The 90,257-nt window shown below is 69.4% G+C and carries 90 protein-coding genes (1 of these 90 running past the window's edge); 34 read left to right on the forward strand and 56 right to left on the reverse strand.

All coding sequences use genetic code 11. The features are described 5' to 3' along the window. From pstA to ABD798_RS12035, 6 genes are all read right to left on the reverse strand, one after another. On the reverse strand, window positions 1-500 hold the 5' portion of the coding sequence (gene pstA, locus ABD798_RS12010; RefSeq protein ID WP_344873788.1) for a phosphate ABC transporter permease PstA. It extends 412 nt beyond the left edge of the window; the window shows 500 of its 912 coding nt (coding positions 1-500); it begins with the start codon at window positions 498-500; the stop codon falls past the left edge of the window. Further along, entirely contained in the window at window positions 497-1,471 is a 975-nt protein-coding gene (gene pstC / locus ABD798_RS12015) for a phosphate ABC transporter permease subunit PstC (protein ID WP_344873790.1), read from the reverse strand. Before pstC ends, pstA begins: the two co-directional genes overlap by 4 nt. Window positions 1,472-1,529: 58 nt before the next feature. After that, window positions 1,530-2,645 carry a phosphate ABC transporter substrate-binding protein PstS gene (gene pstS / locus ABD798_RS12020; protein WP_344873792.1) on the reverse strand — a complete coding sequence of 372 codons (1,116 nt, stop codon included), beginning with the start codon at window positions 2,643-2,645 and terminating at the stop codon, window positions 1,530-1,532. A 314-nt stretch (window positions 2,646-2,959) separates the two neighbouring features. Continuing rightward, on the reverse strand, window positions 2,960-3,301 hold the full coding sequence (locus ABD798_RS12025) for a hypothetical protein (protein ID WP_344873794.1): 342 nt from the start codon (window positions 3,299-3,301) through the stop codon (window positions 2,960-2,962). A gap of 128 nt (window positions 3,302-3,429) precedes the next feature. Continuing rightward, entirely contained in the window at window positions 3,430-4,332 is a 903-nt protein-coding gene (gene mshD, locus ABD798_RS12030; protein ID WP_344873796.1) for a mycothiol synthase, read from the reverse strand. Window positions 4,333-4,346: 14 nt separating this feature from the next. After that, window positions 4,347-5,084, reverse strand: coding sequence for a winged helix-turn-helix transcriptional regulator (locus ABD798_RS12035; protein WP_344873798.1), 738 nt, complete (start codon window positions 5,082-5,084; stop codon window positions 4,347-4,349). Window positions 5,085-5,211: 127 nt separating this feature from the next. Here ABD798_RS12035 and ABD798_RS12040 point away from each other — a divergent pair, with 127 nt between their 5' ends. From ABD798_RS12040 to ABD798_RS12075, 8 genes are all read left to right on the forward strand, one after another. Continuing rightward, on the forward strand, window positions 5,212-6,015 hold the full coding sequence (locus ABD798_RS12040) for an alpha/beta hydrolase (protein WP_344873800.1): 804 nt from the start codon (window positions 5,212-5,214) through the stop codon (window positions 6,013-6,015). Further along, window positions 6,012-6,854: an LmeA family phospholipid-binding protein gene (locus ABD798_RS12045; RefSeq protein WP_344873802.1), complete on the forward strand. Its 843-nt coding sequence runs from the start codon at window positions 6,012-6,014 to the stop codon at window positions 6,852-6,854. Before ABD798_RS12040 ends, ABD798_RS12045 begins: the two co-directional genes overlap by 4 nt. Before the next feature lie 25 nt (window positions 6,855-6,879). Continuing rightward, entirely contained in the window at window positions 6,880-7,311 is a 432-nt protein-coding gene (locus tag ABD798_RS12050; protein ID WP_344874012.1) for a TlpA family protein disulfide reductase, read from the forward strand. A 222-nt stretch (window positions 7,312-7,533) separates the two neighbouring features. Beyond that, complete coding sequence (locus ABD798_RS12055) at window positions 7,534-7,956, forward strand: DUF4395 domain-containing protein (RefSeq protein ID WP_344873804.1); 423 nt, start codon at window positions 7,534-7,536, stop codon at window positions 7,954-7,956. A 66-nt stretch (window positions 7,957-8,022) separates the two neighbouring features. Beyond that, complete coding sequence (locus tag ABD798_RS12060) at window positions 8,023-8,865, forward strand: sulfurtransferase (protein WP_344873806.1); 843 nt, start codon at window positions 8,023-8,025, stop codon at window positions 8,863-8,865. Between the two features lie 14 nt (window positions 8,866-8,879). Beyond that, window positions 8,880-9,185, forward strand: a complete 306-nt coding sequence (locus tag ABD798_RS12065; protein ID WP_344873808.1) for a DUF1416 domain-containing protein — start codon at window positions 8,880-8,882, stop codon at window positions 9,183-9,185. Window positions 9,186-9,312: 127 nt separating this feature from the next. Further along, a complete protein-coding gene (locus tag ABD798_RS12070; protein ID WP_344873810.1) occupies window positions 9,313-9,927 on the forward strand; it encodes a peptidoglycan-binding domain-containing protein in 615 nt (204 codons plus the stop codon). A 193-nt stretch (window positions 9,928-10,120) separates the two neighbouring features. Next, window positions 10,121-10,771 carry a heme-binding beta-barrel domain-containing protein gene (locus ABD798_RS12075; protein ID WP_344873812.1) on the forward strand — a complete coding sequence of 217 codons (651 nt, stop codon included), beginning with the start codon at window positions 10,121-10,123 and terminating at the stop codon, window positions 10,769-10,771. Between the two features lie 109 nt (window positions 10,772-10,880). Here the strand turns inward: ABD798_RS12075 and ABD798_RS12080 are convergent, their stop codons facing one another. Further along, the gene (locus ABD798_RS12080) at window positions 10,881-11,732 is read right to left on the reverse strand and encodes an aminodeoxychorismate lyase (RefSeq protein WP_344873814.1); all 852 of its coding nucleotides are present in this window, start codon (window positions 11,730-11,732) and stop codon (window positions 10,881-10,883) included. A 41-nt stretch (window positions 11,733-11,773) separates the two neighbouring features. On the opposite strand from ABD798_RS12080, the gene ABD798_RS12085 reads away from it, so the two are divergent. From ABD798_RS12085 to ABD798_RS12105, 5 genes are all read left to right on the forward strand, one after another. Then, window positions 11,774-12,193, forward strand: coding sequence for a Fur family transcriptional regulator (locus tag ABD798_RS12085; protein ID WP_344874014.1), 420 nt, complete (start codon window positions 11,774-11,776; stop codon window positions 12,191-12,193). Next, complete coding sequence (gene ygfZ / locus ABD798_RS12090; protein ID WP_344873816.1) at window positions 12,190-13,263, forward strand: CAF17-like 4Fe-4S cluster assembly/insertion protein YgfZ; 1,074 nt, start codon at window positions 12,190-12,192, stop codon at window positions 13,261-13,263. Before ABD798_RS12085 ends, ygfZ begins: the two co-directional genes overlap by 4 nt. A 55-nt stretch (window positions 13,264-13,318) precedes the next feature. After that, window positions 13,319-14,170 carry a beta-keto acid cleavage family enzyme gene (locus tag ABD798_RS12095; RefSeq protein WP_344873818.1) on the forward strand — a complete coding sequence of 284 codons (852 nt, stop codon included), beginning with the start codon at window positions 13,319-13,321 and terminating at the stop codon, window positions 14,168-14,170. Between the two features lie 73 nt (window positions 14,171-14,243). Further along, on the forward strand, window positions 14,244-14,834 hold the full coding sequence (locus ABD798_RS12100) for an RsiG family protein (RefSeq protein ID WP_344873820.1): 591 nt from the start codon (window positions 14,244-14,246) through the stop codon (window positions 14,832-14,834). A 14-nt stretch (window positions 14,835-14,848) separates the two neighbouring features. Further along, entirely contained in the window at window positions 14,849-15,787 is a 939-nt protein-coding gene (locus tag ABD798_RS12105) for an asparaginase (RefSeq protein WP_344874016.1), read from the forward strand. Window positions 15,788-15,896: 109 nt separating this feature from the next. Here ABD798_RS12105 and ABD798_RS12110 read toward each other — a convergent pair whose 3' ends face one another. Further along, window positions 15,897-16,379 (reverse strand): AMIN-like domain-containing (lipo)protein, encoded by a 483-nt coding sequence (locus ABD798_RS12110; RefSeq protein WP_344873822.1) that lies wholly within the window; start codon window positions 16,377-16,379, stop codon window positions 15,897-15,899. Beyond that, window positions 16,379-16,906: a hypothetical protein gene (locus tag ABD798_RS12115; RefSeq protein WP_344873824.1), complete on the reverse strand. Its 528-nt coding sequence runs from the start codon at window positions 16,904-16,906 to the stop codon at window positions 16,379-16,381. The genes ABD798_RS12110 and ABD798_RS12115 overlap by 1 nt, the downstream gene beginning before the upstream one ends. A gap of 366 nt (window positions 16,907-17,272) precedes the next feature. On the opposite strand from ABD798_RS12115, the gene ABD798_RS12120 reads away from it, so the two are divergent. Then, the gene (locus ABD798_RS12120) at window positions 17,273-18,439 is read left to right on the forward strand and encodes an MFS transporter (protein ID WP_344873826.1); all 1,167 of its coding nucleotides are present in this window, start codon (window positions 17,273-17,275) and stop codon (window positions 18,437-18,439) included. A 43-nt stretch (window positions 18,440-18,482) separates the two neighbouring features. Further along, a complete protein-coding gene (locus ABD798_RS12125) occupies window positions 18,483-19,682 on the forward strand; it encodes an MFS transporter (protein ID WP_344873828.1) in 1,200 nt (399 codons plus the stop codon). Between the two features lie 43 nt (window positions 19,683-19,725). On the opposite strand, the gene ABD798_RS12130 is transcribed toward ABD798_RS12125, so the two are convergent. Then, window positions 19,726-20,619, reverse strand: coding sequence for a DUF8083 family protein (locus ABD798_RS12130; RefSeq protein ID WP_344873830.1), 894 nt, complete (start codon window positions 20,617-20,619; stop codon window positions 19,726-19,728). 179 nt (window positions 20,620-20,798) lie between these two features. Between ABD798_RS12130 and ABD798_RS12135 the strand changes: the two genes are divergently transcribed. After that, window positions 20,799-20,993: a DUF3073 domain-containing protein gene (locus ABD798_RS12135; protein ID WP_344873832.1), complete on the forward strand. Its 195-nt coding sequence runs from the start codon at window positions 20,799-20,801 to the stop codon at window positions 20,991-20,993. A 372-nt stretch (window positions 20,994-21,365) separates the two neighbouring features. Here ABD798_RS12135 and iolD read toward each other — a convergent pair whose 3' ends face one another. From iolD to ABD798_RS12180, 9 genes are all read right to left on the reverse strand, one after another. After that, entirely contained in the window at window positions 21,366-23,246 is a 1,881-nt protein-coding gene (iolD, locus tag ABD798_RS12140; RefSeq protein WP_344873834.1) for a 3D-(3,5/4)-trihydroxycyclohexane-1,2-dione acylhydrolase (decyclizing), read from the reverse strand. 122 nt (window positions 23,247-23,368) lie between these two features. After that, a complete protein-coding gene (gene iolB, locus ABD798_RS12145; protein ID WP_344873836.1) occupies window positions 23,369-24,292 on the reverse strand; it encodes a 5-deoxy-glucuronate isomerase in 924 nt (307 codons plus the stop codon). Next, a complete protein-coding gene (locus ABD798_RS12150) occupies window positions 24,289-25,176 on the reverse strand; it encodes a Cgl0159 family (beta/alpha)8-fold protein (RefSeq protein WP_344873837.1) in 888 nt (295 codons plus the stop codon). Before ABD798_RS12150 ends, iolB begins: the two co-directional genes overlap by 4 nt. Beyond that, a complete protein-coding gene (gene iolC, locus ABD798_RS12155) occupies window positions 25,173-26,108 on the reverse strand; it encodes a 5-dehydro-2-deoxygluconokinase (RefSeq protein ID WP_344873839.1) in 936 nt (311 codons plus the stop codon). Before iolC ends, ABD798_RS12150 begins: the two co-directional genes overlap by 4 nt. Continuing rightward, the gene (locus ABD798_RS12160; RefSeq protein ID WP_344873841.1) at window positions 26,105-26,917 is read right to left on the reverse strand and encodes an ATP-binding cassette domain-containing protein; all 813 of its coding nucleotides are present in this window, start codon (window positions 26,915-26,917) and stop codon (window positions 26,105-26,107) included. Before ABD798_RS12160 ends, iolC begins: the two co-directional genes overlap by 4 nt. A gap of 7 nt (window positions 26,918-26,924) precedes the next feature. Then, the gene (locus ABD798_RS12165) at window positions 26,925-27,965 is read right to left on the reverse strand and encodes an ABC transporter permease (RefSeq protein WP_344873843.1); all 1,041 of its coding nucleotides are present in this window, start codon (window positions 27,963-27,965) and stop codon (window positions 26,925-26,927) included. Between the two features lie 73 nt (window positions 27,966-28,038). Next, the gene (locus ABD798_RS12170) at window positions 28,039-29,037 is read right to left on the reverse strand and encodes a sugar ABC transporter substrate-binding protein (RefSeq protein ID WP_344873845.1); all 999 of its coding nucleotides are present in this window, start codon (window positions 29,035-29,037) and stop codon (window positions 28,039-28,041) included. Window positions 29,038-29,059: 22 nt separating this feature from the next. Then, window positions 29,060-29,932: a TIM barrel protein gene (locus ABD798_RS12175; protein ID WP_344873847.1), complete on the reverse strand. Its 873-nt coding sequence runs from the start codon at window positions 29,930-29,932 to the stop codon at window positions 29,060-29,062. Then, window positions 29,929-30,942, reverse strand: coding sequence for a Gfo/Idh/MocA family protein (locus tag ABD798_RS12180; RefSeq protein ID WP_344873849.1), 1,014 nt, complete (start codon window positions 30,940-30,942; stop codon window positions 29,929-29,931). The genes ABD798_RS12175 and ABD798_RS12180 overlap by 4 nt, the downstream gene beginning before the upstream one ends. Before the next feature lie 139 nt (window positions 30,943-31,081). Between ABD798_RS12180 and ABD798_RS12185 the strand changes: the two genes are divergently transcribed. Continuing rightward, window positions 31,082-32,080, forward strand: a complete 999-nt coding sequence (locus tag ABD798_RS12185; RefSeq protein ID WP_344873851.1) for a LacI family DNA-binding transcriptional regulator — start codon at window positions 31,082-31,084, stop codon at window positions 32,078-32,080. A gap of 5 nt (window positions 32,081-32,085) precedes the next feature. On the opposite strand, the gene ABD798_RS12190 is transcribed toward ABD798_RS12185, so the two are convergent. The 11 genes from ABD798_RS12190 to ABD798_RS12240 form a co-directional block, all read right to left on the reverse strand. Beyond that, window positions 32,086-33,012: a glycoside hydrolase family 6 protein gene (locus tag ABD798_RS12190; protein ID WP_344873853.1), complete on the reverse strand. Its 927-nt coding sequence runs from the start codon at window positions 33,010-33,012 to the stop codon at window positions 32,086-32,088. Between the two features lie 60 nt (window positions 33,013-33,072). Continuing rightward, window positions 33,073-34,425, reverse strand: coding sequence for a GH1 family beta-glucosidase (locus ABD798_RS12195; protein WP_425549200.1), 1,353 nt, complete (start codon window positions 34,423-34,425; stop codon window positions 33,073-33,075). 3 nt (window positions 34,426-34,428) lie between these two features. Next, complete coding sequence (locus ABD798_RS12200; RefSeq protein WP_344873855.1) at window positions 34,429-35,241, reverse strand: carbohydrate ABC transporter permease; 813 nt, start codon at window positions 35,239-35,241, stop codon at window positions 34,429-34,431. Continuing rightward, on the reverse strand, window positions 35,241-36,152 hold the full coding sequence (locus ABD798_RS12205; protein ID WP_425549201.1) for a carbohydrate ABC transporter permease: 912 nt from the start codon (window positions 36,150-36,152) through the stop codon (window positions 35,241-35,243). Before ABD798_RS12205 ends, ABD798_RS12200 begins: the two co-directional genes overlap by 1 nt. Continuing rightward, window positions 36,149-37,411 carry an ABC transporter substrate-binding protein gene (locus ABD798_RS12210; protein WP_425549202.1) on the reverse strand — a complete coding sequence of 421 codons (1,263 nt, stop codon included), beginning with the start codon at window positions 37,409-37,411 and terminating at the stop codon, window positions 36,149-36,151. Before ABD798_RS12210 ends, ABD798_RS12205 begins: the two co-directional genes overlap by 4 nt. Before the next feature lie 119 nt (window positions 37,412-37,530). Further along, window positions 37,531-38,529: a LacI family DNA-binding transcriptional regulator gene (locus ABD798_RS12215; RefSeq protein ID WP_344873857.1), complete on the reverse strand. Its 999-nt coding sequence runs from the start codon at window positions 38,527-38,529 to the stop codon at window positions 37,531-37,533. 405 nt (window positions 38,530-38,934) lie between these two features. Continuing rightward, window positions 38,935-39,432, reverse strand: coding sequence for a hypothetical protein (locus tag ABD798_RS12220; RefSeq protein ID WP_344873859.1), 498 nt, complete (start codon window positions 39,430-39,432; stop codon window positions 38,935-38,937). Then, entirely contained in the window at window positions 39,429-39,941 is a 513-nt protein-coding gene (locus tag ABD798_RS12225) for a SigE family RNA polymerase sigma factor (RefSeq protein ID WP_344873861.1), read from the reverse strand. The genes ABD798_RS12220 and ABD798_RS12225 overlap by 4 nt, the downstream gene beginning before the upstream one ends. 78 nt (window positions 39,942-40,019) lie before the next feature. After that, on the reverse strand, window positions 40,020-41,495 hold the full coding sequence (locus ABD798_RS12230; RefSeq protein WP_344873863.1) for a tripartite tricarboxylate transporter permease: 1,476 nt from the start codon (window positions 41,493-41,495) through the stop codon (window positions 40,020-40,022). Further along, complete coding sequence (locus tag ABD798_RS12235; RefSeq protein WP_344873865.1) at window positions 41,496-41,990, reverse strand: tripartite tricarboxylate transporter TctB family protein; 495 nt, start codon at window positions 41,988-41,990, stop codon at window positions 41,496-41,498. It abuts the gene before it with no gap. Next, complete coding sequence (locus ABD798_RS12240) at window positions 41,987-43,006, reverse strand: Bug family tripartite tricarboxylate transporter substrate binding protein (RefSeq protein WP_344874025.1); 1,020 nt, start codon at window positions 43,004-43,006, stop codon at window positions 41,987-41,989. The genes ABD798_RS12235 and ABD798_RS12240 overlap by 4 nt, the downstream gene beginning before the upstream one ends. Before the next feature lie 243 nt (window positions 43,007-43,249). Here ABD798_RS12240 and ABD798_RS12245 point away from each other — a divergent pair, with 243 nt between their 5' ends. After that, window positions 43,250-44,176 (forward strand): polyprenyl synthetase family protein, encoded by a 927-nt coding sequence (locus ABD798_RS12245; RefSeq protein WP_344873867.1) that lies wholly within the window; start codon window positions 43,250-43,252, stop codon window positions 44,174-44,176. Here the strand turns inward: ABD798_RS12245 and ABD798_RS12250 are convergent. The 3 genes from ABD798_RS12250 to ABD798_RS12260 all read right to left on the reverse strand — a co-directional run bounded on the left by ABD798_RS12250 (window position 44,153) and on the right by ABD798_RS12260 (window position 47,489). After that, on the reverse strand, window positions 44,153-45,676 hold the full coding sequence (locus ABD798_RS12250) for a diguanylate cyclase domain-containing protein (protein WP_344873869.1): 1,524 nt from the start codon (window positions 45,674-45,676) through the stop codon (window positions 44,153-44,155). The two genes, ABD798_RS12245 and ABD798_RS12250, sit on opposite strands and share 24 nt — an antisense overlap. A gap of 80 nt (window positions 45,677-45,756) precedes the next feature. Continuing rightward, window positions 45,757-46,404: a response regulator gene (locus ABD798_RS12255; protein WP_344873871.1), complete on the reverse strand. Its 648-nt coding sequence runs from the start codon at window positions 46,402-46,404 to the stop codon at window positions 45,757-45,759. After that, window positions 46,401-47,489, reverse strand: coding sequence for a sensor histidine kinase (locus ABD798_RS12260; protein ID WP_344873873.1), 1,089 nt, complete (start codon window positions 47,487-47,489; stop codon window positions 46,401-46,403). The genes ABD798_RS12255 and ABD798_RS12260 overlap by 4 nt, the downstream gene beginning before the upstream one ends. A 126-nt stretch (window positions 47,490-47,615) precedes the next feature. On the opposite strand from ABD798_RS12260, the gene ABD798_RS12265 reads away from it, so the two are divergent. Genes ABD798_RS12265 through ABD798_RS12275 form a run of 3 tightly spaced genes read left to right on the forward strand, consistent with a single transcriptional unit; the run spans window position 47,616 to window position 51,340 of the window. Beyond that, a complete protein-coding gene (locus tag ABD798_RS12265; protein ID WP_344873875.1) occupies window positions 47,616-49,088 on the forward strand; it encodes an alpha/beta fold hydrolase in 1,473 nt (490 codons plus the stop codon). Window positions 49,089-49,112: 24 nt separating this feature from the next. Further along, window positions 49,113-50,684, forward strand: a complete 1,572-nt coding sequence (locus tag ABD798_RS12270; RefSeq protein WP_344873877.1) for a sensor histidine kinase — start codon at window positions 49,113-49,115, stop codon at window positions 50,682-50,684. Beyond that, window positions 50,681-51,340 (forward strand): response regulator, encoded by a 660-nt coding sequence (locus ABD798_RS12275; protein WP_344873879.1) that lies wholly within the window; start codon window positions 50,681-50,683, stop codon window positions 51,338-51,340. The genes ABD798_RS12270 and ABD798_RS12275 overlap by 4 nt, the downstream gene beginning before the upstream one ends. A gap of 168 nt (window positions 51,341-51,508) precedes the next feature. Here the strand turns inward: ABD798_RS12275 and ABD798_RS12280 are convergent, their stop codons facing one another. The 4 genes from ABD798_RS12280 to purF all read right to left on the reverse strand — a co-directional run bounded on the left by ABD798_RS12280 (window position 51,509) and on the right by purF (window position 55,716). Next, window positions 51,509-52,372 carry a hypothetical protein gene (locus tag ABD798_RS12280; protein ID WP_344873881.1) on the reverse strand — a complete coding sequence of 288 codons (864 nt, stop codon included), beginning with the start codon at window positions 52,370-52,372 and terminating at the stop codon, window positions 51,509-51,511. After that, entirely contained in the window at window positions 52,369-52,902 is a 534-nt protein-coding gene (locus tag ABD798_RS12285; protein ID WP_344873883.1) for a SigE family RNA polymerase sigma factor, read from the reverse strand. The genes ABD798_RS12280 and ABD798_RS12285 overlap by 4 nt, the downstream gene beginning before the upstream one ends. A gap of 228 nt (window positions 52,903-53,130) precedes the next feature. After that, window positions 53,131-54,210: a phosphoribosylformylglycinamidine cyclo-ligase gene (gene purM, locus ABD798_RS12290; protein WP_344873886.1), complete on the reverse strand. Its 1,080-nt coding sequence runs from the start codon at window positions 54,208-54,210 to the stop codon at window positions 53,131-53,133. Between the two features lie 27 nt (window positions 54,211-54,237). After that, entirely contained in the window at window positions 54,238-55,716 is a 1,479-nt protein-coding gene (purF, locus tag ABD798_RS12295; protein ID WP_344874027.1) for an amidophosphoribosyltransferase, read from the reverse strand. A gap of 246 nt (window positions 55,717-55,962) precedes the next feature. Between purF and ABD798_RS12300 the strand changes: the two genes are divergently transcribed. Continuing rightward, the gene (locus ABD798_RS12300) at window positions 55,963-56,547 is read left to right on the forward strand and encodes a VanZ family protein (protein WP_344873888.1); all 585 of its coding nucleotides are present in this window, start codon (window positions 55,963-55,965) and stop codon (window positions 56,545-56,547) included. Here ABD798_RS12300 and ABD798_RS12305 read toward each other — a convergent pair. The 4 genes from ABD798_RS12305 to ABD798_RS12320 all read right to left on the reverse strand — a co-directional run bounded on the left by ABD798_RS12305 (window position 56,520) and on the right by ABD798_RS12320 (window position 60,643). Further along, complete coding sequence (locus ABD798_RS12305) at window positions 56,520-57,008, reverse strand: hypothetical protein (protein WP_344873890.1); 489 nt, start codon at window positions 57,006-57,008, stop codon at window positions 56,520-56,522. The two genes, ABD798_RS12300 and ABD798_RS12305, sit on opposite strands and share 28 nt — an antisense overlap. 77 nt (window positions 57,009-57,085) lie before the next feature. After that, a complete protein-coding gene (locus ABD798_RS12310; RefSeq protein WP_344873892.1) occupies window positions 57,086-58,381 on the reverse strand; it encodes an MFS transporter in 1,296 nt (431 codons plus the stop codon). Between the two features lie 46 nt (window positions 58,382-58,427). Continuing rightward, window positions 58,428-58,811 carry a sterol carrier family protein gene (locus tag ABD798_RS12315; RefSeq protein ID WP_344873894.1) on the reverse strand — a complete coding sequence of 128 codons (384 nt, stop codon included), beginning with the start codon at window positions 58,809-58,811 and terminating at the stop codon, window positions 58,428-58,430. Window positions 58,812-58,987: 176 nt separating this feature from the next. Beyond that, window positions 58,988-60,643, reverse strand: a complete 1,656-nt coding sequence (locus tag ABD798_RS12320) for a glycosyl hydrolase family 28-related protein (protein ID WP_344873896.1) — start codon at window positions 60,641-60,643, stop codon at window positions 58,988-58,990. A 190-nt stretch (window positions 60,644-60,833) separates the two neighbouring features. Here ABD798_RS12320 and ABD798_RS12325 point away from each other — a divergent pair, with 190 nt between their 5' ends. From ABD798_RS12325 to ABD798_RS12340, 4 genes are all read left to right on the forward strand, one after another. Then, entirely contained in the window at window positions 60,834-63,440 is a 2,607-nt protein-coding gene (locus ABD798_RS12325; protein WP_344873898.1) for a glycosyl hydrolase 2 galactose-binding domain-containing protein, read from the forward strand. A gap of 89 nt (window positions 63,441-63,529) precedes the next feature. Then, on the forward strand, window positions 63,530-66,208 hold the full coding sequence (locus tag ABD798_RS12330) for a glycosyl hydrolase 2 galactose-binding domain-containing protein (RefSeq protein ID WP_344873900.1): 2,679 nt from the start codon (window positions 63,530-63,532) through the stop codon (window positions 66,206-66,208). Window positions 66,209-67,279: 1,071 nt separating this feature from the next. Continuing rightward, window positions 67,280-67,906 carry a superoxide dismutase gene (locus ABD798_RS12335; protein WP_344873902.1) on the forward strand — a complete coding sequence of 209 codons (627 nt, stop codon included), beginning with the start codon at window positions 67,280-67,282 and terminating at the stop codon, window positions 67,904-67,906. A 5-nt stretch (window positions 67,907-67,911) separates the two neighbouring features. After that, the gene (locus ABD798_RS12340) at window positions 67,912-68,955 is read left to right on the forward strand and encodes a glucose 1-dehydrogenase (protein WP_344873904.1); all 1,044 of its coding nucleotides are present in this window, start codon (window positions 67,912-67,914) and stop codon (window positions 68,953-68,955) included. Window positions 68,956-68,985: 30 nt separating this feature from the next. Here the strand turns inward: ABD798_RS12340 and ABD798_RS12345 are convergent, their stop codons facing one another. Genes ABD798_RS12345 through ABD798_RS12370 form a run of 6 tightly spaced genes read right to left on the reverse strand, consistent with a single transcriptional unit; the run spans window position 68,986 to window position 75,178 of the window. Beyond that, on the reverse strand, window positions 68,986-71,121 hold the full coding sequence (locus tag ABD798_RS12345) for a putative bifunctional diguanylate cyclase/phosphodiesterase (RefSeq protein ID WP_344873906.1): 2,136 nt from the start codon (window positions 71,119-71,121) through the stop codon (window positions 68,986-68,988). 41 nt (window positions 71,122-71,162) lie between these two features. Further along, window positions 71,163-71,867 carry an SAM-dependent methyltransferase gene (locus ABD798_RS12350; RefSeq protein ID WP_344873908.1) on the reverse strand — a complete coding sequence of 235 codons (705 nt, stop codon included), beginning with the start codon at window positions 71,865-71,867 and terminating at the stop codon, window positions 71,163-71,165. Further along, the gene (locus tag ABD798_RS12355; RefSeq protein ID WP_344873909.1) at window positions 71,848-72,651 is read right to left on the reverse strand and encodes an SAM-dependent methyltransferase; all 804 of its coding nucleotides are present in this window, start codon (window positions 72,649-72,651) and stop codon (window positions 71,848-71,850) included. The genes ABD798_RS12350 and ABD798_RS12355 overlap by 20 nt, the downstream gene beginning before the upstream one ends. 28 nt (window positions 72,652-72,679) lie before the next feature. Further along, window positions 72,680-73,486, reverse strand: a complete 807-nt coding sequence (locus ABD798_RS12360; RefSeq protein ID WP_344873911.1) for an SAM-dependent methyltransferase — start codon at window positions 73,484-73,486, stop codon at window positions 72,680-72,682. Window positions 73,487-73,534: 48 nt separating this feature from the next. Then, window positions 73,535-74,350, reverse strand: a complete 816-nt coding sequence (locus ABD798_RS12365) for an SAM-dependent methyltransferase (RefSeq protein WP_344873913.1) — start codon at window positions 74,348-74,350, stop codon at window positions 73,535-73,537. 15 nt (window positions 74,351-74,365) lie between these two features. Next, window positions 74,366-75,178: an SAM-dependent methyltransferase gene (locus tag ABD798_RS12370; RefSeq protein ID WP_344873915.1), complete on the reverse strand. Its 813-nt coding sequence runs from the start codon at window positions 75,176-75,178 to the stop codon at window positions 74,366-74,368. Window positions 75,179-75,309: 131 nt separating this feature from the next. On the opposite strand from ABD798_RS12370, the gene ABD798_RS12375 reads away from it, so the two are divergent. Beyond that, window positions 75,310-76,305 carry a pentapeptide repeat-containing protein gene (locus ABD798_RS12375; protein WP_344873917.1) on the forward strand — a complete coding sequence of 332 codons (996 nt, stop codon included), beginning with the start codon at window positions 75,310-75,312 and terminating at the stop codon, window positions 76,303-76,305. Here ABD798_RS12375 and ABD798_RS12380 read toward each other — a convergent pair. The 4 genes from ABD798_RS12380 to purS all read right to left on the reverse strand — a co-directional run bounded on the left by ABD798_RS12380 (window position 76,295) and on the right by purS (window position 80,076). Further along, window positions 76,295-76,813, reverse strand: coding sequence for a flavoprotein (locus tag ABD798_RS12380; protein WP_344873919.1), 519 nt, complete (start codon window positions 76,811-76,813; stop codon window positions 76,295-76,297). The genes ABD798_RS12375 and ABD798_RS12380 overlap by 11 nt on opposite strands. A gap of 61 nt (window positions 76,814-76,874) precedes the next feature. After that, window positions 76,875-79,166, reverse strand: a complete 2,292-nt coding sequence (gene purL, locus ABD798_RS12385) for a phosphoribosylformylglycinamidine synthase subunit PurL (RefSeq protein ID WP_344873921.1) — start codon at window positions 79,164-79,166, stop codon at window positions 76,875-76,877. Then, window positions 79,163-79,840 carry a phosphoribosylformylglycinamidine synthase subunit PurQ gene (gene purQ / locus ABD798_RS12390; RefSeq protein WP_344873922.1) on the reverse strand — a complete coding sequence of 226 codons (678 nt, stop codon included), beginning with the start codon at window positions 79,838-79,840 and terminating at the stop codon, window positions 79,163-79,165. Before purQ ends, purL begins: the two co-directional genes overlap by 4 nt. Further along, window positions 79,837-80,076: a phosphoribosylformylglycinamidine synthase subunit PurS gene (gene purS / locus ABD798_RS12395; protein WP_344873924.1), complete on the reverse strand. Its 240-nt coding sequence runs from the start codon at window positions 80,074-80,076 to the stop codon at window positions 79,837-79,839. Before purS ends, purQ begins: the two co-directional genes overlap by 4 nt. A gap of 188 nt (window positions 80,077-80,264) precedes the next feature. On the opposite strand from purS, the gene ABD798_RS12400 reads away from it, so the two are divergent. Both ABD798_RS12400 and ABD798_RS12405 read left to right on the forward strand, forming a co-directional pair. After that, the gene (locus ABD798_RS12400; RefSeq protein WP_344873926.1) at window positions 80,265-81,257 is read left to right on the forward strand and encodes an NAD-dependent epimerase/dehydratase family protein; all 993 of its coding nucleotides are present in this window, start codon (window positions 80,265-80,267) and stop codon (window positions 81,255-81,257) included. A gap of 62 nt (window positions 81,258-81,319) precedes the next feature. After that, window positions 81,320-81,955: an MBL fold metallo-hydrolase gene (locus ABD798_RS12405; RefSeq protein WP_344873928.1), complete on the forward strand. Its 636-nt coding sequence runs from the start codon at window positions 81,320-81,322 to the stop codon at window positions 81,953-81,955. Here ABD798_RS12405 and ABD798_RS12410 read toward each other — a convergent pair. Together ABD798_RS12410 and ABD798_RS12415 are read right to left on the reverse strand one after the other, a co-directional pair. Next, window positions 81,897-82,580, reverse strand: a complete 684-nt coding sequence (locus ABD798_RS12410; protein WP_344873930.1) for a DUF2334 domain-containing protein — start codon at window positions 82,578-82,580, stop codon at window positions 81,897-81,899. The two genes, ABD798_RS12405 and ABD798_RS12410, sit on opposite strands and share 59 nt — an antisense overlap. Before the next feature lie 74 nt (window positions 82,581-82,654). Next, window positions 82,655-83,545 (reverse strand): phosphoribosylaminoimidazolesuccinocarboxamide synthase, encoded by an 891-nt coding sequence (locus ABD798_RS12415; protein ID WP_344873932.1) that lies wholly within the window; start codon window positions 83,543-83,545, stop codon window positions 82,655-82,657. A 110-nt stretch (window positions 83,546-83,655) separates the two neighbouring features. Here ABD798_RS12415 and ABD798_RS12420 point away from each other — a divergent pair, with 110 nt between their 5' ends. Then, window positions 83,656-84,144, forward strand: a complete 489-nt coding sequence (locus tag ABD798_RS12420; RefSeq protein WP_344873934.1) for a DUF6973 domain-containing protein — start codon at window positions 83,656-83,658, stop codon at window positions 84,142-84,144. Window positions 84,145-84,271: 127 nt separating this feature from the next. Then, window positions 84,272-84,718, forward strand: a complete 447-nt coding sequence (locus tag ABD798_RS12425; protein ID WP_344873936.1) for a hypothetical protein — start codon at window positions 84,272-84,274, stop codon at window positions 84,716-84,718. 4 nt (window positions 84,719-84,722) lie between these two features. Here ABD798_RS12425 and ABD798_RS12430 read toward each other — a convergent pair whose 3' ends face one another. The 3 genes from ABD798_RS12430 to ABD798_RS12440 all read right to left on the reverse strand — a co-directional run bounded on the left by ABD798_RS12430 (window position 84,723) and on the right by ABD798_RS12440 (window position 87,872). Continuing rightward, the gene (locus ABD798_RS12430) at window positions 84,723-85,316 is read right to left on the reverse strand and encodes a TetR/AcrR family transcriptional regulator (RefSeq protein WP_344873938.1); all 594 of its coding nucleotides are present in this window, start codon (window positions 85,314-85,316) and stop codon (window positions 84,723-84,725) included. A gap of 202 nt (window positions 85,317-85,518) precedes the next feature. Continuing rightward, window positions 85,519-86,952, reverse strand: coding sequence for an adenylosuccinate lyase (gene purB / locus ABD798_RS12435; RefSeq protein WP_344873940.1), 1,434 nt, complete (start codon window positions 86,950-86,952; stop codon window positions 85,519-85,521). 149 nt (window positions 86,953-87,101) lie between these two features. Beyond that, entirely contained in the window at window positions 87,102-87,872 is a 771-nt protein-coding gene (locus tag ABD798_RS12440) for a PIN domain-containing protein (RefSeq protein ID WP_344873942.1), read from the reverse strand. 306 nt (window positions 87,873-88,178) lie between these two features. On the opposite strand from ABD798_RS12440, the gene ABD798_RS12445 reads away from it, so the two are divergent. The 3 genes from ABD798_RS12445 to ABD798_RS12455 form a co-directional block, all read left to right on the forward strand. Beyond that, the gene (locus ABD798_RS12445) at window positions 88,179-88,922 is read left to right on the forward strand and encodes a hypothetical protein (RefSeq protein ID WP_344873944.1); all 744 of its coding nucleotides are present in this window, start codon (window positions 88,179-88,181) and stop codon (window positions 88,920-88,922) included. A 341-nt stretch (window positions 88,923-89,263) separates the two neighbouring features. Next, window positions 89,264-89,950 (forward strand): hypothetical protein, encoded by a 687-nt coding sequence (locus ABD798_RS12450; protein WP_344873946.1) that lies wholly within the window; start codon window positions 89,264-89,266, stop codon window positions 89,948-89,950. 176 nt (window positions 89,951-90,126) lie between these two features. Continuing rightward, on the forward strand, window positions 90,127-90,257 hold a 131-nt coding region (locus tag ABD798_RS12455; protein WP_425549209.1), incomplete at its 3' end, for a PHP domain-containing protein.

Consider the following 90,257-nt stretch of genomic DNA (forward strand, 5'->3'; position numbering starts at 1 on the left):
AGCAGCACCAGGGAGAGCGAGACCGCGAACGCGCTGCGGGTGAAGCCGAACGTGGTGATCCACAGCGCGTAGATGAACAGACCGGCCACGATGGACGGGACACCGGTGAGGATGTCCACCATGAAGGTCGTGGTCCTGGCCATCCGCGAGCGCGCGCCGTACTCGACGAGGTAGATCGCCACGAGCACGCCGATCGGCACCGAGATGAGCGCGCAGACGACGCCCTGCACCAGGGTTCCGAAGATCGCGTGATAGGCCCCGCCGCCGAACTGCGTCGCGGTGAGCCCGTTGAGCGACTTGCCCCACCAGTCCGCGCTGAGGATGGGGCCGAGGCCCTTCTCCAGCACCGTGTAGAGCACCCACACCAGCGGGATGACCGCGATGACGAAGCACAGGTAGACCAGCACGGTCGCGACGAGGTTCTTGGCCTTGCGGGCCGCGCCGATCGGCCGGAACGCCGGCGGGCTCGCCGGCCGGTCGAGGTCAACGGAGGTGCTCATGCGTACTCCTTCTTCCCGGCCACGACGGTCCGCGCGAGCGCGTTGACCGCGAAGGTGATCAGGAACAGCACCAGACCGGCCGCGATGTAGGCGCCGACGGTGAGGTTGTCGTTGAACTCCGCCGAGCCCAGTGCGATCCGGGACGCGAACGTCGCGCCGCCGTCGAAGATCGTGTAGTTCGGCGCGGAGTCGGTGGCGCTGAGGATGGTGGTCAGCGCGATGGTCTCGCCGAGCGCGCGCCCGAGGCCGAGCATGGCGGCGCTGATGAAGCCCGCCTTGCCGAAGGGCAGCACCGTGGTGCGCACGACCTCCCACTTGGTGGCGCCGAGCGCGAGCGCCCCCTCGACGTGCGTGACGGGGGTGCGCGCGAAGATCTCCCTGCTGACCGCGGTGATGATCGGCAGGATCATCACCGCGAGCACCACGCCGGAGATGAAGATGTTGCCGCCACCGCCGGTGGAGACGTTGCCCAGCGCGAAGATCGGGATCCAGCCCAGCGCGTCGTTGAGCCACTCCGCGAACGGCAGCAGCGTCGGCGCGAGCACCTGGATGCCCCACAGGCCGAAGATGATCGACGGCACGGCGGCGAGCAGGTCGACGACGTAGGCGAGCGAGCGGGCCAGCCTGCGCGGCGCGTACTGGGTGAGGAACAGCGCGATGCCCAGCGCGACCGGGGTGGCCAGCACCAGCGCGACGGCGGAGGTCGCGACGGTGACCCAGAGCAGGTCGATGATGCCGAAGCGCAGGTTCGCGGGGTCGTTGGTCACCCAGTCGCGGCTCAGCAGGAAGTTGACGTTGTCCCGCTGCAGCGAGGGAACGGCGCGCAGCAGCAGGAAGATCCCGATCGCGGCGATCAGGACCACGATGAACACGCCCGCGCCGGAGGTCAGGGCCCGGAAGATCCGGTCGCCTGGCCTGACAACGGTCGGCTTCTCAGCGCTGGAGATGACAGCCTCCGGTAGTCCGGTCAAGCGGAAGGCCGGAACGCGCGTCGCGTCCCGGCCAACCGCCCGATCGAGAGTGGATCCGTCAGGCGATCGCCGAGACGGCCGTTGTCAGCTTCTTCTTGAACGTCTCGGGCAGCGCCACGTAGCCCGCGGCCTCCAGCTCGCTCGCGGAGGCGTTGGCCGCCACGGTCAGGAACGCCTTGAGCGCCTTGGCGGTGTCGGCGTCGTAGCCCTTGGAGCAGACCACCTCGTAGGTGGCCAGCAGCAGCGGGTAGGCGCCGGCGGCCTTGGTGCCGTAGATCGAGTTCAGGTCCAGCACGAGGTCGTTGCCGGTGCCCTTGACCTGCGCGCCGTCGATGGCCTTGGCGGCACTGGCGGAGGTCAGCTCCACCGCGCCCGCGCCGGTGTCGACCTTGGCGATGCCCAGCTTGGCGTTCTTGGCGAAGGACCACTCGACGTAGGTGATGGCGCCGTCGGTGCTCTTGGTCGCGCTGGAGACGCCGTCGGAGGACTCCTTGCCCTCACCGACGCCGCCGGTGAACTTCTTGCCGCCGCCCTTGGTCCACGCCTGCGGGGCCGCGGTCTTGAGGTAGGTCTGGAAGTTCTCGGTGGTGCCGGACTCGTCGGAGCGGTAGATCACGACGATCTTCTTGTCCGGCAGCGAGGCACCCGGGTTGGCCGCGGCGATGGCCGGGTCGTTCCACTTGGTGATCTGGCCGCTGAAGACCTTCGCGGCGAGCTCGCCGTTGAGGACGAGGTTGTTCAGGTTGGGCACGTTGTAGGCCAGCGCGACCGGGCCGAAGACCAGCGGCAGGTTCCACGCCGGGTTGCCCTCGCAGCGCTGCGCGGCCTTGTCGACCTCGCCCTTCTCCTTGCTCAGCGGGGAGTCGGTGCCACCGAAGTCGATCTGCTTGGCGGTGAACTGGCTGATGCCCTTGCCCGAGCCGGACTTGGTGTAGGCGATCTTCTGCCCCTGGCACTTCGCCTGGAAGTCCTTGGCGAAGATGTCCATGGCGTTCTTCTGCGCCGAGGAGCCCTCGGCCGAGAGGGTGGCCTTGCCGCCGCACTCGACGCTCAGGTTCGCCATCGAGCTGGACGTGCCCTGGGCCCCGGTGTTGTTGTCGCTGCCACAGGCGGACAGCAGCAGGGCGCCCACGGCCACCAGACCGATCGCGGCGCCGCTCTGCTTGATCTTCACCTGAACTCCTCCAGCTGGGAAAGGGATGTGCCGGCGAGGTTTCCGCCGTACGGCCGCAGACGGTAGGCAGCCAGGGTTGACGGGCCTCGCTGAACAGGTGAACGACGGGTGAACAAGCCACTGGGAGTGACCATCCCCACCCCATTGGGGCCGTTCCGTGTCCCCCGCGTGACCAGCGCGTATGCGCGCCGTGACAGCTCCGTCATCCGGTGTGCCCACGGCTCCCAGTCTGCGGCGCCCCCGCCCGGCCCGCGACACAGCGACGGGGGCTGTGCTCGATCGAGCACAGCCCCCGTCGCGGAGGTGTTTCGGCGCTACCGGTTGGGCAGGTTGCGCAGGATCTCGTTGCCGGAGTCGACCGCCTCGTTCCACGCGGAGAGGTAGGCGAAGCACATGACCAGTCCGACGATCGAGCAGACGAGGCCCGCGATGGCCAGCCCCTTGTTGCTGGCGGCACCGCTCATCGCCTTGCTCAGGCCGACCCCGGAGAGCACCGCGCCGATGATGACCAGCGGCCACGCCACGACACCGATGATCGGGATGAAGCTGAAGACCAGGCCGATGAGCCCGACGACGAAGCCGGCGGTGCCCAGTCCGTTCTGCTGTGGCGCGGGGTAGCCGCCCTGCGGCTGCTGCGGCGGGTAGGGCATGGACATGCTGAATTCACTCCCGGACAGGTCTACGGCGTGCTAAGAGCGCGTGAAACTACCGCACATTCACGAACGACATGCCGGTTCGCGCAGAGTCGGTGCCTGTCCGTAAGCGGACGCCTATCAGGAGCGGGTCAAACCGGCGCAAACTGGACATCGGCGTCCCACCGGCTGAACCCCAGCTTCTCGTAGACCCGGACGGCCGCGGTGTTGTCCGCCTCGACGTAGAGCATCACGGCGGGCAGGCCGAGCGAGCGCAGGTGGTGCAGCCCGGCGAGCGTCAGCACGGAGCCGAGGCCGCCGCCCTGCGCGTCGGGGTCGATGCCGACGACGTAGACCTCGCCGATGGGCTCTCCACCGGTGCCGGGCGAGGCCGGGTGCACCTTCGTCCAGTGGAAGCCGACGACCTCGCCCGCCTTCTCCGCGAGGAAGAAACCGTTGGCGTCGAACCACTCCTCGGCCTCGCGGGCGCGGACATCCGCCTCGGTCCAGCCGCCCTGCTCGGGGTGCCAGGAGAACGCGCGGTTGTTGACCGCGACCATGGCGGCCTCGTCCTCGCCGGGGCGGAAGGTCCGCAGCACGACGCCCTCCGGGGCCTCGCGGGTCGGCAACGCATCGGCGAGCGAACGGCGCATCCGCCACAGTTCGCGGGCGCGGCGCAGGCCGAACTTCTCCGCGAGGTGCCTGGCCGCGGGGGTCTCCCCATGCGCCCAGATGCGCAGCTTCGAGCGGTCGGAGACCTTGCCCAGCACGCCTTCGACGAGCGCGGAGCCGGTGCCGCGACGACGGTGCTCGGGGTGGACGGCCAGCTCGGCGACCGCGTTGCCGTCGTTGTCACCGGCGCGGTCGAGGAAGGCGTAGCCGACGACCGGCCCGCCCGCGCGCTCGGTGGCCACGAGGTGGTCCCCGGCGTCGAGGTTCAGCAACACGTGCTCGCCGATGGGCGCCCTGCCGTCGACCTCGGCCGCCGCGGCGACGAGCGCGCGCACCTGGTCCGCCTGCTCTTCGGAGAGCTTGTCCTGCCAGATCAGTTCCACCGAACCGACGTTACCTAGCGGGAGACGGGAATCCGAGGCGTGGGAGCCGGGGCCGCGGCGCGCTGCGAGGTGGAGCGGGTGGCCGGGCGGACGAACTTGTAGCCGACGTTGCGCACGGTGCCGATCAGCGCCTCGTGCTCAAGGCCGAGCTTGGCGCGCAGACGACGCACGTGCACGTCCACCGTGCGCGTGCCGCCGAAGAAGTCGTAGCCCCAGACCTCCTGGAGCAGCTGCGCACGGGTGAAGACCCGGCCCGCGTGCTGCGCGAGGTACTTGAGCAGCTCGAACTCCTTGTAGGTCAGTTCGAGCGCGCGTCCGCGCAGCTTCGCGGAGTAGGTGGCCTCGTCGATGACCAGCTCGCCGACCTGGATCGCGCCGTCGCCGCCCCGGTGCGCGGCGGCCCTGCGACCGCGGACCAGCCGCAGGCGGGCGTCGACCTCGGCGGGGCCGGAGTTCGGCAGCAGGATCTCGTCGATGCCCCAGTCGGCGTTGAGCGCGACCAGGCTGGCCTCGGTCACCACGGCGATGACCGGAACGTCGATGCCACTGCCCGCGAGGAGGCGGCACAGGCTGCGCGCGCCGACGAGGTCGGTGCGGGCGTCGACGATGACGGCCTCGTGCGGACCGGCCTCCAGCAGCGCGGAGACATCGGGAGCGAGCGGGCGCACCTGGTGCGGGAGCAGCGAGAGAGCGGGGAGCACCGACTCGGGATCGCGGTCGGTGGTCAGCAGCAGCAGATCGATGCTCGACATGGGCGCTCCTCTCGCGCGGACCGCGCTCGGTCCACAAGAGTTCGGTCGGCGCCGTTGCCGAAGGATGTCGGGGAGGATACCGAACGTGCCACCTCGACACCTAGCCCGCGAAGCCCGCGTCACACTGATGACCTCGGATAACGTTCGCCTGCACGCCGTCTTGCACGATTCAGCCGATCCGGGCGGTCTCGCCATCGTCGTGGCACACGGCGTAACACACCACGTCGGCCTGCCGACCGTTGAACGGCTGCTGCGCAGGCTCGCGCTGAAGCACTCCGTGCTCGGCTTCGACCTGCGCGGACACGGTCGCTCCGGCGGCGTCTCCACGGTCGGCGAAGCGGAGATCCACGACGTGGAGGCCGCGGTCCAGTACGCGCGGCAGCGCTACGAGCGGGTCGCGACGCTCGGGATCTCGCTCGGCGCATCGGTGGTGCTGCGCCACGCGGCGCTCATCGAAGCCCCCGACGCCGTGGCTGTCGTCAGCTGCCCGGCGCGGTGGTGGGTTCGCGAGACCCCGGCCATGCGCCGCGTGCACTGGATGCTGGAGCAGCCGCAGGGCCGGATCGCGGCGCGGTTGCTCGGGGTCCGGCTGGGCACTCCGTGGACGGAGATCCCGGCGTCTCCCGTCGAGGTCGCGGGCCTCGTACCGCCGGAGAAGCTGCTGATCGTGCACGGTGAGCGCGACCAGTACTTCCCCCGCGAGCACGCCGAGGCGCTCCACAGGGCGACCGGCGGGGAGGCCGATCTGTGGCTCGAACCGGGCATGAGGCACGCTGAGAGCGCGCTGACGCCACAGCTGGTGGACCGCATCGCTCGGTGGCTGGACGAGCGCACCCGAGGCAACTCCGTCGGGGTGCGTCACGTCCCCCTATCGGTACCGCGGCCCTCCAGCGGCGGACCGAGGCAAGGATTGGACGGAGAACCCACGTGAAGAAGCTGGTCATCAGCCTGGTCGTCGTACTGGGCCTGTTCGTGGTCGCCGACTACGCCATCGCGGCGACCGCCGAGTACCAGTTGTCGCAGCGGATGCGGACCCAGCTCAACATCACCGAGGACCCCGACGTCCGGATCAACGGTTTCCCGTTCATCTACCAGGCCCTCACCGGCGACTACCCCAACGTCGAGGTCCGCGCGGTCGGCGTGCCGCTGACCGCCGACGGCAAGATCAAGGTCGAGGGCGAGGTCCGGCTGCGGCACGCGCGCGCCTCGCTGTCCGACCTGATCTCCGGCAACACCCAGGACATGCGGGTGGACGAGGTGCTCGGCGCCGTCAAGGTCACCGCGAGCGACGTCGGCAAGCTGATCAGCATCCCGGACCTCAAGATCGAGAACCCGACGCAGGAGGAGCTGAACAAGCTCCAGAACGACGTCAACCGGGTCAAGGAGCAGGAGGAGCCCAAGCCGCCGCTCGCCGGGACCGTGCAGGACGAGGAGAAGCGCAAGGCCATGGTCCGGCTCACCGGCAGCACCACCATCGCCGGGCTGAAGACCGAGATCACCGTGCTCGGCGTGATCCAGATCGTGGACGGGCAGATCGAGATCAAGCCCAACACGCTCAAGCTCGGCAACGCCAAGTCCGGTGGCGAGGTCACGCTGCCCGCCGCGATCGAGCGCGCCGCGCGGGCCGCCTTCACCCACCGGGTCAACCTCGGGGCGCTGCCGTTCACCGTCGTGCCGACCGCGGTCAGGGTTGAACGGAACCAGCTCGTCATGGAGGCTTTGGCCAAGGACGTGCAGCTGCGCACCCTCACCGGGCGCATGGGGCAGTGACCCCCTAGCTCTTTCGGCGGTGACGATGACGGGTTTCGTCGTTGTGCTGGTCGCGATCGTGGTGACGGTCGCGATCGGCCTGCTCTACCGCAAGCTCAACGGCAGGGTCAGGGAGAAGGGGCAGCCGGTGGAGGTCGTGCTGCCCGCTCCGGTGCGCACCGCGCTGGACGCGGCGCCGGACGCCGGGTCTCCCGTCACGCTGCTCCAGTTCTCCACCACCTTCTGCGCTCCCTGCCGCCACGCGCGGGTGCTGTTGACCGACCTCGCCGGGCGCACCGAGGGCGTGCGCCACGTCGAGTTCGACCTCACCGCGCACCCCGAGGTCGCGGAGCAGCTGCACGTGCTGCGCACCCCGACCACGCTCGCGCTTGCTCCCGACGGGCGGGAACTGCTGCGGGTCAGCGGGCTGCCGAAGCGGGACGCGCTGGTCACCGCGCTGCGCCCGCACCTGCCCTAGCACGGGGTGTTCCCACTGGCTGGACACCCCTCCCGGAGCGCGGGCGATCGGAGTAACCTCGCTGACATGTACGTATGGCTGACGAAGCGACGCGTGGTGGACCACTGCCGCGTGCGCAGCAGCCTGTGTCGCCTCTGACGGGCGGTTGCTGACGGCTGCGCCGAGCGCGCCGGGAACCGCCTCTGACGGACTCTTTTCGCAGTCGAGTCAGGAGGCAAGTCCATGTCCGTTGACCCACCGGTCGATCCCCGAGGACCCCGATTCTCGGCCTGGCTGACCAGTCTCGTGCTCGTGCTGGGGATGGTCACCGGGGTGTGGCAGCTGGTGGCGGCGCAGGCGGTCATCTTCGCCATGTGCGCCTTCATCAGCCTGCGCCTCAACCCCTACGGCCAGCTCTACCGCACGGCGGTGCAGCCGAGGTTGAAGCCGACGACCGAGCGCGAGGCGTCCGAGCCGCTTCGCTTCGCACAGGGCGTCGGGTTCGTCTTCACCCTGGTCGGCACCATCGGCTACGCCTCCGGCCTCACCACCCTCGGCATCGTCGCCACGGCGGGCGCGCTGGTCGCCGCACTGCTCAACGCGGCGTTCGGACTGTGCCTCGGCTGCGAGATGTACCTGCTGCTGCGGCGCTTCCGCCCAGCCTGAGTCCCCAAGACTTTCCACCCCAGCAAGTGTTCTGAGTAGACGCAAACCCTTCACGAGGAGCGCTCGATGAGCCGTGAGAACGTCCTGGTCTCGGCCGAATGGGCCGAGCAGAACCTCGACGCCGAAGGGGTGGTGTTCGTCGAGGTCGACGAGGACACCGCCGCCTACGAGACCGGGCACATCCCCGGCGCAGTCAAGATCGACTGGAAGCAGGACCTCCAGGACCCGGTGCGCCGCGACTTCGTCGACCGCGAGGGCTTCGAGAAGCTGTTGTCCGCCAAGGGGATCAGCAACGACAACACCGTGGTCCTCTACGGCGGCAACAACAACTGGTTCGCCGCGTACGCGTACTGGTACTTCAAGCTCTACGGGCACGCCGACGTGAAGCTGCTCGACGGCGGCCGCAAGAAGTGGGAGCTGGACGGGCGCCCGCTGGACAAGCAGGACGTGCAGCTGGCCGCGACCACCTACACCGCGGCCGAGCCCGACACCTCCATCCGCGCGTTCCGCCGCGAGGTCGAGGACGAGATCGGCGCCAAGAACTACGTGGACGTGCGCTCCCCCGACGAGTTCTCCGGCAAGCTGGCCGCCCCCGCGCACCTGCCGCAGGAGCAGGCCCAGCGGCCCGGCCACATCCCCGGCGCGCTGAACGTGCCGTGGAGCAAGGCCGCCAACGAGGACGGCACCTTCAAGAAGGACGAGGAGCTGCGCGAGCTGTACAAGGCGGAGGGCCTCGACGAGTCCAAGGCGACCATCGCCTACTGCCGCATCGGCGAGCGCTCCTCGCACACGTGGTTCGTGCTGAAGGAACTGCTCGGCTACTCCGACGTGAAGAACTACGACGGTTCCTGGACCGAGTACGGCTCGCTCGTCGGCGTGCCGATCGAGCTCGGCGCGGGCAAGAAGTAAAGGGAGCGGACGAGATGAGCAGCTGCGGAGCCCCCGCCCAGACGGCGGTACTGCCCGCCAACATCGACGCCGGCAAGGAGGTCGTGCTCTCCGGGCGCGTGCTCTCCGGCGGTGCCCCGGTCGGCGGCGCGTTCGTGCGCCTGCTCGACTCCTCCGGCGAGTTCACCGCCGAGGTCGTCTCCTCCGACGGCGGCGACTTCCGGTTCTTCGCCGCTCCGGGCTCGTGGACGGTGCGCGCTCTGCACCGCTCGGGCAACGGCGAGACGTCGGTGAGTGCCGACGGCCCGGGACTGCACACCCTTGAGGTCGCGGTCTCCTAGAAGCCACTCCGAGAAAGTTCGGCCCCGTTCCGCTGCACTGGGACGGGGTCGAACTCTTTTCTTTTCGTGGCAACCACATGCCTCACCCGGACGTGTCATTGGCACAGGCACAACAGGGGAGGAACCCATGCGGAAGTTCGGTGTTCGGGCGATCGTCGTCGCGGTGCTCGCGGCAGGGCTCAGTGGCGTTGCGGCAGTGACCGGCGCTGGCACCGCCATGGCTTGCGAGGCCCACCAAGGGGATTCGCGCGAGTTCGCCGCGACGCTGTCGAGGGTGGAGCCGGGGCAGCGCGGGGTCGAGGTGCTCGGATTGCAGCGTGCGTTGCGCTACAAGGGATACGGCCTGCGCGGAACGGGGCTGTACGCGGAGAACACGCTCGCCTCGGTGAAGGACTTCCAGCGCCGCAACGGAATCGTCGACGACGGCGTGGTGGACCAGCCGACCTGGCAGGCACTCGTCGGCCCGCTGCTGCCCGGCCGGACCAGCACTCCGTTGCTGCCGGAGCGCGGCATCCAGCCCGGCGCGCACGACCCGCAGATGATGGACCAGCTCGCCAACGCGTTCAACCGGCTGGAGATCGACGCCCCTGAAGAAAGCGGCGGGCACTACAACGAGGCGTGGCAGGCGACCGTGCGCGTGTTCCAGCGCAACGTCGGCATCAAGGACAGCGGCATCGTCGGCCCGCTCACCTGGAACGCGCTGTTCCGCGCGGTCTCCATCAGCGGTCAGTGGGGCTGCTGAGCCCTCCTCGCTTGATCCTCGTCACCCCGGTGGGGTGGGGCGGCGCGGCCGCTCCACCCCCGACGTATCCTCGGCGGGTGGAATGGTTCTTTACCGGGCTGATCGGGCTGGCCGCGCTGCTGACACTGTGGTTCGCCGGCTACGTCGTCTACCGGCTCTACTCCGACCAGCGCTGACGAGTGAATCGCAGGACATGACCCAGACTCCCCCCGAGCCGGCCCCCGGCGTCGTTCCCGGCAGCGGTGACGCCGCCGTGCGCGCGGCCGCCGAGCGCGCCGAGCACACCCGCGACCGCAACCTGCCGCAGTTCGAGGACATGCCCATCGCGGGCGACACCGCGAACCTGCGCCTCGGCCCCAACCTGCACGACGCGTGCCTGGACCTGCTGCCGCTGATCGGCGTGTGGCGCGGCGAGGGCGAGGTCGTCTACCCGACGATCGAGGGCCCGTACCGCTTCGGCCAGCAGGTGACCTTCGCCCACGACGGGCGGCCGTTCGTCCACTACGAGGCGCGCTCCTGGCTGCTCAACGAGGCCGGTGAGGTCGTGCGCCCCGCCGCGCGCGAGACCGGCTTCTGGCGCCCGCAGGCCGACGAGACCATCGAGGTGCTGCTCACCCACTCCTCGGGGATCGTCGAGATCTACTACGGCAAGCCGCTGAGCCAGACCGCGTGGGAGTTCGGCACCGACATCGTCATGCGCACCGCGACGGCCAAGGAGGTCAACGCGGCCTCCCGCCTCTACGGCATCGTCGAGGGCGACCTGGCCTACGTCGAGGAACGCGCGATGGCCGGTCAACCCCTCCAGCCGCACACCTCCGCCCGCCTCACCCGCGTCGTCGGCTGAAGCCGCAGTTCTTAAGCCCTGAACGACCCGTTTAGTGCGTTGAGCGCGCTGAACGGGTCGTTTAGCGCGTTCAAGTACCCAAACGGGTCGTTCAGGGCTTCAACGGGGGCTAGGCGTAGACGGCCTCGTAGAGGGATGAGATCTCCTGGTGCAGGGGCGTGAAGTCCCGCAGGGGTGTGCCGTTGAGCGTGTGCACGCGAGTGACCAGCCGGACGCTGGAGACGCACCAGAGGCCGTCCGCGCCTGTCAGGTCCTCGACGGTCATCGGCTCGACCTTGGTCTTCCAGCCCGCCGCCTCGGCAGCGCGGAACAGGGCCGCCTGGGTGGTGCCCTCGAGGATGCCGAGCGGGGGCGGGGTGGTGGTCAGGGTGCGGTCCTTGGCGATGACCACCGTGGACGTCGGGCCCTCCAGCACGGTGCCGTCGGCGGCCGTGAAGATCACTTCCTGGGCGCCCTGGCTCTTCGCGTAGCGGGTCGCGGCCATGTTCACCGCGTAGCTCAGGGTCTTCGCGCCCAGCAGCAGCCACGGCGCGCGGTCGGTGAGGTCGGTGCTGTAGCCGCGGTCCAGGGTCAGCGCGGACACGCCGTCGCGGCGGCAGGCGATGGTGCTGTCCGGGATCGGGATGCCCATGGCGAAGCCGGTCGGCGTGCCGTCGCCGTACTCCGGGCCCCGGGTGTAGATGAGCTTCAGGCCCATCTCGGGGTGGGTGTCCCACGGCCAGGCGTCGATCACGATCTGGCTGAGCCGCTCCCACGCGGGCACGTCGACCGGGGGCATGTCCAGCAGTGCCGCGGACCGGGCGAGCCTGGCGAGGTGCGGGCCGAACTCACGGGTCCTGCGGTTCACCACGAAGATCGTTTCGAACACGCCGTCGCCGCGCTGGACGCTGTAGTCGTCCGGTCGGAGGAGTGGGGCCTCTGGGTCGACGAGAGTCCCGTCGAGCTTTGCCACTACGCGCATGCGATCAGCCTACGATTGGGCTCGTGGACAGCGTGCCGGAGATGCTCCGCCGGACCCTGCGCGAGCGCGGGCTGAGGATGACGCCGCAGCGCCAGCTGGTGCTCGACGCGGTGACAGAGCTCGAACACGCGACCCCGGAACAGATCTGCCAGCACATCCGCGAGCGCACGCCGACGGTCAACATCACCACCGTCTACCGCACGCTGGACCTGCTCGAACAGCTCGGACTGGTGCGGCACACGCACCTCGGGCACGGCGCGCCGAGCTACTCGGTGGACGCCCACGAGCACGTCCACCTGGTCTGCCACCGCTGCGGCGGGCTGGACGAGGTGCCGTGCGACGCACTCGCGGCGCTGGGGGAACAACTGCACACCGCGCGGGGTTTCCACCTGGATGCCAGCCACCTCGCGCTCTCCGGGGTGTGCGCGGACTGCTCAGTCGGAGATCAGGAGTTGCCGTGACGCTAGGCCAGCCAGGCGCGATCCCCCCGCCGGAGGACTCGGCGGACCCCGGGGTGCCGTGGCACTTCGGCGACCCGCTCGCCGAGCAACGGACGGCCGCGCGCTCGGCAGCGGTGATCGACCGCTCGCACCGGGGCGTCATCGCGGTCTCCGGCGCGGACCGGCTGACCTGGCTGCACTCGCTGACCAGCCAGCACATGACCTCCCTCGCCGACGGCTCCGGGAGCGAGCTGCTGATCCTCGACGTGCAGGGCCGGATCGAGGACCACGCCGTCGTCGCGGAGCTGGACGGCACCGTGTGGCTGGACGTCGAGCGCTCGCGGGTCGAGCCGCTGCTGGGCTACCTGACCAAGATGGTCTTCTGGTCCAAGGTCGAGCCCAAGGACGTCACCGACGAGTTCGCGCTGCTCACGGTGGTCGGCCCGACCTCGGACGAGGTGCTGGCGGCGGTCGGCGTCGTGGTCGCGGACGGGGTGCTCGCCCTGCCCGGCGGCGGGTTCGCCAGGCGGATGAGCGCGCCGGACTCGGTCGACCTGCTCGTGCCCCGCGCCGAGCTGGATGCGTGGTGGTCGCGGCTGACCGGCGCGGGGGCAAGGCCAACGGGCAGCTGGACCTACGAGGCGCTGCGGGTCGAGGCGCTGCGCCCCCGGCTCGGCATGGACACCGACGCGCGCACGATCCCGCACGAGGTCTCGTGGATCGGCCGCGCCGTGCACCTGGACAAGGGTTGCTACCGGGGCCAGGAGACGGTCGCCAGGGTGCACAACCTCGGCAAGCCGCCCCGGCGGATGGTGCTGCTGCACCTGGACGGCTCGCAGGAGGTGCTGCCCGAGCCCGGGGCTCCGGTCACGGCGGGTGGCAAGGTCGTCGGGCGCCTCGGTTCGGCCGTGCTGCACCACGAGCTGGGCCCGATCGCGCTGGCGCTGCTCAAGCGCTCGGTGCCGGTCGAGACCGAGCTGAGCGCGGGTGAGGGCGAGGACGCGGTGAGCGCCGCGATCGACCCCGACTCGGTGCCGCCGGACACCGGTGAGCAGCCAGGACGCGCCGCGCTGCGCAGGCTGCGGGGCTGACCACCTGCCCCGGGGGCTATCTCCGGACGCCGATCGCCTGGCAGGATCAGCCACCATGACAGCGTCGTCAGGCAGAGGGTCGTCCGGCACTCTCATCACGGTCGCCCCCACCGGGGCGGAGCACAGCAAGGCCGAGGTCCCGAACCTGCCGGTCACGCTGGAGGAGCTGGTCCGCACGGGCCAGGACTGCGAGCGCGTCGGCGCGAGCATGATCCACGTGCACGTCCGCGACGCCGAGGCCCGGCCGAGCCTGGACCAGGGCCTGCTCAAGGAGACCGTGGCCGCGCTGCGCGGTGAGACGAACCTGATCGTCCAGCTGTCCACCGGCGGCGCGGTGACCGATCCGGAGGAGGACCGGCTGGCCGTGCTCGACGCCATGCCGGACTCGGCCTCCTGCACCATGGGCACGGTCAACTTCGGCGACGCGGTGTTCATGAACCGCTGGGAGTTCATCGTCGAGCTGCACAAGCGGATGCAGGAGCGCGAGATCGTCCCGGAGTACGAGATCTTCGACGTCGGCCAGCTGGCCTCGCTGAACCGGCTGCTGGACGAGCACGGGGCGCCCGCGGGCGGTCACGTGCACGTCGACCTCGTGATGGGCGTTCCCGGCGGCATGCCGGGCACGACGGAGATGCTGACCTCCGCGCTGCGGCTGCTGCCGCAGGGGGCGAGCTTCTCCGCGACGGGCATCGGGCGCACGTCGCTGCCGGTGATGTTGGCCTCACTGTCCGCAGGTGGTCATCTGCGGGTGGGCATGGAGGACACGCTCTCCTACGCGAGGGGCGAGCGGGTGCGCGACAACGCCCAACTCGCGGCGCGAGCGGCGGCGTTGTCCCGGATCGCGCAACGGCCGCCGATCGCGGTCGACGAGGCTCTGGCGCTGCTCGGAGTGCGGCAATCCAGGTGATTATTCGAATGTGTACCTGTTGGGAGTAGAGCGGGTGTTGGCGGCTGACCGGAATGTCCCGCAGGATGGGCACGTGATCGAGGTACGTCCAGGCGGGCGCCGGAGGATTGACCGCGTGCTGGCCCCGGACTACACCGAGGGTGTCGAGCAGCGCCCCCTCAGCGAGGTGCGGGAGCTGCGGGACGAGGCTGCGCAGGAGGAGACCGACCTCTCCTACGTGCGCAGGCTCCTGCACGCCAGGATCGACATCGTCCTGGCCGAGCAGCGCAGACGCTCCGAGGGTGGTCCGACCTCCGTGGTCGAGCAGCTCGTCGGCATCCTCTCGGAGAACGCGGTCCGGTCCACCGGCAGTCTCGGGCGCGCCCAGATGCCGGAACCCTCGCGCGCGGAGGCGCACCGCAGGCACGTCGAGACCCTGGTCTCCGACGTGGACCTGTCCAACGTCACCTCGCTGACCGAGGAGCAGATCGCGCACGCGCTGCGGGCCTACCGCGCCGAGGAGGCGTCGGTGTCCAGGCGGCGGCGCGAGGTGCAGGTGGTCATGGACCAGCTCAACGAAGAGATCGCTCGGCGGTACCGCGAGGGCAGGGCGTCGGTGGACGATCTGCTGGCGGCCAGCAGGCTGCGCAGGCAGGACGGGGCCGACGAACCCGAGGAGGACTAGCCATCGCCAGCGAACTGGTCGAGGTGGTCCGTTCCGGCGTGCGCGAGTGCGTGCACCACGGCTCGGTGATCGTGCTCGGACCGGCGGGCGAGGTGGTCCGCGTGCACGGGGACACCCGCAGGCCGATCATGCCGCGCTCGTCGAACAAGCCCGTCCAGGCGTTGGGGATGCTGCGGTGCGGCCTCGACGTGCCGGACGACGCGGACCTGGCCCTCGTCTGCGCCTCCCACAACGGCGAGCCCGACCACGTCGAGCGCGCGACGGCACTGCTGGCCAAGCACGGTCTCACCCCGGACGACCTGCTGTGCCCTCCGGACTACCCCGTGCACGAGGGCAGCAGGAACGCGCTGGTCGCGGCCGGTGGCACGGCGAACCGGGTCAGCATGAACTGCTCCGGCAAGCACGCGGGCATGCTCGCGACGTGCGTGCAGCGCGGTTGGCCGACGACCTCCTACACCGATCCGTCGCACCCGCTCCAGGTGACGATCAGGAACACCCTCGCCGAGTTGGCCGAGGAGCCGATCGCGCACACGGCGGTCGACGGATGCGGCGCCCCGCTGTTCTCCGTCTCGCTGTACGGGCTCGCCCGGGCCTTCGGCAAGCTCGCCAGCGCTGAGCCCGGCTCGGACCTGCGCCGCGTCGCCGACGCCATGCGCGCGCACCCGTACCTGGTCGCGGGGACCGGGCGCGAGGACACGCTGCTGATGGACGCCGTGCCCGGGTTGTTGTGCAAGGCGGGCGCCGAGGGCGTGCACGCGGCGGCTCTGCCGGACGGGCGGGCGGTCGCGCTGAAGATCTCCGATGGGGCCCAGCGGGCGCGGATGCCGGTGATCGTCGGCGCGCTGCGCTCGCTCGGCGTCGCCACACCCGCGCTGGAGGAACTGGCCGAGGAGCCGGTGTTCGGCGGCGGTCGGCGGGTCGGCTCGGTCCGCCTGCTCCCCGCCGTCTTCTAGGGCCGTCTTCTGGGGCCGTCTTCTAGGGCCGTGTTCTGAGCTGGAACAGGCGAAGGGACCTCCACCCCCTGCGGTGAAGGTCCCTTCTGGCTTGCTGCGGTTCGCGCGACTAGTTCTTGGGGAACTCGATCGTCAGCGTCGAACCGGTGTGGTGCACGGACTTCGGGAAGAGGCCCTTTCGGGTGCCGATGACCCAGGACAGCGTGCCCTCGAAGTCGCCGTTGATGACAACCTCGCCGACGACGCCCGCACCCTTGACACGACGCGGACCCCTGTACGGGTTGCCGTACCAGTCGTAGCCGCACAGCATCCGGACCTCGTACCAGCTGGTGCCCTTGACCTTGACCGGGTCGCCGGAGCCGTCCTGCACCGGCGGCGAGGTCAGCTCGCTCACCGTCACGTCCTCGACGCGGCGGGAGTAGGTCAGGTCGACGGCGGTCGTGGAACCGGTGTCGCGGACCTTGACCTCGGAGAAGGTGAACGGACGGCACTCCTGCGCCGGGGTGGCCGAGGCCAGGGGCGCGAGCACGCCCGACAGTCCCGCCAGCACCGCGCCGACAGCGATCGCCCTGCTCAGGCCGAGGGCGGTCATCAGGCGACCTTGACGTAGACCTGGACGGTCTTGCCCTTGGCGGAGAAGGTGATCTGCCGCTTCTTGTCCAGGCCGATGAACCAGAGCGCCTGGCCCTCGAAGTTGTCGGCGTGCACGATCTGCTTGACGGCGCCCTCGCCCGCGATCTTGCGCTTGCCCTTGTAGGTGTCGCCGATCCAGTTGTAGCCGTCGGTCACGACGCGGATCCACGCCTTGGCGCTCTTGTCGTAGTCGATCTTGCCTTCGCCCGCGGACGGGTAGGGCTTCTCGTTGGCGCCGAGGAACGAGACGTCGCGCAGGTGGTTGAACTTCTTGCCCTTGGCGTCCTTGCCCTCGACCGCGCAGTGGTAGTTGAAGACCACGCTGATGCCGTCGTGGTCGGCCGAGTGGAAGACGTCCTTGAGGACGTTGCCCTCGGCGCAGTCGACGGCCGGAGCCGGAGCGGCGACCGCGGTGGGGGCGACGGCGCCACCCAGGGCGGCGATCAGGACGCCACCGACGGCGAGGCGGGAGAGCAGCGAGGTCATCGTCTTCCTTTCACTTGCGGCGCCTGGGGGTGCGCCAGCAAGAACGACTGAACCACAGGGTTGTTGGAAAATTGGCAACAAAGCCGTGTGACCAAGATGACGCATGCCCACGGGGCGGAATAGTCGCTCTTGAAACCGTTCTTCTCCTTTCTTGTGACCATCGTCACCGCGAGCTCCAACATCAAGAAGGGGTCAATTACCTGCGGTTTTGTGGAAATTGCAGTTCGGACACGACCGAAGAACGCGCCGATCACCCCATGCTCCGACATGGAAAATCTTCCACATAAAGGCCTGCTCCGATTACGTGTCTTTTCAATTATTGGGACAGCACTCCCGCAATGTGGATATGCGTCCTAGGCTCCGCTGATGATCACGCGCCCCGAGAGCTACCGCTGGGTCGTGCTCGCGGCGGGCGCGCTCGGCCAGGGGGCCAACGCCTCCTACTTCCTGGGCCTGCCGGTGCTGATCCCGCAGCTGCGCGACCACTTCTCGCTGAGCCTGCCGCAGGCGGGACTGCTGGTCGGCGCGGTCAACCTCGGCACGATGCTGACGCTGGTGCTCTGGGGCGCCAGCGCCGACCGCTTCGGCGAGCGCCCGGTGATGACGATCGGGCTCGTCGCGGCGGCACTGTGCCTCGCGGGGGCGGCCGCGACCGACGACGTGCTGGTCGCCGGGCTCGCGCTGCTCGGCGCCGGGGCCTTCGGGGCCAGCGCGAACGCGGCGAGCGGGCGCGCCGTGATGATCTGGTTCCCCGCCGACAAGCGGGGCATCGCCATGGGCGTGCGGCAGTGCGCGACCCCGGCGGGCGCCGCGCTCTCCGCGCTCGTGCTGCCGCTGGCGGCGCACTCCGGAGGCGTGCCGAGCGCGTTCCTGGTGCTGGCCGGGATCAGCCTGGTCGCCGCGATCGCCGTTGTCGTCTGGGTCCGCGAGCCCGAGGGTGCCGTCCGGGCGCCGAAGGGCAGCGGGGCCGGCGAGGTGCTGCGCTCCCCCCGGCTGTGGCGGCTCAGCCTGGCCAGCGCGTGCTTGGTGATCCCGCAGTTCACCACCGCGGCGCTGCTGGTCGAGCTGTTCCACGAGCACCGGGGCGTGAGCCTGGCCGTGGCCTCGACCCTGCTCGCCGTCGCCCAGCTGCTCGGCGCGGGCGGACGGCTGTTCAACGGCGCGTGGTCGGACCGCGTGTCCAGCAGGCTCGGGCCGCTGCGCACGGTCTCGGTGCTGATCGCGGTGTCTCTGGCTCTGGTGGCCTTGCTGGACTGGGGGAACGCCGCGGTGCCGGTGCTCGCCGTGGTCGCGGTCGCCGCCACCGCCCTGTCGCTGAGCTGGAACGGGCTGGCGTTCACCGCTGCGGGTGAAATGGCTCCGGAAGGCAGGAGCGGCACGGCGCTGGGCTTCCAGAACACGGCCAACTACCTGTCGGCGGCGATCGCGCCGGGCATCGCGGGCCTGCTGGCCGCCGAGGTGTCCTGGCCAGCGGCGTTCGCGGTGGGCGGTGCGGCAGCGGTGCTCAGCCTGGTGCTCTTGCGCAAGCTCTGAAATCGTTTTGCGGATCGGAGCCACTGCGGCGACAGTTCCGCCCATGCGCGATCTTCCGAAGTCGTTCCGCCGTGTCTGGGCGGGCGAATCGGTCTCCATGCTCGGGGACTACAGCTACGACGTCGTCTTCGCCTGGCTGGTCCTGTCGGTCACCGGCTCCACGACCACCACCCTGGCCGCCGTGATGATCTCCATCGCGGTGCCGCGCGGGGCGTTGGTACTGGTCGGCGGTGCTGTCACGGACCGGCTCTCGCCGAGGACCGTCATGTTGATCTCGCATCTCGTTCGCGGCGGCTGCGTGCTCACGCTGGCCGTGCTCAACGCCACCGGGACCATCGCGATCTGGCACTTCTTCGTCATCGGCGTGCTCTCCGGGGTGGCCGAGGCGTTCTTCTGGCCAGCGAGTTCGAGCATCCTGCCGTCGCTGGTGTCCGACGAGCAGCTGCCCAAGGCGAACGCGCTGCTCGGGATGAGCGAGCAGTTCGGCCGACTGGCCGGACCGATCGCGGGCGGCGTGCTGGTCGCGCTGGGCAACACCACCACGGCCATGATCGTGAACGCCGCGACGTTCTTGTTCGCAGCGGCGACGCTGCGCGGAGCGCCTGCGGGAACACCGGCGGAGCGCCCCGAGACCCCGTTGTGGCGTGAGATCGGCGTCGGCCTGCGCTACGCCCGCGACAACGTGGAGATCCGGATCGTGCTGCTGCTGGTCACGGCGGCGACGCTGGCCTACGCGGGGCTGTTCGCCGTCGGACTGCCCGCGCTGGCGAAGGAGCTGTCCGGCGATCCGATCGCGCTCGGCGTGCTCGTCGCGTCGTGGGGGCTGGGCCAGCTCATCGGCGCTTACGGCGCGTCGGTCACCGGGCTGCCTCGGCGCTGGGGCTTGCTGATCATCGGCATGACGCTGTGCGAGGGCACGGCCTTCGCGCTCATCGGCTTCCTGCCCAGCGTGTGGGTCGCCGCCGTCGTGCTCGCGGTGATCGGCGTCGGGGTCGCGTATTCGAGCGACGTGGCGTTGCCCGCCTTCGTGCAGACCGCCGTTCCGCGCGAGCTGCTCGGCCGGGTGAGCAGCATCATCGACCTGCCGAGAATGACCCTGGACTCCGTGTCCATCGCGCTGATGGGCGTGCTGATCGCGATCGACGTGCAGTGGGCGTTCGTGGGCGCGGCGCTGCCGATGCTGCTGGTCGGCGTCGGGCTGGCGTTCAGCAAGACCGCTCGGGGGATGAAGGCGGCGCGTTAGGGCCTGTTCGCGGGGCGCGAACACGGGCCCCGCGAACAGGCCCTCAGTTGTGCTGTTCGCGGGAGGCCAGGTCGCTCCAGAACTCGCGGAGCTTCGCGTAGCGCTCGGCGGCCAGCTCGGCGTTGCCGGTCTCCAGTGCGCTGAGCGCGACCTGGACGTCCTCGGCTGAGGTGTCCTCGGTCAGCTCCGCGTCCTCCAGGAGCTGGACGAGGCCGCCGTAGTCGAGCTCGATCACCGAGTTCACGTCGAAGTGCGCCAGCCAGCGCGAGGTGTCGCGGAGGATGCGGGCCGGGCCCTCCTCGCCGAGGGTCGCCGTCACCACCGCGTGCGCTTCCTCGGCGCGGCGGCGCGCGTCGGACATGGAGATCAGCCAGTGCACGCTGCGCTCCGCGTCCCCGCGCTCCTTCAGGACCACCTTGCGCGCGCCCGGGTCGACCAGCGCGAACCACGGCAGCGGCACGGTCCAGGTGGAGGAGACGACGTGGGCGGCTCGGCGCGGCAGGTTGCTCAGCGCGGCCGACGCCCTCGCCCTGACCACCTCGACCGGCAGCGGCAGCGCCTCGTCCACCAGCGGTCCGACCGAGTGGGACAGGAAACCCATCACCCCTGCCGCGGCACGCGGGCGGAGGTCGAGCGGGCAGACCAACGGGGACTCGTCGGAGTCGACGGCGTCGCGGCCGGGCGCGTCGGCGACGGGCAGGGTGATCACGTCGAGCCTGCGCAGTGCGCCCTCGCCGTCGGCGTTGTCGCCGGGCAGCAGACGGGTCGGAGCGGCCGACTGTGTCCTAAGCCACAGTTCGCGCTCGCGGTCGGCGGCCTGGGACCTGGTGAGCCCACCCCCGTTGCGCAGCGCGTGCTCGACCTGCGAACGAAACGCGCCCTCCAGGGAGGACAACGGCTCGTACACCCGGAGATAGGCGACGAACGGACGGGGCACGGGAGGAATCGTGCCATGCGGTCTCGGCCCGGTCACAACCGTGTCATGAGGCACTGCCCGCAGCGCCGTGCCGCGTCGCATTCAGGTGCCTGGGCACGGTACGGTGACTGCCAGGAAACGAGTCGAGACGTGCGGGGCCACCACTGGTCGCCCCCGTCCCTGTATGAGGGGGTCGAGCCATGGGGCGCGGCCGTGCAAAGGCCAAGCAGACGAAGGTGGCCCGGGAGCTCAAGTACCACACCCCTCCCGCCGACTTCGATGCGTTGCAGCGCGAGCTGTCCGGTGACGAGAGTCCTCCTCCTCCGCCCTCCGTCGAGGACGAAGAGGACGACGACCCGTACGCGGACAGGTACGCGGACAAGTACCGCGACTGAATCCCTCTCCACAACGCACCTCAGGGCCGTTCCACCATCACTGGCGGGACGGCCCTGAGAACGTGCCCGTCGGGGTTCGTGCGTCTTCAAGACCCGCAAACCCCCGTTGTGGCGGTCGCTAACCGCGCTGAACCCCGGGTTTGGGGTGGTTGGTGGTGCTGCGCGCGCCCGGGTTCGGTGGTCTTGAAGACCGGTGAACCTCCGGCGGGTGGGTTTGCGGTGGTTGAGGACAGGGCGCGCCGGGGTTCGGCGTACTTGAAGACTGGCGAACGCCCTGCGGTTCATGACTGGCAGTGGGTTTGCGGCGGTTGGAGATGCGCTGCGTGGGGGTTGGGTGGTCTTGAAGACTGGTGAACTTCCGCTGGGGCCGGGTCAGGGGGCCAGGTAGCGGAGTTGGCGGGTTCGGGCTTCCTGGGACTCACGGTGGGCGTCGGTGATCTCGGTGCGGTGGGCGGTTTCGGGGACTCCGACCTGCCACCAGGCTCCGGCCTCGGTCCACGACGACGGGTGGGTTCGCACGAGGACCACGACAGGACGGCGTTCCTGCTGAGCCTGCGATCGGGCGGCGGAGTACGCGGGGCCGACCTCGGCGAGGGTGTCGGCCTGGATCACTCCGCAGCCCAGTGACGCCGCGTGCGCCGCGAAGTCGACTCGGCGCTTGGAGCTGTCGGTCGTCGACCGGCAGTCGGCGTACATGTTGTTGAAGGCCGCGCCACCTTGGCCCTGTTGAAGGCGGGCGATCACCGCGTAGCCGTCGTTGTCGCAGACGACCGCGACGAGGGGGTGCCCGGCGAACGCGGCGGAGAACAGCTCGGAGTTCATCATCAGGTACGAGCCGTCGCCGAGCAGTGTCGTGATGACGCCGTCGGGGTGCGTCCCGGCGCGGGCCATGGCGGCTCCCCAAGCTCCGGCGATCTCGTAGCCCATGCAGGAGAAGCCGTACTCGACGTCCATGGTCGCGGCGCCCAGTGCGCGCCACCCACCGATCAGTTCGCCGGGCAGGCCACCCGAGGCGGTCATGACGTAGTCCTGCGGGTGCGCGTTGTCGTTGACGGCGCCGACGATTTGCGCGTAGGTCGGTAGCCCATCCGTGGCTTGACGGAGCCCGTCAAGGTGCTCGTCCCACTTGGCGCGCTCATGGGAGGCGGAGGCCGTCCACGGGTCCTCAGCTCGCCAGTCGCCGAGCGCGCGGTTCAGCTCGCGCAGTCCTTCGGCGGCGTCGGCGACCACGGCGAGCGAGCCGTGCTTGACCGCGTCGAAGCGCGCCGCGTTGATCGAAACGATCTTGGTCTCGGGGTGGAAGACCGTCCACGACGCGGTGGTGAAGTCCTGGAGGCGGGTGCCGACCGCGATCACCACGTCGGCCTTGGCGGCGAGGGTGTTCGCCGACGAAGAGCCGGTCACGCCCAACGGCCCCGCGTGCAGCCGGTGGTCGTGCGGGACGAGGGTGCGGCCCGCGGTGGTCTCGGTGATCGGCACGCCGTGCGTCTGGGCGAACTCGATGACCTTGCCCCCCGCGCCGGAGTAGCGGACGCCGCCGCCGACCACGAGCAGCGGGCGCTTGGCGGCCTTGATCAGCTCGGCGGCGCGTTCGACCGACCGCGAATCTGGGCGGGGGCGCGTGATGTGGTGCACCACCGGCGCGAACAACGACTCCGGGAAGTCGAAAGCTTCGCCCTGCACGTCCTGCGGCAGCGCGAGCGTGACCGGGCCGCACTCGGCGGGGTCGGTGAGCACGCGCGCGGCCTGCGGCAGTGCGGCGAGCAGCTGCTCCGGCTTGGTGATCCGGTCGAAGTAGCGGCTCACCGCGCGGAAGGCGTCGTTGACCGTGAGCGTGCCGTCGCCGAAGTGCTCGACCTGCTGGAGGACGGGATCGGGCGCGCGGCTGGCGAAGGTGTCACCGGGCAGCAGCAACACCGGCAGCCGGTTCGCGTGCGCGACACCCGCGGCGGTGACCATGTTCAGCGCGCCGGGGCCGATCGAGGACGTCGCCACCATGACCTGGCGGCGGTGGGTGGCCTTGGCGTAACCGATCGCGGCGAGCGCCATGCCCTGCTCGTTCTGCCCGCGCCACACCGGGATCTCGTCGCGGTGCTCTTCGAGGGCGTTGCCCAGGCCGAGCACGTTGCCGTGGCCGAAGATCGCGAACACTCCGGGGAACAACGGCGCCTGCGAGCCGTCGAGCAGTTCCGTGCGCTGGGCGATCAACCACCGCACGAGCGCCTGGGCCGTGGTCAGCCGAACCGTACGCACTCCACTACCTCCTGGTGTTGTGCCTGAACGACCCGTTCAGTGCGTTGAAGTAGCTGAATGACTCATTCGGGGAGTTGAGCGTCCCCAATGACTCATTCAGGACGCTCAAGTACCTCAATGAGTCATTCAGCGCGTTTGGGGGTGGCGGTGGTCATGGGGCAGCGGGGGTCGGTGGGGGTGGAGGCCCAGGTGTCGCGGATCCAGGTGTGGGCGGGGTCGTCGCAGAAGGCCATGGAGCGCTCTTCGGCCGGGCCTGCGAGGACGTTGAGGTAGTACATGGGGTAGCCGGGCGCGGCGACGCACGGGCCGTGATATCCGCGCGGGATGAGGAAAACGTCGCCATCGCGGACGGTGACGTCCTCGTCGATGCTCGACCCCGCAAGCAGGTCTTCGGTGCCGATCTGGCCGTCACCGGTGTAGGTGCGGTGGAAGCCGAAGCCCTCGCGCGAAGGGGTCACGCCGTCCCGCGCGGCGATGCGGAAGTAGTAGATCTCCTCGTTCACCACCTCGCACGGCTCGGAGTCGTCGTGCTTGTGCGGCGGGTAGGAGGACCAGTTGCCGTCGGGGGTGATCAGCTCGCAGGCGTTGAGCTTGTCGGCGTGGTCCCAAACGCCGGGAGTGCCGAAGTTGGTGACCTGCCGGGTCGCGTTGCCCGCGCCGCGCACCTCGACGGGCACGCCCTCCGCCGGGCCGTAGCGCGGTTCGAGGCGGCGCGTGCACTTGGCCATCGGCAGCGCGATCTCAGCACTACTCAAAGAGGTCAGCGTGACGGATGCATCCCTTGGCACGTAAGCGAAATCGGTGACCCGCGTAAAGACGGACTCACGGCCTTCGAGTTCGAAGCGGTGACCGTCGACCTCCACGACGCAGCCGCCCGCGAGCGGGAGCACGAACGCCTCGAACTCACCAGTCTCGATCACGCGCGGCTCGCCCGGCTCCAGCACGAGCACGCGCAGGCCGCAGTACGTCCAGCCCGCGTCTTCCGGAGTGAGCAGGATCGGATCGCCATCGGCGACAAGTGTCCCTTGTGGACGGTGGAGCGTCACGCGGAGATCTCCTCTCGGGTCGAGCGCAGAAGGCTCGCGGCGGCAGCCACCGCAGCTGCCACGTCGCCGTCCTCCGGGTAGAGCAGCGTGCGGCCGACCACGAGTCCGCGCACGACCGGATGGCGCAACGTCTTTTCCCACAACGACTTGTCGGCTTCGGGGCCGCCGAGGACCAGCGACGGCAAGGTGGTCGCGCCGAGCACAGCCGATGGGTCGGCGGGCGCGGGGAGCTTGAGCCACGTGTGCGCCGAAGTGCGGCCAACGCCGGACGCGACGGTGACCGCCCTGGCCAAGGAGGTCGCGTCGCTTTGCAGCACGAGCGAGCCTTCGCGGCGTTCGTAGGGCAGCGGCTCGACCATCGCCATGACTCCAGCGGAAGCCAGAGCGGACACGGCCTCTGCGCACGCCTGCAAGGTCGGAGCCGTGCCCGCGTCGGAGTTCACCAGTCGCAGCAACATCTTTCCGCCATCCAACCGATAGTCCACAATGGACTCTGCAGAGTAGGCGGTGAAGCGGTCGTCGATCTCCCAGTCCGCGCCCGCCAGGCCACCGCGGTTCATCGAGCCGATGACGACCTTGTCGTGCAAGCCGTGCAGCAGGAGCAGTTCCTCGATGATGTCCGGAGTGCCGAGCACGCCGTCCACGGCCGGGTTGTCCAGCGCGACGAGCAAGCGCTCCAGCAGTGAGCGGCGGTCGGCCATCGCGGTCGGATCGCCTGCGGCCCCGAGCGCTCCGCGCGCGGGGTGGTCGGCGGCGACGAGGAACAGCGTGCCGCTCGGCCCGAGCAGCGGCCTGCGACGGCGGGCAGCGTAGGCGGACGCGATCGCACCGGGCTCGAAAGCCCTGGTGTGCAACAACTCCCGCCAAGCGGCATCGGTGATCACGAAAGCTCAGCCTCGATTTCCTCGGACGTGGGCATGGCATCGGCGCACGCCAACCTCGACGCCACAAGCGCCCCAGCCACGTTCGCGTACTCCGCGATGCGCACCGGGTCCCAGCCCGCCAGCAAACCGTGTGCGAGCGCTCCGCCGAACGCATCCCCTGCGCCGAGCCCGCACACGACCTCGACGGGGTGTGGCGGCACGGTCCACGAGCCCTCGTCGGTGGCCACCAGAACGCCCTCGGCGCCCTTCTTCACGATGGCCAGGCGCACACCACGATCGAGCAAACGTTTGGCCGCCTCGTCGGGATCATCAGTCCCCACAGCGATCTCCACCTCGGTGCGGTTGCCGACCGCGACCGTGACGTGGTCGAGCATCCACGAGATCTCCGTGCGCGCGGCGTCCTCGGACTCCCAGAACATGGGCCGGTAGTCCAGATCGAGCACGGTGTGGTCGCGACGTCCCCTGCGCAGCAACATCTCCCGCTGAGTGGCCCTCGAAGGCTCCTCGCACACACCGGTTCCGGTCACCCAGAACAACGGCACGTTCTCGACCTCGTCCCACGGCACGTCCTCCGGCCGCAGCCGGAGGTCGGGCGCGGTGGGGCGGCGGTAGAACAACAACGGCGGGTCAGCGGGCGGGTTGAGCGCGCAGAACACCACGGGAGTGAGCAGACCCGGTTCCGTACCAACGTGTTCCGGCGAAACACCGAAGTCGCTGAGCGCGCTGCGGACGTAGGGGCCGAAGTCGTCCTCGCCGACCTTGGTGAACACGGCGGAGCGGCGGCCGAGCCTGGCCGCCGCCACCGCGACGTTGGTCGCCGTGCCACCGAGGGACTTCGCGAAGGTGCTGACCTCGGCGAGCGAGACACCGCTCTGCTCGGGGTAGAGGTCGACACCGACTCGCCCGACCGTCAACAGCTCCAGTGCGCTCACGAGCCCATCCCTCGCAGTTCGTGTTCCAGCGCTTCCAACTCCGCGCCACCGGCCATCTGCCTGGTCAGCTCTTCGAGGGAGATGTCGGCCTTGTCGAAGCAACCGAGGCTGCGCCCGCGCTTGAGCAACAGGAAGCGGTCGCCGACCGGGTAGGCGTGGTGCGGGTTGTGCGTGATCAGCACGACGCCGAGCCCCCGATCGCGGGCCTGGGCGACGTAGCGCAGCACGACCCCGGCCTGCTTCACGCCGAGCGCGGCGGTCGGCTCGTCCAGGATCAGCACCTTCGCCCCGAAGTGGACGGCGCGCGCGATCGCGACGCACTGCCGCTCACCACCGGAGAGCGTGCCGACCGGCTGCTCCACGTTGCGGAGGTCGATCCCCATCTCCGACAACGCTTTCTTGGTGGTGGCACGAGCCTTCGCGCTGTCCAGCCAGGAGAACGGACCCCAGCCCTTGCGCGGTTCGGAGCCGAGGAAGAAGTTGCGCCACACGCTCATCAGCGGGACCACGGCGAGGTCCTGGAAGACCGTCGCGATACCGCGGTCCAGCGCCTCGCGCGGGCTGGACAGCCGGACCGGCTCGCCCTCGATGAGGAACTCGCCGGTGTCGTGCTGGTGCGCCCCGGCCAGGATCTTGATCAACGTGGACTTCCCGGCGCCGTTGTCGCCGAGCACACAGGTCACTTCGCCTGCATTGACCACGGTGGACACGCCGTTCAGCGCGATCACGCTGCCGAAGCTCTTGCCGACCTCACGGGTTTCCAGGAGGACCCCCGACCTGCTTGCAGGGTCGGGCATGGATGCCGTCATGTCGTCCTCATCTCTTTGCCCGCTCCGCCCGGCGGCGGAAGGCGTTGTTCACCAGGACGGCCGCCAGCAGCATGATGCCGAGGAACAGCTGGAACCAGTCGCTGTCCCACTGCGCGAAGACGATGCCCTGGCGGGCCATGCCGAAGATCAGCGCGCCGATCGCGGCCCCGATCGCCGAGCCGAAGCCGCCGGTGAGCAGGCAGCCGCCGATCACCGCCGCGATGATGAACTGGAACTCCAGCCCGATGCCCTGGTTGGCCTGGACCGTGGTGAAGCGCAGGATGTTGATCGAGCCGACCAGCCACGCGGCGAAGGCGGTCGTCATGAACAGCAGGATCTTGGTGCGCACCACGGGAACGCCGACCGCGCGGGCGCTCGGGGCGGCCCCGCCGACCGCGAAGATCCAGTTGCCGAAGCGCGTGCGCATGAGCACCCAGCTGCCGACCGCCGCGGCCAGCACCCACCACACGATGGAGATCGGGAAGGACGTTCCTCCAACGTCCACAGTGGACGCGAAGAGGTAACCGGCCGACTCGTAGCCCTCGGCCTCGCGCATGCCGGAGACCTGCACGGAACCGGTGACCAGTCGCGTGATGCCGAGGTTGAGCCCTTGCAGCGCGAGGAAGGTACCCAGTGTGACGATGAAGCTCGGCAGCCCGGTCCTCATCACCAGCCAGCCGTTGAGCGCCCCGACACCGAGCGCGAACACGAGTGAGACCAGCAGCGCCAGCCAGGTGTTCCAGCCGAGCTGCGTCGCCAGGATCGCGGTCACCAGCGCGGTGGAGGCGGTCATCACGCCCGCCGACAGGTCGAACTCACCGCCGATCATCAGCAGCGCGACCGCGACCGCCATGATGCCCAGCGTCGAGGAGTCATCCAGCCAGTTCGCCACGCCCATCGGGCTGAGGAACTGGTCGGTGAGCACCGAGAAGAACACGAACACCGCGAGCGCGCCGAGCACGGAACCCAGTTCCGGCCTGCTGACCAGGCGATCCGCGAGGCCAACGCGAGCGACCCGCTCGTCGTCTCCCTGCACCGCCAACGCCATCCCAACTCCTTCGGTGAGATCCGGTGAGATCCGGTGAGACCGGCGGGCTCCGCGCGGAACCCGCCGGAATCGGTCAGCGAGTGCCGCGGTCGGCGTTGCGGCCGACAGCGTCCACATTGGACTTCTCGACGAAGCCGGGACCGGTCAGCACCGGGCGGCCACCCCCGACGGTGTTGGCGTTGTCCTTGTAGAGCTTGAGGAAGACCACCGGCAGGTACCCCTGGAGGTACTGCTGCTGGTCGACGGCGAAGAGCACGTCACCGCTCTTGATCGCCGCGACGACGTCGGAGTTGAGGTCGAAGGTCGCCACCTGCGCCTTGCCGCCGGTGTCCTTGGCCGCGCTCACCGCGTTGCCCGCGACCTGCGGGTTCAGCGTCAGCACCGCGTCGATCGACGGGTCCGCCTGGAGCGCGCCCTTGAGCCGCGCCAGCGCGTCGGTCGGGTTGCTGATGTCGACCTGGAGCTTCTGCGTGGTGCCGAAACCGCGCTCGGCGCCGTCGCAGCGCTGGGTCAGCCCGATGTTGCCGGCCTCGTGGATCACGCACAGCAGCTTGCGCTTGCCCGCGTCCTTGAGCTTCTTGCCCGCCTGCTCGCCCGCGATGCCCTCGTTCTGGCCGACGTGCATGAGCGCGCCGAACTCGGTGCTGCGCTGCTCACCGGAGTTGATCGTGACGACCGGGATGCCCGCCTGCGTGGCCTTGGCGATGGAGTCGCGCAGCGCGTCCGGGTTGGCCATCGACACCACGATGCCGCCGACCTTCTGCGCCACCGCGTTGTCGATGGACTTGGCCTGCGCGGCGGGGTCGCCGTTGGCCTGGTACTGGACCTCGACGCCGAGCTCCTTGCCAGCGGCCTCGGCCCCGTTCTTGACGACGTTCCAGAACGCGTCGCCGGGCGTGCCGTGCGAGACGACCGCGACCTTCAGCGGGCCGCCCGAGGGCGCGGAACCCCCTGGCGCGCTTGAAGGAGTGGCTCCCGAGCCGCCTGTGGGGCCACTGCACGCCGCGAGCACCAGGCCTGCGGCTGTGAGTCCGACCAGCGCGCCGAGGCGGCGGGATCGGTAAGACGTCATTGTCTTCTCCTAGAAAGCGATCTCAGTCGAACTGCTTCCCCAGGTACTGCAGGCTCCGCTCGGTGTCCCGCACCGGCCGTCCCGCCGCTTCGGCGTCCCCCACCTGCAACGCGGTGTCCTGTTCCAGGACCCACCATCCGTCGTAGCCGGCCTCGCGCAGGAACGCGACGATACCGGCGATGTCCACGTCCCCGTCCCCGAGCGGAACGTAAATGCCCTCGCCAACGGCCTTGGCATAGGGAAGTTCTCCGCGCTGGACCCGCTCCGCGATGTCGGCTCGGACGTCCTTGAGGTGCATGTGCCCGATCCGGTCGGCGTACTTGCGCGCCAGCTCGACCGGGTCGGTTCCACCGATGAGCAGGTGCCCGGTGTCCAGGCACAGCTCCAAGTCGGAGTCGGCCAGGAAGCGGTCGACCTCCTCGGCGTTCTCCACGTGCGTCCCCACGTGCGGGTGCAGCACGGTGCGAAGTCCTTGTGCCGCAGCGATGTCGCGGATGCGCGCTGCGGTCTCGACCAGTGTGGCCCACTCCTCGTCGGTGAGCTTCGGCCGATCGTCGTAACCGTCCAGCCCAGTGGCCGCCGCGAGCACGAGCACCTCGGCGCCGGTCGCCGCGAGCAACTTCGCCGTCCGCTCAGCTTCGTCCACAGTGGACTGCGCACCCGTGTGCAGTGGGACGGCGAGGAATCCGCCGACCATGCTGAGGCCGTAGCCGCCGAGCAGCTCACGCAGCTCCGCCGGATCGGTCGGCAGGTACTCGGGCGGGCCGAGCTCGGTGGCCTGGACGCCGAGGCTCGCCATCTCGCCGAGCACGGTCTTCGCGTCGAGCACGTGGCCCCACCCGGGCACCTCGCAGACACCCCAGGAGATCGGGGCAGCGGCGATCTTCGGGCTCATCGGGTGGCCTCCAACGACTGGGTGACGCGAACCGGGTTTCCGGTACGGCGCGAGGTGTCACAGGCGAGTGCCAGCTCCAGGCTGGTCAGGCTCTCCCGCGCGGGAGAGGGGTTCTCGACCTTGCCGGAGACCACGTCGACGAACACGGCCATCTCGTTGAGGTAGGCGTCGTGGTAGCGCTCGATGAAGCCCGGATAGGCCTCGGGGCCGACCTTGGGGCCGTCGTTCTCCAGCGAGGTCAACGGGGTGCGGGGGTCGACGCCGACCGTGAGGGAGTCCTTGCTGCCGAGCACTTCGATGCGGTGGTCGTAACCCAGCGGGTTGTGCCGCCCACCGGCGAGCGTGGCGTGCGCCCCGCTGGCGAAGCGCAGCGTCACCACAGCGTTGTCCACGTCGTCCGCCTGCGCGAACGCGTCGTGCACGAGCACGGAGCCGGCCGCGTAGACCTCCACGACGGGCTCGCCGACCAGCCACGGCACGGCGTCCAGGTCGTGGATGAGCAGGTCGCGGAAGATACCTCCGGAGGCCGGGAGGTAGCCGAAGTCCGGCGGGCTCGCGTCGTGCCCGATCGCCCGGACGAGGTAGATCGTGCCGACATCGCCCGCACGGATGCGGCGGTGCAGCTCGACGGTCGCGGGGTCGAAGCGCCGCTGGAAGCCGACGAGGACTTCGACCCCCGACGCCTCCACGTCCTTGACCAGCGCGCGCATCTGGTCGATGTCGCTGGCGATCGGCTTCTCGCACAGCGTCGGCACCCCGGCGGCCAGCGCCCTGCGCAGCATGTCCGGGTGCGTGTCCGTCGGCGTGGCCAGCAGGACCCCGTCCGAGGACGTCAGCAGGGCGTCCAGGTCCTCCACCGCGCGCGCGGCACCACCGAGCGCGGCGGCTGCCTGCTCGGCGCGGCCCGGCAGCGGGTCGAAGAGCACGACCTCGTCGATCCGGCCGAGTGAGGCGAGGTTGGCGGCGTGCATGGTGCCGATCCGCCCGACACCCGCAACTCCGATGCGCATTCGCTCTCCGTCCAGGTCAGGGGCTCGCGCCATTAGAGCGCTCTATTGGTTGGAGCGCTCCAATGCTGTAGCGTTCTCATCAGCAGTGTCAAGGCTCACAACCCTGCTCGTCATCTCCTGACCGGTCAAGGAGGACGTCGTGGCCCGTCCGACGATGGAGGACGTCGCGCGCGTCGCGAACGTGTCACGAGCACTGGTCTCCCTGGTGATGCGGGGTTCCCCGAAGGTGAGCGCACAGCGGCGCACTGCCGTGCTCGAAGCGGCCGAACAGCTGGGCTACTCCCCGCACGTGATGGCCCGCGCGCTCGCCAGCCGGACCTCCACCGTGCTCGGCGTGATGCTCTCCGACCTGCACAACCCCTTCTTCGCCGAGGTCGCCGACGGCCTGGACTCCGCGGCGCGCGCGGAGGGCTTCGAGCTGATCATCAACTCCGGTGGGCGGAGTCCGGCCAGGGAGCGGCGCGCGCTGAACAGCCTGCTGTCCTTCCGGCCCGCGGGCCTCGCGCTGCTCGGTCCGGTCGTGCCGTCGTCGGCGATCGAGTCCGCTGCGGAGGAGTCCCCGATCGTGTTGGTGTCCCGATCCTCTCGTTTGTCCACTGTGGACACGGTGAACGATGACGGCGAGGCTGGCTCGCGGATGGCCGTCGATCACCTGGTTTCCTTGGGGCACAGGCGAATCGCCCACCTCGACGGCGGAGGCGGCTCGCAGTCCGCGCTGCGGCGGCGCGGTTTCCAGATCGCGATGCGCGAGCACGGCCTCGAACCGGAGGTGTTCCGCAGCGAGTACACGGACGCGGCGGGCGCCAAGGCGGTCAAGGAGATGCTGCTCGCACGGGAGACCCCGCCGACCGCCGTCGTGGCGGCCAACGACTACAACGCGGTCGGCGCGATCTCCGCGCTGGAGGAGGCCGGGCTGCGCGTGCCGCAGGACGTCTCGGTGATCGGCTACGACAACACCTCGCTCGCGTCGATGCGCCACGTCTCGCTGACCACGATCGACCAGCCGCGCGCGGAGATGGGACGGCTCGCCGCCGAGGCGCTGCTCCAGCGCGTGCGCGACGGCAGGACCGACCCGGTCCGGAAACTGTTGCACCCCAAGCTGGTCACCCGTTCGACGACCTGCCCGCCGCCCGCCTGACGGGCTCAGATGCCGTTGATGAGGCGCATCGCGATCTCGGGGGTGAAGGCGCCCGCGGGGGTGTTGGGGGCGATGCCGCACTTCCCGTCGGAGTCACCGGGGACCTTGACCCACAACAACATCTCCGCCGGAGCCGCGCCGAGCCGAGGTGCTTCGCCGAGCTTGCGGCCCGCCGGGTTGCACCACTGGCCGTTGGAGCCGTTGCCGTTGCGGCTCACGTCGATCACGAAGCTCTTCTTCTGGCCGAGGTGCGACACCACGTCGCTGCCGTAGCGCGCGGACTCGGCGGTGGTGCGGTAGTTGGAGACGTTGACCGCGAAGCCCCGCGTGTTGGCGATGCCCGCCGAGGTGAGGCGCTTGGCCATCTCGGGCGCGGCGATCCACGACGAGTTCCCGCCGTCGAGGTAGGTGAAAGCGTTGGGGGCCTTCGCCTTCAGCTCCGCCGTGACGTGCTTGAGGAGGTCGAGGCGCACCTGCTTCTGCGGAGCCGCGAGGCAGTCGAGCTGAGCCACCGCGTCCGGCTCGATCACCACGACGGCGGGCAGGGTGCCGATCGCGGAGGCGAAGGCGGAACTCCACGTGCGGTAGGCGGCCGGGCTGCCCGCGCCGCCGCCGGAGTGACTCCCGCAGTCGCGGCCGGTGATGTTGTACGCCACCAGCACGGGCATGCGTTTCGCGGTGAGCGCCGCGCGCACGTAGGCGGAGACGTCCGCGCCGATGTTGGCGTTCCAGTTGCCGAACCACTTCGCCATGGGCTTGTCCACGATGGCGCTCTTGATCTTCGCGGCTCGCGGATCGCCGCCGTTGGCCTTGAGCCACTTCGCCGGGTTCGAGGTGGGGTCGACGTAAAAGGCATCGGCGTTCGCCGTGGCAGGACCAGCCCCCAGTGCCATTCCGGCCACGACGAGCGCAGCGGCGATCATCTTTTTCATGCTGCTCATGGTCCCGGCCGGATCGACGGCCAGGAAAGGCCATTTCGAACCTTTCCGCTATCACAGCCCGTGATCGGCGATGACCTGCGAGTACCAGTGAGCGCTGTCCTTCGGCGTTCTTTGCTGGGTCTCATAATCGACGTGAACGATTCCGAACCGCTTCGCGTACCCCTCTGCCCACTCGAAGTTGTCCAGCAGTGACCAGCAGAAATAACCGCGAACGTCCACTCCCCCAGCGATCGCCGCGTGCACAGCGCGCAGATGTGCCTCCATGAATTCGACCCTGTCCGAATCGTGAACCTGGCCGTCGATCAGTTCGTCGGCGTAGGCTGCGCCGTTTTCCGTGATGTAGAACGGAAGATCCGGACGTTGCCGGTGCAGGCTCAGCAACAAATCGGTCAAGCCCTCCGGAACCACCTCCCACCCCATATCGGTGAGCGGCCGCCCGCGCGCGGGAAAGCGAGCCGTCTCGGCACCGATCCACTCGGTCGGCCCGGCGACGGGCTCCCCGGAGTCGATCACTTGGATGTCGCGGTAGTAGTTCACTCCGAGGAAGTCCACGGGCTGGCCGATCGTGGCGAGATCGCCGTCGGCGATGTGGTCGGTGAAGCCGTGCGGAGCGAGGTCGGCGAGCACGTCCTCCGGATACCGCCCGTGCAGCACGGGATCGAGGAAGACTCGGTTCTGCAACCCGTCGACGCGACGGGCGATCTCCGCGTCCTGCGGCTGCACCGGCACCACCGGGAACAGGTTGAGGGTGATCCCCGCGCGGGCCCGCGGCGCCGATCCGCGGATCACGTCCATGGCGAGACCGTGCGCCAACATGAGGTGGTGGACGGCGGCGACGGCATCGCGCGGTGACGTGCGTCCCGGCGCGTGCCTGCCCAACGCGTAGCCGAGCATCGCCGAGCACCACGGCTCGTTCAACGTGATCCAGTCCTGCACGCGATCACCGAGGCGGTCCACCACCGACGCGGTGTACTCGGCGAACCGGTGTGCTGTGTCCCGATGCGCCCAGCCGCCCTTGTCCTCGAGCGCCTGCGGCAGGTCCCAGTGGTACAGCGTGACCCACGGCGCGATCCCGTTGTCCAGCAAGCAGTCCACCAGGCGCTCGTAGAAGTCGAGGCCCTTCTGGTTCTCCGCACCGCCGTCCGGGCGAACCCGCGGCCACGCCGTGGAGAAACGGTAGGCGTTGAGCCCCAACGACTTCATCAGCTCCACGTCGGTCGGGTAGCGGCGGTAGTGGTCGGCGCCGGGCTCCCCGGTGTCGCCGTTGACCACCGCGCCGGGCACACGGCACAGCGCGTCCCAGATCGAGTCGGTCCGGCCGTCCGCCGTGGTCGAGCCCTCGACCTGGAAGGACGCCGTCGCCGCTCCCCAGAGGAAGCCGGGCGGGAAGGACAGTACGGACACGGTTCACCCCTTCACTGCACCCTGCATGATCCCGGCGACGATCTGCCTGCCGAGCACGACGAAAACGATGAGGACCGGGATGGTCGCGAGCGTCGTGCCCGCGAGCACCAGCGAGTAGTCGACGTAGTAGCCGCTCTGCAACTTCTCCAGCGCCACCTGAACGGTCGGGTTCTCCGCGTTGAGCACGATCAGCGGCCACAGGAAGTCGTTCCAGGACGTCATGAACGTGAACATGCCGAGGAAGGCCGCGGCCGGGCGGACCGCGGGCAGGCACACGTGCCAGAAGACGCGGATCATGCTGCACCCGTCCATCCGCGCCGCCTCGACGAGCTCGAACGGCAGGGCGTCCACCGTGTACTGGCGCATCCAGAACACGCCGAGCGCCGTCACCAGGTTCGGCACGATCACCGCCTGAAGACCGTTGGCCCAGCCGAACTCCGCCATCGCCAGGTACAGCGGGATCACCCCGAGCTGGGTGGGGACGGCGAGGGTGGCCACCACGAACACGAACAACGGGTCACGGCCGCGGAAGCGCAGTTTGGCGAAGGCGAAGCCTGCCAGTGTGGAGAACAGCACCGTGGTCAGCGTGACCGTACCCGCGACGATCACGCTGTTGGCCAAGGCTTTCCAGAACGGCACCGAGTCGAACACGCGCTGCGCGTTGGCGAGGAAGTTCCCTCCCGGCAGCAGTGACGGCGTCGGGTCCGCGAGCATCGAGCTGTCCCGGCTGGCGACCAGGAACGACCAGTAGAACGGGAAGGCCGAGCCCAGCACGAAGGCCGTGAGCATTCCGTAGACCCACACGCGGCGCCGCATCAGCGCACCCCCGACCCGGCAGCGAGCCGCCGGGTGATCAGGAAGTTCACCGCGGCGATCGCGATGATCACCAGGAAGAGCAGCCAGGCGATGGCCGAGGCGTAGCCGAGGTGGCCGCTCTCGAAGGCCGACTGGTACATGTACAACGTGATCGTCTGGAACTGGTTGGACGATCCCCCGTTGTTGGAACCGGGCATCGCGTCGAAGAGCTTCGGCTCGGTGAAGATCTGCAACCCGCCGATGGTCGAGGTGATCACCACGAAGATCAGCGTCGGTCGCAGCAACGGCAACGTCACGCTGACGAAGCGGCGGACCGGCCCCGCACCGTCCACAGTGGCCGCTTCGACGACGTCCTTGGGGATGGCCTGCATCGCGGCGAGCACGATCAGCGCGTTGTAGCCGGTCCACCGCCAGTTCACCATCACCGCGATGGCGACGTGGCTGGCGAAGCGGTCGGCCTGCCAGTCGACGCGGTCGAGGCCGAGGAGTTCGAGCAGGCCGTTCACCAGGCCGTAGTGGGGACCGAAGAGGTTGGCGAAGATGATGCCGAGCGCGACGAGGCTCGCCACGTACGGCAGGAGCACCCCGACGCGCCACGCCGTCGGCGCGCGCAGCCGGGAGTTGAGCAGTGCTGCCAGCAGCACCGCGATCACGATCTGCGGACCGCTGGAGAGCACGAAGATGCTCAGCGTGTTGGTCAGCGTCGTCCAGAACTGGCTGTCGGAGAACAGCGCGAGGTAGTTGTCCGCTCCGACGAACGCCGGTTCCCCGCCGAGCAGGTCCCAGTCGAACATCGACACGTAGGCCGTGTACAGCAAGGGGAACAGGCCGACGAGTCCGAAGAGGACGAAGAACGGGGCGATGTAGAGGTAGGGCGAGTACTTGACGTCCCAACGGGAGAGCCTGCTCACTTCGCGAGCTTCTTCGCGCCGTCGACCAACCGCTGCCAGCCCTCCTGCGCCGACGTGCCCTGCTCCACCGCCTGCAACACCGGGGAGGACACGTTCTCCTGGATCTTGCCGTCGCCGGGCCCCTTGTACTGCGCCCTGCCGACCTTGGTCGCCTGCTTCGCGAACAGCTCGCCAGTGCGCACGCCGCCGAAGTAGTCGTTGGTGCTGCCGAGCAGCTCCGGCGCGCTCAAAGCCTTGACCTGACTGGGAAAAGTGCCTGCCTTGAGGAAGGCTCGCACCTGTTGCTCAGGCGCGGTGAGCCACGCAGCCAGCTCCGCTGCCTCCTTGGGGTGCTTGCTCTGCTTCGGCACGGTGAGGTAGGAGCCGCCCCAGTTCCCGCCGCCACCGGGGAAGGCGTCGACGACGGCCCACTTGCCCGCGTTGCCCGCGCCCGCCTGCTCCTTGATCACACCGAGCATCCAGGCGGGGCAGGTCTTCGTCGCGAAGGCACCGGTCTTGAACCCGGAGTTCCACTCGTTGCTGAAGGCCACCAGCTTCGCCGACTGGCCGCCCGCGACCGCCGCGGCGAGCTGGTCCCAGTTCTGCCGGATGCCGGGGTTGCGCTCCACGGTGAGCTGGTCCTGCCGGTCGAAGTAGCCGGTGTCGAGCTGGTTGTGCATGGCGTTGAAGATCTGCGCGGCCGAGTCGAACCACGCCTTGCCGCCGGATTTCGCCACGAAGTCCTGCCCAGCGGCGAAGAAGCTCTGCCAGCTGGCGAACAGCGGCTTGACCGCCTCCGGTTCCGACGGCAGTCCGGCTGCGGCGAAGAGGTCCTTGCGGTAGCACATCGCCAGCGGGCCGATGTCGGTCCCGTAGCCGATCAACGTGCCGTCCTTGGCCTTGGCCGACTGGTACTTCCAGTCCAGCCAGCGGTCGGCCGTCACCGAGGCGGGGCCGACCTGCTCCAGGTTGGTGAACAGCGCGGGCTTGGCGAGCACGTCGGCGAGGTAGCCCTCCTCGACCGCCTGCACGTCCGCCAGCCCCGAACCCGCCCCGAGCTTGGTGAACAGGGCCTGGTGGTACGGCCCGCCCTGGCCGGTCTTGTTGTGGACGATCTTGATTCCCGGGTGGGCCGCCTCGTACTCGGTGAGCAGCTGCTCGTAGCCGAACTCGGTGAAGGTCCCGATGCTGAGCTCGATCCGGCCGTCCGCGGGGCCGCCGCAGGCGACCGTGGCACCGAGCACCGCGATGGCAGCCAAGAGGGTGGGTCGCTGTCGCACAGTACACCTCGCTCTGGGAAATCCTGGGAGCGCTCCCAGTCCCAGCGAGTGTGACGAAGGCCATGACACAGGTCAATAAATGGTGTCGCATCCGTTATGAGATGGGAGCGCTCCCAGAATCAGGAGGACTGCCGCGCGATCACGCTCGTCGGCAGCGTGACGGCGTGCTCCCCCGAGACCCCGGCGATCGCGTCCAGCAGCATCCTGACCATGCGGCGGCCCTGCTCGTCGATGGGTTGCCGGACCGTGGTCAGCGGCGGATCGGCCAGCCGCGCCTGCTCGACGTCGTCGAAGCCGACGACGGCCACGTCCTCGGGAACGCTGCGACAGTTGGCGCGCAGGACTTCCAGTGCGCCGACCGCCATCATGTCGGAGGAGGCGAACACCGCGTCCAGCTCCGGCTCCCACGCCAGCAGCTGCCGCATGGCCTGCTCACCGCCGCGCACGCTGAAGTCGCCGTAGGCGATCACCGGGCGGCTGTTCGGGTCGAGCGCGTCGCGGTAGCCGCTCTGCCGGTCTATGGAGACGGCCATGTCCTGCGGGCCCGCGATCATCGCGATGCGCCGACGGCCGCGTTCCCTCAGGTGCTCGACGGCGAGCCTGGCCCCGCCGACGTTGTCCGCGTCCACCCACATCGCGTCCTTGGCCGTGCGCAGCGGCCTGCCGCCGTGGACGACCGGAACGGGAAGGCCGCCCAGCACTCCCGCGCCGTGCGCGGAGGTCAACAGCACCCCGTCGACGTGGCCCGCGCGGAGGAACCGGTCCAGCCGCCGCTGCTCGCGCTCCGAGCGCGCCATGATCGTCACCAGCTGCACGTCGGTCTGGTCCAGCTCGTCGGCGACCGCGTGGATCAGGCCGGTCAGGTAGGGGTCGCTGAAGACCGTGGTGTCCGGCTCCTGCACCACCAGCGCGACCGCGCCCGTGCGCCGCGTGACCAGCGAGCGGGCCGCCTGGTTGGGCACGTAGCCGGTCTGCGCGATGGCCCGCTCGACGGCCTCCCGGATGTCCTGGCGCACGTGCGGCAGGTTGTTGATCACCCGCGAGACGGTCGACTTGGACACGCCCGCGACCGCTGCGACGGTCTCCAGCGTGGGGTTCTTCGCGGAAACCTCGGCCACGAACCTCTCCCGTGCGTCGATCGAACACGAAAGGCCAGTGTGCACCTCCAACCCCCGAGACGGCGAGAACGCCGGAGCACTGGGCGTGCTCCGGCGTTCTCGGCAGTTCTCCGCCGGTGGTTCCCGGCAGTTCTCCGCATCGGTAGTTCTCGGTGGTTCTCCGCCCGCTTGTTCTCCGCGCCGCCCGCGAAAGTCCCGTTTGACGCGTTGAGCGCACTGAACGGGTCGTTCAGGGCTCCCAACGCACTGAACGGGTCGTTTGGTGCGTTGAGCGCACTGAACGGGTCGTTCAGGGCTCCCAACGCACTGAACGGGTCGTTTGGTGCGTTGAGCGCACTGAACGGGTCGTTCAGGGCTTCAGCCGCGACTGAGCGGACTGAGTGGCGGCGAGGGGGGATGAGGGGTCTAGCGGGTGGTGGGGGGAGGGGTGCCGGGGCTGGTGGTGTGCGGGGGTTCGGGGCGGGTGGTCGCGGTGGTCTCCGGGCGCGTGGTGGGGTTCGGCGTGGTGGGCTCGACCCGCGTGGTGGTGGGAACGGGGCGGCCGGTGGTGGGGTCGGGGCTCACCGTGGTGGTGGGGCGCACGGTGGTCGGGCGCACCGTGCCGGTGGGGCTGACCGTGATGGTCGACGACGGCGGCGCGCTCGTCGTCGGCACTCCGCCCGCGGGCGGGGCGTCCGCGCCGCCGAAGGGGGAGGCCAGCGCGGCCCCGCCGATGCCGATGACGACGACGCCCGCCGCGATACCGCCGGCGGCCCACGCGCGGCCCCGGGCGACGCTGCGCTTGGCGGCAGCGAGAACGGTCGTGGGGTGGAAGTTCAAAGTGGGTTCCTCTCCGAGCGCGCGACCCAGCAGTTGGTGGGCCTCGGCGTACTCGTTCATGTCGGTCAGCTCCTCGTGGCTCACCGCTGTACCTCCAGAACCGCGTAGTCCCGCTGATCGGCAAGCACTTTTCGCAGTGCGGCCAGGCCCTTGGACGCCTGGCTCTTCACGGTTCCCTGGGCGCAGCCGAGCAGGTTCGCGACCTCCTCGACGGACTGGTCCTCCCAGAACCGCAGCACCACGACGGCCCGCTGCCTGGCTGGCAACTGGGCGAGGGCCCTCCGCAGATCGAGGGCCTCCTCGGTGCTCACCGCGGGTACGGCCACCTCCGGCAGCTCGGCGGACGCGCGCTCCCGCCGACGCCAGAACCTCCGCGACTCGTCGATCGTGGTTCGCACAAGCACCTGGCGCGCGTAGGCATCGACGGACCCGTCTTTCTGGATCTTGTGCCACGACTTGAACAGCTTGATCAGAGCTGCCTGAACCAGGTCCTCCGCGCGGTGCCAGTCACCGCACAGCAGGAACGCGGTGCGCCGCAGAGCGACGCCACGGGCTTGGACGAACTCGACGAACTCGGCGTCGCGATCGGTCACTGGGCCTCCAAAACGGTCTCGCCCCTCGATACGAGGCAGGACGCGCCAGGGGTTGCCCGGTTCAGGAAGTGACGGCGATCACGTGCGGAACTTGCGCAGCAGCGGCCAGCACAGGATCAGCGCGATGACGGCGTAGACGATCACCGAGAACGTGGTGTTGACCAGGCCGGAGAGGTGGCCGTCGCTGATCTGCAACGCGCGCCGCATCTGCTGCTCGGCGTTGGGGCCGAGGATCACGCCGAGCACCGCGGGCAGGACCGGCAGCCCGAAGCGCCGCATCATGAAGCCGAGCAGCCCGATGACGAGGAGGATCACCAGGTCCAGCACCTCGCCGCCGACCGCGTAGGCGCCGACGCTGGCGAAGAACAGGATGCCCGCGTAGAGGTAGGGCCTCGGCAGCCGCAGCAGCTTCGCCCACACCGGAGCCAACGGCAGGTTGAGCACGAGCAGCAGCACGGTGCCGATGAACATGCTCGCGATGAGCGCCCACACGAGCGCGGATTCCCGTTGGAACAGCAGCGGTCCCGGCTGGATGCCGAACTGCTGGAAGGCCACGAGCATGACGGCGGCGACGGCCGTCGTCGGCAGGCCGAGCGTCAGCATCGAGACCATCGTGCCCGCGGCCGAGGCGCTCGCGGTGGCCTCGGGACCGGCGACGCCCTCGATGGCGCCCTTGCCCCACTCGTCCTTGTGCTTGGAGAGCTTGCGCTCGGTCACATAGGACAGGAACGTCGGGATTTCGGCGCCACCAGCGGGAATCGCGCCGAACGGGAAGCCGATCAGCGGCCCGCGCAGCCAGGGCTTCCACGACCGCCGCAGGTCCTCGCGGCCGAGCCACGGACGGCCGACCGGGATCGGCTGAGCCAGCTTGCGGCGCAGGTGCGCGGCCACCCACAGGGACTCGCCGATCGCGAACAGGCCGACCGCGACCACGACGACGTCGATGCCGTCGGCGAGCTGGAGGGAGCCGAAGGTGAGCCGTTGCTGGCCGGTCATCTCGTCGAGGCCGACGAGCCCGATGGCCAGGCCGATCAGCAGCGACGCGAAGCCGCGGATCCTGGAGCCGCCGAGCACCGAGGTCACCGCGATGAACGCCAGCAGCATGATCGCGAAGTAGTCGGGGGCGCCGATGTCCACCGCGACCGAGGCGACGAACGGCGCGAGCAGCACGAGCAGGGTGGTGCCGATGAGCCCGCCGACGAAGTGGCCGATGGCGGCGGTGGCCAGGGCTTGGGCGCCCCTTCCCTTGCGCGCCATGGGATTTCCCTCGATCGCCGTCACCACCGCCGCGGTCTCACCGGGGGTGTTCAGCAGGATCGAGGTGGTGGAGCCACCGAACATGCCGCCGTAGTAGATCCCGGCGAACATGATGAAGGAGCCGGTCGGGTCGAGGCCGTAGGTCACCGGCAGCAGCAGCGCCACCGCCATGGCGGGCCCGATCCCCGGCAGGACGCCGATCGCGGTGCCGAGCAGCACGCCGATCACCGCGTACAGCAGGTTGACCGGGGTCAGCGCCGTGCCGAAACCGTTGAGCAGCTGGGTCAAGGTGTCCACTCAGAGCACCCCCATCAGCGGGCCACCGGGCAGGTGCACTCCCAGCAGGTTGTTGAAGACGACGTAGGTGAGGATCGAGAGTCCCGCTGCCACAAGGGGATCGCGGACGTGGTTGCGGCTGCCCAGCGCGTACGCCGAGCCCCAGAAGAGCACCATGCCGGAGACCGGGAAACCCACGAGGTTGATCAGCACGATGTTCGCCAGGAACGCGGCGGCGAGCAGCAGGACGGTGCGCCAGTCGGCCGGGGCGTCGAGGTCGACGTCCTCCCCCGCCTCGGCCTCGCCCTTGCCACCGCGCAGCACGTCCACCGCGAGCAGCACCGACACGAGCACGAGCAGACCGCCGACGAGCAACGGCACCGCCTTCGGCCCCACCGGACCCCGCTGGGTGAAGTTCGCCGGGATGCTGATCGCGTCCACGAGCACCACACCGCCCAGCAGCAACAGAAAAGCGCACACCCACAGCTCGGAGTGCTGCTTCAGCCTCTCGGTCATGCGAGCCCCAGTTCCTTGAGCACGGCGGCGACGCGGGCGTTCTCGGCGGTCAGGAACGCGCCGAACTCCTCGGCGGGGGCGTAGGCGTCGGTCCAGCCGTTGCGCGCCACCGCCTCGCGCCACTGCGGGGTGTCGTGCAGCTGCCGGAAGAGCTCGACCAGCGCGGCCCGCTCTTTGTCGGAGATCCCTGGCGGGGCGACGATTCCGCGCCAGTTGGTGAACTTCACGTCGATCCCGGCCTCGCTCAGCGTCGGAGCGTCGACGCCGGGGATGCGGGTGGGCCCGGTCACCGCGAGCACGCGCAGCGAACCGGCCTTGATCTGGTCGGCGTACTCACCGACCCCGGAGACTCCGAAGGAGATCTTGCGCCCGAGGACCGCGGCGAGCAGTTCTCCGCCACCGTCGAACTGCACGTAGGTCACGGTCCTCGGGGCAAGTCCGACCGCCTTCGCCATGAGCATGGGCGCGAGGTGGTCGGGGCCTCCTGGCGACGAGCCACCGCCGACGGGAACGGCGCCGGGGTTCGCCTTCCAGTCCGCGATGAGCTGGCCGATGTTCTGGTACGGGGAATCCTTGCTCACCACGACGATGTCGGGCTCCTCGGTGAGCTTGGCGATCGGCGTGGTGTCCTGCAACGAGGACGGCGACTTGTTGGTGTACACGCTGCCGACGACCCCGAGGCCCATCGACATCACCAGCTTGCCGTTGCCGCGCTCGTTCACGATCCTGCCGAGCCCGACGGTCCCGCCCGCTCCCGGCAGGTTGAAGACCTCGGCGTTGCGGATCAGCTCCGCGTCCTCCATCGCCTTGGCCGCCGTGCGGGCGGTGGTGTCGTAGCCGCCGCCCGGCGCGTTGGGCACCAGCACCCGCAGCCCGCGCAGCTGAGCGCCCGCGTCACCGTCCGCTCCGGAGGTGAGCAGCGGTGGCACCAGCAGCGCTGCCGCCACGGCTCCCACCGCGGCCAGCCAGTTGCGGACCCGCACGGTGATCCCCGCCTCTCCGTTGAGTGAGCACATCCTGCGGTGAAGCACGCGCGAACGTCGCGCTTGCGTGCGCAGCGATCGTTGTGGTCGTTGTGTTCACAACCCGGAAATCCATAGTGGACTGTCCGGTGAGCGGACCGGAACGCGAAAAAAGCCCACCGTTTCGGGTGAAAGCCCCCGCGCGAGGATTGACCGGGCCGCCGGGGCACACCACCTTGGCGCTGTGCCTCGCCCCGCCGAGCCAGCCCCCACCCTGTTCCTGTCCCCGGGACGGCGATGAACGCCGACCTGGCCGACATGGTGGTGCGGGAGTGCGGGCGGCGCTGGCCACGGGGCGCGACGCAGCCGCCGGGCAGGCTGCTGCGGCCGATGCTGGTGCTGGAGTCGGCCATGGCGGTCGGCGGTGACCCGGTCCGCATCCTGCCCGCCGCGGTCGGCTTCGAGTGCTCGCACGTGGGCGGACTGGTGCAGGAGGAGCTCATCCACCGCGCGGTCAGCCCCGCCGCCGACGCGATCGTCGCGGGCAACGCGCTGCTCTTCGAGTGGTTCCGCGCGCTCAGCGAGTGCGTCGACCGGGGCGTGCCGCCGGAGCGGGTGACCGAGGCGATGCGCATCCAGGCCAGCACCGGGCTCGATTCGTGCAGGGGCACGGAGATGGAGCTGGCCCACACCCTCCACAGTGGACTCGACGGCTACCTCAGGATGGCGCGGCTGAAGACGGCCGCACCGCTGGCCGCCGCGTGCCGGGTCGGGGCGGTGCTCAGCGGCGCGACCCCGGCGCAGACCAACGCGCTGGCGGAGTTCGGCGACGGGCTCGGCCTCGCCTACCAGATCCGCGAGGACCTCAAGACCTACGAGCGCAACGTCGAAGCGGTGACCAGGGACGGGCGCGGCGACGTGCGCGTGCGCAGGCTCTCGCTGCCCGTGCTGCTCGCCCACGACGCGGCCGGCTCACGCGACCGCGCGCGGATCGAACGGTTGCTCGCATCGCGATCCGCGCCGGACCGCTTACCGCAGCTCGTGGAGATCGTGCGGCGCACCGACGCGTGCGGCACCGCGATGCGGATGGCGGAGCAGCACGCCGCTCACGCTCGGACGGTGCTCACCGCGTTGCCGCCGAGCGGCCACCGCGTGCGCCTGGCCGGCATGACCTCGACGCTGAACGCGCTCATCCCGTCCTCACGTCGCCATGTGGACGGCTAGCGTTCCCTTGCCCCGGTTCTTCGCCAGGTACATCGCGCTGTCGGCCAAGCGCAGCAACTGGTCCGCCGCATCGGCCGTGCCTTCCACCTCACGCGCGTCAGCGGCGCTGGCGACGCCGACGCTCGCGCGCACCGTGTGCTCCACCCCGTCGACGCTGTAGGGCTTGGACAGCTCGGCGAGCAGCTTCGCGCCGATGTCCCGACTGCGCGGGCCGGGTTCGACGAGGATCACGCCGAACTCGTCACCGCCGAGCCTCGCGACGAGGTCCGGCGGGCGCACCACTGCGCGCAGCCGGGCGGCGATCCCGGCCAGCACCCGGTCCCCGACCGCGTGACCGTGCCGGTCGTTGATCATCTTGAAGTCGTCGAGGTCCACGAAGAGCACGGCGGGCTCGGTTCCGGGGTGCGCCAGCAGGCGTTCGAGCTGCTCGCGGAAGGCGATGCGGTTCGGCAGCCCGGTGAGCGCGTCGTGGTAGGCCTGGTAGCGCAGGCGCCTCTGGTGGTCCCAGAGGCGGCGGACCAGGCGCTCGTTGTCGACCATCGTGACGAACTGGCGGACCAGCACGATCGCGACCACGCCGAGTTCGACGTAGGTCTCCCCGGCGCTGAGCCTGGCGCCGACCGCGGTGGACAGGCCGATGAACATCAGCGTCGCCAGCACCGGCAGGTACGGCGCGACGAAGTGCATGTGGTCGGCGAGCCCTGCCTTGCGCCGAGGCCCGCTGTCGCGGCTGCGCACCGGGACCCACGGGGTCAGCGCGTAGAACACGCCCGCGCACACGAAGGTGATGTCGGCCAGGAAGCGCACGGTCTCGAACGGAACGCCCTTGGGGATCAGGTAGCCCAGGCCCCACGATCCGCAGATCTGGGCGAAGAAACCCATGCACACCAACAACATCGCGATCTGGCGCTCTTCCTGCCGCTTGCGGGAGAGCGCCATCAGGATCACCAGCAGCACCAGGAACTCGATCGGCCTGCTGATCAGGATCGCGGGGCTGAGCACGCGCTCGTGGTCCATCAGCACCGGTTGCAGCGCGGTGACCCAGCTGAGCACGACGGCCGAGCTGGTGACGATCAGACCGTCCAACCAGAACAGCAGGCGGTCGCGCGAGCTGGAGCGGCGCGGCGTCGGGCCGTTGCGGCGCGCCAGCACCAGCACGGCGGCCAGGGTGAGCAGGGTGCTCGCGGTGAAGATCGCCGGGGCCGAGCTGAGCGCGGCGCGCAGGCTGCCGCCGGAGAGGTCGACCCAGAAGTAGCTGACGCAGAACGCCAGCCGGAACACGGCGGCCACGGCGAGCAGCACCCGCCAACGGCGGTCCGTGCCGGGCGCTCGGCGGGCGGTGATCACGAACCCGACGGCGGCGGCGAGGTTGGCCAGGATCTCCAGCAGCTTGTCCGTGCGCCAGACCGCGACGTCGGGAAGCCCCGAGAACCGCAGCGCGACCATCAGTCCCACGACGGATGCGAGCAGCACGAGCGCGAAGGTCTTCAGGTTCTTCACGAGCCCTCCGCGCGTCGGGTCGGTGCGAACAGTAGTAATCCCCCGCCGAGCCGACAATCAGCCGACCGGCCGACACGGGCTCAGTCCCAGGTGACGAGCCCGTGCCGGTGCGCGTAGATCACGGCTTGCACCCTGGTGGACACCCCGAGCTTGGCCAGCACCCGCGCGATGTGGATCTTCACCGTGCCCGCGCTGATGAACAGCTCCTCGGCGATCTCGGCGTTGCTGAGCCCCCGCGCCAGGCTGAGCAGCACCTCGACCTCCCTCGGCGTCAGCTCGGCGAGCTCGGGGGTGGCCGGGCGCGGGGAGGTCTGCGCGAAGCGGCGCACCACCCGCCGCGTGACCTGCGGGTCGATCAGCCCCTGGCCCTGGTGGGCGGCGCGGACGGCGTCGACGAAGAGCGCGGGCTCGCTGTCCTTGAGCACGAACCCGACCGCCCCGGCCTGGAGCGCTCCGAAGAGGTACTCGTCGGTGTCGAAGGTGGTCAGCGCGATCACCGAGGGCGCGGGGTCGAGCGCGCAGACCCGGCTGATCGCGGTGAGCCCGTCCATCCTCGGCATCCGCAGGTCGGTGAAGACCACGTCGGGGCGGCGGCGCTCGGTCAGCGCGACCACGTCGTGCCCGTCGGCGGCCTCGCCGATCACCTCGATGTCCGGTTCGCCGTCGAGCAGCAGGCGGAGCCCCGTGCGCGCGGCGGCCTGGTCGTCAGCGACCAGCACGCGAATCATCCGAGTCCTCGTTTCACCGGCAGAACGGCCTTGACCAGCCACCCACGTGGATCTCGCGGCCCTGCGACCACGGAGCCGCCCAGCAGCTCAGCGCGCTCGCGCATACCGCGCAACCCGTTGCCTTCGACCACCGTATCGGCACCCACGCCGTCGTCCTCCACGGTGATCACCAGGTCCTCGCCGACCACGCGCACATCGACAGAGGCCTGGTGCGCGCTGGAGTGCCGGACCACGTTGGTCAGCGCCTCCTGGACGATCCGGTAGCCACACCCCTGCACCTTCTCCGGCGGGTTCGGCAGATCGTCGAGCTTGACGGTCACCGTCAAGTCCGGACAGCTCAGCCGCTCCACCAGCGCGGGCAACTCGTTCAGCCGGGGTTCGTCCTCGCGCAACCCTTCGATGAGGCCGCGGATCTCGCCGAGCGCCTCGGCGGAGAGCTCGGAGATCGTGCGCAGCGCGTCATCGCCGTCGGCTTCACGGCGACCGCCCATGGCACGCAACCGGATCGCGCTCAGGTGGTGTCCAGCGACGTCGTGCACGTCCCGCGCGATCCGCGCCCGCTCCTCCGCCCGCGCGCGCTGCTGCTCGGCGACGTGCAGCCGCTGGAGCTGGCGCGCGTGGTCGCGGTGCATCCGCAGCGCGTAGCCGAAGGACACCGGCATGAGCGCGAATCCCGTGCTGGTGAGCACGTTCGACGGAAGCAACCCACCGCTGAGCACGGCGGTCATGGTCAGCATCCACACCACCGCACCCGCCGCCAGCACGGGCAGCCAGCGCCGTTCGCAGTGGTAGGAAACCAGATAAGCACCGATCGCCACCGGCCAAGGGGACACGGTGTGCCCGACGAGCACGGACCCGAGCGTGACGAGCGCGGAAACGGTGATCGCGGACAACGGGAACCGCCTGCACAACGCGATCGGCGCGCACGCCGCGACCGCCAGGAGCAGCCACAGCCCGTCGCGGGGCACCCGGTCGTCCACCCCGGCGACGAAATCGAGCGCGGGCAGTCCGAGGGTGAGCGCCAGGACGAGCACCGCGAGCACGACATCGCGGGTCCACGGTGACAACCGGTTTCCTGGGGCCATGACACACCTTTCCCGGGGGATATATGCCGAAAGGCAGATGGCAGCGACACACGTTAACGACAAGAATCGTTGCACAGCAAGCAAAGTCCACTGTGGACCGACGTGTGACCGGGGAGAAGAGGAGTCATGGCACGAGGTATCCGCGCGCTCGCCGTGGCCGTGCTCGTCACGACGGGCTTGGCCACGCCGGGCGCAGGAGCCGCACCGCCGCCGGGAATCCAGTGGCGGGACTGTGAACAGGGCCTGCAGTGCGCCACGTTCGAGGTCCCCGCCGACTGGAAGAACCCCGGCGGCCCCAAGATCCCGCTCGACCTCGTGCGGGCGCGGGCCAAGGACCCCGGGCGCCGCGTGGGTTCGCTGCTGGCCAACTTCGGCTCGGGCAACACCACGGCCTTCCCGCTCTCGGGCATGCCGCCGGTGAAGTCGATGCTCGACCAGCTGACCGAGCGCCTCGACGTGGTGATGTTCGACCCGAGAGGGCTCGGCAGGACGCCCGGCAGCACTCTGGTGAAGTGCGCCGTGGCACCGCCGCCCACCAACGGCCTCGTCTTCGCCGACACCGAGGCCCAGTGGCGCGCGCACGCGGAGGCCAACGCCAAGTACGACGCGAGCTGCCGCGAGGCCGCCGGTCCCGCCTTCGAAGGCCTCACCTCGTGGCAGGTCGCCCACGACATCGACGCGCTGCGGGCGGCCCTCGGCGACGAAAAACTGCGCTACTTCGGCAACTCCTACGGCACCACGTACGGCCAGGCCTACATCGACCTGTTCCCGCAGCGCGTCGACCGGATGTACCTGGACGGCGTCGCCGACCACACGCAGCCCCAACTGGAGACCTGGCTGCGCAACTACGCGGTCGCCCAGGAGAAGCACTGGGACCACCTCGATGCCTGGTGCGCCGAGCGCGCGGGCTGCATGGTCAAGGGCATCAAGGTCTCCGATCTGTGGGACGAGCTGCTCGCCCGTGCCCCGCTGCCCGCTCCCAGCGCCGGACCAGGCGTGAAGGTGACCGTCAAGGACCTCTACGCGGGTGCTCTTGTCGGACTCTCCCCGCCAGTCTGGCCCCGCCTGACCAGGGCGCTCGCCGAGGCCCGCGACGGTGATGCCGGGCGGTTCCTGACGGATCTGAAGAACGCGCCGATCGAGGGGTTCGGCAGCGTTCAGACGGAGATCCTGTGCCACGACTTCCTGCCGAAGATCCCGAGCTACCAGGAGTTCCTGGGCATCGAGAAGCGTCTGAAGGCCGCAGCGCCGCGCTTCGGCTGGATCGAAGGGCGCTTCGAACTGGGCCGCTGCCTCGGCGTTCCCGGTAAGCCCAGCTACCCGCCGAAGCCGCTGCGTCCCGCGAAGCTGGCACCCGTGCTCGTCGGCATCGGCGACCTGGACAACAACACCAACACCATCGGCGCGGCGGCGGTGGCCGCTCAGCTCCCGGGTTCGCGCACGCTCTGGCACGGCGACGGTCATGCGGCTTACCTGCACGGCAACACCTGCCTGCGGACGCACGTGAACCGCTACCTGACCGAGGGCGCGATGCCGCCGGTCGGCCAGCGCTGCGAGGGCGAGCTGGTCAAGCAGATCCCCGACCGACCCGCTGGCTGAGTCCGCGCGCACTACCGTGGCCCGGTGGGTTTCCGAGGATCGCTCGCGCGGCAGCTGTTCGGATTGCAGCTGCTGATCGTGCTCGCCCTGCTCGGGGCGGTCGGGGCGGTCACGATCGCGCAGTCGCACGCCACGTTCCGCGACACCGAGGGCAGCAGGCTGCTCTCCGTCGCGGAGGACGTGGCGGCGACCGCGGGCGTGCGCACGGGTGTCGAGGACGAGGTGCGGCGGTACTGGTTGCTGCCGCCGTTCGCGGAGAGCGCCCGCGCGCTGTCCGGCGCGGATTTCGTGATCATCACCGATGCCGCCGGGACCGTGCTGACCTCGCCGGACCCCGCGCAGATCGGTGAGAAGCTGGCCGACTCCACCGCGCTGTCCGGGCGGTCCTGGGTCGGCGTGGTCGACGACGCGGTGGTCGCGCACGTGCCGGTGATCAGCGACGCCGGGCGGGTGCTCGGCGTGGTCGCGGCGGGCAGGGCGCGGCCGAGCACCTGGGAAACGATCACCTCCTCCCCCGGTGATCTGCTGGTCTACCTGGGCATCGCGGCGGCGATCGGGCTCGGCGGCTCGCTGGTGGTGTCGTGGTGGATCAAGCGGCAGACGCTCGGGCTGGAGCCGAGGGAGATCACCGGGCTCGTCGAGCACCGCGAGGCCGTGCTGCGCGGCGTGAAGGAGGGCGTGCTCGGCCTCGACCAGCAGAACCGGATCACCCTCGTCAACGACCAGGCACTGCGGCTGCTGGACCTCGCGGAGGACTGCGTCGGCCGGCCGGTGGACTCGCTGGAGCTCAACGAGCGGCTGCGCGACGTGCTCGCCGGGCGCACGTCCGGGCAGGACGAGATCGCGCTGCGCAGCGGCCGGGTGCTCACCATGAACCGGATGCCGATCTCCTCGCACGAGCAGCAGATCGGCGCGGTGATCACCATGCGCGACCGCACCGAGCTGGCCGCGCTGCGCCACGAGCTGGACGTGCACCGGCAGACCAGCGACACGTTGCGGGCGCAGGCGCACGAGTTCACCAACCAGCTGCACACGATCTCCGGGCTGATCGAGCTCGGCGAGTACGACGAGGTCGTGCGCTACGTGACGCACGCGAGCCGGGCCCACGAGGCGTGGTCGGCCGAGGTCGTGGCGAAGGTGGGTGATGCCCCGCTCGCCGCGCTGCTCATCGCCAAGGCAAGCCTCGCCGCAGAGCACGGGGTCGGACTGCGGCTCAGCGCGGACAGCCAGCTGGGCGAACTGGACGACGCGCTGTCCGCCGATCTCGTCACCGTGGTGGGCAATCTGGTCGACAACGCGCTCGACGCCCTGCCAAGCGGCGGCGGTTGGGTGGAGGTCGACCTGCGGCAGAACGAGCGCGAAGTGCTCGTGCGCGTACGTGATTCCGGGCCCGGCGTCGCCCCCGAGCTGGCCGAGGAGGTTTTCCGCAACGGCTTCACCACCAAGGTCGCAGAACACGGGGGCCAGCGCGGGATCGGCCTCGCGCTGACACGGCAGATCTGCGTGCGCCGGGGCGGCGAGGTCTCCGTGCGCAACGATGGCGGAGCCGTCTTCTCGGCACGGCTGGGGTTCGCGGCTGGTGGAGGTTCGCGGTGATCAGGGTGCTCGTCGTCGACGACGACTTCATGGTGGCCAAGGTGCACAGCGGTTACGTCGGCCGCACGCCCGGCTTCGAGGTGGTCGGCGTCGCGCACACCGGCGAGGACGCCGTGCGCAAGGTCGAGGCGCTGCGCCCGGATCTCGTGCTGCTGGACATCTACCTGCCGGACGTGGACGGTCTTGAGGTGTTGCGGGAGCTGCGCGCGCTCGGCGGCGACACCGACGTGATCATCGTGAGCGCGGCGCGCGATGTGGACACCGTGCGCTCGGCGATGCGCGGTGGAGTGTTGCACTACCTGATCAAACCGTTCACCTACGCGGCCCTGCGCGCGCAGCTCGAACATCTTTCCGTCGTGCGCCAACAACAGTCCACAATGGATCAGTCCACAGTGGACAAGATGTTCGGCGGCCGCCCGTCCTCAGGAGCTGCCATGCCCAAGGGACTCACCAAGGAGACCGCGAGGCTCGTGGAGCGCGTGCTGCGCGAGTGCGACGGCGACCTGTCCGCGACGGAGTGCGCCGAGGCCACCGAACTGTCCAGGGTGAGCGCGCGCCGCTACCTGGAGCACTTCGTCAGCTCCGGCCGCGCCGACGTCAGCCTGCGCTACGGCACCACCGGGCGGCCCGAACGCCGCTACCGGTGGCGCGCCTAGTCAGTCCTGCGAGTCACCGGGTTCGCCGGTCTTCAAGACCACCCAACCCCCGCTCCAGCCGCCTCCAACGACAGCAAACCTCGTGAGCCTGCCGGGTTTGAGGCGGTCAACGATGATCAACAGGAGGGTTTGCCGGTCTTGAAGACGCCCCAACCGTCAACGACACCGTCACCAGGGCACGAATCCGGGCGTCAGCACGACCTGGCGCAGGCTGGCCTTGGACAGCGTCGGCCCCGCCCGGCTGACCCCGCCGATGCCGAGGCGCGTGTTGGTGCTCGTCGCGACGATCTCGATGCCGTCGGGCCGCCACATCGTCATCGTGTGCGTGATCTCCGCCGCGGTCTTGATGGCGCTGAAGAACCCGTTCACCCGCCGCCTGTCGGGCATTTCGCCCAGGTCGACCGGTTCACAGGTGAGCACGACAGCCGCGGTGCTCGCCGATCGGCACGGCTGCCCCACGCTGGGGCTGACGGTCTTGAAGACCTCGATCCGGAACGCGCCGAGCCCCTGGGAGTCCTTCAACTCCGCTTCCAGCCGCAACCCACCGTCTGCCGCCTCGAACCTCGGGTTTCGCGGCAGTGGCTCCGCCCAGTGCGGCAACGGGTTCGCGGCCGAGTAGGCGGCGTTGTACTGCGACAGCACCGATGCCGTCTTCGGGTCGTTCGCGGGCAGGGCGATCCGCGCGGCGGGGGCGTCGGTGCTCGGCGAGGTCCGGGTCGTGGTGGTGCTGTACGGCGGCCGCGTGGTCTCGGGCGAGGCGGGGCCGGTGGTGCTCGTCATCGTCGGTCCCGGCCCGGCGGGGCCGAGGTCGGGTCCGCCGAACAGTGCGCTCGGCCCGGCCAGCGCGGTGGCGCCGAGCGCGACGGCGACCACGCCCGCGGCCACCCCGGCTCCGGCCGCCAGCCTGCGCCGCCGCAGCGAGCGCTTGCCCGCCTGGATCACGCTCGCGCGGTCGATGTTCATCGGCGGCTCGGAACCCACCACCGTGCCCAGCAGGTCGCGGATGTCCTCGTCGCGGAACTCGCGGTTCATCGCTGCTCCTCGAAAACGGTCTTGCCGGCGGGGTTGTCGAAGACCTCGGTGTGGGACAACAGCTTTCGCAGCGCGGCGAGCCCCTTGGCCGCCTGGCTCTTCACCGTTCCCTGCGTGCAGCGCATCGCGCGCGCGGTCTCCTCGACGGAGAGGTCCTCCCAGTAGCGCAGCACCACGGCCGCGCGCTGTCCGGCGGGCAGCGCCGCCAGCGCCTTGCGCACGTCCATCGCCTCGTCGATCCGCCGGGCGTCGGCGGGCACCTCGGGCAGCGCGTCCACCGGGGTCTCCCTGCGGCGGAACGCCCTGCGCGACTCGTCGATGGCGCTGCGCACCAGCACCTGGCGCGAGTAGGCGTCGACGGAACCGTTGCGGTTCAGCTTCGGCCACGCCACGTAGATCTTCGTCAGCGCGATCTGCACGAGATCCTCGGCCCGGTGCCAGTCACCGCACAGCAGATAAGCCGTGCGACGCATGACGTTCGCCCGGCTCTCCATGTACTCGGCGAACTCGCTGTCGCGATCAGCGGCCACTGGGCTCTCCCTCCAGTCACCTGCTACTACGGTGCGGCCCACCGCGAGGTTGCCGAACTCCCGCAACAGCGAGGCCGGTCACACGCCGCATGGTCGCTCACCCCCGGCTCCCCCGCACACCGAACGGGCCGCCAACGCCAACGCCGCGTTTGGTGCGTTGAGTGCGCTGAACGACCCGTTCAGTGCGTTCAAGGCACCAAACGGGTCGTTCAGGGCTTCAGCGTGCGGTCAGAAGCGGGGGTGGTCGCCTCGGAGGAGGGCGCGCGGGGCGTCGGCGTCGGCGGTCTTGCCGACCTCGCCGATGACCCAGGCGGGGACGTGCCGCGCGGTCAGCACCGCGAGCGCCCGATCGGTGTCCTCGGCCGCGACGACGGCGACCATGCCGACGCCCATGTTGAAGGTGCGCTCCATCTCCTCGCGCTCCACCCGGCCGCGCTGGGCGATGAGGGCGTAGAGCGGAGCAGGGGTCCAGGTGCCCCGGTCCAGCTCGGCGAGCAGGCCCTGCGGGATGACCCGGGCCAGGTTGCCCGCGAGCCCGCCGCCGGTGACGTGCGCGAAGGTGCGCACCTCGGTCTCGGCGGCCAGCGCGAGGCAGTCCTTGGCGTAGATCCGGGTCGGCTCCAGCAGCTCCTCGCCGAGCGTGCGGCCGAGCTCCTCGACGTGCCCGGTCAGCGGCATCCTGGCGATGTCCAGCAGCACGTGCCTGGCCAGCGAGTAGCCGTTGGAGTGCAGGCCGGAGGCACCCATCGCGATCACCACGTCGCCGGGCCTGACCTTGTCCGGGCCGAGCACGGCGTCCGCCTCGACGACGCCGACGCCGGTCGCGGACATGTCGTAGTGGTCGGGCGCCATCAGGCCGGGGTGCTCGGCGGTTTCGCCGCCCATGAGCGCGCAGCCTGCCTGCACGCAGCCGTCCGCGATGCCCTTGACGATCTGCGCGATGCGCTCGGGGACGACCTTGCCGACGGCGATGTAGTCCTGGAGGAACAACGGCTCCGCACCGCAGACCACAAGATCATCAACAACCATCGCCACCAGGTCGATGCCGACGGTGTCGTGGATGTCCATGGCCTGCGCCACCGCGAGCTTGGTGCCGACGCCGTCCGTCGAGGAGGCCAGCACCGGCTCCTTCCACCGGTCCAGCCGCAGCTTGAACAGCCCGGCGAAGCCGCCGATGCCGTCGAGCACCTCGGGCCTTGTCGCCTTCTCCGCCCAGGGCTTGAGCCGCTCGACTGCCTCGTCACCTGCCTCGATGTCCACCCCGGCCGCGGCGTAGGTGGCCTTCTGGCTGTCCGTGTGGGCGATCAACGTGAAGCTCCGTCCAAAGTGGGTTGATCAGGGGCGCTGCAGTGCGTCCTGGGCACCGTAGCCACTGGGTGAGAGCGGGGCGGCCGGTCCGGCGACACCCTTCTCGATGCCTTCGAGCAGGTGCTTGCCGATCTTCATGTCGTCCGGCAGCGGGATCGGGTACTCGCCGTCGAAGCAGGCGGAGCACAGCCGCGTCCTCGGCTGCTCGGTCGCGGCGACCAGCGCCTCCAGCGAGACGTAGCCCAGTGAGTCCGAGCCGATCGAGCGCCGCACGCCGTCCAGGTCGAGGCCGTTGGCCACCAGCTCCGCGGGCGAGGCGAAGTCGATGCCGTAGAAGCACGGCCACTTCACCGGCGGCGAGGCGATGCGCACGTGCACCTCGACCGCACCGGCCTCGCGCAGCATCCGCACGAGCGCGCGCTGGGTGTTGCCGCGCACGATCGAGTCGTCCACGACCACGAGGCGCTTGCCGCGGATGACCTCGCGCAGCGGGTTGAGCTTGAGCCGGATGCCGAGCTGGCGGATGGTCTGCGACGGCTGGATGAAGGTGCGGCCGACGTAGGCGTTCTTCACCAGGCCGGAGCCGTAGGGGATGCCCGACGCCTGCGCGTAGCCGATCGCGGCGGGGGTTCCGGACTCCGGGACCGGGATGACCAGGTCCGCCTCGACCGGGTGCTCCTCGGCGAGCCTGCGGCCGATGTCCACGCGCGTGGCGTGCACCGAGCGGCCGGAGATCGCGGTGTCCGGGCGCGCCAGGTAGACGTACTCGAAGATGCAGCCCTTGGGCTCGGGGTTGGCGAAGCGGGTGGAGCGCAGGCCGTCGGCGTCGATCGCCAGCAGCTCGCCGGGCTCGACCTCGCGGACGAAGGACGCGCCGACGATGTCCAGCGCGGCCGTCTCGCTGGCCACCACCCAGCCGCGTTCGAGGCGGCCGAGGCACAGCGGTCGCACGCCCTGCGGGTCGCGCGCGGCGTACAGCGTCGACTCGTCGGAGAAGCACAGCGAGAACGCGCCGCGCAGCGTGGGCAGCAGTTCGAGCGCCGCCTGCTCGATGCCGGTGTCCGCGGCCGCCGCCGCGAGCAGGCCGCACATCAGGTCGGAGTCGCTGGTCGCGCCCGCCGTCGCCTTGACGCCCTGCTCCTTGCACCTGGCCAGCAGTTCGGCGGTGTTCACCAGGTTGCCGTTGTGGCCCAGCGCGAGGCCGCTGCCGGTCGCGGTGGTGCGGAAGGTGGGCTGGGCGTTCTCCCACGTGGTGGAGCCGGTCGTGGAGTAGCGGGTGTGCCCGACCGCGACGTGACCGCGCAGCGAGGACAGCACCTGCTCGTCGAAGACCTGGCTGACCAGGCCCAACTCCTTGAAGACGACAACCTTGGAGCCGTCGCCGACGGAGATGCCCGCCGCCTCCTGGCCGCGGTGCTGAAGTGCGTAGAGGCCGTAGAAGGTGAGCTTCGCCACCTCTTCGCCTGGGGCCCACACGCCGAAGACACCGCATTCCTCGCGCGGGATGTCGCGCTCGAGATCGTCGTGCTGATGCGCGTCGGGTGTGGCCGATTCCGATGGGGTCGGGTCGGTGAGCACCGAGAACTCCCTCGTGACGGGGTGGAACTGCCCCTGAAGTGTAAGTGTCGGCGGCGGTGCTTCGAGCCAAGGAGACCCTCAGTCTTTGTGGACCCCGCCACCCCCGACCTGCGAACGACGCGTGGGCAACGCCCGGCGGCACCACACGTCCGAGTTAACGAAAGGGGGTGGCGCATGCGGCACCTGACACGGGACCTCGACCTGTTCGAGCGGATCTTCGGCAATCCCGAGGTCGCTCTCGCGGCGTTCGTGGGCTGCCTGGTGCTCGGCGCGGTCGGCCTCGCGCTCGGCTGGCTGCTGGGCTGGCGCAAGATCGCCAGCGCGCTCTCGCTGGCCTCGCTCGGCGGGGTGCTCGCCGCGACCCTCGTGCGCAGCGGCAACCGGTACGGGGCCGATTCGCTCGGCGAGGCGTGGGCGATGTGCAGGCACAACGACTTCTCGCTCACCGGCTCCTGGGCGCGGCTGAACTTCGTGATGCTGATGCCGTTCGCCTTCTTCGGCGTGCTCGCGGTGCGCCGGTTCCTGCCGGTCGCCCTCGCCTGCGTCGGCATCGCCGTGGGCATCGAGCTGTTCCAGGGGCTGACCGGGCTCGGCGCCTGCGAGACGCAGGACATGATCAACAACGCGCTCGGCGGCGTGCTCGCTGCGGGAATCGCGGTGCTGTTCACCGGAAAAGACCGGTGGAGTGGCCGGAGGCACCGGACGACCACTCCACCGGAGTCACCTCAGCATCAGCACGTGGCTTCGATCTCCACCTGATGCTGCTTGGTCACCGAACGGGACCACTGGAAGGACAGGCCCATCATCTCCGCCTTGTAGGAGACGTCGAGCTTGTACTTCCCTGCCAGGCAAGGAAAATCCTCGCCGAGCGCGTCGACCTGGTCCTTGCCGATACCGCTCTCGCGCCCGCTCAGCGAGGCGTCGGCGGCGGCGCCGAGCGGCGTGGTGAGCTTGTACTTGCTGTCCACCGTGCGGCAGTTCAGCGGCTTTCCCCAGTAGAAGCTGTAGTTCCAGACGCAGGTGCCCTTCACGGCCACCTTGAGCTTCTTGTCGGTGAGGACGAGGCACGCCTTGCCGACGAAGCGCGCGTTCTGCTGGTCCTCGTCGGTGAACTGGGCCGCGCAGAACTCCTTGGGGTCCTCGGCGGCGGCGAGCGCGGGCGTCGCGAGACCGAGGAACGGGACGAGCGCGGCGAGCACGATCAGCAAGCGTCGGGACATACCGATCATCATGCGGGCACTCGCGAAGGTCGGCGACTCCGCGATCGGGTGGGCAATATCGGTTTAACTCGTTCCGGTCATTCGCGACGCACAGTTTCCGGCAGCGCGATCATGCAGCCGACGCTGATCAACGACGCGGCCGCGACGTAGCAGGCGACCGCCATCGAACCGCCGCCCGCCTTCAGCAGCGAGGTGGCGATCAGCGGGGAGAAACCGCCGCCGAGCACCGCGCCGAGCTGGTAGCCGATGCCGACTCCGGTGTAGCGGTGCGCGGCGCCGAAGAGCTCGGAGAAGTAGCTCAGCATCGGACCGAAGATCGCCGAGGACCCGGCGAAGCCGATGGTCACCGCGAGCACGATCAGCGTGGGGTTCGCGGTGTCGACCATCCAGAACAACGGGAACGGGAACAGCACGCAGAAAATCGCTCCGCCGAGCATGACGGGCTTGCGCCCGATGCGATCGGTCAGCGCGCAGAAACCGACGATGCAGGCGACCGAAACGACGCAGCCGATGAGCGTCGCGACGAGCATGACCCAGCTCGGCAGCTTCAGCGCTTCCTTTCCGTAGGTGAGCAGAAAGACGAACAGGATGAAGACGAAGGCGTTGAAACCGAGGTTCACACCTGCGGTGAGCAGAACGCGCTTGCCGTCTTTGCGTAGCACCGTCATCAGCGGCATGCGCTCGGTGGCCTTGTTCTCCGACAGGTCCTGGAAGACCGGCGTCTCGTGCAGCTTGCGGCGGGCGAAAACACCCACCAGCACAACGAGAACTCCGGCCAGGAACGGGATTCGCCAGCCCCACGAGAGCACGTCCTCCGACGGGAGCAACATCACCAGCGCGAAGGAACCGTTGGCCAGGAAGGCACCCATCGGCGAGCCGATCGTGACGAGGCTGCCGTAGAGCCCGCGCTTGCCCGGCGGCGCGTGCTCGACCGCCATCAGCGCCGCGCCGCCCGCTTCGCCGCCGACGGAGAAGCCGTGCACGACGCGCAGCAGCACCAGCATCAGCGGCGCCGCGACACCGATCGCCGCGTAGGTCGGCAGCAGGCCCATCAGCGCGGTGGTCACGCCCATCAGGCTCAGGCTGAGCACCAGCATCCGGCGCCTGCCGAGGCGGTCGCCGAAGTGGCCGAACACGATCGCGCCGAGCGGGCGCACCAGGAAGCCGACCGCGAACGTGGAGAACGCCAGGATCGTGGCCACGAGCGGGTCCTGCGCGCGGAAGAACAATGTCCCGAACACCAGCGCGGACGCGGTGCCGTAAACAAAAAAGTCGTAGTACTCAAGGGAGGTTCCGACCCCGCAGGCAACGGCCAGCCGCCGGAACGACGGCCGCTCGCCCTGATCACTTCGCACACTGACCTGTTCCGCCACGCGGCCACTCTTCCCGAGCAGCGGCGCCAGGACAACGATCTGTGGATCAGTGTTTCAAGGTCACCAACGGCAGCCAGTGCGAGACGTCCGCGCGCGTCCCCGAAGCGTCGATGCGTCCGCCGTCGAGGGCTTCGCCCCAGGTCAGGCGGCCCAGCACGAGTTCGAGCCAGGTCTGCGGATCGGTCTCGACGACGTTCGGCGGAGTGCCACGGGTGTGCCTCGGCCCAGGAACGCACTGCACGGCCGCGAAGGGCGGCACCCTGACCTCGACGCTGTGGCCCGGCGCGGCCAGCTCCAACGTGCGCAGGCTCAACCGCACCGCCGCCGCGAGCGCCTTGCGATCGGGCCGTGGTCCGCCGTCCAGCCACGGCACCACGGCTGCGACCGCCTCACGCAGCTCGTGCGGGTCGACCGCCCTCCTCAACGCCACCCGCCCAGGCTAACCCCCACACCGCCGAACTCCGCCCACCACGCGTTCCACAGTCTTCAAGACCCACAAACCCCACCTCAAACGGTCGCCAACGACGCCTAACCCCGGTCACGCGAGTGGGGGTTAGGCACCGTTGAAGACCGCCGCACCCGGGGTTTGCTGGTCTTGAAGACGCCCTAACCTCGGCGACGGAGGCGGAGTGCGCGTTGGGCCTGGTGGAGGTTGGGCGGGGTGACGGCGGTGGTGCCGTAGCTCTCGATGCGCGAGCCGAGGGGGCCGGTGAAGTCGGGCTTGTCGATCTGGCCGAACTCGCGGACGGTGGAGATGCCGACGGTGGCGCTGCACGGGGCGACGTGGTCGATCTTCACGCAGCCCGCGCGCTCGTTGGTGACCTTGACGTTCCAGTGCGTGAACCTGGCGCCGTACAAGGGGCCCGCGTTGGCGCTGCCACCGTGGTTGCCGTCGTTGAAGATCTCCACCTCGGTGCGCACGTTGTGGAACGGCAGGCCGCGGTGGGTGTCGAAGGTCCCGGCCGCCATCCGCCCGCGCGACCACGCGTTGCCGCACGAGAGCCCTTCGACGTTGATGCCGTGGTGCCCGGCGCCGGGCGGGGCGGGCTCGGTGAACTTGCCGATGGCGAAGTCCTCGACGAGGTTGTCGTGCGCCTGCTCGCGGCACGCGTACGAGTGGTGCTGGCCGCGGCCGTCGACCCTGGTCCGGCGCAGCGTGACGTTCTTCGAGGCCACGAAGAGGAACCCGTTGTCACTGTCCACAACGGACACGTCATCGGCCCAGCAGTCCCACGCGCACTGGAACACCAGGCCGTTGTACCCCTTGTCCTGCAAGTGAGCCGGGCGCTGGGTCTTCACGAAGCGGATGGTCAGACCCTCGACCCCAGCACCGACGACGGGCGGGGTGAGCGTGGTCAGGCGCGGCTTCCACCCTAGACGTGCGTCGAGCGGAAGCGGTTGCTGAAGGCGAACCTTGTTGCCCTGCACGGATTCGACACGCACGGGCCACTGGAACGGGCGGTAGGACAGCAGCTTGTCCTTGTCGGCCCAGGTGTAGCTCGCGGTACCGGGGATGTCGCCGCACATGTGCTTGAGCAGCCCGAAGTCGGCGTCGTCGTCGATCTGGAGCAGGACCCGCTGCCCCGCGACGAGTCGACTGCCGTCAGAGACGGTCAGCTCGAAGTCACCGCGCTTCGCCGCCGCGGACACGGTGGTGATCACCGACGCCTTGTCGCCCTCGTTGCCGATCCACCCCTCCATCGGCCACTTCTTCGCCTTGATGGCGGCTGTCAGGTCCCGGTAGCGGTCGCGGTGGCAGACCCACACGATGCCGCCCGCCCAGCTCCACGCCGAGTTCTCCGAGCCGTAGCGGCTGCGGTTGATGCCGATGATCTGTTCGAGCGAGCGCGTGCCGTGCAAGATCGTCTTGCCGCTTCCCGCGCCGCGCAGCACCACGTTGTCGTAGCCGAGCTGCACGATGTCGTCGATCCGATAGGTGCCCGCGGGCAGCAGGACGACACCGCCTCCGCGCTGGCCGACGTCGGCGATCGCGCGGTTGATCGCGGGCGCGGAGTCGGCTGAGCCGTCGCGCTTCGCGCCGTAGTCCAGGACGTTGGCGCGCACGGGTCCGCGTGGCGGCTCGGCGCCGTAGCGGTAACCCGCGAAGGAGATGTTGGGGATCTGGGGGTGCGTGTAGGGCGCCTTGACGAACTCACGCCACAACGCGGATTCAGCAGCCGCCGACGCCGAAGGAGCGGGGAGCAGGTGGTAGCCGACAACCGCGGCCGCACCACCGGAGAGCAACGTCCTGCGAGAGAGCATGAGTCTCCTGGTCCCAAACACGGGGCGGCGGTTTGGGGTCGACCGGAAGTTTCCCCAACCCGGCGACGTTTGGGAAGGGCTTTCCCGCAGGCGGCTCATTCGTAAGACGTCTTGTCAAAGCGGCCGGAAACCGGCAAGAGTGTTAACGGTTGAGCCCTGTCCACCGCCGCCATGGTTGCCAGGAGTCCTGATGTCCCGACGTTCCCGCTGGCTCGTGGCCGTCGTCGGCCTGAGCCTGGTCGTCCCCCTGCTACCGGTGACCAGCGCGGTCGCCCAAGAGCACACCGCGACGGCCGCCCCGGACCAGCCCGGTGGCGTGCGCACGATCCCCGACTGGCGGATGCAGTCCTCGCGCTCGGTCTCCGGCGGCGGCGACGCGATCTCCCGACCCGGGTTCACCGACGTGAACTGGCTGAAGGTCCCGGCGCGCTCCACCGTGATGGCCGGGCTGATCGCCAACCGGAAGTACCCGGACCTGAACTACTCCACCAACATGAAGCAGGTCAACGCGGCCGACTTCGCCGTGCCATGGTGGTACCGCAAGGGGTTCACCGCCGACCCGGTCGCGGGCAGGCACACCTTCCTCAAGCTCAACGGCGGAGTGCTGGCCAGGGGCGAGGTCTGGCTCAACGGCACCAAGATCGCGGGCACGGACAAGGTCATCGGCGCCTACCCGATCCGCGAGTTCGACGTGACGAGCCTGATCCGCAAGGGCGACAACGCGATCGCCCTGCGCGCGGACTCCGTCGACCCGCAGCGGGACCTGACGATCCACTTCATCGACTGGGCGCAGTTCCCGCCCGACCGCAACCAGGGCCTGTTCCGCGATGTCACGTTGTCCAGCTCCGGAGCGGTGTCGCTGCGCAACCTCCGCGTGGACAGCGACCTACCGCTGCCGAGCTTGGCCAGCGCCGATGTCACGGTGAAGGTCGACGCGCGCAACAACACCGACAAATCACAGACCACCGAGGTCTCCGGCACCGTGGACGGCCGGGCGTTCAAGCAGCAGATCTCCTTGTCCGCCAAGCAAACCAAGACCGCGACGTTCACGCTGAAGCTAGACGAGCCGCGCGTGTGGTGGCCCTTCCAGATGGGCGAGCAGCCGCTGTACGAAGCGTCGGTCGCAGCCACGGTGGGCGGAACAGCCTCCGACACCGCCAAGACGACCTTCGGAGTTCGTGAGATCGACTCGAAGCTTGTGCAAGGCGGTCGGCAGTTCTTCGTCAACGGTCAGCCGTTCCTGGTGCGTGGTGGCGGCTGGGCGTCGGACCTGTTCCTGCGCACCGATCTCCGCAAGATCGAGGACCAGCTGAAGCTGACCAAGGCGATGGGGATGAACACCATCCGCCTTGAGGGCAAGCCGGAGAACGACGAGCTCTACGACATGGCCGACCGGATGGGCATCATGCTGCTCACCGGCTGGGAGTGCTGCTCGAAGTGGGAGTCCTACGACTCCTTCACCGCCGAGGACAACCGTGTCGCCGGTGAGTCGGCGGAGAGCGAGGCACGGCGCATTCGCAATCACCCCAGCATGATCGGCTTCCTGATCGGCAGCGACTTCGCGCCGCCCGCCGCGCAGGAGAAGATCTACCTCGATGCGCTCAAGCGGGCCGAGTGGAACCTGCCGGTCATCTCCTCCGCCAAGGCGCTCAGCTCGCCGCAGCTCGGCAGTCCCGGCATGAAGATGGAGGGCCCGTACTGGTGGGTCCCGCCGAACTACTGGTACAACAAGCAGAAGGGCGGCGCGTCCGGCTTCGCGTCGGAGATCGGCCCCGGGCCGACCATCCCCGAGCTCGACAGCCTCCGAAAGTTCTTGCCGCCCAACGAGATCGACGCGCTCCGGGACTACAACGCGAAGCACTACCACCTCGCGCCCTCAGACACCTTCAGCAAGCTGTCCTTCTGGGGAACCGCGCTCGACGGCCGCTACGGCAAGCCCACGAGCACCGAGGACCTCGTGCGCAAGGCACAGCTGGCCAACTACGAGGTCAACCGCGCGCAACTGGAGGCGTTCGGCCGCAACTTCTCCGATACCGACAGGCCGTCGACGGGCGTCATCTACTGGATGCTCAACAGCGCGTGGCCGACGCTGTACTGGAACCTGATCGACCACAACCTGGCAACAGGCGGCTCGTACTTCGGCGCGAAGACCGCGCTGCGGCCGCTGCACGTGCAGTACTCCTACGACGACAACTCGCTGGCCGTCGTGAACACGGGACTGCGCGACGCCACCGGGCTGACCGTGCAGGCGACGGTGTTCAACCTGGACGGCACGCAGAAGGCCGACGTGTCGCAGCCGGTGACCGCGAAGGCGAACGCTTCGGTGCGGGCCGGAACGCTGCCCCAGCCAGGCGGCCTGTCGAGCACGTACTTCGTTCGGTTGCTGCTGAAGGACGCTTCGGGCAACGTCGTCGACCGCAACGTCTACTGGCTGTCCACCAAGGCCGACAAGCTGAACTACGGGGCTTCGACCTGGTACCACACGCCGCAGACGGAGTACGCCGACCTCAAGGGGCTCAACAACCTCCCGCAGGGCTCCGTGAGCGCGACAACGGCGGGCAACAAGGTCACCATCACCAACAGCGGTGACAAGGTCGCGTTCTTCGTGCGGGCCTCGCTGCGCGCGGGCGCCGGCGGACCGGAAGTGCACCCGACCACGTGGTCGGACAACTACGTGACCCTGTGGCCCGGCGAGTCGACCACGCTCACGGCCGACTACCGAGCCTCCGACCTGGGCGGCAAGGCCCCGCACTTCCAGGTCTCCGGGCACAACGTGCCGAAGGTCGAGGTCCGTTGAACCCGGCTTGAGCCCGCGCGGCGGCAAGTTAAAGATTTACTTCGTTAGGAGCCTTGTCGAAATCGGTTCACGCGGGAAAAGTGCCGCTCATGTTCCGACGCAAGGCCCCATGGCTCGCCGCCGCGCTCGGCCTCGCCCTGCTCGCGCCCGTCCCCGCCGCGCTCGCGCAGCAGGACGAGCGGGCGATCGGCTTCAGCGCGCCAACCGCTCTCGGTCAGACGGCAACCGTGCCGGACTGGCGCATGCGCTCCTCGGCAGGACTGACCGTCGAGGGCGACCACATCTCCGTTCCCGGCTTCCCCGAGCGGGGCTGGCTGCGGGTGCCCGCCCGCTCCACCGTGATGGCCGGGTTGATCGCCAACCGCAAGTACCCCGACGTCAACCACTCCACCAACCTGCAACAGGTCGACGCCAAGGACTTCCAGGTGCCGTGGTGGTACCGCCGCGACCTGATCGCCGCGCCGGTCCCCGGAAGGCACACGTTCCTGCGGCTCAACGGCGGTGTCATCTCGCGCGGTGAGGTGTGGTTCAACGGCACCAAGCTCGCGGGCACGGACAAGGTCGTCGGCGCGTACCCGATGCAGGAGTTCGACGTCACGAAGCTGCTGCGGCCCGGCCGCAACGCGCTGGCGATCAAGGCCATGCCCGCAGACCCGTTCCGCGACCTCACGGTGAGCTTCCTGGACTGGAGCCCGCTCGCGCCCGACAACAACATGGGCATCTGGCGGGACGTGAACCTCACTTCCACCGGCCCGGTGTCGCTGCTCGACCCGCGCGCGCTGCCGAAGCTCCAGCTGCCCGACATGCGCAGGGCCGACGTGACGGTGAAGGCCGAGGTGCGCAACAACACCGACCGCCCGATCACCACCACGGTCGGCGGCGACATCGAGCGCGTGCGCTTCGAACAGCGGATCACCTTGGCGCCCAAGGAAACCAGGACCGTCGAGTTCGAGCCCGTTCGCATCGACAACCCGCGCGTGTGGTGGCCCGCCCAGTTCGGCGAGCAGCCCCGGTACACGCTGAACCTGCGCGTGGCGGGCTCGGACAGCGCGAGCCGCCAGTTCGGAATCCGCGACGTCGGCTCGTTCCTGACGCCGGAGGGCTACCGCAAGTTCACCGTGAACGGCAAGGACTTCGGCGTTCGCGGTGGTGGCTGGGCATCGGATCTCTTCCTGCGCACGCAGCCCGGACGGCTCGCCGACCAGCTGCGCTACGTCAAGGACCTCGGGCTGAACACGATCCGCCTTGAGGGCAAGGAGGAGGACCACGAGCTGCTGGAGCTGGCCGACAGCATGGGCATCATGCTCATGCCGGGCTGGGAGTGCTGCACGAAGTGGGAGGCGTGGGCGAAGAAGAACCCGACGCACCCGTGGACGGAGGAGGACAACCGCGTCGCGGCCGAGTCCGCCACCGCCGAGGCGCGCAGGTTCGTCAACAGCCCGAGCATCCTGGCGTTCTTCATCGGCAGCGACAACTACGCCACCGCCGCCATCGAGAAGCTGTACCTGGACGCCTTCCACAAGGTCGACTTCCGGGTGCCCGTGATGCCGTCGGCCGCGCGCAGGCCGTCCTCCCAGCAGCCGCCGCCGATCCTGGGCGAGGCCGGGATGAAGATGGACGGGCCGTACTGGTGGATCCCGCCGAACTACTGGTACGAGAAGAAGAACGGCGGCAACTACGGCTTCGCCTCCGAGGTCGGGCCCGGCCCGATGATCCCGGAGCTGGACAGCCTGCGGAAGTTCCTCACCGAGGCCGAGATCGACGACCTCTGGCGCAAGCCGGACCAGGCGCACTACCACCTGGCGAAGAAGGAGGTCTTCTCCAAGCTGACCGATCTCACCAAGGCGATGACCAACCGGTTCGGCCCGATCAAGGACCGCGAGGACTTCCTGCGCAAGGCCCAGCTGTCCAACTACGAGGCCAACCGCGCGCAGTTCGAGGCGTACGGGCGGGACTTCTCCGCCGCCGAGAAGCCGTCGACCGGTGTCATCTACTGGATGCTCAACAACGCGTGGCCGACGCTGTACTGGCACCTCTACGACTACGAGCTTGGCACCAACGGCTCGTACTTCGGCGCCAAGAAGGGACTGCGCCCGCTGCACGCGCAGTACTCCTACGACGACAAGTCGATCGCCGTGGTGAACACCGGCCTCAACGAGGTGCCGGGCCTGACCGTGGAGGCGAGCGCGCTCGACCTCGCCGGCACCGTGCTGTCGACCGAGACCCAGCAGGTCACCGCCAAGGCCAACGCGTCCGTGCGGGCGATGACCGTGGCGAAGCCCGCTTCGATCAACGGCGCGTACTTCGTGCGCCTGGTGATGAAGGACGCGCGCGGAAATGTGGTCGACCGCAACGTCTACGCACTGTCCACAAAGGACGACAAGGTGGACCACAGCAAGGTCACCTGGTGGCACTCCCCGACCGTCGAGTACGGCGACATGCAGGGGCTCCAGAACCTCCCGGCCACCCAACTGTCCACAAAGGACGCCAGGTCCCGGGTGCGCGGCGACAAGGTCGTCACCGAGGTGACCCTGCGCAACGACTCCAAGACCGTGGCGTTCTTCCAGCGCGCCAGCCTGCGCAAGGGCGCCGGCGGCGAACAGCTCACGCCCGCGACGTGGAGCGACAACTACGTCACGCTCTGGCCAGGCGAGCAGACCACGATCCATGCCGAGTACCGAATGTCCGACCTGGGCGGCAAAACTCCCCATTTCCAGGTCTCCGGCTGGAACAGCGCGGCGCGGGAGGTAGCCGCCCCACTGCGGTGAACCCCCTCGTCCTGGGCGTCACCGTTCTCGGTGGCGCCCAGGCCGCGCTTACGCCCTGAATGACTCATTCAGGTACTTGAGGGTCCTCAATGACTCATTGAGGTACTCAGATTCCCCGAACGACCCGTTCAGTGCGTTGAGCGCACTAAACGACCCGTTCAGCGCCCTCAACGCACCAAACGAGGCTTTCGCGTACCCCGGAGCCGCGCGTGGGCCTTACGCGCTGAATGACTCATTGAGGTACTTGAGCGCCCTCAATGACTCATTCAGCACGCTCAACCACACAAACGCGGCATTGGCGCGCGCCCACGCTCCCCGCGCGCTCGCCACCGACCGCTCCGCACGTCCGCGCTCCGGCCCTGCCACCGCCGCACTCCGCCCCCGTTGGGTACGTAACCAATGCGGCATTGGTTACCTCTGGCGAAACAAATGCCACATTGGGTACACAAAAGTCCACTGTGGACAGTGGGTGGTGGGGTGAGAGGGATTCCGCCCAGGGGGTGCCAGTGGTGGGCGTGCGTCGGCGCTCGGAGCGATGCTGGAATCGGGGGGATCCCCGGGCGTACGAAAGCCACCCTCGTCCGCGGCCACACGTATCGCCGGATGGGCCACGCCGGAAGCAGTGCTGAGCGGCTACCGCCTCGGGTTCGGAGACGGCGCACTCGCGGTCCCGGTGCGCTCGCGGCCTCGGTGCACGCGTGGTCCCGGGGCACTCAAGGTCCCGGTGCACGCGTGGTCCCAGGGCACTCGCCGTCTCGGTGCACTCGCCGTCTCGGTGCACTCGCCGTCTCGGTGCACTCGCCGTCTCGGTGCACTCGCCGTCTCGGTGCACTCGCCGTCTCGGTGCACTCGCGGCCTCAATGCGCTCGCGGCCCCAGGGCACTCGCAGTCCCGGGGCACTCGCAGTCCCGGGGCACTCGCAGTCCCGGGGCACTCGCAGTCCCGGGGCACTCGCGGTCCCGGGGCACTCGCGGTCGCGGGGCGCTCGTGGTCCCGGTCACGCTTGACCTCAAGCGAGGTGGAGGTCCGATGATCTCCTCGTCAGCGCTGTCGCGGATGAGGAGATCATCAATGGCCCTCTACACCTTGCCCGACCTGGACTACGACTACTCGGCACTCGAACCGGCGATCATCGGCGAGATCAACGAGCTGCACCACTCCAAGCACCACCAGGCCTACGTCACCGGCGCCAACCAAACCCTGGAAAAGATCGACGAAGCCAGGGACAAGCAAGACTTCGGCTCCATCGTCGGCCTGGAAACCACCCTCGCGTTCCACCTCGCCGGACACGCGTTGCACCAGGTGTGGTGGAAGAACCTCTCTCCCAACGGCGGAGACAAGCCCACGGGTGAGCTGGCCGCGGCGGTGGATGAGTTCTTCGGGTCCTTCGACGGACTCCGCGCCCAGCTCAACGCCGCCGCTTCGACGATCCAGGGCTCCGGGTGGGGCATTCTCGCCTGGGAACCGGTCGGCCAGCGCCTGGTGACCCAGCAGTTGAAGGACCACCACTCCAACCTGTCGATCGCCACCACCCCCCTGCTGGCCTTCGACGCCTGGGAACACGCCTACTACCTCCAGTACCGCAACGTGAAGGCCGACTACTTCAACGCACTCTGGAACGTCATCAACTGGAACGACGTCAACGAGCGCTTCGTCGCCGCGCGGGCTGGCAAGAACGGACTGCTCCTGGAACCCTGAGCGGTGTGAGAGCGGCGACGGTTGTACCCGGCAAGCCCGAACTGGCCGAGATCAGCGAACTTCCCGATCCCGTTGCCGCGCAAGGAGAACTCCTGGTCGCGGGGCTGCTGGTCGGCGTGTGCGCGACGGACGCGGAGATCGCGCACGACGGATTCGGCCGCACGCCGCCGGGCCGGGACCGGATGGTGCTGTTCCACGAGTCGCTCGGCCGGGTCCTCGACGCGCCACCGGAAAGCGGCTTCGCGATTGGAGATCACGTCGTCGGCGTGGTGCGCCGACCCGACCCGCGACCGTGCGAACCGTGCTCGAACGGGCATTGGGAGTTCTGCGCCAACGGCGAGTACACCGAGCGCGGGATCACCGAGCTGGACGGGTACGGCGCGCAGCGGTGGACCGTGCCGCCGGAGTTCGCCGTCCACGTGGACTCGGCGCTCGGTGAGCTGGGGGTGCTCACCGAGCCCGCGTCCGTCGTGGCCAAGGCGTGGGACCAGGTCGATCACGTCGGAGCACGGGTCGGGGCAGCGCCCCGCACCGCACTGGTGACCGGAGCGGGCCCGATCGGCCTGCTGGCGGCCTTGATCGGCACGCAGCGCGGATTGGACGTGCACGTGCTCGACCGCGTTCGCGACGGCAGAAAGCCTGAACTGGTAAGGGATCTGGGCGCCACCTACCACCACGACCTCGACGCCGTCCCCGTCGAGCCGGACGTGGTGATCGAGTGCACGGGCGCGGCGCGACTGGTGTTCGACGTGCTCGGGCGCACCGCGCGCAACGCCGTCGTGGTGCTGACCGGGATCTCCGGCGACAAGGACCGGATCCCCGTGCCCGGCGCGGCCCTCAACGACGCCATGGTGCTGCACAACACCGCCGTGGTGGGCAGCGTCAACGCCGGGATCGAGCACTACCGCGAGGCCGCGCGGATCCTCGCCGACGCCGACCCGGAGTGGTTGGAGCGCCTCATCACCCGCCGCGTGCCGCTGTCCTCGTGGACCGACGCGCTCACCCGCGCCGAGGACGACGTCAAGGTCGTGATCGACCTGCGCCTGTGAAGGTTCCTATGCGAAAAGAACTCGTTCCCGCTACGCGTGCTCGGTGATCAGCTCGTCGATCTGCGCGGGCGGGCCGGGCCTGGCGAAGAACCACCCCTGGCCGGAGTCGCAGCCGATCGCGCGCAGGCGCTGGGCCTGGGGCGCGGTCTCCACGTTCTCCGCCGTCACGGTCAGCCCGAGCGTGTGCGCCAGCGACACCAGCGTCGCCACGATCTGCTGGTCCACATCGCCGGCGTCGGGGCCGGAGTGCGTGCGCAGCCCCTCCACGAACGAACCCGCGATCTTGAGCTCGTGCACGGGGAGGTTCCGCAGGTAGGCGAGGTTGGAGTAGCCGGTGCCGAAGTCGTCGATGGCGATCCGCACGCCCATGTCGTAGAGCGAGCGCAACGCGTCCAGCGGCTCGTCGGCGTTGCCCATGATCGCGCTCTCGGTCAGCTCCAGCTGGAGCCGCTGCGGGCGCAGGCCGACCTTGGACAGGATGCGCGCGACGTCGTAGACCAGCCGGGGGTCGCGCAGCTGCCGGACGGCGAGGTTGACGCTGACGAACGGGGCGTCGGCGCCGAAGCGCTCCTCCCAGTCCTTGGCCTGCGCGCACGCCTGCTCCAGCACCCACAGGCCGAGCGGGACGATCATCCCGGTCTCCTCGGCCAGCTCGATGAAGCGGTCGGGCGCGAGCCTGCCGAACTCCGGGTGCTGCCAGCGGACCAGCGCCTCCACACCCGCGACGCGCATGTCGGCGAGGCGCACCAGCGGCTGGTAGTCCACGTAGAACTCGCCGCGCTCCAGCGCTGAGGGCATGGTCGCGGAGAGGGTGAACCTGGCGACCTCGCGGGCGTTGCGCTCGGCGTCGAACTGCGCCCAGCGGGAGCGCCCGTCGGCCTTGGCCCAGTACAGCGTGATGTCGGCGTCGCGCATGACGTCGGCGGGGGTGGTGCCGACGACCTCGCGTTCGACAAGGCCGATGCTGGCGGAGACGGTCAGCTCGTGCTTGCCGACCTTGATCGGCTTGGTCAGCCCGTGCAGCACCTGGTCGGCGACGGTGATGACGTCCTGGGTGGAGCGGGTGTTCTCGATCAGGATGACGAACTCGTCGCCGCCCATCCTGGCCACCATCCGGCCCCGCCCGGAGACGTAGGTGTCCAGCCGCTGCGCGACCGCGACCAGCAGCTGGTCGCCGACGTCGTGGCCGAGGCTGTCGTTGATCACCTTGAACCCGTCGAGGTCCAGGTAGCAGAGGCCGACGCGGGTCTCACCGTCGGCGTTCTCGAAGGCCCTGGCCAGCTGGTCCATGAACAGTGAACGATTGGACAGACCGGTCAGTGGATCGTGCAGCGCCTGGTGGCGCAGCCGGGTCTGCAGCAGGTGCCGGTCGGTGACGTCCTCGACCATGACCACGACGTAGTTCGGCGCGCCCTGCTCGTCCCTGATCAGCGAGACGGTGAGGTTGGTCCAGATCTCCGCGCCGTCGCCGCGCACGAAGCGCTTGTCCACGCGGAAGTGCTCTCGGTGCCCGCGCACCAGCTCGTTGTAGAGGCGCCACACCTCGGCGGCGTCGTCGGAGAGCATGAAGTCGCGGGCGCGGCGCTTGCGCAGCTCGTCGAGTCCGTAGCCGAGCATCCGCTGCAACGAGGCGTTGGCCTCGACGATCCGGCCGCGCACGTCGCCGATGGCGATGCCGATCGCGGCCTCGGCGAACACCGCGCGGAAGCGGGCCTCGCTGGCCCTGCGCGCCTGTTCGGCGGCGTCGCGGGCGTCGAGAACGGCCTGCCGGATGGCTTCCTGCTCGTCGAGCGTGCGCTCGCGCAACGCTTGGGCGTAGCCGGCGGAGAGCGCGCCCTGCAACGCCGCGACGCGGACCTGGAGCCGTTCATCGCCCTCGAGACCGAGCTCGCTCAGCAGCTCATCGCCCAGCAGGGCGACGCTGCGGCTCAGCGTCTCGATCCCGGTGAAGTGCGCGTTGACGAGGTGGAAACCGACCTCGCGCGCGGGCGTGGAGCGGAAGGGTTCGGCGAACAGCGCCTGCACGAGCCGCTCGGTGTAGAGCAGCAGCAGCTGCTCGGTCTCGGCGAGGCTCAGCGAGACGTAGCTCGTGCCCGCGATGGACCGGACCCAGGTACGGGCGAACCGGGCGCAGGCGGGCTGCTCGGACTCGGCGGCCGGGGTCACCAGCAGCCTCCCGAGAGGAAATGACTCGTTGTGGGAACCACTCATATTCTCAGCCCGACCGTGGCGTGCGAACCGGATCTCTCGGGCTTTTTTCCGACCTCCCCTTGGGAGTCTGGCCGGGATAGCCGCGAAAAGACGACACCCTGTTCAACAAGTTCGAAGCCGAGATGACCGAGTGCGATCGAGTCGCACTCTCTGGACCAGGGCCGATGCCCGCCCATCCGGTACAGATCCGACACGCCCTGTCCTTCTTCCGCGGTGTGTTCCCCGGCACTGCGAGGCCGGAACGGAACACTTCCAGGGACCACTTGCCCGTGGCGAGTTCGAATGCTTCCCACGGGGTCCCCGAAATCGGGAACGGAATGCGCGACCACGACGCGTCCACTCGCCGGGGTCCTCGCGCGGTCACCACCGGTGCTTCCGGCAGGGCCGTGGGCGAAGGTTACGGGGTGGCCGTCAGCACGGACAATCCGGCAGCCAGGGTCAGCCTTCCGGGCTACTTCGTGCACGTTGCTGACTCTAGGTATCCCTAAGTGCGCCTTGGGGAACAGCCGACACCCGGTAGTGCGGACACCAGGAGAACGCGTCAAGCCGGGATGACCCGTTGCTCGTCCGTGCTCGCCCACCGCACACCCCTCGTTACTCGGGGTTAGAAGCGTAACCCGCCCGGTCAGGCCGAGACAGGCCACGCGGTATGCAATTGCTTCATATCCACGTGATTGTGGTCTAGACCTTATACCCCACACCGACGAGGCCCGCAAAACGCTCCGGTTCGTATGCGAGATCCCGTACCGAGTCCGGACGCCACAGCGGCAATCTGGCCAAACCCGGTTCGACGAGCGAGAAACCCGAGAAGAACTCGGAGATCTCCTCGGAAGTGCGCGAAACAAGGTCGAGCCCGGCGCGTTCCATCAGGTCGACGCGGTCCTGCGCGGTGTCGTCGCTCGTGGTGAACGAGGCGTGCGAAATCGCGAGGTAGCTCCCGGGAGCGACGGCGTCGCGGTACTGCTCAACCACCTTGTAGGGCTGTTCGCCGTCCGGCATGAAGTGCAGGACGGCCAGCATCAGCAGCGCGACGGGCTGGTCGAGGTCGATCAGCGAGCGCACCTCCGGCGAGACCAGGACGGCCCTCGGGTTGCGCATGTCCGCCTGGATCGCGGCGGCCCTGCCGTTGCCGACCAGCATCGCCTCGCTGTGGGTCACCGCGACCGGGTCCACGTCGACGTAGACGACGCGGCAGTCCGGGTTCTGCTCCTGCGCCACCTCGTGCACGTTGGCGACGGTCGGGATCCCGGAGCCGAGGTCGATGAACTGCGTGATGCCCTGCGCGACGCAGAAGCGGACCGCCCTGCGCAGGAACGCCCGGTTCGCCCGCATGATCATCGGGAGGTCCGGGAGCAGGTCGATGGCGCGCCGCGCGACCTCGCGGTCGATCGCGAAGTTGTTGTCGCCACCGAGGAAGTAGTCGTACATGCGAGCCTGGCTCGGCTTGCTCAGGTCGACCTCGGACGGCGCCCAGGTTGGCCGCATCACCGACACACCTCCTCCCTTCCCGTGCTCAACGCTTGACCCCCACCCCGGCGTAACCGGTCGCCCGCTGCGGATCGGTGTGCACCTCGTCCTCGGGGTCCGGCCGCCACCGCCCGAACCAGACCAGTCCCGGATCGACGAGCTCGAACTCCCCGAACATCGCCGTGATCTCCGCCTTGGACCGCCACCACATCGGGGTCCCGGTCCTGCGGTAGAGCTCGGAGTGCCTGAGCGCCTTCTCCGGCTGGCCCTCGAACGTCGCGTGCGAGATGGCCAGCATGCTTCCCGGCACGACCGCCTCGCGGTAGTAGCGCGTGATGTCCAGCGGGTCGTCCTCGTCGGAGACGAAGTGCAGCACCGCGAGCATCAGCACGGCGACCGGCTGGTCGAAGTCGATGAGCCTGCGCACGTCCGGGTCGTGCAGGATCTGGTCCGGGTAGCGCATGTCGGCCTGGACAACGGTGGTGTTGCGGTTGTCGGCGAGGATGGCGCGCGAGTGCGCGACCGCGATGGAGTCGATGTCCACGTAGGCAGTGCGGCAGCTCGGGTCCGCGCGCTGGGCGACCTCGTGCACGTTGCCGACCGTGGGGATGCCGGAGCCGATGTCCAGGAACTGCCGGATGCCCTGGGAGACGCAGTAGCGCACGGCGCGCCTGAGCACGCCCCGGTTCTCCTGCATGATCTTGGGCAGGTCGGGCCACTGGCGGATCGCCTCGTCGGCCTGGTTGCGATCGACCTCGAAGTTGTGCGACCCGCCGAGGTAGTAGTCGTAGACGCGCGCGGCACTCGGCTTCGACAGGTCGATCTCCGCTGGCGCCCAGCTCGGCAGTGCCACCGCTTCTCCGTCCCTCCGACTCGTTGGTTTCCCGCTCTCCCCGGGAGTTCAGCCCTTGCGGCCCATCCCCCCGTACACGCTCATCCGGTGCGGGTCGAGCGCGTCGACCTCGAAGGAGTCTGGTCGCCACTCCGGTAGCGGGACCACCCCTGGTTCGAGCACCTCGAAGTCACCGAACAGATCAAGGACCTGGGACCGCCCCCGGAACCACAGCGGCGTGCCGAAGCCCGCGTAGAGGCTCTGGTGCGCGAACGCCCGCTCCGGCTCGATGTCGTCGGCGCCGTGGGAGATCGCCAGCAGGCTGCCGGGGGCGAGCGCGTCGTGGTACTCGCGCAGCAGGCCCCTCGGGTCGTCCGCGTCGGGGATCTGGTGCAGCACCCCGAGGGTGAGCAGCGCGACCGGACGGCTGAAGTCGATCACCCTGCGGACCTCGCTGTCCCGCAGGATCGTCTGCGTGTCGCGCAGGTCGGCCTGGAGCACGGTGACCCCTGCGCAGCCCGCGAGCATCGCCCGCGAGTGCGCGACGGCGACCGGGTCGATGTCCACGTAGACCACGCGGGCCCCGGGATCGGCGCGGCGGGCCACCTCGTGCACGTTGCCCGCGGTCGGGATGCCCGAGCCGATGTCCAGGAACTGGCGGATGCCGTTGCGCACCGCGCAGCGCACCGCCCTGCGGAGGAAGTCCCGGTTGGCCCGCACCATCGCGGGCAGCAGCGGCCACTGCGCGATCGCCCGCCTGCCGTACTCGCGGTCGATGGCGAAGTTGTGCGATCCGCCCAGGTAGTAGTCGTAGAGCCGGGCACAGCTCGGCCGCGTCAGGTCGATCTGACCTGGCGCCGTGCTCCGAACCGAGACCGCTGTCATGTGCCGCCGCTCCACTCAGTTCCTGATTCCGAGACCCGCGTACCCGCTGAGCCGCTCCGGGCGCTCCCACTCCTCGTCCGGCGAGTCCGGCCGCCACTCGCTGAGGTAGACCAGGCCGGGGTCGACCATCCGGAACCCGTCGAAGAACCCGGTGATCTCGGCGGCTGAGCGCATCCAGATCGGCGTCCCGGTGCGGTGGTAGAGCTTCTCGTGCGCGGTCGCCCGGTCCGGGCGGCCGTCCGCCGTGCCGTGGGAGATCACCAGCGGGCTGCCGGGGGCGAGCACCCCGGAGTACCGCGCGATCAGCGCCGCGGGCTCGTCCTCCGGCGAGATGAAGTGCAGCGTCGAGACCATCAGCAGCGCCACCGGCTCGGTGAAGTCGAGCAGTTCCCGCACGGCCGGGTCGTCGAGCACCCGGTCCGGGTCGCGCAGGTCCGCCTGCACGGTCGCGGTGTGCCGCGTGCCCGACTCGGCGAGCAGCGCCCTGGAGTGGGCGACCGCGATGGGGTCGACGTCCACGTAGACCACGCGGCAGCCCGCGTCGGCGCGCTGGGCGATCTCGTGCACGTTGCCCACGGTCGGGATGCCCGAGCCGATGTCCAGGAACTGGCGCACACCACGGGAAACGCAGTAGCGCACGGCCCTGCGGAGGAAGGCGCGGTTGGCCTGCATGCTGCTGGGCAGCTCCGGCCAGAGCTCGATCGCCTGCTGGGCCTGCCGACGGTCCACGGCGAAGTTGTGGGAACCCCCGAGGTAGTAGTCGTAGACGCGCGCGGTGCTCGGCTTCGTGAGGTCGATGTCTCCGCACACCCAGGTAGGACGATCCACCGATGCCCCTCCCCGATTTTTGCCGCCGTGGCGAGGATATGACAGCTCGACGGTCACTCACCGGCATCGCGGCGATGCAAAAGGTGAGCGTGCGCTGTTGTCCGCCGAGCGGTCATCTGGACAATCTTCCGGTGGACAAATGGGTGATTCTGATCGCCGGATCGGTGATCTCGGTGGCGGCGGTCTCTGTGGTGCTCATCGGGTGGCTCCGGCACCGCCAGGGACTGCTGCTCACCGGAACCGTTCTGGCGGCGCTCGGGCTGTTGTTCCTGGTAGGAGGCTGGTTGCTGATCGCGGACCCGCGCTCGGGGCTGACCGAGGCGATCAAGACAGGGGGCCTCGCGGGCGGCGCCGTCGTGGCGCTCTACGCGCTCTGGCTGAACGACAGGAAGCGCCGCGCGGAGGAGGACCGCAACGAGCACGACCGCGAGCGGGTGTCCGACGAGCGCTTCGCGAGATCGGTGGAGATGCTCGGGAACGAGGCCGAGCAGGTGCGGATCGGAGCCCTCTACGCGCTTGCGGGGTTGGCAAAGACCAGGGCCGATTACACGCAGACCGTGCTCGACATCCTGTGCTCGTACCTCCGCCGTCCCTTCACCCACAAGTCCTTCGACAGGCGGTCCGACGACCCGCACCGCCACCACGAGCAGGACGCCGCTGCCGATCGTGAGCGCCAGGTCCGCGAGACCGCGCAACGCCTGATCTACGACCTGTTGCCGAGCAAGGACGCCACCGGCCCGGCCTACGACCTGGACCTGACAGGTGCTCACATCGAGTACCTGGAGCTGGTGGATCGCCGTGTGGGCAAGCTAATTGCGCGCTATACGAACTTCTACGGCATCACGAGGTGGAACGGCGCGGAGTTCACCGGCGAGGTCCTGCTCACGAGCGCGGAGTTCAGGGGAAGGGCAGAACTGCACCACGCGAAGTTCCGCGGCGGAATCTCTTTGCTGGACGCAAAGTGCGATCGGGAACTGAACATCCGCCACGCTCTGATCGAGAAGTGGGTGGATCTCCGCGTCCACGCACCGCAGATCCAGCACGAGGAACTGAGCTTCGGCAAGCTCGACCGCCAACGGCTGCCCGAGAACTGGCGGATCGAGGACGACAAGCTCGTCACCTCGTGACGCGCTCCACCGCCTCCAACGCCGACTCCCACGGCAGATCCACGCCTTCTCCGTGCAGCAGCTCCACTCCGCCCGCGCGCAGCGTCGCGAGGTGCCCGTCCCAGGCAGGGTGCCGCGCGCTGGCCGGGCTGACCTGCGGGAGCACGACGACCGGCGTGTCCGACCCGATCGCCTCCGTGACCGTGGTCAGCGCCTGGTTGTCGCCGAGCCCCAACGCGAGCTTGGCGACGCTGTTCGCGGACGCGGGAGCCCAGAGGTAGCAGTCCACGACGGGGTGCGGGCGCGGTTCCGTCGGCAACCGCGACGCACCCCGCACGGGCAGCCCCGTCAGCTCGCGAAGCGGTTCCACGGCTCCCGCCGCCTCGAACCAGGTGAAAGCGTTGGGCGTCAACGTGATCGCCACCCGCCACCCCGCCGCGAGCGCGGGCACCACCACCCGCTCCCTGACGTCCAGCACACTGAACGTCGAGCTGCACATCAACCCCAGAACCCTCGCCACACTCCCCATCCCACCACGACGACGGGGCCGCCTCCCGACTGGGAAGCGGCCCCGCCACAACGTGCGAGTGCTAGTCGAAGAGCGCGGGAAGCGTGCTCTCCCAAGCGGTGCGCAGTTCGTCGAGGCCGAGCGTCGCCACGTCCTGGATGTCCAGGGCCGCGGCGTCGGGGTCGACGACGCCGATCTTCGTCCACGGCAGTCCGCGCACGGTGCACATGTCGGTGAAGCGCAGTTCCTCGCTGCGCGGCACCGCAACGAGCACCCGGCCAGCCGACTCGGAGAACAGCATCACGAACGGATCGGACTCCGAGGGCAGAACGACGCGAGCGCCGGTCTCCCCGTGCAGGCACGACTCCACGAGGGCCTGCACGAGGCCGCCCTCGGAGAGGTCGTGCGCGGCGGAGAGCATGCCGTCGCGGGAACCGGCCGCCAGGACCTCGCCGAGCAGCTTCTCGCGGGCGAGGTCGACCTTGGGCGGCTGACCGCCGAGGTGGCCGTGCACCACGTGCGCCCACTCGCTGCCGCCGAACTCGTCACGGGTCTCGCCGAGCAGCAGCAGGGTCTCCCCCGCCTCGTTGCCGATGCCCGAGGGCACCCGCCTGCGGACGTCGTCGAGGACGCCGAGCACGCCGACGACCGGGGTCGGCAGGATCGCCGTGCTGCCGGTCTGGTTGTAGAAGCTGACGTTGCCTCCGGTGACCGGCAGGCCCAGCTCGACACAGCCGTCGGCGAGGCCGCGAACGGCCTGCTCGAACTGCCACATGACCGCCGGGTCCTCGGGCGAGCCGAAGTTCAGGCAGTTGGTGACCGCGAGCGGGGCGGCGCCGGAGACGGCCACGTTGCGGTAGGCCTCGGCCAGCGCCAGCTTCGCGCCCACGTACGGGTCGAGCTTGCAGTAGCGGCCGTTGCAGTCGGTCGCCAGCGCGATGCCGCGACCGGTCTCCTCGTCGATGCGCAGCACGCCGGTGTCGTTGGGCTGCGCGAGAACCGTGTTGCCGCGCACGTAGCGGTCGTACTGCTCGGTGACCCACCCGCGCGAGCACAGGTTCGGCGAGGCGATCATCTTCAGGATCGTCTCGCGCAGTTCCTCCGGGGTGGACGGTCGAGCCAGCGCGTCAGGAGCGTTGGCGATCAACGCATCCTGGTCGGCCGGGCGCTCGATCGGCCGGTTGTACACCGGGCCCTCGTGCGCGACGGTGCGCGGCGGGACGTCGACGACGGTCTGGCCGTGCCAGTCGATCACCAGGCGGTCGCCGTCGGTGACCTCACCGATGACGGTGGCGATCACGTCCCACTTCGCGCAGACCGCCATGAAAGCGTCCACATTGGACGGTTCGACGACCGCGCACATCCGCTCCTGCGACTCGCTGGAGAGGACCTCGGCCGGGGTCATGCCCTCGGCGCGCAGCGGGACCAGGTCGAGGTCGACGTGCATGCCGCCGTCACCCGCCGAGGCCAACTCCGCTGTGGCACAGGACAATCCGGCGCCACCGAGGTCCTGGATGCCGACGACGATGCCCGACTGGAACAGCTCCAGGCAGCACTCGATGAGCACCTTCTCGGTGAACGGGTCACCGACCTGGACGCTGGGCAGCTTCTTGCGCTTGCCCGCGCTCTCGTCCCCGGAGAAGGTCTCCGACGCGAGCACGGACACGCCGCCGATCCCGTCCAGCCCGGTGCGCGCACCGAACAGGATGATCTTGTTGCCGGTCCCGGAGGCGTGCGCGAGGTGCAGGTCCTCCACGCGCATCGCGCCGACGCACAGCGCGTTGACCAGCGGGTTGCCCGCGTAGGTCTCGTCGAAGACGACCTCGCCGCCGATGTTGGGCAGGCCGAGGCAGTTCCCGTAGCCGCCGACGCCCGCGACGATGCCCGGCAGCACCCTGCGGGTGTCCGGGGCGTCGGCGGGGCCGAAGCGCAGCGGGTCCATCACGGCGAGCGGACGCGCGCCCATCGCGAGGATGTCGCGCACGATGCCGCCGACGCCCGTCGCGGCGCCCTGGTAGGGCTCCACGTAGGACGGGTGGTTGTGGCTCTCCACCTTGAAGGTGACCGCCCAGCCGTCGCCGATGTCGACGACGCCCGCGTTCTCACCGATGCCCGCGAGCATGTGCTCGCGCATCTCGTCGGTGGTGGTCTCGCCGAAGTACTTCAGGTGCACCTTGGAGGACTTGTACGAGCAGTGCTCGCTCCACATCACCGAGTACATCGCCAGTTCGGCGTCGGTGGGGCGACGGCCGAGGATCTCGCGGATCCTGGCGTACTCGTCGTCCTTCAGGCCCAGCTCGCGGAACGGCTGGGGGGTCTCGGGGTTCGCCGCCGCGTTCTCGACGGTGTCGGCGAGGTGCTCGGTTGTCGTCACGCCTTCACCACCGCGTCGAGAACGGACAGGAACATGCCGAGGCCGTCGTCCGTCGGCCCGGTCAGCGCGTCGATCGCGTGCTCGGGGTGCGGCATGAGCCCCACCACGCGCCCGCGGGCGTCGGTGACCCCGGCGATGTCGTTGCGCGAACCGTTGGGGTTGCCCCCGACGTAGCGCATGACGACGCGGCCCTCGGCCTCAAGTTCGTCCACAGTGGACTGATCAGCGACGTAGCGGCCCTCGCCGGACTTGAGCGGGACGAGGATCTCCGCGTCCGGCTCGTAGCGGGTGGTCCACGCGGTCCCCGCGTTCTCCACCTTCAGCCACTGGTCGCGGCAGACGAAGTGCAGACCGGCGTTGCGCAGCAGCGCTCCCGGCAGCAGCCCCGCCTCGCAGAGGATCTGGAAACCGTTGCAGATCCCCAGAACCGGCATGCCCTTCTTGGCGGCGTCGATCACCTCGGTCATCACCGGGGCGAACTTCGCGATCGCCCCGCATCGGAGGTAGTCGCCGTAGGAGAACCCGCCGGGGACGATGACGGCGTCCACCCCGCGCAGGTCGTGGTCGGCGTGCCAGAGCGGCACCGCCTCGGCCTCGGCGTAGCGCGCGGCGCGGGCCGCGTCGACGTCGTCGAGGGTGCCGGGGAAGGTGATCACCCCGATCCGTGGGCTCATGATTCGACCCTGCGGACGGTGAAGTCCTCGATCACCGTGTTGGTCAGCAAGGTCTCGGCGATCTTGGCGAGCGCGGCGTCGTCGACGGAGTCGTCGACCTCCAGCTCGAATCGCTTGCCCTGGCGGACGGAGCTGACCCCGTCGAAGCCGAGGCGCGGCAGCGCGTTGGCCACCGCCTGTCCTTGTGGGTCGAGGATTTCCTGCTTGGGCATGACGTCAACGACGACACGGGCCACTGGTCGCACTCCCGGTTTTTGCGGCTCGGCGGGCAGCCGCAGACTACCTGACCAGCGGGTTCGAACCTTCTCCAGAGTTGGTGCTCACGGGCGTGAGCTGCGCCGCAGATCAATTTCACCTGTTCGCCGTCCGTTCGCCCTCCGCGAGAGGGATGGCCCGCTCCGGTTCCGCGAGCCAGGCTGGATGCATGCGGGTACTCGTACTAGGTGGAACGAAGTTCCTGTCCAAGGCCGTCGCGACCGAGCTGGTGCGGCGCGGCCACGACGTCCTCTGCGCGGCGCGGGGCGCCTCGGGTGAGGTCCCGGCGGGCGCCAAGCTGATACGCGTCGACCGCAACGACCCAGAGGGCTTCGCGCCGTTGGCCGGCGAGCACTTCGACTCCGTCATCGACGTGGCCACGATGTCGCTGACCTGGGTCAACGAGGCCCTCGAAGCGCTGGCCGCGAACGCGGGCCACTGGACCTTCGTCTCCTCGATCAGCGTCTACGCCGACCACGGCCCCCTCGGCCAGGACACCTCCGCCAAGACCCTGGAACCGCTGCTGGAGACCACCGACGCGCGGACCCCGGCGGACAACCCGGCGGCCTACGGACGGATCAAGGTCGCCAGCGAGAACCGGGTGCTCGAAGCGCTCGGCGAGCGCGCGTTCATCCCCCGCCCCGGCCTGATCACCGGGCACGAGGACTGGTCGGACCGCTTCGGCTACTGGCCCGCGCGCTTCTACCAGGGCGGGCGGGCCGTGGTCCCGGACTCGCCGGAGCAGCCCGCACAGTACGTCGACGTCCTTGACCTGGCGAACTGGCTGGTCGACGCCTCGGAGCAGCGGTTGGGCGGCGTCTTCGACGCGATCGGCCCGATCACACCGCTCCCGGAGATGATCGCCGAGATCGCCGAGGTCGCTGGGCAGGACATCGAGCTGGTCCCGCTCGCGGAGGCGAAGCTGGCCGAGGCCGGGGTGAACCCGTGGGCGGGAGCGCGGTCGCTGCCGCTGTGGGTGCCCGGCAACCACGGCATGCTCGCCCACGACCCGAAGCCCGCGGCCGACGCCGGGTTGCGTCACCGCTCGCTGGGCGATGCCACCAGGGCGGCCTTGGAGAACGAGCTGAGCCTCGGCCTCGAGCGCGAACGCCGTTCCGGCCTCACCCATGAGGAGGAGGCCGAGCTGCTGCTCCTGTCCTGACCGCGTGCGGCGGGCCGCTCGGCCGGCCCGCCGCACGGCCGTCGCGCTCCTAGACTCGGGCCATGCGGATCACCCACTACGGCCACTCGTGCGTGCTGCTGGAGACCGGATCGGCGCGCCTGCTGCTGGACCCCGGCACGTTCTCCTCGGGCTTCGAGGGGCTGACCGAGCTGGACGCGGTCCTGGTGACCCACCAGCACTTCGACCACCTCGACCTGGAGCGGCTGCCCGACCTGCTCAAGGCCAATCCGCGCGCAGAACTGGTGCTGGACAAGGGTTCCGCCCCTTCGGTGGTCGATCTCGGCGCGCCGCTGAAGGTCGTCGAGCCCGGCGAGGTGCTGAGCATCGGCGGTGTCCGGGTCGACGCGGTCGGCGGGGATCACGCCACGATCTACGGTGCCCTGCCCGGTATCCCGAACCTCGGCTACGTGATCGGCGACGGCGCGTTCTACCACCCCGGTGACGCGTTGTTCGTGCCCGGCCAGGACGTCGACGTGCTCGGCCTGCCGACCGAAGCACCCTGGCTGAAGCTCGCCGAAGCGGTCGACTTCATGAACGCCGTCGCCCCCCGGGTCGCGGTGCCGATCCACGAGGCGCTGCTGGCCCGGCCGGAGCTGTACTACGGCTGGTTCGACCGGCTCAGCGCGGAGAAGACCGAGGTCCGTGGCCTGAAGCACGCCGAAGCGGTGGAACTCTGACCTCCGCGTAGGTCCCCGGGATCGCGCCGTCGCGCAGCGCGTCCTCCACCGCGTCGAACAGCGCCCACCGGTACGGGTGGCGGGCGAGGTCGGCGGCGTCGACGGTGATCCGTACCAGCTCGGCGCGGCGCGGGATCATCGCGAACTCCGCGCGCTGGCCGATGCGCCGCACGCGCCCGCGCCAGTGCGTTCCAGTCTTGAGGTCGTGCACGCCGTTGGCATCCGCGCAGACCGTGAAGCCGTGGCGCCGCAACGCGGTCATCGTGCCCAGCGACACCGTCTCGTCCAGCAGCGCGAAGCAGTCGGTCACCAATCCACGCACCTCCAAGGAAGCCACCGTCGCGATCAGCCGCAACCCGGCCTCGTGCGCGGGCAGCGAAGGCTTGCGCCTGGCCCTCCGCTGCTGCGGCACGAACACGGGAGAACGCCCGAAACCGTTGAGCACCAAGGCGTCCCCGGTGCTCCGGCGGAATCTGACCCAGCCCACTGCTGACTGTTCGGGCAGTGGGTTCACCAACAGGGACAACGGGACGCGGAGCCGGTCCAGCTCGTCGGCGACGGACGCGCAGTGCTCAAGGGAGCCCGCGTCGACGCCGGAGAGCGAGACCAGGAGCCTGGTAGCCACGCCCCCAGTGAGCACGACCGAGGTGACCAGCGGCTTTACCCCAGGTGAGCGCGGAAACCCGGTGCGGCGAACTCTCAGGCGGGTGAGGGCCAGTCCGCCATCGAGCGGCCGGTGATCATCTCGTAGGCCCGCAGGTAGCGCTCGCGGGAGGCCTCGACGATCTCGGCGGGCAGAGCGGGCGGCGGCGTGTCGCTCGCACGGTCCCACCCGGAGGCGGGCGAGGTCAGCCAGTCGCGCACGAACTGCTTGTCGAAGGACAGCTGCGTCCGGCCGGGCTCGTAGCCCTCGGCGACCCAGAACCGCGAGGAGTCCGGCGTCAGCACCTCGTCGCCGAGCACCAGCGCACCGCCGGCGTCCGTGCCGAACTCGAACTTCGTGTCGGCCAGGATCACGCCGCGCTCCAGGGCGTGCTCGGCCGCGCGCGCGTAGACCTTCAGCGTCAGCTCGCGCAGCCGCTCGGCCTTCTCCTGCCCGACCTCCTTCACCACGGCCTCGAAGGAGACGTTCTCGTCGTGCGCGCCGATCTCGGCCTTGGTCGCCGGGGTGAAGATCGGCTCGGCCAGCCGCGAGGACTCCACCAGCCCGGCGGGCAGCTCCACGCCGCACACCGCGCCCGTGCGCTTGTAGTCCGAGAGACCGGAGCCGGTCAGGTAGCCACGCGCCACGCACTCCACCGGCTCCATCGCCAGGCGCCGCACCAGCAGCGCGCGGCCCCGGACCTCGTCGGGGATGCGCGGGTCGTCGTGCGCGACCAGGTGGTTCGGCACCAGGTCGGCGAGCAGCTCGAACCAGAACACGCTCATCGCCGTGAGCACGCGCCCCTTGTCCGGGATGGCGGACTCCAGCACGTGGTCGTACGCGGAGATGCGGTCCGAGGCGACCAGCAGGAGGTGCTCGTCGTCCACGGCGTGGAGCTGGCGGACCTTACCTGCGGCGATCTGCGGGTACTCGGCAAGCGTTGGCACGGGCCAACCCTAGACGGCGCTCACCTTCAGCAGATCCCGAAAGGCTTGGGGATCACCCCTGCCTGCAACAGACTTGAGCTCGAATCCCCTGTCAGAGGAGGAAAATCGCCGTGCGCCGACCCCTCTCAGCCCTCGCGTTGACCGCCGTCGCAGTGTTCGGCTTCACAACCCCCGCCTCCGCCGGCCCCCAGGCCATGGCCGAGCTCAACGAGAGCGAGCGCAAGATCTGCGCGGAGAACCCGATCCGCTGCCTGGCCGCGCTCGCGGTCGCCAAGGTCGCCACGGACGAGTCCACCTCCGCGTTCCCCTCGCAGTCCTACGACGGGACCCAGCGCGACGCCGCGCGGCACTGCATGTGGCAGTCCCTGCTGAGCGCCGACCACGGCAGCGCCTACGCCAAGCGCTGGGGTGACGCGCACGAGGAGAACCCCGCGCCCCCGGCCAGCCACGAGATGGACTTCCACAACAACGCCGTCGCCAGGGCCTGGGGCGGGCAGCTCGCGCGGAACAAGCTCGTCGCGCACTGCACGACCTCGGCGCGGGCGGCGGCTTTCAAGGACTACGGCGACAAGCAGCGACTGGTGTACATCGTGAAGTGAGGTCCCACAGAGGGTGACGACGCGCAAGGCAGAACTTCCACCGATCGAAGCCCCGCATCGACGGCCGACGTTTCCGCCTGCGCCAGTAACGTCATTATCTCCGACTGAACTCCGAGGGAGCGCATCCATGTCACCAGGCCGGCTGTACCGCAGCCTCGCCGTCCTGCTCTGCGGCTTCGCCCTGCTCGCGACCGGCACCACGGCCATGGCGGCGACCCCGCCCCCGGCGGTGGCGCAGGGCTCGCCGTTCTCCGTGTTCGACTACTACCACCTGCCCGGCAGCGACAAGATCGGCTGGTCCCCGGTCGACAAGGCCGTGAAGTACCACGTCCTGGTCGTGAAGACCGGGCAGCCGACGACCACCTTCCGCACGGTCAAGGCCACCGACGACCAGTTCTTCGAGATCCTGGTCGGCAAGAAGTTCAGCCCGGACCGGGCGGCCCCGAACACCGCGTACGACCTGCGGGTCCAAGCGGAGTTCAAGGGCGGCCGCACGAGCGAGCTGTCCAAGGAGCCGATCGTCTACACCAAGGCTCCGGACTCCGGATCGCTGCTGGAGAGCATCGGCTCCTGAGGGGTCACTGCCGGGCCAGCGCGACCGAGAGGTCCACGACCAGCTGGTCCGGCACGTCCTCCCCGCGCAGCCTCCGCTGCTCGAAACCCTGCACCAGCGCGCCGATGCCGAGCGCGAGCTGGCGCGCCCGCTCCGGCCCGATCACCGCGCCGCTCTTGTCCGCCCTGCCCACCAGGGCCTCGGCGAACTGGTGGTCCGAGCGCTGGGCGATCTCACGCAGGCGCGTGCTGACGACCGGGTCGCTCTGCGCCTGCCCGGCCAGCTCCATCTCGAAGGCCAGCAGCTGCGCGGCCTCCTTGGTACCGGCCGCGCACAGCCGCCCGTGCACGTAGACACCGATGACCTGTTCGAGGCCGAGCCGGGGGTCCCCCAACTGGCGCAGTTCGGCGATCACCCGCCAGTGGATGTCCTCCACCACGGCGACCAGCAGGTCCCGCTTGCTCCCGAAGATCGAGTAGATGGCGCCCGTCGTCAGCCCTGCCCGCCCGGCGATCATGCCGAGCGAGGCGCCGCGGTGGCCCTCCTCGACGATCACGTCCCGCGCAGCGTCCAGCAGGGCGGCGCGGTTGCGCGCTTTGCCTTCCAAGCGAGCGACCACGCGGACGACCCCCTCGACACCACAACGCTTGAGCGGAACTTGACCTCCGCACACATTGTCGGGTCGCCCCGCCGCGCGGTACCCCACTGCATCCAGGGTCCTGATTTAACCGAATAAGGTTCACGTACGCGAACCAGCGCTGCTCGATCATTCGGTGTACGCACGGTTGACGGCCGTTCGGCCCAGCGATTGAACTCCGCCGCTACAGAATCGGTTCCGGTGCGTACCCGACGGCCTTGGGGTGGCGGTCCATGACCTCCTCGACCCGCTCCACGACGGCGCCGACCTGAGCCGACGCGGCTCCGGTGAAGGGCAGCCGGTCCGCGAGCAACCGGTCCAGGTCCTCGCGCCCGAGCGGGAACCGCTCATCCGCCCCGAGCCGGTCGAGCAGCTCGTTGCGCTCGGTCCCCCGCTCGCGCATGGCCAGCGCGGAGGCCACCGCGTGCTCCTTGATCAGCTCGTGCCCGGTCTCCCTGCCGACCCCTGCGCGGACCGCCGCCATCAGCATCTTCGTGGTTGCCAGGAACGGCAGGTAGCGGTCCAGCTCGCGGCTGATCACCGCGGGGAACGCGCCGAACTCGTCCAGCACCGTCAGGAAGGTCTCGACCAGGCCGTCGAAGGCGAAGAACGCGTCCGGCAGCGCGACCCTGCGCACCACCGAGCAGGACACGTCGCCCTCGTTCCACTGGTCGCCCGCCAGCTCGCCCACCATCGAGGCGTACCCGCGCAGGATCACCGCGAGCCCGTTCACGCGCTCGCAGGAGCGGGTGTTCATCTTGTGCGGCATGGCGCTCGACCCGACCTGGCCCGGCTGGAAGCCCTCGGTCACCAGCTCGTGGCCCGCCATCAACCGGATCGTCTTCGCCAGCGAGGAGGGCCCCGCCGCGAGCTGCACCAGCGCCGTCACCACCTCGAAGTCCAGCGAGCGCGGGTAGACCTGCCCGACGCTGGTGAACACCGCGTCGAAGCCCAGGTGCTCGGCGATCCGCCGCTCCAGCTCCAGCAGCTTCTCGGCGTCACCACCCAGCAGGTCCAGCATGTCCTGCGCCGTGCCGACCGGCCCCTTCACGCCCCGCAACGGGTAGCGCTCCAGCAGGTTCTCCACCCGCCCGAACGCCACCAGCACCTCATCCGCCGCCGTCGCGAACCTCTTGCCCAGCGTCGTCGCCTGCGCCGCCACGTTGTGCGAGCGGCCCGCGATCACCAGCTCGGCGTTCTCCGCCGCCAGCTTCGCCAGCCGCTCCAGCAGCGCCACCGCGCGGTCCCTGACGAGCTCCAGGCTCAGCCGCACCTGGAGCTGTTCCACGTTCTCCGTGAGGTCGCGGGAGGTCATGCCCTTGTGCACGTGCTCGTGCCCGGCCAGGGCGTTGAACTCCTCGATCCTGGCCTTCACGTCGTGCCTGGTGACCCGCTCGCGCTCCGCGATCGAGGCCAGGTCGACCTGCTCGACCACCCGCTCGTAGTCCGCCACCGCGCTCGACGGCACGTCGACACCGAGGTCCGCCTGCGCGCGCAGCACGGCCAGCCAGAGCCTGCGCTCCAGCACCACCTTGTGTTCCGGGGACCAGATCCGGGCCAGCGCCGCGGAGGCGTAGCGGTTGGCCAGCACGTTCGGGATGCGGGGCTTCGAGCTCACGCCGAAGAGCCTAGGCGAGGGCCCCACGCCCAGCTCAGCAGCTCCGGCGTGAGGTCGCGAACAAAAAAAGACCCGGCCCTGCGTTTCCGCAAGAACCGGGTTCGGTAGCTAGACCATAACACTCATCAACGCGATCATCAAATCTCTTCTCACCACCCAGTGGGTCTCGCGTGCGATCCGACCTGGGAGGGCATCTGGTGCGCGCGGAAATCGTCGGAGCGGAGCCGACGCCACCAGTGCCCTCCCACTCCGTCGGCAGCGCCGCCGCGGAGGTCCCCCGCCGTCGGCATCGCATGTGGATTGACCGTGGCGACCGGAACCCATGTCCGAGCCATCTTCAACGGGAGGCTCAGATCACTGTCGTTGGAGAACACCATGGCCGCGTCGACCTGGTGGGTCAGAACATCGACCAACAGGTGGTTGACGACGTTCACGTCAGACCCCTTCTCCTCGAAGGTCGCGACCGACGCCAGCAGCGCTGGTTCTCCCTGGGGGCCGATGACCTCCCGCACGGGCAGCCAGTCCGGCACCTGATCGCCGCCGGGGGAGAACACCTGACGCGGGCGACCTCCGCTCCTGTCGACGAGCAGGCCCGTGCTGGTGCGGGGCATGTACTTGCCGTAGGCGACAAGGACATTGCCGCAGTGGTGCTTCAGCGCTCCGATGTAGGTCTCCTGGTCGGCGAGCGAACTCGGGTCGTTCTCGCGCTCGCGCAGCGCGGTGCAGTACACGATTCGGTCAAGGACGGGGTTGGGCCAGAGCCGGGGGTTGATGAGGCTCGTCGCCAGGCCGCCGATGTCCAGCCAACGCCACCCCGCCGTTCCCTTCCCGCAATGGGCACGCGCGCCGTAGTAGACGTTGAACGCGTCGACGTAGACGCCCACTCTGGTCGGTCGCTTGACGGCATTCGGATCGATCACTCGGGGCAAGATAGCCACATTCACAGTTTGCGCCCCTGGCAAACCGTCCCCCAATAGCATGCTCTTCGCCCGACGATTCGCGACAAGGGCGGAAACGAATCACCGATAACACTTTCCAAGTTGGCACATAAAACGACAAAGCCGCAGCTCAGGGCCGCCCACGCAAAAGAAAACCGGAGAGCGGCCTACTGGCGGCTCTCCGGCTTGGGAATTTAGCGTTGAACGCTGCTGCAAGTGTAGCACCCCATGACCGCAGCATCATCTACTTCAACGCGATCGCTGTCCGCCGACCCCTACGCGCGCCACGTGACAGCCCGGCTCCTGGACTACTTCGCCGACACCACGCCGTGGCCGCGTCGGCTCTGGGATGCCAGCAGCGCGCTGGCGTTGCGCGAGGCGGCGGAGGCAGGTGACTGGGTCAGCACGCGAGTCCTCTCCCCGGGCGCGGTCTCCTGGTACCTGCGCGCGCTGGAACGGCAACTCGGCCCGGACAGAGGGCTCGGCGATTCGCGACTGCGCCAGGAGCTCACGACGCTCCTGCGCTCGGGACTGGCACCGAACAGCCGCGAGCGGCGGCGGCTGGTGCAGCTGATGCCTTTGATCACCAACGGATATCTCGGGCGTTGGGCGGGTGCCGTGGACTCGACGAAGACGCTGTCCCCCGAGCGGCTCGCTCGTGCGGTGGCCACACATCTCCTCGACTGCGGGCACAGCTCCGGCTACCTGCACCGATGGGCGCGCGCCTTGAGCACGGATTCCGACGCCACGCTGGCCGACTTGCTGCACGATGCCTGCCGCCTTGCGGATCAGGACGATCGCGCGTTCGACGTGCTGGTGCCATTCGTCTCGATTCCGGACAAGCAGTCGCTCGCCAAGCACTTGCCGGAATGGGGCTCGCCGTCGCGCGCTGCGGCGTGGTTCGCCGAGCAGAAGATCGACCATCCGCCTAGGCCCTGTCCTGCAAGTGGTTGCGCTGTGCGTTCCGGTCACGGTGTCGCCGAGGTTCGGGTGTCTTCAAGACCAGCAAACCCCTCTGTTGATCATCGCTAACCGCCGCAAACCCTGCGGTCTTGCGGGGTTTGCTGTCGTTGAAGACGACTGGGGCGGGGGTTGGGTGGTCTTGAAGACCTGCAAACCTGACGACTTACCGGACAGGGCCTAGGCACAACGGCGCCTTCCGCTATATGTTCACCGCGAAGGACGTCGTGGCCGCGGCGCGAGAGGCGGGAAGCAGGGTGCGCCGCCTCGAAGCACGCCGTTCTTACTCACGCCGCGTCACGAAGCGCCTGGAGCCGTTGGGCAAAGTGTGGATCGCAGGCCACACGACGCCACTGCCCCTGCTCCCACCTGAGCGCGGCATCAAAATCCTCTCCCTGGAGAGCGAAGGAACCATGTACGCCGTCAACCGCAGCGACCGGCTTGACGAAGCATTGGAGTTGGCGTCGCAGCTGAACTCCGGAACAGAGGCTTCAGCGGTCTCGGGAGCCTGGGCGGCGATCGAGTCGTTGCTGTTCCACCCCGGCGACAAAGCGGACGTCGAAGAAGGCCGTGCCGTTTCGGCGGACCGCCTCGCCGGGATCATTGCGTGCTCGTGGCCTCAAGCGGAGCTGACCACCTTGGGGTACAAGCACAAACCGCTCCAACCGGACCAGATCTCGAAACGGTTGAAGTCCTGCCGCACGAGCGTCGAGCGCTGCGAGGTGGTGGCGGAGGCGCTGGTGGCGGGGACACCGCTCGCGCTGCCCTCCTACAACGACATCGCCGCCGCTGAGCGGATGAGGGCCGTGCTGCGGGCGCCGCACGGCCAGCTGATGGACGTCCGGCACGTCTTCCAGGGCGTGTTCCGGCGGCTCTACCGGCAGCGCAACATCGTCATGCACGGTGGCAGCACCGCCGCCATCGCGCTGGACCCGGCGCTGCGCACGGCCGCACCGCTGCTCGGGGCCGGGCTCGACCGCGTCGTGCACGGGCGGTTGAGCAGGGGGATCGACCCGCTCGAGCTGGCCGCGCGGGCGGAGAACTCGCTCGCACTGGTCGGCGACCCGCTCGGACCAGCGGTCACACGGTTGCTGGAGTAGGGCCGCTTTCCCTTTGGCAGCAAGGAGTCCCGCGTGACCCGGACGCGCCGGAGCAGGGTCCGTGCCATCACGGTGAGCAACGAACTAGATTGGGTCGGTCGCTAGCTCTGGGAGGTTCGCCGGTGTCGGCTGGGTCTGAGTCGTTCGTCCACCTGCACGTGCACACCGAGTACTCGATGCTGGACGGTGCGGCGAAGATCGCTCCGCTGTTCGCTGAGGCGCAGCGGTTGGGGATGCCAGCGGTGGGCATGACCGATCACGGGAACATGTACGGGGCGGATCAGTTCTACCAGCAGGCGAAGAAGTT

It is taken from the genome of Allokutzneria multivorans, from assembly GCF_039537405.1.
In the GTDB taxonomy this organism is placed as follows: Bacteria; Actinomycetota; Actinomycetes; order Mycobacteriales; family Pseudonocardiaceae; genus Allokutzneria; species Allokutzneria multivorans.

Excerpts from the sequence above, each read along its gene's own strand:
- ABD798_RS12120 (WP_344873826.1), top strand. The coding sequence starts at position 17,273 with ATGATCACGCGCCCCGAGAGCTACCGCTGGGTCGTGCTCGCGGCGGGC.
- ABD798_RS12160 (WP_344873841.1), bottom strand. The coding sequence starts at position 26,917 with ATGACGGCATCCATGCCCGACCCTGCAAGCAGGTCGGGGGTCCTCCTG.
- ABD798_RS12190 (WP_344873853.1), bottom strand. The coding sequence starts at position 33,012 with ATGAAAAAGATGATCGCCGCTGCGCTCGTCGTGGCCGGAATGGCACTG.
- ABD798_RS12035 (WP_344873798.1), bottom strand. The coding sequence starts at position 5,084 with ATGTCGAGCATCGATCTGCTGCTGCTGACCACCGACCGCGATCCCGAG.
- ABD798_RS12320 (WP_344873896.1), bottom strand. The coding sequence starts at position 60,643 with ATGCTCTCTCGCAGGACGTTGCTCTCCGGTGGTGCGGCCGCGGTTGTC.
- ABD798_RS12110 (WP_344873822.1), bottom strand. The coding sequence starts at position 16,379 with ATGACCGCCCTCGGCCTGAGCAGGGCGATCGCTGTCGGCGCGGTGCTG.
- ABD798_RS12085 (WP_344874014.1), top strand. The coding sequence starts at position 11,774 with ATGCTCCGCCGGACCCTGCGCGAGCGCGGGCTGAGGATGACGCCGCAG.
- ABD798_RS12055 (WP_344873804.1), top strand. The coding sequence starts at position 7,534 with ATGTCCGTTGACCCACCGGTCGATCCCCGAGGACCCCGATTCTCGGCC.
- ABD798_RS12260 (WP_344873873.1), bottom strand. The coding sequence starts at position 47,489 with ATGGCCCCAGGAAACCGGTTGTCACCGTGGACCCGCGATGTCGTGCTC.
- ABD798_RS12325 (WP_344873898.1), top strand. The coding sequence starts at position 60,834 with ATGTCCCGACGTTCCCGCTGGCTCGTGGCCGTCGTCGGCCTGAGCCTG.
- ABD798_RS12050 (WP_344874012.1), top strand. The coding sequence starts at position 6,880 with ATGACGGGTTTCGTCGTTGTGCTGGTCGCGATCGTGGTGACGGTCGCG.
- ABD798_RS12245 (WP_344873867.1), top strand. The coding sequence starts at position 43,250 with ATGAACGCCGACCTGGCCGACATGGTGGTGCGGGAGTGCGGGCGGCGC.
- ABD798_RS12200 (WP_344873855.1), bottom strand. The coding sequence starts at position 35,241 with ATGCGGCGCCGCGTGTGGGTCTACGGAATGCTCACGGCCTTCGTGCTG.
- ABD798_RS12070 (WP_344873810.1), top strand. The coding sequence starts at position 9,313 with ATGCGGAAGTTCGGTGTTCGGGCGATCGTCGTCGCGGTGCTCGCGGCA.
- ABD798_RS12175 (WP_344873847.1), bottom strand. The coding sequence starts at position 29,932 with ATGAGCCCGAAGATCGCCGCTGCCCCGATCTCCTGGGGTGTCTGCGAG.
- ABD798_RS12240 (WP_344874025.1), bottom strand. The coding sequence starts at position 43,006 with ATGTGCTCACTCAACGGAGAGGCGGGGATCACCGTGCGGGTCCGCAAC.
- ABD798_RS12065 (WP_344873808.1), top strand. The coding sequence starts at position 8,880 with ATGAGCAGCTGCGGAGCCCCCGCCCAGACGGCGGTACTGCCCGCCAAC.
- ABD798_RS12060 (WP_344873806.1), top strand. The coding sequence starts at position 8,023 with ATGAGCCGTGAGAACGTCCTGGTCTCGGCCGAATGGGCCGAGCAGAAC.
- ABD798_RS12080 (WP_344873814.1), bottom strand. The coding sequence starts at position 11,732 with ATGCGCGTAGTGGCAAAGCTCGACGGGACTCTCGTCGACCCAGAGGCC.
- ABD798_RS12075 (WP_344873812.1), top strand. The coding sequence starts at position 10,121 with ATGACCCAGACTCCCCCCGAGCCGGCCCCCGGCGTCGTTCCCGGCAGC.
- ABD798_RS12170 (WP_344873845.1), bottom strand. The coding sequence starts at position 29,037 with ATGACGTCTTACCGATCCCGCCGCCTCGGCGCGCTGGTCGGACTCACA.
- ABD798_RS12305 (WP_344873890.1), bottom strand. The coding sequence starts at position 57,008 with ATGTCCCGACGCTTGCTGATCGTGCTCGCCGCGCTCGTCCCGTTCCTC.
- ABD798_RS12135 (WP_344873832.1), top strand. The coding sequence starts at position 20,799 with ATGGGGCGCGGCCGTGCAAAGGCCAAGCAGACGAAGGTGGCCCGGGAG.
- ABD798_RS12125 (WP_344873828.1), top strand. The coding sequence starts at position 18,483 with ATGCGCGATCTTCCGAAGTCGTTCCGCCGTGTCTGGGCGGGCGAATCG.
- ABD798_RS12280 (WP_344873881.1), bottom strand. The coding sequence starts at position 52,372 with ATGAACCGCGAGTTCCGCGACGAGGACATCCGCGACCTGCTGGGCACG.
- ABD798_RS12400 (WP_344873926.1), top strand. The coding sequence starts at position 80,265 with ATGCGGGTACTCGTACTAGGTGGAACGAAGTTCCTGTCCAAGGCCGTC.
- ABD798_RS12265 (WP_344873875.1), top strand. The coding sequence starts at position 47,616 with ATGGCACGAGGTATCCGCGCGCTCGCCGTGGCCGTGCTCGTCACGACG.
- ABD798_RS12425 (WP_344873936.1), top strand. The coding sequence starts at position 84,272 with ATGTCACCAGGCCGGCTGTACCGCAGCCTCGCCGTCCTGCTCTGCGGC.
- ABD798_RS12300 (WP_344873888.1), top strand. The coding sequence starts at position 55,963 with ATGCGGCACCTGACACGGGACCTCGACCTGTTCGAGCGGATCTTCGGC.
- ABD798_RS12365 (WP_344873913.1), bottom strand. The coding sequence starts at position 74,350 with ATGACAGCGGTCTCGGTTCGGAGCACGGCGCCAGGTCAGATCGACCTG.
- ABD798_RS12040 (WP_344873800.1), top strand. The coding sequence starts at position 5,212 with ATGACCTCGGATAACGTTCGCCTGCACGCCGTCTTGCACGATTCAGCC.
- ABD798_RS12095 (WP_344873818.1), top strand. The coding sequence starts at position 13,319 with ATGACAGCGTCGTCAGGCAGAGGGTCGTCCGGCACTCTCATCACGGTC.
- ABD798_RS12335 (WP_344873902.1), top strand. The coding sequence starts at position 67,280 with ATGGCCCTCTACACCTTGCCCGACCTGGACTACGACTACTCGGCACTC.
- ABD798_RS12255 (WP_344873871.1), bottom strand. The coding sequence starts at position 46,404 with ATGATTCGCGTGCTGGTCGCTGACGACCAGGCCGCCGCGCGCACGGGG.
- ABD798_RS12405 (WP_344873928.1), top strand. The coding sequence starts at position 81,320 with ATGCGGATCACCCACTACGGCCACTCGTGCGTGCTGCTGGAGACCGGA.
- purQ (WP_344873922.1), bottom strand. The coding sequence starts at position 79,840 with ATGAGCCCACGGATCGGGGTGATCACCTTCCCCGGCACCCTCGACGAC.
- ABD798_RS12025 (WP_344873794.1), bottom strand. The coding sequence starts at position 3,301 with ATGTCCATGCCCTACCCGCCGCAGCAGCCGCAGGGCGGCTACCCCGCG.
- ABD798_RS12115 (WP_344873824.1), bottom strand. The coding sequence starts at position 16,906 with ATGACCTCGCTGCTCTCCCGCCTCGCCGTCGGTGGCGTCCTGATCGCC.
- ABD798_RS12235 (WP_344873865.1), bottom strand. The coding sequence starts at position 41,990 with ATGACCGAGAGGCTGAAGCAGCACTCCGAGCTGTGGGTGTGCGCTTTT.
- ABD798_RS12450 (WP_344873946.1), top strand. The coding sequence starts at position 89,264 with ATGTACGCCGTCAACCGCAGCGACCGGCTTGACGAAGCATTGGAGTTG.
- ABD798_RS12165 (WP_344873843.1), bottom strand. The coding sequence starts at position 27,965 with ATGGCGTTGGCGGTGCAGGGAGACGACGAGCGGGTCGCTCGCGTTGGC.
- ABD798_RS12330 (WP_344873900.1), top strand. The coding sequence starts at position 63,530 with ATGTTCCGACGCAAGGCCCCATGGCTCGCCGCCGCGCTCGGCCTCGCC.
- ABD798_RS12180 (WP_344873849.1), bottom strand. The coding sequence starts at position 30,942 with ATGCGCATCGGAGTTGCGGGTGTCGGGCGGATCGGCACCATGCACGCC.
- ABD798_RS12380 (WP_344873919.1), bottom strand. The coding sequence starts at position 76,813 with ATGGGGAGTGTGGCGAGGGTTCTGGGGTTGATGTGCAGCTCGACGTTC.
- ABD798_RS12355 (WP_344873909.1), bottom strand. The coding sequence starts at position 72,651 with ATGCGGCCAACCTGGGCGCCGTCCGAGGTCGACCTGAGCAAGCCGAGC.